Consider the following 104,967-nt stretch of genomic DNA (forward strand, 5'->3'; position numbering starts at 1 on the left):
GTGGTGGGCGGCGGGGGGGGCGGCGCGCAGGGGAATCGCACGCGCTCCGTGCTCGTCGTGGCGGAGACGGCGCTGGCGGTGCTGCTGCTGGTGTGCGCGGGGTTGTTGCTGCGCAGCTTCGTGCACCTGCAACGGGCCAAGCCCGGCTTCGACCCCGAGGGCGTGCTGACGGTGAAGGTGGACCTTCCGCCGCTTCACTATGGCTTTGGCACCGCCGCGCCCGCGGCCTTCTATGACACGTTGATCGAGCGGCTGCGGGCGCTGCCCGGCGTGGAGCAGGTTGGTGCCGTGAATGGGCTTCCCTTGGATGGGGCCCGGTGGACCGTTCCCGTGAAGGACCCCATGCGGCCCGTTCCGGAGGGGACGGAGCCATGGCAGGCCAGCGTGCGCATCGTGACGCCCGGGGCGCTGGAGGCCCTGCGCGTGAAGGTGCTTCAGGGCCGGGGAATCTCGGCGGCGGACCAGGGCGCGGGTGGGCGCGCGGTGCTGGTCAACGCGGCGGCGGCGCGCCGCTTCTGGCCTGGCGAAGAGCCCCTGGGGCGCACGCTGGACACCAGCATGGACTGGGGCAGCGGTGCCATGGGTGGACGCGTGGTGGGCGTGGTGGACGACATGGCGCTGGAAGGGCTTGGCGCGCCGTCCCTGCCGGAGGTGTACGTGCCCTACGTGCAGGCGCGGACCACGAGCATGGTGGTGCTGCTGCGGACGAAGGGGGCGCCGCTCGACCTGGCCCCCGCGGCTCGCGCGGAGATTCGTGCGTTGGATGCGAGCCTGGCGCCAGGCAGCGTCCGCACGCTGGTCTCGGTGGTTGACCGCACGGTGGCGCCGCTGCGCTTCTACCTGTTGCTGGCGGGGGCCTTCGCGGCGCTGGCGATGGTGCTGTCGGCGGTGGGCCTCTATGGCGTCGTGGCCTACGCGGTGCTGCAGCGCACCCACGAGCTGGGCATCCGCATGGCGCTGGGCGCGCGTCAGGCGCAGGTGCTGGGTCTGGTGCTCGGCCGCTATCTGGGGCTGACGGCGTGTGGGCTCCTCATTGGACTGGGGCTGGCGGTGGCCACCAGCCGCGGCCTCACGCACCTGCTGAGCGGCGTGCGGCCCACGGACCCACTGACGTACGTGGCGGTGGCGGCGGTGCTGTTGGCGGTGGCCGTCCTGGCGGTGCTGCTGCCCGCGCGCCGGGCCGCACGCGTCTCCCCCGCGGTGGCGCTCCGGGCGGACTGAGCAGGCGTCCGGGGCCGCTGCGTTTCAACGGGGCACGGCGGTCATCGTCCCGCGAGGAGGGACGGACGAGCTTGGGGGCGCGTTCCAGGGCGTGGGTCGCACCGTGGCACCGGCTGGCAACGCCGCCAGGCATGGTCACGGTTGGCTTCGGAGGCGAGGTGCGCCCTCCAGGACGAAAGGGGTCGGTCATGAAGCTCAAGGTGATGGGGATGATCGCGGGTCTGGCGTGGGGGGGCGCGGCTCTGGCGCAGGGCTCGCAAGAGCCGTCGATGCCGCCGGAACCTTCGACGCCGCAATCGCCATCGATGCCGCAGGACCCATCGATGCAGCAGCCACCCAGCAGCGGCTCGGAGATGTCCGGCGGGACGGGGGGCAGCCAGATGCAGGGTCAACAGGAGCTGAGCGGCTCCGTGGTGGCCCTGCGGAAGGACAAGGTCTTCATCAAGGATAAGAACGGCGCGGTGGTGGCGATGGGCGTGAACCACTCCACGCAAATCGATGGGAAGCCCATCGAGAAGCACCGGGACATCCACAGCCACCTCCGGCGTGAAATCAAGGAGGGGGACGAGGTCCGGACCAAGTTCAACGTCGAGAAGACGACCGAGAACATGGCGTCTTCCATCGATAAGATGAACAAGTAGTCCACGCCGCACGGGGACGGCCGCGGTCTGGAGCGTGACGGTGCAGGTTCACCGCCGCCCCGGCCGCGGCTTCCGCCGTTGCCTTGGGCAGACCTCGGGGCCGGTAACGGGACCGGTTCGGCTCAACAGCGCTCAGAGATTGAAGCCCACGTTACCGACAGAGATGCTCGGTCCGAAGATGAAGGACCATTTGCTCGACGGAACGACCGGGTCCAGCGTGGGGTCTCCTCCCGTGCGACGTCGGATGTCTCCGCGGAACTCGTAGGCCAGCCAGGCCTGCGCACCGACGGCAGCGCCCGGTCCAATCGGAACGCGGAGACCCAGGCCCAAAACGACCGCGAGCGTCGGCGGGAATTGGATGTCACCCGACTGCGGCACGAGCCCCAGTCCCATCAAGCCCGCTTCGATTCCCAGCAGCCGTTCCTGGCCTTCGTTGTTCAGCAAAGCCAGTCGCGACACGACACCGAAGTTGATGGCGAGCTGCCCGGTGGGCTCGGTGGCGCGGTAGAGGCCCGCGGGAATGGCGGCCGTCGTGTAGAGCCGGAAGAGGCCACCGGTGACGATGGCCGTCCACTGTGCGGAAGGCAGGCCTGTGCGGTCCGTCGTGCTCAATGCATAACGGGACTCGTCCGCCACGTGGGAGACCTGGACGGTGATGCGGTCGTACTGCCCCAGGTTGCCCGGGACGGGGATGTCGCGCTGCTCTCCCTGCGGACGCAGGAACATCCGCTGCTCGACGCCGCTCTCCCCGCGCACCGAGCCATCCGGCTTCGTGACGCTGATGCGGAGCAGGACCTCCTGGTTCCCATCCTCCGGCTTCAATCGCTGACGGTGCACGATGACGCGACAGGTGTTGCGCATCTCGTAGGGAATCCGGTGGGGGCGGCTGGGCTCCAGTTGCTGGTCCTTGCCGTCCTTGTCCGCGCAGACGAACTCCACCAGGTTCTCGATGCGGGCGGGCACGCTGGCTTCGCGCACCACGCGTTGGAAGCGCTCATCCACCATTGCCAGGTCGGTGGTGGCCAGCTCCGCGGGCAGCGTGGGAAGCCGGTAGCCGAAGCGCAGCGCCACGAAGGCGCCTGGCGCCGCCTCGCCCTGGATGAAGGTGACGGACTCCCGCGTCGTGACGCTGTAGGCGCCAGGCAACGGCTCCAGAACGAAGCGTCCCAAGCCGGCGTTGGACGCCATGCGCACCTCGGCGGGCCGGTTGGTCGGGATGAAATCGATGGAGCCATGCCCAGGCAGCGCCAAGCTGGCCCGGGGCGCGGGCAGGGGCAGCGTCTTCGCCGTCTCCGAGGCCACCACCGTTCCATCCTGCCGCGACGTCAGCGCGGTGATGGTCACCTGCTGATCGGACGTGCCGCCCGTGCGCAGCATCACATAGGTGCCCTCTGCCAGCTTCACCACGCGCTCCACGCGGACGCGCAGGCCGTTGACGGTCCACACCAGGGTGCGCGGGTCATGGGCGCAGACTGGATCCAACCGGACCACGAGCGCGGAGTTCTCCGCGCCGCGCAGCACCGAGCCCTCCACCGCCGTGAGCGGACACGCCAGCACGGACAGCGTGGTGGTGATGACCTGGTCGAGCACGTCGCCCCGCGAGAAGTAGACGCGTGGCACCAGCCGCGCGCGCAGCGTCACCGTGGCATCCACGCCCGGGACGTTGCGCACGGAGATGAAGCCTGCGGCGGGTTCGCAGCGGGCGATGCCGCAGTCGGCGGTGGCAATCGCCTCGGAGTGGCTGACGGGGACGCTGCCCGGCCCCTTCGACACGTCGATGCCGTTGGAGAGCACCAGGGGCTCGGTGAGGATGGTGCGGCCGGGGCGGATGCGGAGCGATTCGGGGTCCACCAGGTTCCCGAGGGCGTCATAGGTCTTCACGTCTGGCCCGATGCGGCCGTAGGGCGGAATCCAGTACAGCGACGTGTCCGTGGGCAGGCCTTGCGGCACGGGCACCGCGCAGTCCGCGAGTCCCCGGGGTTTGGAGGGGGACAGACAGACGTCCTGCCCCTCCATCGCGGGGCGCTCCGGCTCGCCGTGCGGCGTGCCCGACCACGCGACGCCCACGTTCAACAGCCCCACGCCACGCAGCTCCAGGCGGCCTTCGTCCGGATAGAAGGAGGTCCCCGAGAAGTCGATGCGCGGCAGCGGCCCGGTGGCAATCACCGTGACGATTCGTTCACTGGTCGCGCACTGCGCCGGGGTGTCGGCGACCTTGAGGTCCTGTGTGCGCGTGTTGTCGTCTGGCCTGGCGGGCGGATGCACGGAGCGACCATCCGGGCCCAGGCTCCAGCCGTTGCGGATCGGCCCACAGACGACACCCTGGGCCAGCACTTCCACGGGGCGGCCACCCTCCGGCACTTGCACGACAGGAGCAGCGGCGGCGAGCCCCGCGGCCAGCAGCGAGGCGAGAACGAGGAGGCGGACAGGGGGGGGCATCACTTCTCTAAAGAGCGAAGGATGCCGCCAGGGTCAAGCTCGATTGCCCGGCGATATCAGGCGGCGGGCTGCGCCTCGATGCCCAACGCCTCATGCGCGAAACGAAACATTCGTTCATTGAGCTTTCCGAGAAATTCAAGCGGGTGCCGGCCGGAGCGGTCCGCCGCGTCCTCCATTTTCTCCCTGCACCGCAGGTCGGCGCAGAGGTTCACACCCACGCGACGCTTGTTGTCCACCGCTGTGGTGAGCAGGCACACCTCGTGAGCCGAGCCGTAGCTGTGGCACCACTCGCACATGCGAGTGACGGGCTCGCCGCCCAGGGAGTCACGGCGGAAGATGATGCCAATGGGCTTGCGGCTGCCCGGCGCGGAGAAGATGAGGTACACGCGCGCGCCGGACGTCTCCGTCCAGGCGAGGTAGTCACGCACGAAGAGCGGGAAGGTGATGCCCGGGGGCATCTCGATGGCTCGGCGGTCTCTGGGGCGGAAGGATTCGATGAGCGCCCGGTCGTTTTCGAATCGGAACACGGCTGCTCCTTGGAGAACATCTGCCCCTAACAATGGGGTGTGTCCGTTTCCACCAGAACCCACCAGCAAGGCGGGCGCTCGCCCGGTGCGGCATGTGCTCGGCGCGCTGCGCTACCTGGACGGCTGGCGTTGGCGGCGGTTCTGCACACGTGGCCATTCCCCGCCGCCACGCGCCGGGCTAGACATGCCGTGCCGGGCGGTGGTGGACACCGCCCCTTGAAACCCTCTGGAGGCATCGTGAACTCGCCCCTTGTGCTCGACGCGGTGGAAGTCCTGTTCGCCTCGAGGGCGCAGGCCGCCTAGCCGGCCGCGAAAAGGCCTGACACAGCGCGGCCGTGCGCTCCTCGGGGAGCCCTGAAGAACCAGGTGCGCCATTGGCACCGCTCTGTCCGGAGTCCTTCCAACCATGTCGCTTGAAACCCTCGGCTGGGGTCCAGCCTTCGAACACGCATTCTCCACGCTCGTCTCGCAGTCCCCGCTGTCCCTCGTCCCTGGCCGCGTCGTGCGCCAGCATCGAGGGCTGCTCACGGTCCAGACGGACACGCGCACCCTGTTGGCGCGCACCGCGGGCCGGCTTCTCCATCAAGCCCCCGGCGTCGAGTCCCTGCCCACCATCGGCGACTGGGTGGCGCTCCAACTCCCCGATGGGGACGGCGAGGCGCTGCTCCAAGCGGTGCTGCCTCGCGCCAGTGTGCTCGCCCGGCGCGAGGCGGGTAGTGAGCGCGACGGGCAGCTCATCGCCGCCAACCTGGACGTCGTGGTCCTCGTCGCGGGACTGGACGGCAACTTCAATCCCCGCCGCATCGAACGGGCATTGGCGCTGGCGTGGACCAGCGGCGCCGCGCCCGTGGTGGTGCTCACCAAGGCGGACCTGCGCCCGGACGCGGACTCGCTCGTGGCCGAGGTGGAGGAGCTGGCTCCAGGCGTACCCGTGCTCGCGCTGAGCTCCTGGACGGGGGATGGCATCGAGGCCCTTCGCGCGCAGCTTCCGGCCGGGAAGACGGGGGCGTTGCTCGGCTCCTCCGGTGTCGGCAAGTCCACGCTGGTCAACCGGCTCCTGGGCGAAGCGCGGCTGGTCACCCAGGCGGTCCGCGCCGAGGACGACAAGGGCCGTCACACCACCACGCACCGCGAGCTGTTCGTGCTCCCGGGCGGCGGACTGCTCATCGACGGACCCGGCATGCGCGAGCTGGGGCTGTGGGGCGAGGATGACGGCATCGGCCAGACGTTCACCGACATCCTCGAGCTGGCCGCCGGCTGCCGCTTCACGGACTGCCAGCACCAGCGCGAGCCCGGATGCGCGGTGCGCGCGGCCGTGTCGTCGGGGGCCCTGCCGGAGGCGCGGCTCGCCAGCTATGAGCGGCTGCGGCGCGAGCAGGCCTACCAGGCCCGTCAGCGCAATGCTTCCGCGGAGCGCGACCACCGGCGCCAGGAGCGCAGCCAGGCGTTGATGGGCTGGGAGGCAACGCGCTCCAAGCGCCGACGGAACTGAGGTGTCCTTCCCTCGGGAGGCGGGTGGAGTGACCGCCTTCTGACTGCCCGGCCGTCCCACCGGCGGCCGGGCCCCGTGGCTGGCGCGCGCCGTGTCTATACTCCGCGCCCATCATGAAGAAGGACTCGCTCAAGGCCCGCCTGCGCCGCACGTTGCGGTGGGACCTCTGGATGACGCTGGGCCCCGCGCTCGTCATCGTCAGCATCGCGTTCGCCGTCACGTTCTACTTCGTCAAGCCCGCGCCGCCGAAGAAGCTCGTCATCGCCGCGGCAGGGGACGAGGGCGGCTTCCGGTACTTCGCGCGCAAGTATCAGGAGATTCTCGCGAAGCACGGCGTCACGGTGGAGATTCGTCCCACGGACGGCTCGCTCACCAGCATCAAACTGCTGGAGGACGAGCGCTCGGGCGTGGACGTGGCCTTCGTCCAGAGCGGGACGTCTGATGCCACCAAGGCGCCGCGCGTCGTGTCCCTGGGAAGCCTCTCCTACGTGCCTTTGTGGGTCTTCTACCGGGGGCCCACCATCGACGACCTGAACGCCCTGCATGGCAAGCGCATCGTCGTGGGCCCGGAGGAGAGTGGCACGCGCGCCCTGTCCATGAAGTTGCTGGAGGCCAACGGCGTGGGCGCCGCGCCCACGGAGCTCTTGAGCCTGGGGCGCGACGAGGCCATCGAGCAGCTCAAGCAGGGCAAGGTCGATGCTGTCTTCATCGTGTCCCCAGCGGAGTCACCGCCCGTCCAACGGCTCGCGCGGGTGCCGGGCATCAATCTCCTCAGCTTCTCTCGGGGCGAGGCCTACGTGCGCCGCTACCCCTATCTGTCCCGGCACGTGCTGCCGCGAGGCGTACTCGACCTGGCCGCGAACGTGCCGGACCATGACGTGGTGATGTTGGCGCCCACCGCGAACCTGGTCGCCACCGATGCGCTCCACCCGGCGCTGGCCTACCTCTTGATGCGCGCGGCCAGCGAGGTCCACGGCAAGGCCGGCATCCTGGACCGCACGGGCGAATTCCCGGCGGCGCTCGAGGCGGGCTTTCCGTTCAGCAGCGAGGCGCGCCGCTACTACGAGTCCGGCGTTCCGCTCCTGCACCGCTATCTGCCGTTCTGGGCCGCCAACCTGGTGGACCGGCTCTGGGTGATGCTGGTGCCCTTCATCGCCGTCCTGGTGCCCCTGGGCCGGGTGGCGCCGGCGCTGTACCAGTGGCGCGTGCGCTCGCGCATCTTCCGTTGGTACGCGCGGCTGAAGGAAATCGAGCTCCAACTCGAGGAGGGCCCGGGCCGGGAGATGCTGGAGGAGATGCTGCGGCGGCTCGACGAGGCCGAGCGCGAGGTGAACCGTATCCCCATGCCCCTGGCCTACGCGGAGAACCTCTACTTCTTCCGGGAGCACGTCGACGTCGTCCGTCGCCGCCTCACCCGGCGCATCGCCGAATCCGGCGAGCCCTCGTCCGAGGTGCTCACGGCCCGGGAGAAGACCGCGTAGCCGCCGCGGCCACAGGGCGCTTCCGGGGCTTGTTCGGAAGCGCCACGAGGCCGTGTGTCAGTACGCGAGCGCGTGCAGCAGGTTGACGTAGCTGTCGGACCAGACGCGCCTGTCCTTCAGCTCGGGCGGCGTGTCCACCGGCTGGAAGGGCAGCTCCTGGGTGAGGCGGGCCACGACGTCGCTGTTGGCGCTCATGGCGAACCAGACGCTGGGTGAGCGGCCCGACGCCAGCTCCTCGGCGGTGAGGCGCTCCGTCTGATTCACGAGCCCCTGGACCCGCAGCTCCGTGCTCAAGCGGGTGAGCACGGGGACCAGGTCGAAGAGTCGGCTGGAGACATGGAACAGCAGGATCCCCTCCGGCGCGAGCTTCCGGAGATAGAGGCTCAGCGCCTCCCGGGTCAGCAGGTGCGTGGGGACGAAGTCGCTGGAGAACGCATCAAGGACGATGACGTCGTACCCGCCGTCCTTGGCTTCCTCCATGCGAAGGCGCGCATCCCCCGCGAGGACACGGAGCTCCGCCTGGCTGGAGCCGAGCATGCTGAAGTGCTGGCGCGCGAGCCGCTCCACCTCCGGGTCCAGTTCGTAGAAGTCCCAATGCTCGCCGGGGCGGCCATACGCGGCGAGGCTGCCGATGCCGAGCCCCACGACGGCCACGCGCTCACGCGGAATCCGTTCCGAGGCCAGCACCCGGCCCACCGCGGAGCCGCGGTGGTAGTAGGAGAGAGGCTCTCCTCGCTCGTCCGGGTGGAGGTTCTCCACGCCGTGGACGGTGCTGCCGTGCTGGAACAGCCGCAGGCCCTCCGCGTCCTTGACCGTGTAGAGGCCGTAGAAGGTGCGCGAGCCTTCGATGCGCCCGCGCGCGAGCATCCACCCGGAGAGCACCAGGACCGCGACGACGAACAGGGCGGCTCCGCTCGATACGTAGGGCGCCAGCTTCGGGACGGGCAGCCCCTGGCCCCGGCGCATCATGTCCCGCGCCGCCAGTCCTCCCAGCAGGAGCAGTCCGGTGATGCCGTGGTCCAGGTACGGGAGCGCCAGCGAGCCCAGCGTCAGCGGAACGACCAGGGCCAGCAGCAAGGTGCCCACCAGCCCGCCCAGCGAGACGTGCAGATAGAACGAGCCCAGCAGGCGCGGGTCCGACGGGCGGCACCACACGAGGTTGCCATGCATCAGCAGGCAGCCCACCCAAAGCACCGCGCTGTGCAGCACCAGGGACGGGAGCGAAGTCTGCGCGCGTGCCAGCGCGAAGAGCGCCGCGCCCGCCGCGACGGCGAGGCTTCCCAGCGCGAGCCGGTTCAACCCCGTGGGCGTGGGGGGCCGCTTCGAGAAGCAGACGATGAGCGTGAGCAGATACAGCGAGAGGGGGAGGATCCACAGCAGCGGGATGGAGGCATCCAGCGTGAGGACGTTGGTGACCGCGAGCAGCAGCGCATTGGCGCTCGCGGACAGCAGCAGCCAGGTGATGCGTGAGGCGCGCGGCGCGCGAGGCACTGGCTCGGTCCGGGCCGCTGGCTCGGGCTTCGTGCTTCCACTGGCAATCGCCGGGCGAACGCGCTGGATGCAGAGCAGCGCGAAGACGACGAACGCGCCATAGCCCGCGTACCAGACGACCAGCTGCTCCTGGAGGTCGAGCGCCGGCTCCACCAGGAAGGGGAAGGTGAGCAGCGCTGTGAGCGCGCCCGCGTTGGACGTTCCGTAGAGGAAGAACGGGTCTCCCCGGGAGGGATGCTCCGTGCGGGTGAACCAGCCCTGGGCGACGACGCTCGTCGTCGACAGGGCGAGGAACGGCAACCCCAGTGACAGCGTCAGCGTGAGCAGGATGGCCGCCACGGGGTGCAGCTCGAAGAGCTGCAGCCGGAACGGGAAGACGACCACCGCGAGCAGCACGAAGCCCAGGTGGGCCCAGCGGTAGCGGCCCTGGTGCGCGGCCACCGCGACGCGGCTCGAGTAGAAGTAACCGAGCATCAGCACCGCCTGGTAGAACACCAGGCACGTCGTCCAGATGGCCGCGCTGCTTCCGTAAGAGGGCAGCAGCAGCCGCGCGAGGATGAGCTCCACCTGGAAGAGCAGGAAGGAGCCGAGGAAGACCCAGAGGTGGAACAGCGTCCCTGTGAAGGCGTGGGTCGAGGGCTTCGGGGCGGGAAGGTCGGTCGTCATCCTGGGAGCAACTCGCGAAGGCCCATACGCAGCGTGTGTGTGTGGCCGTGTGGGCGGAGCATCGCTCCAGGCGGCCCGAAAAAAAACGCAGGGGTGGCCTCAAGGTTTTCGGCGCCGTGCGTTTTGAATTTCGAAGTGGGGATGGGGAGGAAGCAAGCCCGGGGGGCTGTTGCTTCCAGAGGGGGAGGGCGCGCCGGAGTCGGGCCGCGCAGTCATTGGGAGCACGTCGAGGGGGCGTGCTCCCAATGTTTTTTTCTGGAGCTCTCGTCTGAGTGGCTCACGCGGCGGGGAGTGCGTCGGGGGGCGCGCTCCCCGCTGTGTTTTTTCAGGGGTCTGCTTCGGCCGGGCCCGGTTTCCCGGGTCCCGGCTGTGCCCGCCGGACTACTCGGCGTCGGACGAGGGCATGACCTTGATGGGCTGCCCGTCGTCGCCCGTCACCGTCGTGCCTTCGGTCTTCTGCTGCGCCGCCGTGGGCGTGCCCACCGCGAAGCTGAACACCCGCGACAGGTGCGCGCCCCGGAAATCACCCGTGACGGTGACGACGAGGTGAGACTGCCCTTCACCCGGCGTGAAGCTCACGTCGAACTCGGACACGGCGTCCTGGGTGAAGCTGCCACCCGACACGGGGGTGGCGGAGCTCTTCACTTCCAGTCCGTCCACGCCGGAGAGGCTGACCTTGACGTCGGTCGCCGGCGCGTCGAAGCGCAGGGAGACGCGGGCCTGGTCCTCACCCAGCTTCGCGTCCACCTTCACCGGCGCGCCGGCCTTCGTGGTGTCCGAGGTGTCGCTGGGCGAGGGGTTCGACTTCGACGGGGAGGTGCAGGCGACCTGCGCCGTGAGCGCGAGGAGACTGGACAGGGCTGCGATTGCCTTGAGGTTCATGTGCGCTCCGGAATCACTGGCTGGTGATGGAGAGGGTGGGGAAGGGACTGTAGTTGCCGGCCGTCTCCTTGAATCCGTACACGACGACGACGTACCGCGCGTCCGCCTGGGTCGGGATGCTGACCGTCTCCGTACCGGTGTAGTCGATGTCGGACTCCGCAAGGCGCCGGCCCTGCCCGTAGACTTCGATGCCCACGTCCTGCGACGCGTGGGACGCGCTGATGGTCATGTTCCGGCCCGTGCCGGTGAAGACGTAGTACTGGTTCTGCACGCGCTTGTTGTAGTCGTGCCCGCCCACCAGCGGCACTTCGGTGGTGTACGGGATGCCCGGCACGTTGGTGTAGATGGCGCGCAACTGCGTATCCCCATCACCGAAGTCCGAGCTGATGGACCCGATGTTGTAGTGGGCCAGCAGCAGGTACACGTCCGCGGTGCTGACGCCGGGCTGGGCGATGAATCCGTTGATGAACGAGCCGATGGTGGTCAGCGCGGGCGTCGACTTCTGCGGGCCCACGAGCACGTCGTAGAAGATGCCCAGGTCGTACGACACCGTGTCGTACGATTCGTTGGTGCCGGAGTCGAACAAGTCATAGAGCAGCCGGAAGACGCTCATCTCGGAGAAGGCGCCCTTCTTCGGGTCGTCGGGGCGGGCCGTGGGCTCGCTCTCCGCGTCGAAGCCGAAGGCGACCAGCGTCGAGGCGTCCCAGTATGTGTCGGTGTAGATGGGCTCCGGCAGCAGGATGCTGGCGAGCGCGTTGCCATAGCCCTCGCCGAAGGCGAGGCGCGGGTCCAGGATGTCACCGCTGGAGTGCGGCCCGCCCGGGCTGTCCGCGCGCGACAGGTTGGCCTCGAAGTAGTGCCCCCACTCGTGGACGATGACGTGGGCGTCGAACTCGTCGGTGTCCACGCCGTCCCGGCCGAGCACGTAGATTTCGTTCTCCGTGAAGGAGAAGTGCGACGTGCCGATGCGGCCCTGCGGCTTGCTGCCCGGCTGGGGCATGTTGTTCGGGCTCCAGTTCACCTTCAGCAGCGGGAAGTTGACCGGGCGCACATCCATGAAGGCCCGCGACGCGGTGTACATGCTGTCGAGGATGGCGAAGGGCGCCGCGATGCGCCGGCTGGCCGTGTAGCTGGTGCCCGCCCATCCGTGGGTCGCGTGCAAGTCCTTGGTCGTCACCGTCGCGGTGATGTCGCCACCCACCGCCCAGATGGCGTTGTTGTCGGTGTTGTCCTCAATCTGGATTTCCGGCTCGGTCGTCTTGGCGAGCGCGACCACCGACAGCGCCCCCCTGCCCGAAGGGGTGTACGTGAGCGTGTAGCGCCCCTGCTGGTCCGTCGTTCCATCGACGAGCACCCGCGTGCCCTGCCGCACCTGGACCACGGCGTTGCGCACGGGCCGCTTGGAGGACTGGGCGAAGTCCAGGGTCCCCCGCCGCGTGGAGGGCGAGTAGACGGCCGGGACGAAGTCGTACGTCACCGTGCCGCTCAGGGTGACGGGCTCTCCGTTACCGCCACCGCCCCCATCATCATCATCACCGGGACACGCAGTTGTCAGCGCCAGGGTGAATGCGAGCGCCAGCACCTTGCAGGTGAGGTCTCGGGTCGGCTTGCGAGTCACGTCCATTCCGTTCTCTCCCCCTTGCCTCTCGCGCATTCGAGGGCAGGCGGGGCATTGTCGACAAGTCCGCAGCCAACTTCAAATGCACATCGGCCGCGGACCCGGACCCGCTGGATGTCAACTCAAGGCAGCGGTCCGTCGACCAGACGGAGCACGTCCGCCAGCACGCCAGCCGCTGTCACCGCGGCGCCCGCGCCGTAGCCGCGAATCACCAGCGGTGTGGGGCTGTAGCGCTCCGAGGTGAAGCTGAGCGCGTTCTCTCCGCCCTTCACCGCCGCCAGCGGGTGCGTCAGGGGCACCGGCACGAGCCCGACAAAGCAACCATCCTCTGTGACGCTGCCCACGTAGCGTAGCACCTTGCCCTCCGCGCGGAGTGTCTCGACACGGCGCTGGAAGGTGGCGTCCACCTGGGGGAGCCGGGCGAGGAAATCATCCAGCGGCCCGGTGGCGTCGAAGTCCGACGGCAGCAGGGAGTCTAGCGTCACCTGCTCCAACTCCACCTGGCGGCCCAGCTCGCGGGCGAGGATGAGCACCTTGCGCGCCACGTCGGTGCCGTGGAGGTCGTCGCGCGGGTCGGGTTCGGTGAAGCGCTTCTCCATGGCGGTGCCCACCGCCTGCGACAGGGGGACGCCTTCCTCCGTCAGGCCCAGGATGAATGACAGCGAGCCGGAGAGGATTCCTTCCACGCGCAGCACCCGGTCTCCCGTGCGAAGCATGTTCTTCAGCGTGTCGATGACGGGCAGCGCCGCGCCCACGTTCGTCTCGTAGAGGAAGCGGCGTTGGTGACGGGAGGCTGTCTCGCGCAGCTTGCGGTAGTGGCTCCACTGGCCGGCGTTGGCCTTCTTGTTGGCGGTGACGACGTGGAGCCCCGCCTCCATCAGCGACGGGTAGGCGAGCGCGATGTCCTCGCTGCTGGTGCAGTCCACGAAGACGGGCCGGCCCGGCCGCTTCGCGCGGGCCCAGTCGCGGAAGGCGTCCAGGGGCGCGCCGTCGCTGCTGGCCGCCAGCCGCTGCTTCCAGTCCTCCAGGGGAAGTCCCTCGCTCGCCGTCGCGACGCGCTTGCTGTTGGCGATGACGCAGACGCGCAGGTCCACGCCGTGGGCGCGAAGCTTGGGTGCCTGCTGGTGGACCTGCTTGAGAAGCTCGCCGCCCACGCTGCCCACGCCGGCCAGCAGCAGCTCCACGACTTCCGTGGTGCCGAAGCACCGACCGTGGACATGGGCCAGGGCGCGGGGACCGTCCGTCTCCGCGATGACCGCGGAGATGCTGCGCTCACTGGAACCCTGCGCGATGGCGGCGATGCTGCAACCCACGTCCGCCAGCGCGCTGAAGAAGGTGCCCGCCACGCCCACGCGGTGGCGCATGCCATCACCGACGATGCTGAGCACGGCGAGCCCGCGCTGTTGCTCGATGGTGTCTACCTTGCCCGCCACGCGCTCCATCTCGAACGCGACTTCCAGGGCCTGCACGGCGCGCTCCGCGTCCGCCTGCTGGACGCAGAAGCTGATGGAGCATTCGCTGGAGCCCTGGGTGATGAGCACCACGGAGATGTTGGCGTGGGCCATGGACTCGAAGACGCGGGCGGCGGTGCCCGGAACGCCCTTGAGTCCCGCGCCGCCCAGGTTCACCAGGGCGATGCCGGGAAGGAAGGAGAGGCCGCGCACCGGGTGCTCGGGCGGTGCGGCGTCGTCGGTGACGCGGGTGCCCGGGTGGTCGGGGCGGAAGCTGTTGCAGACGCGCACGGGGATGCCGCGCTCGCGCGCGGGCGCAATCGTCTTGGGGTGGAGCACCTTGGCGCCGAAGTAGGCCAGCTCCATGGCCTCCTCGAAGCTCACCTCGGGCAGCGGGAAGGCTTCTGGCACCAGCCGCGGGTCGGCGCTGAAGATGCCGTCCACGTCCGTCCAGATCTCCAGCAGCTCCGCGTCCAGCGCCGCCGCCGCCAGCGCCGCCGAATAATCCGAGCCACCCCGGCCCAGGCACATCGTCTTGCCCCGGGTGTCACCGCCGAAGAAGCCCGGCATCAGCATCACCCCGGGACCGCCGGCCTCGCGCAGCGGCGTGAAGCGCGCCCGGGTCTCCTCCTGGAGCGGTGTGGCCTGGAGCGGGTCCCCCGCGCAGAGGATGACGTCCCGTGGCTCCACGGCGTGTGGCTCCAGTCCGCGTGCGTGCATCAGCGCGCCCAGAATCAGGCACGAGGCGCGCTCGCCCAGTCCGGACAGGTGCGCGAGCACGGAGGGCGAACATTCCCGCAGCAGCCCCACGCCCTGCAGCAGCCCGCGCAGCTCCGAGGCCAGCGTGGAAAGTCCCTCTTCCAGCGAGCGCAGCCGCGCCTCCCCCAGCTCCGCCGCCAGCTCGCGGATGATGCCGCGGTGGACGTCCTCGAAGCGGCCGTGGAGCGATTCGACCGGCTGACCTTCCTGGGCTGCGCGGGCCGCGTCCAACAGGAGGTTGGTGATGCCGGACACGGCTGAGGCGACCATCAACACCCGCGTCTCCTTGCGCGCCGCCGCGGCCAGGTCCGCCACGCCGCGCATCCGCTCGGCGTTGCCCACGCTCGTCCCCCCGAATTTCATCACCCTCATGAGCGCACCTCCGCGTGGAAGGCGGCGAGGCGGGACGGCGGGTTCGGCGGCGTCGACTGCGGGGAGGGCTGCATGTCGGGGCTCCTGCGGCATGTGAAAACAAAAAAGCCCCGCGCCGGAGAGCGCGGGGCCGAGCTGGAAACCAAGGTGGTTCCGTCGCTAGACCACCCGCGCCCGGCGGGGAGTCGTCGTGGTCGTGGTGGTGGTGGTGGTCAGCACGGTCGTCAGGACACACGCGCGGGCGAGGAACGTCGTTCCCTCGCGCTGCACATGCTGGCCGTTGACGCCGTTCATGAAGGGAAGGCTGGCCGAACTTGCCGCGGCAAGTCAAGCAGGGGACCCGGCAGGTCCATGCATGACGGGGAGGGGCTCGCGGAGGTCGATGCGAGCCCTCCCCAGCGTTCAGCTTGCCAGGCGCATGACCACCTGGGTGAGGCCATAGATGACCACCGCCGTCAGCGCCGCGGCCGGGATGGTGAACACCCAGGCCCAGATGATGCGGCCGGCGACGCCCCACTTCACCGCGCGCCAGCCCCGGGTGGCGCCCACGCCGACGATGGCGCCGGTGATGGTGTGCGTGGTGGACACGGGGATGCCCAGGTGGGCCAGCGCGATGATGGTGACGCCGCCGCCCGTCTCCGCGGCGAAGCCGCCAATGGGCGCCAGCTTGGTGAGGCTGTGGCCCATGGTGCGGACGATGCGCCACCCGCCGAAGAAGGTCCCCATGGCGATGGCCGCGTGGCAGGAGATGATCATCCACCAGTCGATGTGGAACGGCCGGTCCTTCCAGATGGTGCCGAAGAGCACCACTGCGATGATGCCCATCACCTTCTGCGCGTCATTGGTGCCGTGGCTGTAGGAGAAGATGGCGGACGACACGAGCTGCAGCCGGCGGAACCACGAGTCCACCTTCAGCGGTGTCTGGCGGTGCACCGTCCACGAGCTCAACACCATCAGCCCGATGCCCAGCGTCATGCCGATGAGCGGCGACAGCACGATGAAGGCGGCGATCTTCGCGATGCCCGAGCCCACCAGGCCAGCGAAGCCGAGCACCGGTAGCGTGGCGCCAATCATGCCTCCGGCCAGCGCGTGCGACGACGAGGAGGGCAGGCCCCACCACCACGTCAGCAGGTTCCAGATGATGGCGCCCATGAGGGCGGAGAAGATGACGGCGAGCACCGCGCTGGGGCCCTGAGCCCGGAGCATCTCGAAGTTGATGATGCCCTTGCCCATGGTGTTGGCCACGTGGACGCCCCCGCCAAAGGCCGCCACGAAGTTGAAGAACGCGGCCCAGGCCACGGCCAGGTTGGGGGACAGCACTCGGGTGGAGACCACGGTGGCGATGGAGTTCGCCGCGTCGTGGAATCCATTGATGAAATCGAAGATGAGTGCGACCGCGACAATAAGGATGACGGCGGCGAGTAGCATTTAGCTGTGCTCCAGCACCACGCCTTCGATGACGTTCGCCACCGACTGGCACTTGTCGGTGGCGGTCTCAATGAAGTCGTAAATCTCCTTCCACTTGATGATGAGCAGTGTGTCCGCGCCGCTCTTGAAGAGCCGGCCGACACCCGAGCGCAGGGCTTCATCCGCCTGCGACTCCAGGCGCTTGATTTCCTTGCACCCGGCCAGGATCTGCTCCGGCTTCTTGATGAGCCGCAGCGCGGCCACCACTTCCTGCACCTTCTGCGTGGACAACACCAGCAGGCGCGCCAGCTCCGTGGCGTCCGGCAGGCTGGCCGGGATTTCGTAGTAGTGCAGGCGGGCGGCGGCGGCGTTGGTCAAATCCAACACGTCGTCGATGCGGGAGAGCAGGGTGTGAATCTGCCCCCGGTCGAACGGGGTGATGAACTGCTGGTGCAGACGGTTGAAGGCGGTGTGGGTGACTTCGTCCCCACGGTGCTCCGCGTCCTTGAGCGCCTGGACCCGCGGGCCGACGTCGCGGTAGTCACTGAGCAACTCGTAGAGCATCTTCGCGCCTTCGACGGTGACGGCACATTGCGCATCGAAGTCGTCGAAGAACTCGTCCGACTTCGGCATCAGCTTCTCGAGCATCCGTCCCTCCAAGTCGCCTGAGGGCAGGCGACGCCGTTCTTGAGGGCGGTTGACATGTCTGTCACGCACCCTTGGCGCGCCCGTGACTACCCTAAGTGGAGAGAATCTCCAGCCTTCCTTTCTGCTTGCCTGTGGCTTTTACCCTCGCTAGGGCGCGCCCGCCGGGGGCAGAGGGGGGAGCCAGGGCTGGCCACCTTGCTCGCTGCCCGGCCGCTCAGACGGCGATGACAATCTTCCCGAAGTGGGCGCCGGACTCCATGTAACGCAGGGCCTCGCGTGCCTGCTCAAAGGGGAAGCTCCGGTCGACGACGGGCTCGAGGCGGTGCTGGGTGAGGAGCCGGTTCATGTCCTCGAACATGGCGCGGCTGCCCACGTAAGTCCGCTGGACATCGAGCTTCTTGGGCTCCACCAGGGCGGGGGCCGGCTTGGCGAAGCCGCCGCTGAGCATGCCGATGAGGGAGATGTGGCCCCCGGGCTTCGTGGCCCGGACGGAGTGGGGGAAGGTCTGCTCGCCGACCACCTCCAGGACGTGGTCCACGCCCTGGCCGCCGGTGAGCGCCAGTGCCTGTTCCTCCCAGTCCGGGTGCTTCTTGTAGTTGATGGTGCCATCCGCACCCAGCGTCCGGGCGTGCTCCAGCTTCGCGTCCTGGCTGGAGGTGATGAGGACGCGCGCCCCCATCGCCTTGGCCAACTGGAGCGCGAAGACGGACACGCCGCAGGTGCCCTGCGCCAGTACCGTCTGGCCCGGCTGGAGTCGGCCCTCGGCGACCAGGGCGTTCCAGGCGGTGACGGCGGCGCACGGGAGGGTGGCGCCTTCTTCGAAGGACAGGTGGTCAGGGAGGAGGACGAGCCCCTCCGCGTCCACGACGACGTACTCCGCGAGCACGCCATCCACGCTGCCACCCAGGGCGTTCCGCGTCTTCTCCGGCGAGGCCGGGCCGTCCGTCCATGTCTGAAAGAAGGTGGGGGCCACGCGGTCACCCGGCGTCACGCGTGAGACGCCGGGGCCCACGGCCACGACTTCTCCCGCGCCGTCCGACACGGGGATGAGGGAGGCAGGGCGCGGTCCGGGATAGCGGCCCAGGGCGATGTAGAGGTCCCGGTAGTTGAGGGACACCGCGCGGATCCGGACCAGCGCCTGGCCGTGGCCCGGCGTGGGCTCCGGCCGCTCCACCTGCACCCATGCGTCGGCGCTCCCTGTCTGCTGCAGTTCGTAGGCTTTCATGCGGGCATGACTATCCACGGACCGTCAGGGCGGCCAGACAACCATGCGGGAAGGGCTCGCTGGCTGGGTGGATTTGCCCGGAGTGAAGTGGTTCGCCGTGGGCGCCTGCCTGGTGGCCAGGGAAGAGGGGCGGCAAAGGGGTGGGCAGGGGCGGCAAACCCGGCTACATGCTGGCGGCAGGGGAGCGGCCCGCCGAACGGGACGCTCCGGCTGCTGCCCCGGGTTCTCGCATGATGCCGAATCATCCCATGCCGCTGTCTGTCGCGCCGATGATGGACTGGACGGACCGCAACTGCCGGTACTTCCATCGCCAGCTCAGCCGCCACACGCTGCTGTACACGGAGATGGTCACCACGGGCGCCATCCTTCATGGCGACCGGGAGCGGCTGCTGGGCTACGACGCCGCGGAACACCCGGTGGCGCTCCAGCTTGGCGGTTCGGAGCCGGCAGCGCTCGCCGAGTCCGCCCGCATCGGCGAGCAGTGGGGCTACGACGAAATCAACCTCAACGTGGGTTGCCCGAGCGACCGCGTCCAGTCGGGCCGCTTCGGCGCGTGCCTGATGGCGGAGCCGGACCTGGTGGCTCGGCTGGTGGGGGCGATGCGAGAGGCGGTGAGCATCCCGGTGACGGTGAAGTCGCGCATCGCCATCGACGAGTTGGAGGAATGGCCCACGCTGGAGGGCTTCATCCGGAAGGTGTCCGCCGCGGGCTGCACCCGCTTCATCGTGCACGCGCGCAAGGCGTGGCTCCAGGGGCTCAGCCCCAAGGAGAACCGCGACGTCCCGCCGCTGCGCTACGACCTGGTGCACCGGCTCAAGGCGGAGTTCCCGCACCTGGACATCAGCATCAACGGGGGCATCAAGACGCTGGACGCCGCCGCGGAGCAGCTGCGCCACGTGGATGGGGTGATGATGGGCCGCGCTCCGTACGAGAACCCGTACCTGCTGGCTGAGGCTGACCGGCGCTTCTTCGGCGCCACCACGCCGGTGCCGCAGCGGCACGAAGTCGTCGAGGCCATGCTGCCGTACATCGAGAAGGCCATGCTGCGCGGCGCGCCGCTGGGCGCCATCACCCGGCACATGCTGGGGCTCTTCCAGGGGCTTCCCGGCGCGCGCGCGTGGCGCAGGCACTTGAGTGAGAATGCCCACAAGCAGGGCTCGGGGCCGGAGGTTGTCGTGGCGGCGCTGGCGAAGGTGCGGCGGGAGCCCGAAGCCGAAGTCGCGGCCTGACCGGGGGCATCACCCCGACACCAGAGGGAACCGCAGGTTCGAGCCGCTTCCCTTCGGCCCGGCATGCGATTCCCTCTGGCCCACCGCCGCGCTCGGCGTGGTCTTCGCCCGCACGAAGCTCCCCGCCACCAACGTGGTCCCCAAGCCCCGCTCCAAGTCGGCGCTCTCACGTGGTGTCAGGCATTGCATCGGAGCTCGGCCCCACTCGCGAGCACCCCCGCCTCTCCGGGTGCATCAGGCCCGGAATCAGCACCCGCGGCCGGAGCCGCCGTGTGCATGGCCATTCTTGTCGCATGCCGTGGCCGCGAAGTGCCCGTCATGGTTTGCGCATGGTTCCTTCACGAAGCGCGTCCAGCAGCGCGGGTGGGTCGCCTTCACGAAAGGCGGAGAGTCCCGCCTCGAAGTCCGCGCGCGCGCCGTCCACGTCACCTTGCCGCTCACGCAACACGCCGCGCGCGTGCAGCAGCTCCGGGTCCACCTCGTCGCCCGTCTGGGACGCGAGCGCCTCGGTGAGGTCCTGCGCTGCGTCGTTCAGCCGGCCCAGGCGGGCCCGCGCGGCGGCGCGCTGCTGGAGCAGCCACGGGTTGCCGGGAGCCTCCTCAATCGCGAGCGTCCAGTCCCGCTCTGCCGCCTCATCCCGGCCCAGCGCCTCCAGCGCCTCGGCGCGTTTCATGTGCAGCACCAGCGCCTTGCGGTAGCCCGAGGCGACGAGCGCGTCGAAGTCCGCCACCGCGTCTTCATGGCGGCCCAGTCTCGACAGGCACAATGCACGGTGCAGCCGGCTGGTGAGATGGCCGGGTGCCAGCGCCAGCACGCGCTCGTACCACTCCAGCGCTTCAGCGGGGACGCCGCCCCAGATGGCCAGCGTCTGCGCCACTTCCAGCAGCACGCGGGCCTGCCGGGGATGCACCTCCACCAGCGTGCGTGCGAGCGCAAGGGCGGACGCGTACCGCCCGCTGCGTCGCAGGCGGTCCACCTCCCGCAGCTGGGCGGCCAGCTCCGGGGGACAGGCTTCGCGGCCGTTGCGCTCCACCGCCGGTGTCTCAGCCGTTCTGGGGGAAGGCGCGCGTCGCCGCGTCGTAGTCCGCCCACCAGCCCTGGAGCACCTTCATGTCAGTGGCGCGCGGCTCGTCGCCGGGGCCCGCCATGTCCAGGTACGCGTGCAGCAGCGGCCGGAAGTAGGGGTGCGCGCAGCGGTCGATGATGTCCTGGGCGCGCCGCTTGGGCGAGCGGATGTCCATGTTGAGCGCGTAGCCCTGCTCGGTGACGACGCACTTGATGTCGTGCTCGGTGTGGTCGATGTGCCGCACGTACGGCATGACACAGCTCACCGTGCGGCCATCCCGCAGCCGGCGCGTGGACGGCGTGTGGACGATGCTCAGGTACGCGTTGCGGAAGAAGTCACCCGAGCCGCCCAGGCCGTTGACGATGCGCGAGCCGTCGATGTGCGTGGAGTTGACGTGCCCGTAGATGTCCACCTCGATGGGCGTGTTCATCGCGATGACGAAGAGGCGGGAGATGATTTCGGGGCTGTTGGACAGCCACATGGGCCGCAGCACCAGCCGGTCCTTGCTCCGCTCGAACATGTCGAGGAAGCGCTGGCGGCCCTCAGAGGAGAAGGACACCGCGGTGGCGGACGCGTATTCGAACTTCGCGTCGTCCTCCACGTAGCGCAGCATCCCGTCCTGGAAGACCTCGGTCCAGAAGCGGATTTTCTGGAAGGGAGAGTCGTAGAGCTGGCTGATGATGGCGTTGGCCACGTTGCCCACGCCGGACTGGATGGGCGGCAGGCGCTTGCCCCACTGGTACTGCTCACGGCAGCGCATCAGGAAGTCGATGACGTGCTCGGCGATGCGCTTGGCGGTGTCATCCGCCGCCTTGAAGGGCACCGGGTGGTCGGGCGTGCGGGACTCCACCACCGCCACCACCTTGCTCACGTCGAACTCCACGTAGGGGTTGCCGATGCGGTCCCTCACGTTCACCAGCGGCAGCGGCCAGCCCACGTGCGGATGGACGGCGGGCAGGACGATGTCGTGGAAGCCCGTGTAGTCCGGCCCGGAGGTGTTGACCTCGAGGACGATCTTCTTCGCGCGGGCCAGCGCCTCCGCGCTGATTCCCACCGACGACGTGAGGACGACGCTGCCATTCTTCCGGATGCGCGACACCTCGACGACGGCCACGTCGATGTCGCCGTAGAAGCCATACATCAGGTTGCGCGCGAAGGCGGACAGGTGGACGTCCGTGAAGTCCATCTCCCCGGCATGGATGCGGCGCCGCGAGGCAGGCGAGGACATGTACGGACCGCGCTTGGCGATGAAGGGCGCCATGGGGCCCTCCACGTCCTCGGACAGGGACGCGCCGGACAGCAGGGTGATGCGGGCGTCCGGTGCCGTCTGGGAGAAGTGCCAGGCAAGCGCCGGCAGGAACGTCTTCGGCTCACCCGACTTGGTGAAGCCGCTGATGGCCACGGTGTTGCCGTGGACGACGTGCTTCACCGCCTCTTCGACGGGGACGACCTTCGCCAGCAACTCGGCGTTCTCGATGCGGTCCTTCAGCGTGCTCGTCACGGTCATTCCTGGAAGGTGAATGCTGTGGGGGCAATGGGTGTAACACACCGCGTCTTGCCCGTGGCCACGGTGTTGGCCGGGAACAGATGGGCAGGCAGGCATGTTGGTGTGCGCGCGATTCCGTCCCCCGGTTCGCGACGCGATGCCGCTAGGCTGCGTCCCTCTTCAGTTAGCCCCCCTTTCGTCGGGAGACATCCTCTACATGCGTAAGCTCTTCTTCGCTGGCGCGGGCATGGCCGTACTCGTGTCCGCCGGCTGTGCGACGACCTCGCAGGAGTCCCAGAACATGGCCACCGCGCCTCAGACGACCGCCCCCGCCGCGCCGGCTGCTCCGGAGCAGGCCAACCCGCTGCTCGCGAAGTGGACGGGCGCCCATGGCGGCGTGCCGCCGTTCGACCAGGTGAAGGTGGAGCTCCTCAAGCCAGCGCTCGAGGCCGCGATGGAGCGGACGCGCGGCGAGCTGGCGGCCATCGCCAACGACACCTCGGCGCCCACGTTCGAGAACACCATCGTCGCGCTGGAGTCCGCCGGCAAGACGCAGGGTGACGTGGAGACGCTCTACGGCATCTGGAGCTCGTCCATGAGCGGGCCGGAGTTCCAGGCGCTGGAGCGGGAGATGGCACCGAAGCTGGCCGCCTTCGACGACGAAATCTTCCAGAACGAGGCGCTCTTCCGCCGCATCGAGGCGGTGTACCAGTCGCCCGACAAGGCGAAGCTGACGCCCGAGCAGCAGCGGCTCACCTGGCTGCACTACACGCGCTTCGTCCGCTCCGGCGCGAAGCTGGACGCGGCGGCCAAGCAGAAGCTGGCGGCCATCAACCAGCGGCTGGCGTCGCTCTACACGTCCTTCAGCCAGAACGTGCTCGCGGACGAAGAGGGCTACACCGTCGTCCTGGAGTCCGAGGCGGACCTGGCGGGCCTGCCGGATTCCGTGCGCGCGGGCGCCGCCGCCGCGGCCGAGTCGCGCGGTCAGAAGGGCAAGTGGATCATCACCAACACGCGCTCCTCCATGGAGCCGTTCCTGACGTACTCGTCGCGGCGCGACCTGCGCGAGAAGGTCTGGCGCAACTACGTCAACCGCGGTGACAACGGCGACGCGCGCGACAACAACGTCATCATCGCCGAAGTCCTGAAGCTGCGCGCCGAGCGCGCCACGCTGCTGGGCTACAAGACGCACGCGCACTGGCGGCTGGAGAACGCCATGGCCCGCACGCCCGAGCGCGCCATGGAGCTGATGGAGGCCGTCTGGAAGCCCGCGGTGGCCCGCGTCCACGAAGAGGTCGCGGACATGCAGCGCGTGGCCAACAAGGAGGGCGCGAAGCTCAAGATCGAGCCCTGGGACTACCGCTACTACGCGGAGAAGGTCCGCAAGGCGAAGTACGACCTGGACCAGAACGAGGTGAAGCCCTACCTCCAGCTGGAGAAGCTGCGCGAGGGCATGTTCTGGGTGGCCGGCGAGCTGTTCGGCTTCTCCTTCACGCAGGTGAACGACGTGCCCGTGTTCCACCCCGACGTGCGCGTCTGGGAGGTGAAGGACCAGGCCAGCGGGCGTCACGTGGGCTTGTGGTACTTCGACCCGTACGCGCGCAAGGGCAAGCGCTCCGGCGCGTGGATGAACGCGTACCGCAGCCAGGAGCGGTTCCGGGGTGAAGTCACCACCATCGTCTCCAACAACTCCAACTTCGTGAAGGGCCAGCCCGGTGAGCCCGTCCTCATCAGCTGGGAGGATGCCTCCACGCTGTTCCACGAGTTCGGCCACGCGCTGCACGGCCTCAGCTCCAACGTGACGTACCCGTCGCTGGCCGGCACCGCGGTGGCGCGCGATTACGTGGAGTTCCCCTCGCAGCTGCTGGAGCACTGGCTGTCCACGCCCGAGGTGCTGAACACCTACGCGCTGCACTACCAGACGGGGAAGCCCATTCCGCAGGCGCTGGTGGACCGCATCGAGAAGGCCGCCACCTTCAACCAGGGCTTCGGGACGGTGGAGTACCTGTCCAGCGCGCTGGTGGACATGAAGCTGCACCTGGCGGGGGCTACGCCCATCGACGCGGACGCCTTCGAGCGCGACACGCTCAACGCGCTGGGCATGCCGAAGGAAATCGTCATGCGGCACCGCACGCCGCAGTTCGGCCACGTCTTCGCGGGTGATGGGTACTCGGCGGGCTACTACAGCTACCTGTGGTCGGACACGCTGACGGCGGACGCCTACGAGCGCTTCACCGAAGGCAAGGGCGCCTACGACAAGGACGTGGCCGCGCTCCTGCGCAAGCACGTCTTCTCCGTGGGCAACACGCTGGACCCGGCCGACGCGTACCGCGCCTTCCGGGGCCGTGAGGCGGGCATCCAGGCCCTGATGCGCAAGCGCGGCTTCCCCGTGCCCGCCGCGCAGGCCGCGCCGAAGAAGGCCGCGAAGTAGTCGCCCGGTGACGGGCCCGGGCTACCCCTCCAGCGGGAAGAAGTGGCTGAAGGGGCCCGGGCCCTTGCCCAGGGGCAGGGGGTGCTCCAGCGCGGCGGTGACGTAGTCCTTCGCGCGCCGGGTGGCCTCCAGCGGCGTCTGCCCCAGCGCCAGGTGCGCGGCGATGGCCGCCGACAGCGTGCAGCCCGTGCCGTGGGTGTTGCGCGTGTCCACCGCGCGCAGGTGCAGCGTCTCCATGCGCTCGCCGTCGAACCAGACGTCGGTGCCGCGCAGCGCGCCCGTCATGCCGCCGCCCTTCACCAGCACCGCCTGGGGGCCGAGCCGGTGGATGCGGCGCGCGGCCTCCCGCATGTCCTCCAGCGTTTCCAGCTTCATGCCGGCGAGCAGCTCCGCCTCGTGCCGGTTGGGCGTGGCCACCGTGGCCAGGGGCAGCAGCAGCTCCTTGAGCGCGCCGACGGCCGCGTCGTCGATGAGGCGCGCGCCGGCGCGGGACACCATGACGGGGTCCACCACCAGCGGACCCAGGCCCAGCGCGCGCAGGCGCTGAGCCACCGTGGTGATGATGGCCGGGTTGACGAGCATGCCCGTCTTCACCGCGCCCGCGCCGATGTCGGAGGCCACGGCGTCGATTTGCGCGGCGACGGCTTCGGGGGGCATCACGTCCACGCGGGTGACGCCCTGCGTGTTCTGCGCGGTGATGGCCGTCAGGGCGCTGGTGCCATGAACGCGGTGGAAGGCGAAGGTGCTCAGGTCGGCCTGGATGCCGGCGCCGCCGCCGCTGTCGGAGCCGGCGATGGTGAGCGCGGTGGCTACGGACTTCGAAGTCTCCATGGCCGCCATGGTGCGGGAGCGGGCGCTCCGCCGCCAGTGCTTCCCGCGCTCACGGGTCCAGGAATGCGTGTTTCACCGCGTCCAGCAGCGGGTCCCTGTGGCCGTTCGTCGGCTGAAGGAAGTGCCCCTGGCTGATGGTCCAGATGATGGCGCCGCCCAGGTTCTTCTCGCGTGCGTACTGGCCCTTGACGGAGATGGAGCGCGGGTCCTCGTAGGAGACGTAGTTGCAGAGCCCCGGGCCGTGGCCGGTGGGAAAGGACAGGTAGGGCACCTGGGCCACGTCGTCCCAGCGGCTGGCGTCCGCACGGTAGTAGTGCGTCATGATGTTGGTGTAGCTCATGAAGTTGTCGCTCTGGCCCTCGAAGACGCCCTCACGACCATCCAGGGGCGTGTTCGGCTCCGTCACGCCGCCCCAGCACGTTCCGAAGAAGCCGATGCCCATGCCCAGCCGTCCCGCGGGCACGCCCGCGTCCAGGTAGCCCTCCACGGAGTGCGAGACGGAAGTGGGGTGGAACTGCGAGTGACCGTAGAGCGGACTGGAGTGCCAGCTCTCCCAGCCGCCCCAGTGACCGCTCATCTTGTAGGACATGATGTTGAGCTGGTCCACGCGCGACGCCAGCTGCTTCATGAAGTCGGCGCGATAACGGCTCATCTTGAAGTTGGAGTTCAGCCAGTCCACCGGCACTGTGAGGATGATGTTCGGCCGCGCGGCGCGCAGGCCCTCCAGCAGCGCGAGCAGGGGCTCTCCGTCATCGGGCTCCATGGGCGCGCCTTCCGGGATGTCCGCGGCCAGGATGATGGGCTCCCAGTCTACGTCGATGCCGTCGTAGCCCAGCTCGTCCATGAGCTGGATGATGTTGCGGATGAAGTGCGCGCGCTGGGCCACGGACGCCGCGTGCACGAAGTTCTCATGCTCGCCGAAGCCGCCGAGCATCAGCAGCGCCTTGCGCCCTTGCTGGTGCGCGCGCGTCGCCAGGGCCTTGGCCATGGCGCGGCCGTGGCTGTCGTCGATGTTGGCGTCGAAGTTCGCGTTGAGGGTGCCGTTGGGGTTCGGCTTGACGCGGCCCACGACGAGGTGGGTGATGCCCGCCAGGTCCACCGCATCCACCGGCTGCATCCACAGTTGGTAGCCCACGAAGTAGCCCGTCACCCATTCGGTGGGCTCGCCCCCGGCGCGGGGCTGGATGGTGTTGGCGACCGCGAGGGGGCCTTCCCCCTTCTCGTTGGTGGCCGCCACGGTGATGCGGTACGGCACGCCGTTGACCAGCCCGGGGATGACGGCGCTCGCGGCCGGCGCGTCCACCGTCACGGAGACGCCCCCAGGCTCCGCCGTCAGCCGGTATTGGCGCAGCGGCCGGCCACCGTAGCTGGCCGGAGCCAGCCAGCTCACGAAGGCGTGGCCGTTGCCCGGAGTGGCCCGGACGCCACGGGGCTGGCCCGGGACGGTGGGGTTGGAGATGGAGAGGCCGGGCTGCGGCGTCACCAGCTCCGATTGCGCGGAGGCGGGACCTTCCCCGTTGATGTTCACCGCCGCGACCTTGAAGGTGTACGCGAAGCCGTTGTGGAGGCCGCGCACGGTGGCCTGGAACTGGTCCGACGTGACGATGGCGCCGCCACAGGCGGGCTCACATCGCACGATGTAGTACATGACCGGGTGGCCGCCGTCGCTCGTGGGCGGAAGCCACGTCACCAAGGCCTCGGCATCGGCTGCCTGGGCCGTGGCCGCACCCGGGGCGCCCGGAAGACCCGGGTCCTCCGTACCTCCACCAGTGCAGCCAGCGAGTGTCCCCAACACCAGGCCAAGCCAGAGCTGTTTCCACACCGTGGACGGCTGCTTCACTGCGCACCCCCTGCGACGATCCGCGTCGTTTACACGACTTGCGTTTCGCGGTGAACATGGAAAATGGTTGCAGCGCTGTAAATCTGTGATTCGTGGAGCCGAGGCCTACTGTGGGGCTCTGCCCCGGAGAAGCAGTGGGGTGGCGGGCCGCCTTTGCTAGCGTGAGGCGCCCCCACCGCGAGTCTTGCCGATGAAACGCATTCTCTTGTCGTTGTTGGTTGTCGTCGTTGCCCTCGCGGGGGTTCTCCTCACGAAGGCTTTTCGCTTCACCTCGCGGCAGGTCCAGCCGGAGGCGCCCGCGGAGTTCACCGTGGACGCCGATGCCGCCGCGGCCCGGCTGGGCGGTGCGCTGCGGCTCAAGACGCTGGCGGCGGCGGAGGGGCAGCCCGCGGAGGATGCAGCCTTCGCCGCGCTCCACGACTACATGCGGGAGCAATACCCCCGGCTCCACCAGGTGCTGAAGCGCGAGCCCGTGGGGGCGCACTCGGTGCTGTACACCTGGACGGGGACGGACGCGTCGCTGCGCCCGGCGCTGCTGCTGGGGCACCTGGACGTGGTGCCCGTTGCGCCCGGCACGGAGGCGTCCTGGACTCACCCGCCCTACAGCGGGCTGGTGGCGGACGGCTATGTCTGGGGCCGGGGCGCGCTGGACGACAAGGGGAGCGTGTTCGGCATCCTGGAGTCGGTGGAGGCCCTGCTCGCGGCGGGCTTCCAGCCCAAGCGCACGGTGCTGCTCGCCTTCGGTGGGGATGAAGAGGTGGGTGGGCGCGAGGGCGCGGAGGCGATGGCGAAGCTGCTCCGCGAGCGGGGCGTGACGCTGGAATCCGTGCTGGACGAGGGCGGGATGATTGTGTCCGGCACCGTGCCCGGCGTGGCCTCACCGGTGGCCCTGGTCGGCGTGTCGGAGAAGGGCTTCGCCAGCGCGGAGTTGGTGGCGGATGGCGAAGGTGGCCATTCGTCCATGCCGCCGCCCCAGACGGCCGTGGGCGTGCTGAGCCGCGCCATCTCCCGGCTGGAGGATGCGCCCATGCCCGCGAAGCTGCGCGGTGGCAGCCGGGCCCTGTTCGAGTTCGCGGGGCCGGAGATGGGCTTCGGGATGCGCACGCTCTTCGCCAACCTGTGGCTGTTCGAGCCGCTGGTGCTGCGCCAGCTCACCGCGAAGGCCACCACCAACGCGGCGGTGCGCACCACCACCGCGGCCACCATGTTCGAGGGCAGCGAGCGCGACAACGTGCTGCCCGCCCGCGCCCGCGCGGTGGTGAACTTCCGCATCCTCCCGGGAGACTCCGTGGCAGGCGTGCTGGAGCACGTGCGGCGCGTGGTGGATGACCCGCGGGTGAAGGTGAGCACCCTGGGCTTCATCAGTGAACCGTCGCCCGTGTCGCGCATGGACTCCGAGGCGTGGTCGCAGCTCCAGCGCAGCGTGCGCCAGGTGTTCCCCGACGTCGTCGTGGCCCCGTACCTCATGCTGGGCGCGACGGATTCGCGCTACTTCACCGGGCTGAGTGAGAACGTCTACCGCTTCATGCCGCTGCGCCTGGACGGCGCCGACCTGTCACGCCTCCACGGCAAGGACGAGCGCGTGTCGGTGAAGGGCTACGCGGACGCGGTGCGCTTCTACGCCCAATACGTCCGCAACGTGGCCCAGTGACGCCGGTGGGAACGGGTTGAATGGCCCGCACGGGACGTGTGAGCCCCGTGATTCATGCCGCTTCCGGCTTTCTACGAAAGTGATGTTTCGGGCGTTGTTGTCATGAATGTAGATGTGCGCAGCAGACAGGGAGCTCATGGAAAGTCCGTTATGCCTGCACATCTGCGCGCCGTCTGCACCTCGCATCCGTTGACTTGCCGTGACGCGTTGACAGCGGTGCGAAGCACTTTCAGCATTTGCTCCCATGGTGAACCTCCATCGCAGGTCTCGGCTGGCGAGCGCGTTGCTCGCATCTCTTCTCTTCACATTGGTGGCCTGTAACGGCGGGGGAGGTGCGGCGAAGCCCGATGCCGGCACCGGCCCGAACATCCCGGACGGGTCGACGCCGGATGCTGGCGACGACTGTGGTGACGGCCAGCGCCAGTCCGGCGAGGCCTGTGACGACGGCAACAGGGTGGACGGCGACGGCTGTAACGCGACGTGCACCACGGTGGAGGGCGGGTTCATCTGCGAGGTGCCGGGAGCGCCGTGCGTCCGCTTGGTGAACTGCGGAAACGGCCGCGTCGAGGACGGCGAGGAGTGCGACGACCGGAACCTGGTCAGCGGTGATGGTTGCAACGGGAGCTGCCGGATCGAGAGTGGCTGGGCATGCCCGGCCCAGGGTGGCCGCTGCCGCGCCAAGGAGTGCGGTGACAACATCATCGCCGGTGATGAGGAGTGCGAGGACGGCAACACCACCCCGGGCGACGGCTGCAGCGACGTCTGCCGGCTCGAGGACGGCTGGAAGTGCCCGCCGGGTCAGTCGTGCAGCCGCACCACCTGTGGTGACGGCATCACGGAGGGCACCGAGCAGTGCGACGACGGCAATACCGTGATGGGTGACGGCTGCTCGCCGCTGTGCACCAAGGAGCCCCGCTGCTCGGATGGTAACTGCGAGGAGACGTGCGGCGACGGGCTCATCCTCCCCAACAGCGCCGTTGAGGAGTGCGACGACGGCAACACGCGCGCCAATGACGGCTGCTCGCCGGACTGCAAGCTGGAGGATGGCTTCGCGTGCGTGCTCGTCACGCAGGAGCCGCCCGCGCAGGTGTCCATCCCCGTCGTCTACCGTGACTTCCGCGGTTGGGACCTGCCCGCCGATCCGGCGAATGGCCTGCCCCGCGGCCACGAGGACTTCCAGTACCGGAACGCGGGCCGTGAGGATGGCATCGTCGAGAACCGGCTCGATGCCAATGGCCGCCCCGTCTACGCGAAGGAGGGCCAGGCGTCGAACAACACCAGCAACCGGGCCAATTTCGACCAGTGGTACAAGGCGGTCGAGAACGTCAACAAGACCATCGTCGGCTCCTTCGTGCTGGGGCGGCAGTCCGATGGCTCATACGTGTTCGATAACGATGCGTTCTTCCCGCTCGACGATGTCAGCGGCAGTTGGGTGGCCGAGGGCCACGAGCCGCGGCGCGGGGACCTGGTGGGGCAGCAACGCAACTTCCACTTCACCAGTGAGGCCCGGTACTGGTTCCAGTACAAGGGCTCTGAGGTGCTGACGTTCCGCGGTGACGACGACGTGTGGGTCTTCGTCAACGGCCGGCTGGCGCTGGACCTGGGCGGCGTGCACGGCCCGGCGGAAGGCACCATCAACGTGGCAAGCCGGGCGAGCTCGCTGGGCCTGCGGATGGATGGCATCTACGAGGTCGTCGTGTTCCAGGCCGAGCGTCACACCCACGGGTCTTCGTACCGCCTCACGCTCAACAACTTCCTCACCGCCCGCACCGAGTGCACCGCCACCTGCGGCGACGCCGTGGTGGACGAGGATGCCGGCGAGGAGTGCGACGACGGCGTCAACGCCGGTGGCTATGGAGAGTGCGGCCGTGGCTGCCTCTGGGGCCCCCGATGTGGCGACGGCGACGTTCAGGAGGACGAGGGCGAGGAGTGCGACGACGGCAACACCGTCAGCCGCGACGGTTGCAGCTCGACGTGCCGGCTGGAGATTGGCTGAGTCCGTCGTCATGAGGTGAAGGTCGAGGCGCCGCTCCGGAAGGTTCGTCCTTCCGGAGCGGGGCTTCCCTGAAATCGCTGAGTTCGTGCTGCCAAGGGAGCAGGCAGCCTCCGCTGGACGGGCGTCTGCTATCGTCCGCGCGCCCCATGGCCTCCCGTTCGTTCGCGCTTCCACTGTGCCTCATGTTGCTCGTGCTTGCCGCTCCGGCACGGGGGGCGGTGGTGCGCCCGGGGTTGCCTCCTCCCGAAGAGGTCATGGCGACGCTTCGGCAGCTGGAGACGGCCCGGGCACGCGGCCGCGCCAGCGCGATGGACAGCGAGTTGGAAGCGCAGTCACGGGCGCGGCCCGGGGATTTAATGCCGCGGATGTATCGGGCGTGGCTCACCTTTCCCTCGGACGCATGCTGGAACGAGCTGAAGGCGCTCTCCACCCTGGACCCGGAGAATCCGTGGCCCTTCGTGGGCATGGGGCTCATCTACGTGCGCTGGGGGCTGCTGGCGGAGGCGCGGCCGCCCATCGCCGCCGCCCTGAAGCAGGCCCCTGGCTTCGCACCGGCGCTGTGGGCGCAGGGCGTGTTGCTCCAGGCGGAAGGCAAGCCCGCGGAGGCGGAAGTCCGGCTGCGTGAGGCGCTCGCCCAACTGGATGCGCCGCAGATTCGGACGTCCCTGGCGATGTTGCTGGCGGGGATTCCCGAGCGGGAAGCGGACGCGCGCGCGGAGCTGACGCGGACGGTGGAGGCGTGGCCCGAGCAGCCCGAGGCGCTGCGGAAGTTGGCGCAGCTGGCCCGCGCCGCCAACGACGTGCGTGCGGCGGCGACCGCGGGCGAGAAGCTGGTGGCCCTCAAGCCCCGGGACAAAGAAGCGCACCGGCTCCAGGCCGACCTGTGGCTGGCCGCCTCGGAGAAGGAGAAGGCCGCCGGGTCGCTGGAGCGCTACGCGGAGCTGGGCGGTGTGGAGCCTGCGGCCCTGGGGTTGCTGGCGCGGTTGTATCGGGAGCTGGGCCGCGCCGACGCGGAGGACAAGGCCCTGGTCCGGCTCGTCACCGCCGCGCCAGAAGACCCGGAGCCGCTGCTTCGCCTGGCCGAGCTGGCCGAAGCGCGCGGAGATTCCAAGGCGGCCGAAACCCACCTGGTGAAGGCTTCCGAGCGAGCGCCCGCCCGCGCCGACATCCACGTGCTGCGGGCCCGGTTGGTGTTGAAGCAGGAGCGTCACCAGGATGCGCTGGCCGCCTACCGCGCGGCGCTGGCGGCGCCCGAGCGCCGGGTCGCCGAGGCCGAGAGCGAAGCCGCCGCGCTGGTGCGCCACTTCCGGTTGCCGTCCCAGCCGGCTCGGGGGACCCAGGACCAGATATACAACCGGGTGTCACTGGGCCTGGTCGCGCTCTACATGAACCGGCTCCAGCAGACGCCGGGCATCAAGGGCAACCTCAAGGTTCAAGTCCAGGTGGACGCGTCCGGCCGGGCCACCGGCGTGACGGTGCTCTACGACAGCCTCAACGAGGCGGTCATCACCGGCCACGCCCACTTCGCCTTCATGGACGCGCAGTACCCGCCGGGGCCCGACACGCCCGTGTTCCAGTACGTCTTCCGTCCGCCGAAGTGAGCTACGGACCCGGCCGTGCCTGTTCTGGCTCGGCCGGGCCGGTGGTCGCGGTGACTTACGGATTGCGCTGCTCGGTGCCGCTGCCGCCGTAGCCCTGCACCTGGTTGCGCATCCGCTGCCAGGTGGCGCGAGCCTGCCGCTCCTGCTGCCGCTGCGACTGGAGCTTGCGCTGGGACTCGTCCACCTTGCGCTGGGCGTCCGCCGTGGCGGAGGCGAAGTCGGCCTCGGACAGCTCCTGGGCGCGCACGTCCTGGTTCGCCTTCAGGGCCTCGTATTCGGCCTGGCTGAGCTTCGCGTCAGCCACCGCCAGCTCGTTCTCACGCAGCTCCTTCTCAGCCTCCATCGTCTTGATGGCGTGCTCGCGGTACCTCACCTGGGCCTGGGCCGCGCTCATGCTGGAGTCCGCGCTTTTCAGCTCGGCCTGCGCCTGGGCGATGTTGCTGCTCTGTCCGGTGGCGGTGGCGGCCTTCAGCGCTTCGTCATGCGCTTTCCGGCGGGCCTTGGCCGCGTCCTCGTTGCGCTTGGCCACCTCCAGCTCCTGGCGCGCATCCTTGAGGGCCACGTCGGAGCGGGTCACCGCGTCCTGGGCCGTGCGCAGCTGCGTCTGGGCCTCGCGGACGTCGCCCAGTTGGCCCTCAGGTACCCGGGCCAGCCACGACTCGTCCACCTTCGCCGAGCGCGTCGAGCTGCACCCAACGCTCGCCACCGACAGGGCCGCTCCCATCATTACGCCCGCAAGAACCCGACGCCTTCTCGATTGAAACATGCTCCGTCTCCTCTCCGTGTGCGCGTGTTGCCTGCAAAGACGGTAGTCACGCGCCGCTGGGGAGGCAGACGGCAGGGAGGCGTGTCGTGGCGCTGCCCCGACGAGGATGGGCGCGAGCGCCTGCCCGCACGCTCGCTCCATCCAGTGGAGACGGTCAGCGCTTCTCCAGGACGACGGCGTAGAACTCGATGCCCACGCCCTCACGGTCCTCGTCGGTGATGTGCTCCGGGGGCAGCCCGAGGAACTCGCGCACGGGCAGCACGCGGGTGGCATCCCGGGCCCAGGGGCCACACAGGTCCAGGTACTCGGGCAGGGAGTAGAGCTGGAAGGACTCGCCCATCTGCCGGAACATGCCGACGAACTGCTCCCACTTCGGGGTGCTGAGGTCCGGTGACTTCGTCTCGAAGGTGGTGAACAGCTTCGAGCCTGGGGCTGCCCAGTCGTACAGGTCGCGGAAGAACTGGCGGTTCTCTTCGGCGGACAGGAACACGGTGATGCCATTGGCGCCGAAAGCGACGCGGCGCTCTCCCCCCAGGAAGGCATTCACGTCCGGCCGCCGCAGGAAGGCACCCGCCTGGCGGATGTCGCATTCCATGTAGCGGACGCGAGGCGTGTCCCCCAGCAGATGGTGGGCCGTGGTGATGGTGAGCGGGTTGACGTCGCTGTAGAGCACGCGGGCGTCTGGCAGCACGGCGTGGACGTGGTCCCCGGTGGGCAGCCCCGACGCGAAGTCCACCCAGTGGTGGAAGCCGTCGGCCGCCAGGCGCTGCGCGGCGGTGCGTAGGCAGGCGCGCAGCATGCGCACCCACTTCCGGGTGGAGGGCAGCAGCGAGAACATGTACTCCGCCGCCTGCCGGTCGGCTTCGAAGTGGTGCGTGCCCCCCAGCGTGTAGTCGTAGATGCGGGCGGCATTGGGGACGTTCGGGTTGACGCCCGGGATTCGGGCGAGCGCTTCGGTATCCATGCGGTCAGGGCCTCCAACGTATCGACGTGGTCTGCGGCATTCCTTCGAGTCCGGTGCGGATGAGGCCCACCAGGAGGAAGTCGCCGTCCTCGCACCATCGTATGCGCTGGGCGCGATTCCCCGCACCTCCGGTGATTCCCGCCAGCACGGATGGTCGCTCCGGACGGGGATGGTACAGTCGCCGCCACCGCATGGCTCTACTCCCCGCGTCTCGTCTGGATGTGCTTCGCGCTGCCCTCCTCGTGTTGGTGACGAGCTGCGCCACCCTGGTGTTGGAGCTGGCCGCCGCCAGGTTGCTGGCGCCCTTCATCGGGGCTTCGCTCCACACGTGGACGAGCATCATCGGCGTGGTGCTCGCGGGCATCAGTCTGGGCAGCTACGCCGGAGGCCGGCTGTCGGAGCGGGGCGCATCGTTCCGGTGGCTGGCGGGCCTCACCGCGCTGGGAGCGGTGCTCGCGCTCCTGCCGCTGGGGTGGGTGGCCGTGTTGGGGGATGGCGCCGCGCTGCGCCCCATCCCCGTGCTGCCGCGCACCTTCCTGCTCACCTTCCTGGGCTTCTTCCCCGTCAGCTTCGTGCTGGCCATGGTGACGCCGCTGGCGCTCCGGCTGCTGCTGCCGGACCTGAGGCGCGCCGGGCGCATCGTGGGCCTGCTGTACGCGCTGGGCACGTTGGGGAGCCTCGCGGGCAACTTCCTCACGGGCTTCGTGCTGGTGGCGTGGTTCCCCGTGCCCACCATCGTCCTCACCGTGTCGGGCGCGCTGATGTTGTGCGCGCTGCTGGCGCTGCCCAAGGCCTCCGTGTCCGCGCCGCCCGTCGAACCGGCGGCCCCCGCGACAGCAGGCGCCGTGGCGGCAGCGGATGCCGCGCCGTCCTCAACGGGCGTGGACCTGCGCACCCGGCCCGTGCTGGCGTGTTTCCTGGTGGCAAGCGCGAGCTTCTGCACGCTGGCCATCGAACTGGCGGCCAGCCGCATCCTGGCGCCCACCGTGGGCGTTTCCCTGCTGAGCTGGACAGGCATCATCGGCGTGGTGCTGACGGGCATGGCGCTGGGCAACTTCGTGGGCGGCCACCTGGCGGACCGGTGGCCTCGGCAGGAGGTGCTCGCCGGCTCCATGCTGCTGGCGGCGGCCAGCTGCCTGCTGATTCCTCCCATCCACCAGTGGCTGGTGCTGAAGGGCCACTTCGACGGCCTGGGCCTGCAGGCTCGCATCGTCGGGTACACGGCCGCGGTGTTCCTGCTGCCGGTGACGGCTCTGGGCACGCTGTCACCCCAGGTGCTCCGGCTGGCGCTGGCGGACGTGGAGCGGGCGGGGCGCACCGTGGGCCGGCTGTACGCGTGGAGCACCGCGGGCGCGCTGCTGGGTTCGTTCCTCACCGGCTGGTGGCTCATCGCGAAGGTGGGCGTCTATCCGCTGGTGATGGGGGCCAGCCTGGGCCTGGTGGCGCTAGCGGCCTTCGTGGGGCAGGTGTGGCGGCGGCCCCTCTTCGTCGGCGCCACCGCGGGCACGCTCGCGCTGGCGGGGACGTTCGGCGCGCTGGGCCTGTTCGCGTCTCCGTGCACGGAGGAGACGGACTACTTCTGCATCAAGGTCAACCAGGTGGAGCATGACGGCCGGCGGCTGCTGGCCATGCAACTGGACCACCTGACGCACACCATGGTGGACCTGGAGGACCCGTCGTACCTGGGCTACCCGCACGGGTACATTCACTCGGAGGTGGTGCGCCACGTGGCCGCGCGCACCGCGGAGCCCCGGGTGCTGGTGATTGGCGGCGGCGGCTACGTGGTGCCGCGCTGGGTGGAGACCTACGTCCCGCAGGTGCGGATGGAGGTGGTGGAGATAGACCCGGCCGTGACGCGCATCGCGCTGGAGCGCTTCGGCGTGAATCCGGACACGCGCATCGCCTCCTTCAGTCTGGATGGGCGGCAGTACCTCCAGGAGATGGCGGAGCGCGGCGCGTACGACTTGATTGTCCAGGACGCGGTGAACGACCTGTCGGTGCCCTACCACCTGATGACGCGCGAGTACGACATGCTGGTGCGCTCGCTGCTCAAGCCGGACGGCCTCTACCTGCTGACCGTCATCGACGAGATTCCTCGGGGCTCCTTCCTGCGCTCGGCCCTCCGGACGATGCAGGATGTCTTCCCCCACGTGGAGCTGCTCCACGACGCCCGCAGTGGCTCCAAGGGGCAGGGGGTCTACATCGTCGCGGGTTCGGCACGGCCCATGGAACTGGAGCGCCTTCCGGAGCTGCTGCGCGGCCTGGGCATCGAGCAGCCGCGCACGGGCCGGGTGCCTCGCGCGGAGATTGACGCCTATCTGGCCGCGGGCCCCGCGTTGCTGCTTACGGATGACTTCGCTCCGGTGGACAATCTGCTCGCGGAGCTCTTCCTCCTCCGCGAACAGGTGGCGCCGTAGCTCAGCGCTTCACGGCTTCGATGATGCACGTGCCGGCCTGGGTGGGGCGGATGCCCACCAGCTCCCAGGAGGTCCGGGTCAGCAGTGCCTGGAATTCGTTGGCCGTGCGCTCCCGTCCGTCCGCCAGCACCATCATGTTGAGGTCCATCAGGGGCACGGGAGAGGACGTCTGGTTGTCGGGCATCACCTGCTCCAGCACGAAGAGCCGGGCTCCCGCGGGCGCCGCGGCATGGATGTTCCGCAGGATGGCGGTGGCGGACTCCTCGTCCCAGTCGTGAAGGATGTGCTTGAGCAGGTAGGCCTCGGCGGAGGGGAGGCCTGGCTCGAAGAAGCTGCCGCCCACCAGCTCCACCCGTCCATGGAGGCCCTGGGCCTCCAGCGGGGCCTTCGCGCCTTCGAGCACGTGCGGCAGGTCGAAAAGAATGCCCCGGCAGGAGGGGTTGGCGCACAGCACCCGCGCCAGCAGCGCTCCCTGGCTGCCGCCGATGTCCGCCACATGGGCGAAGGAGGAGAAGTCGACCTGTTGCGTCAGCTCGTGGGCCACCAGGGCTGACAGGTTGCCCATGGACCGGGCGAAGTGCGTCGCCTCTTCGGGGTGCCTGGCGAAGTGCTCCCAGATGTCCGTCCCCAGGGTCTCGCGGACGGTGGACTTCCCGGTGCGAACGGCCTCGATGAGCTGGCCCCAGGGCAGCCAGTGGGCGCGGTCACTCTGCGAGATGGCCACGTCCCGCAGCGAGCCGGGGATGTCCGAGCGGAGCCCTTCGCCCATGGGCGTCAGGGCAAAGGTCCGCTCACCGACCTCCTGGAAGATGCCCGCGGAGATGCCGCCTCGCAGCAGCCGGTACAGGCCGTCCGCGCTGATGCCGAGCTCGTTCGCCAGCGCGTCACTGCTCCGCGGGCCCTTGGAGAGCAGGTCCGCGATTCCCAGACGGGCCGCCGTGCCAATGACCTGGGTGAGCCAATAGCCGCCGATTCGCTCATAGAGCAGCTGCGTGGGAAACGGAGTCCCGCCGGGGGTCTTGTCCATGCTTGGAGTCTAACAGCGCTCAAACCCTGTCATCACCAGGGATTGAGGCAATAAGCTGTGAGTCGAGACTCCCCGGCGGCGCCACGACAGGGCGCGGCGCCGGGAGCCCACCGCGCCGGGCTACTTGCCCTTGCTGTAGTCGCGGCTGGCGATGACGCCCTGGACCTCGGCCAGCGCGCGGGCGCCGGACGCGGACTCGAGCGCCTTCTCGGCGATGGCCTGGACCTGGCGCTTGGCCTCGGCCAGCTCCGTCTGAAGCATCTGGAGCGCCTGGGCCTGCTTGGTGGCGGTCTCCTTGAGCGAGGAAATCTCCATGGCGGCGACGCGCTGCGCCGTCTCCGCGTCCTTGGTGGCGAGCGTGAGCTTCAGCTCCCACTCGGACTTCACCCGGTTGCCGGTGATGGCCGCGGCGGTGTCCGTCTCCTTCTTGAGCACCAGCGGGAAGTCCGCCACCTGCTTGCGCAGGTCCTCCAGCTCCTTCTCACGCTGCTTCAGGGCGTCCTCGCGGGTGGCCCAGTCCTTCTCCAGCTTCTCCTTGCGGTCGCGCTCGGTGGCGGCCTGCTGGCGCAGCGACTCGGCGAAGGCATCCTGCTCCTTCTTGCGCTGGAGCTGGGTGTCATAGGCGTACTCCTCCTCGGCGCGCTTGCGGGCGACCTCGGAGGCCTGCCGCTCGGCGGACTGGTCCGCGGCGGCCTTCGTCCGGGTGTCCTCGATGTCCTTCTGGAGCCGCTCCATCTCCGCTTCCAGCTCGGCCTTCTTCTTGTCGTACTCGGCCACGAGCACGTCGATGGCGCTGGCGGCCACGTCCTTGCCGTGCAGCCCGTTCAGCTCCTCCGTCTTGAGCTGGATGGCTTCGTCGAGCTGCTTCAATTCCTCCACCAGCGAGATGACCTGCTCGTTGATGCCGGCCAGCGTCTTGTTGATGGTGAGGCCCGCCTCCGTGACTTTCTTCACGGCGGATTCGGCGGTGAGGCCGGACACGTCCGCGAGGACGTTTTTCGCGTGGGCATCCTGCGCGTCCTGCTCCTTGGTGGAGACGATGGGCTTGTTGCGTGCCTTGCGAGCGAGCTCCTCGAAGGCGGCCTTGGTGGCCTCGGTGGAGCGGTTGCGGGCGACGACGTTGCGCTTGGACGTCTTGCGAGTAGCCATGTGACTCTCCAGGTAGGGCACGGCCAGGGCAGGCCGTGAGGCCCGCGAGGGACGTGAGGGTTTCGTGGAATCGCTGGTCCCCTTTTCGGGCGACCATGGGAGAAAGGTACCTGGAGGGTCTGACACGGTTGGCCGGGTTTCAGGCGGCCCGGCGGGGTGCTTGGAGCCCCCAGAAGCGCCGCCGGGCGGCCCGGGTTGCGATGCTTGGGGCCACAGCGCCCTTGTCCTCGGGGCCGGGGCCCGGCTAACTCGCAGTCCCCGAAACGGCTCAAGGGAGAGCGTCAATGCAGGTCGTCAGTGTGAAGAAGGCCCTCGCGGGAGGGGTGGAGGAGGGGACGAAGGTGGAGGTCCGCGGCTGGGTGCGCACGCGCCGCGACTCCAAGGCGGGCATCAGCTTCGTCAACGTCAGCGACGGGTCGACGTTCGACCCCATCCAGGTCGTCGCTCCGAATTCGCTGCCCAACTACGAGAAGGAAATCCTGCACCTCACCGCGGGCTGCTCGGTCATCAGCCGGGGCACGCTGGTGAAGTCCCAGGGCAAGGGGCAGGCCTACGAAGTCCAGGCGGACGAAGTCCAGGTGCTGGGCTTCGTGGACGATCCGGACACGTACCCCATCCAGCCCAAGCAGCACACGCTGGAGTTCCTGCGCGACGTGGCCCACCTGCGCGTGCGCACCAACACGTTCAGCGCCGTCACGCGCGTGCGCCACCGCGCGGCCCAGGCCGTCCACCGCTTCTTCGACGAGGAGGGCTTCTTCTGGGTCAACACGCCCATCATCACCGCGAGCGACGCGGAGGGCGCCGGGCAGATGTTCCGCGTCTCCACGCTGGACGCGGTGAATCCGCCGCGCACGCCGGACGGGAAGATTGACTGGCACAAGGACTTCTTCGGCAAGGAGGCGTACCTGACCGTCTCTGGCCAGCTCAACGTGGAAGCCTACGCCCTGGCCATGTCCAAGGTGTACACGTTCGGCCCCACGTTCCGGGCGGAGAACTCCAACACCACGCGGCACCTGGCCGAGTTCTGGATGATCGAGCCGGAGATTGCCTTCGCGGACCTCAACGAGGACGCGAACCTGGCCGAGCGCTTCCTCAAGTATGTCTTCAAGGCGGTGCTCAATGACTGTGCGCCGGACCTGAAGTTCTTCGAGGAGCGGGTGCAGAAGGGCGTCACCGAGCGCATGGAGAAGTTCATCAACTCCAGCTTCGAGCGCATCGACTACACCGAAGCCGTCGAAATCCTGAAGAAGGCCAAGAAGAAGTTCGAGTACGCACCCGAGTGGGGCAAGGACCTCCAGACGGAGCACGAGCGCTACCTCACCGAGGAGCACGTGGGCCGGCCGGTGGTGGTGATGAACTACCCGGAGGCCATCAAGTCCTTCTACATGCGCATCAATGAAGACGGGAAGACGGTCGCCGCCATGGACGTGCTCGCCCCGGGCATTGGCGAAATCATCGGCGGCAGCCAGCGCGAGGAGCGCCTGGACGTGCTGGACCAGCGCATCCAGAAGTTCGGCCTGAAGCCGGAGAGCTACCAGTGGTACCGCGACCTGCGGCGCTACGGCACCGTGCCACACGCGGGCTTCGGGCTCGGCTTCGAGCGGCTCATCGTCTACATGTGCGGTCTGCAGAACATCCGGGACGCGATTCCCTACCCGCGCGTGCCGGGCTCCGCGGCGTTCTAAACCGCCGTCCGAGTGTCCCCTCCACCGAGGGAGGGGACACCCGCCCGTTCAGGGCAGCTGGCTCTCCAACGCGCCCCAGCGGGTCCGAATCCACTGGCGCACGTACTCGACTTCCTCCTCGTAGGAGTTGAAGTCCTGGCGCGTGTGCCAGTGGGGGAAGTTGCCATGGCCGCCCCACGGGGCATGTCACGGTGGCGGAGACGGGCTCGCCTTCGAGCACCCAGCGTGGCTCGCCCGCGGTGAGCGCGCAGAGGTTGGTCTGTGGCGATGGGCCGCCATCGGGCTCGCCCCCGTCCGGAGTGCACGGGCCGGTTCCCGCGTCGGGTGTCGTCCCTCCGTCCGTGCGGTTGGAGGGCAGGCCTGCGTCGGGAGGCGTCCCGTTGTCAGGGGGCTCGCTGGCGGGGTCGGGAATGCCACGGCTTCCGGAGTCGCCACCACACGCCACCATCAGCCCCGCGACTCCCGCCAGAAACAGCCTTGGAAAGCGTTTCCCGCCACCTGGTCCCTCCCCCTCGAACAACGCCACGTCACGGCTCGCAGGATTAACCATTCCTTGACGTGCCTGGCACCCCCCGCGGTGCCGGCCGTTGTCGGCTCGTGGACGCCGCCGGAGGGAGGGCGCCCAGTGAGGCAATGACGGGGCATGCGGTGTCGGGTGGGCAACCTCCCTGCGCCAGCAGCTTCTGGATGGCGCGTTTCATCCGCTGGAGGTCCTTCACGCGCGCGTCGATGGCCTGGAGCTTCGCCGCCGCGAAGGTCTCCACCTCGGAGGGGGAGGGGATGCGCCCGTCCGACATCGCGAGGAAGGCGGCGACCTCCCGCAGCGTGAAGCCCAGCTCCTGCGAGCGCCGGATGAAGCGCACGCGCGTCACGTCCTCGGGGGTGTACTTGCGGTAGCCGCTCTGCGTCCGGCGGGGCGGGGGCAGCAGCTTGCGCCGCTCGTAGAACCGGAGCGTGGGAATGCCCACGCCCGCGGCCCGGGCCAGCTCGCTGATGCGGAGGGGGGCGGCGTCAGGCCGTCTGGGCGCGGGGCGTGTGGGCATGGTGGTTCCTCCACCACTGGAGGATGGCACCCCCCTGGACGAAGAACCACGTCAGTTCCAGCGCGAGCATGACCGCGAGGATGCCCGTCTGGCCCGATGCGAACGCCACGCCCATCCACAGCGAAAAACCGGCGCGGCCCACGGTGTCCGCTGCGCCCAGGGTGGGCTCTGGCTTCCACAGGCGCAGCACGGACCACACGGTGACGATGGTGCCCATCAGGCTCACGAAGAAGAGGTGCATGGGGCCGAACTCCGGCGGCGTGGCTCCGGGCAGACCGAGCGCGACATGGAGGTGGTGCAGCTTTTCCAGGAGCCAGCCCGCCGTCCACGGCGTGGCGAAGGGGGCGGTGACGACGAGGTCGTAGAGGGCGCTGGCCTGGATGATGCGAGTGGGTTTGTTCCGGTTCATGCGCGGAACGTTACGGTCTGCACCAAGGTGCAGGGTCAAGCGCCCTTGTCTCCCAGGGCGCTATCCGGCCTTGAGGCGCACGGAATCAGAGGCGTGCTTCGCGAGTGCCTCGGCGATCTGGTTCGACTTCCACAGCGGGTCCAGGCAGGGGCAGAAGTAGCCGGGGCCCGCCTTCTCGCGCACGGCCCAGGTGAAGAACTCGCGGGCGGTGTCGTGGAGCTCCTCGGGAAGGAAGAGGGCGGCGACGTCGTACTCGGTGAAGCGGAGCAGGCCCGGCACGCGCCACTCGCGCTCCCAGTCGAAGCGGTAGCTGTAGGGCGCGTTGTGGTGGTCACCCTGGATGTCCACGAAGGGCGTCATGGACCAGATGGGCTCTTGCTGGGGCGAAGGGGCTGCGAGCGCGCGCTCCACCTGATGCTTCAGGGCGAGGTGCGCGGGGGAGGCGTACTGGACGTACCAGACAGGGCCGCCGCCCTGGGAGAGGATGTAGCTCTTGCTGAAGCCAATGCCATACAGGCTGCGGCGCTGGACGAGCCGGGCGAGCTGGTCCAGGGGAATCTCGCTGAAGCACACGGAGCGGTGGCGCTCGGCGACGGCGGGCTCCCGGCGGGCGATGCCGAAGCCCTCGGCGCCGGGGATGAGCGTCCGGGCGCCGAGGATGCTCATCATGTTCTGGTAGGCGTCACGATAGGGTGGTCCCGGCTTCGTGAAGTGAACCACGAAGTCAGACATGTCTCGCCACTGTGGATTCGTCTGGTAGCCGAGCATCATCCCTACTCCGCAGGCAATGTCCCGGACAGCGCGGAGGGATGCAACTCGAACGACGCGTGGCACGTCATGCCTGCCTGTCTTGTATTCGAGGGGACAGGGGCTGCCGGCGCAACGCGTTGCTCCCGATTGCCAGGCAGGGAAGCCTCCTGGGAGGCAGGAGCAATCAGCCGGACGGAACAATGGGCTTCTATCGGTCCTGTGCTCTGGGGGCACTCAGGTCCATGAGGGCCCTGCGCGGTTGCTCTCGGTGCCGCGCGTCGCCGTCGTCGTCCCGTCCGGCGGCCGCGCGTCACGGGTGGGCGCCGTGGGGGCGTCCGCCGTCACCTTGCCCGCGTGCGGCGCGCGCTCAGACGCGACCTGCGGGCTCAGCCGCCACTCGCGCTCCGTGATGAGCCGCGCGCCGCGCGTGCTGAACAGGTAGCTCCACACCCACGTGACGAACACGCCGAAGCGGTTCTTGAAGCCCACCAGGTACCAGACGTGGATGAAGAGCCACGCCACCCACGCGACGAAGCCCGTCAGCTTGGCGCGGCCCGTCTCAGCGATGGCCCGGTGCTTACCGATGGTGGCCATCGCGCCCTTGTCCTTGTAGCGGAAGGGCGTGCGGGGGCGGCCGCGCAGGTCCGCGAGGATGTTGCGCGCCACGGCCCGTCCCATCTGCATGGCCGCAGGCGCGACACCGGGCACGAGATTTCCGCCCAGTTCCACGTGGGCCACGTCACCCGCGGCGAAGACCTCCGGGTGACCGGGCAGCGTGAGGTCCGCCGCCACCTGCACGCGCCCCGCGCGGTCCAGCGGCACGCCGAGCCCGCGTGTGAGGCACTCGGCCTGCACACCTGCAGCCCACACCACCGTGCGCGAGGCCAGGCGCTCGGAGCCGAGCGTCACACCCTCGGCGTCCACCGCCGTCACGCGTGCCTCCGTGCGCACTTCCACGCCCAGGGCCGCAAGGTCGCGGTGTGCACGCACACCCAGCTTCTCACTGAAGGAGGGCAGAATGCGTGGGCCCGCCTCCACGAGGAAGACGCGCGCGCGGGACGGTGTGATGCGGCGGAAATCGCGCACCAGCACCGTGCGGCTGATGTCCGCGATGGCGCCCGCCAGTTCCACGCCCGTGGGGCCTGCGCCCACGACGACGAAGCTCAGGAGCGCGCGCTGGCGCTCGGCGTCGCGCTCGTTCTCCGCCTGCTCGAAGGCGCTGAGGATGCGGCGGCGCAACTCCGTCGCCTGCTCCAGCGTCTTGAGGCCCGGGGCGAAGTCCTCCCACTCCGATTTGCCGAAGTAGCTGTGCTGCGCGCCGCACGCGATGACGAGGTAGTCGTAGCGCAGCCGCACGTCGCCCTCGCCGCCCACCCAGCGTTCCTTGAGGTTCACCCACGTGACGCGGCCCAAGTGCACCGACACGTTGGGCTTCCGTGCGAACTGCGAGCGGATGGGCACTGCGATGTCCGCGGGGCTCAGTCCGCTAGTAGCCACCTGGTAGAGCAGCGGCTGGAAGAGGTGGTGGTTGCGCTGGTCGAGGACCGTCACGTACAGCGCCGAGTGGCGCGCGAGCGCCTTGGCGGCCGTGAGTCCGGCGAAGCCCGCCCCCAGCACGACGACGTGCTTCTGGCCGGGGGCGAGCGGAGGCGTGATGGGATCCATGGGATATCTCCTTCACCTGGCCGGCGCACGCGGACGAGTACCCGTGGTGCGCCACCATGGCGTTGATGAGGCTCAGCCGATAGGCGCGGTGCGCGTCGTCGCCAAGGCTCGACACGTACTGCGCGCGCTCGTACAGCGACCGCCCGGCGCGCACGCGCTGGGCACGAAGCCAAGATTGCCGCTCGCCTGAGAGGCCCCGTGAGAGGCACCCTGGGGGCGCACTCTCGCGGAAGGCCAAGACCTGGCTCGGCGAGCCACCGCCGAGGCGCGGCTGCCCGAGCTCACTGCGCGCTCGGACAGACAGCCCCTAGTGCGCGTCCCCGCCGCTGGTGAACTTCAGGCCGACGATAGAGGCGACCATGAGTCCTAGGAAGAAGAAGCGCCCCAGTGTGGCCGGCTCACGGAAGAGCACGATGCCAACAAGCGCGGCGCCCAAGGCCCCAATTCCAACCCAAACCGCGTACGCAGTCCCGGCCGGCAGCGTGCGCATCGCGATGGACAGCAGCGCCAGGCTGCTAATCAACGTGACGGCAACAAAGAGACTGGGCCAAGGCCGGGTGAAGCCCTGCGTATACTTGAGGCCCACAGCCCAGCACGTCTCCAGCAACCCAGCAACGAGAACAAGAAGCCACGACATGACGCACCCCTGACAAGGGCGTCGTCTTACGTAACCGGGTACGGCGCATCTCGTCCGGGCAGGGCTGCACTCTGAACTGAGTGCAGCTGGTGCGGCCGGCGTACTAGCCCAGCGAGGCCGTTTTGTCCACCGCAGTAGCTTATGCGTCGACAGGCTGGATGCTGGGCAGGCAGGTAGCTTGGCGGCGTTGCGCGCGAAAGCGCGTAGCAGTCGCGGGTCGAATTGCGCATTGCCGATGGACCCGATGCTCAGTTCCAACGCCCCGCACATACCGTTGGCCGAGTCCACCAGGCGCACCGCGTGCGCCTCCTGGGGCGTGTTCGCGTTTAGGATTCTGCGGCCATGGCCCGCCTGCGGGCGGCGTCAAAGGCGCGGCTCGCGACGCGCCCGGCGAACCCATGGCCTTACCTTGCCACAATGCTGGACACACGATGGAATGGATGAGGTCGAACATGTCTGGAAAGTCGGTGCTGGCAGCGTCGCTTGTCGCATTGGCCTGCGCTCCGGCGACCGCGCAGACGGGGCAGTGGTCGCAGCCGACAAAGACCGAGCAATGGTCGCAAACGCCGCAACAGCAGTCGCAGGCCCAGCCGCGCCCGCAGGAGCAATCGCCCGCCCCGACGCCGCCCGCGCCGCGCAAGGGCGGGCCTGGCCAGTCCCAGCCGGGCCTCGGGTCCAGCCCCACCACCACCCAGCAGGTCGATCCCCGGGCGATGGACAATCCGGAGGTCGTCCAGCCGCAGGGCAAGGTCCCGGCCGGCATGGTGGGGCGCTGGAATTTGTGGGTGCCGGGCGGCATCTGGTACAGCGCCGACGGCAGCCGCATCTATCGCAACTATACGCAAGGCGCCGCCATGAACAGCCTGACCATCCGCGCCAACGGCACCTACAGCTGGGGCGGGACGACGGGCCGGCTGACGGAGCTCCGCCCCTGGTTTGCGCAACCCGGCGACCGCTATTTCGCCGTCCAGCTCGATGCCAACCTCAAATATATGGCGCGCCACGATGCGGGGCAGGACAAGATCGACCTGTTCTTCTGGGGTGTGGGCGGCCACGCGGCGACCGGCACGCGCTGAGGCGTGCGGCGGCGCCTCCGCGGCCTCCGCGCCCGACCCGCGCGCCATCCGAGGCCGCTGCGGGGCCACGTCATCGCCCCCCGCTTCGCGGTAGCCGGGGCGCTCCGGGCCACGGACCAGCGGCGTGGAGTCTCCCTCCATCGTCCAGAGGGCGGGGGCCTCCGAGCCGTGCCTCCACGCGCGGCGCTACGGGGACGACGCAATCCTGTTCTCGCGCCCGCGCTCCTCGTAGTCAGGCCAGCCGAAGTGGCCTTCGTACTCCTCGACACCCAGCTCCGCGGTGGCCGAGGCGCGCAGGGCCTCGAACTGGCCGCTGTCCCGCATCTCGAGCAGCGTCGCGACGAGCATCTTCCCTAAGTGCTCCTCGAGTTGCGCGTGCGCCTCGGGCGTGCCCCAGGTCCCATCCTCGCGGGCCGCGAGCTTCGCACCATCGAGGCCTACCAGGGACGGCCTGTGCTCCTTCACGTCGGCCCAGCGCGGGACGAGGAGCTCCGCGAAGCCGAAATGGGTCATCGCGTCGCCACGTCCCGGCTCGGCCGCCGGGTCGAGGTCGAAGCTCACGTTCAGCGTCCCGTTGTCGGTGGAGTACTGGAGCTCCAGTCGCTGGAGCGGCCGTGCGTCCTGGACCCGGGCGAAGTCCTTCACCGCCTTGGCGAGGAACTTCGCGACGCGCTGGCGCTCCTTGCTCAAGTCCAACGGGGCGACCTTCTTCTTCGGGGGAATCTCGACGTAGTACGAGGCGCGGAAGGCACCCTCGGTGCCCTCCCACGGAGCCAGGGCGATGAAAGCTTCGGTCTCGTGGCCCTTCGCGTTCTTCAACACCAGGTCACACCAGTATGTCGGTTGCGGGTGCAGGCGCTGCGTGCGGAAGATGGACCACCGTGGCTGCACGAAGGGCTTCAGCGTCGCGCTCGTGACTCGAAAGCCGTTCTTGCCGAGTCCGCGGATGAAGCTGTCGTTCTGGCGGGGAGGGCCGGCCTCGGGAAAGTCGGGATGCTCGTGCGCCCGCAGGCCGGACCAGTCACAGGCATCGAACAGCTCGCGCCAGCGGTCCACGAAGGCGACCGCGCCCGGGGGCGGGGGAGGAGAGGACGTCATGCGGCCGCTATACCTCAACGGCCGCGCGGCTTGGGCTTCGCCAATCTGGGCGTGCCCCGCCTCCTGGGGTGCGGCGGTGCCGCTCCCGAGGACATGCCTGAGCCGGAGGCGCAGGAGTCGGCGCTGTCGACGTGTGGCTACGTCCAGGGGCCGGAGTCCTACGTCTCGTCGGAGGAGGCCTGTGAGATGGCGCTCCACTTCGCGCCGCAGTTCTGTTCGGAGCGCGGCGGCGTGCTGTCCATCAGCAACCGCTGCCTCATCACGGACGGGCCGCCATATCTGGGCTCCTACCGCGTCTGCTGCAACCAGTAGTCATCAGGGCCGCGAGGCCGTGACCCAGACGCCGGGCCTGGGGCGCAGGGTGATGGCGGGCGTGGGATGGATGACCTGGCCCGGCGTCAGGTTCAGCCGGACGCGTTGGAGCAGGGTGGCCAGCACCAACACCAACTCCATCAGCGCGAACTGGTTGCCGATGCACTGACGTGGCCCACCGCCGAAAGGGAACCAGGCGAAGCGTGGACGCGCCTGCTCCCGTTCGGGAAGGAAGCGATCCGGGTCGAAGCCTTCTGGATTGTCCCAGAATCTCGGGTGGCGATGCGTCACCCAGGGGGCGATCAACATATGGGCGCCTTTGGGAATCCGGAATCCGCCCACGAGGTCCTCCTCGGTGGCGGTTCGAGAGAGGGTCCATGCCGGTGGATAGAGCCGCATGGATTCGTCCACCACGCGGCGGGTGAGTTCCAGCCGGGGCAGGTCCTCGTGCGTGGGGTTGCGACCTCCCAGCTCACGTGCGAGCTCCGACTCCATGTCCCTGCGCACGCTCGGGTGCTGGGACAACAGCATGATGGTCCATGCCAGCGCGCTCGCCGTCGTTTCATGGCCGGCGATCAGCAGGGTCAGGACCTCGTCGCGGAGCTGCGTGTCGCTCATCCGCTCGCCCGTGTCATCGTCGTGTGCCTCCATCATCATCTGCAGCAGGTCGTGGTGCTCACCGCTCTCGCGTCGTCGCTTCGTGATGATGCCGTGCACCACGCGGTTGAGGCTGCCGACGTCCCGCTCGAATTGCCGATGGGCGAGAAGCGGAAGGCGCAAGGGAAGCGGCACGGGTTGTGTGAGCCGCTTGTAGACAAACACTTGCATCCGGCTCAGCACCGTCGCGATGTCATGCGCGGCGCTGCTGACATCGGCGCCGAACAGCGTCGTGCTGGCGATGCGAAGCGTCAGGCGGGTGAAGTCCTCGGCCACGTTGAACGCGGCGCCCGTGTCGGCGCGGGCCTCCAGCGAGGCGGCGAGGTCCGCAGTCGCGTCCACCATGGTCCTCGCGAAGCCCGCGACCCGTTGGCGATGGAAAGCGGGTTGCGCGAGCCGGCGCTGCCGCAGCCAATGGTCACCCTCGCTGGTGAGCAGGCCGTGGCCCAGCAGTTCTCGAAGCACCATGAACCCGCGTGACTGTTTGCTGTAGTTGCGCGCATGATCTTGAAGGACGTGGCGCACGCCATCCGGGTGAGCCACCAGGACGAGGCAGGCGGGCCCCATGGGGAGGCGCACCACGTCGCCGTATTCCCGCACCTGGGTTTGCAGGAAGTGGAGCGGGTCCTTTCTCAGGGCATGTAGATGTCCGATCAGCGGGGCTCCTGGTGACGTGGGCGGAAGGGGCGCGGCGGTCGACGCACCCGCTGGATGGATGGACATGGCCGCGAGCTCCCTTCCTGGCAACGAAGCCACATGCTGGGCATGGGGTGTTCATCCCCGGCGGCGAGCGCATCCGGGCCCGGCTCCGGCCCGTTGGAGGGCGCACGCTGGCGGACTACCATTGGCCTTTTCTTGACGAGGGAACACTCTTGGAAACCCTGTTCCGAAATGGTCGCCTGGCGCTCGCCGCCGTGCTCGTCCTGGCCCTGTCGCCCATGGCCCTGGCCGCCGCGGGCAGTCCGCAACTCCAGGCCTTCTTCCAGCAGGACCTGACCAGCGCTGACTACCAGCAGAAGGTCTACTCGCGCGTCGCGGGGAAGTGGCGGCAACCCGGTGCCAAGGGCACGCCCGGTTTGGGGAAGAAGACGGTGGTCCGGGCCGTGATTGGCCGGGACGGCAAGCTCCTCTCCGCAGACGTGTCCACGGAGTCCGGCTCGAAGACGTGGGATGCCGCCGCGCTGTCGGCCGTGAAGAAGGCGGCGCCCTTCCCGCCGCTGCCGGCGAACTTCCCCGGCGCCACGCTGGACGCCCACTTCCACGTGGCCTGGGTGGCGTCGCCGTAGCTATGGTGCGCCCATGGCGACTCCTCATATCTCCGCTGCCCCCGGTGACTTCGCTGACGTGGTCCTCATGCCCGGCGACCCGCTCCGAGCTCGTTACATCTCCGACCGCTTCCTGGAAGGTGCCCGCGAGGTCACCTCCGTGCGCAACATGCTCGGCTTTACCGGGACCTTCCGGGGCCGGCGCGTGTCGGTGATGGGGCACGGCATGGGCGTTCCCTCCATCTCCATCTACGCCACCGAGCTCATCAAGACGTATGGGGTGCGCGTGCTCATCCGCGTGGGCAGCTGCGGCGCGCTGAGCACCGACGTGAAGGTCCGGGAGGTCATCGTCGCGACGGGGGCCGGCACGGACTCCAACGTGAATCGGATGCGGCTGATGGGGCATGACTTCGCCGCGGTGGCGGACTTCACGCTCGCGCGCCGGGCCGTGGAGGCGGCGGAGCGGCGCAACAAGCCTGTGCGCGCCGGCCCCGTCTTCACCTCCGACCTCTTCTACCACCCGCAGGAGCAGCTCAACGCCACCCTGGCGCGGATGGGTGTCCTGGCCGTCGAGATGGAGGTCGCCGGCCTCTACGGCGTGGCCGCGGAGTCGGGCGCCCGCGCGCTGGGGTTGCTCACGGTGTCGGACCACATCATCACCGGGGAGAAGCTCACGCCGCAGGAGCGGCAGACGACGTTCGACGAGATGATTGAGCTCGCCCTGGACGTCGCACACGCCGAACCCACGCCGTAGCGCCTTGTTGGTGGGCAGGCGGGCAGGGGGCCTGTCCGCTCTGAAGGTACGAGAGGGCCGCTCTCGGAGCGCTTTCCAGCGCCGGGGGCGGCCAGATTTCCCGGACGGTGCTTTGTGCCCAGCGGGATTCCGGGCCATCCTCCGGCCCGGTGCGTTACCCAATCTGGCTCCTCCTCGTTTGCGCCGGCTGTGCCGCGCGTATCTCCCCCCATGCTGGCACTGCGCCGGCCGCCGCCGTGCGTGCCCAGGACTCCGTCCCCGTGGCCGCCGCCGAGCCGCTACCAGAGGCTCCTCCGCTGGCGTCCGCTTCCGCCACCGAGTCGGTGGCCCCGGTGGCGGAGGCTGCTTCCGCGCCCACGTCCACCGCGGATGACTGCGCGTTGAGCGCGGAGGACCTGGAGTCCGAGGAGGAGGAGCTGGCCGAGGGCGAGGGCGACGACGGCGAGAAGGAGACGCCGGACGCCGTGGCCGCGGGCGCCGCTTCGACAGGGCCGCTCTACACGGCTGACATCTCCGATGAGGAGCTGGCGCGGCGGTGGAAGGACGAGATTGCCTCGCTGGGCTCCATGGCAGTGGGCTTCGCGCACAGCGGCCGGCTGGTGAACGCCAAGCAGTTCCCCCAGGGGGACGACTGGATCGTGGTCACTCCCGCGGGCGCCTGGGCCACCGAGGAGACCGTCAACTACCTGGCCGACGCCATCCGCGACGTGCGCGCCCGCTTCCCGAATGCGCCTCCGCTGCGGGTCAATGGGATGAGCCACAAGGAGGGCGGCCACATGCGCCCTCACAAGAGCCACCAGAACGGCCGTGACGTGGACGTGGGCTTCTACTACCCGACAGTGGACCCCATCCGGACCCGCGCGCGCGAGCACGTCATCGACGTGGCCATGAACTGGGAGTTCATCCGCTCGGTGCTCGTGAAGACGGACGTGCAGATGATTCTCGTCGACCGTCGCGTGCGGAAGGTCATCTACGACCACGCCGTGCGCGCGGGCGAGAACAAGGCGTGGTTGGACTCGATTTTCAATGACGGCCCCACGGGCGTCGTCCGGCACGCCCGCGGCCACCGCGACCACTTCCACATCCGCTTCCACAATCCGCGTGCGCAGGAGCTGGGTCGTCGGGTGCAGCCGTTCCTGGCGCTCCAGCCGGAGCACAATGTGACGACGCACCGCATCCGGAACGGTGACACGCTGGGCGGCATCGCGCTCAAGTACGGGTCGTCGGTGGCGATGATCAAGAAGGCCAACCGGATGCGGAACAACTTCCTGCGCGCGGGGAACCGGCTGTCCGTGCCCCTGCGCGGGCCCTGTACGCACTGTCCGGTGCCGCCGCCGCTCGTGCTGCCCACCCGGCGCCTGCCGCCGAATGTGGTGGCGCCGGCGATGGTTGCCGCCGCTCCCGTGGCGAAGGCGGAGAATGGTTGTGTTCGGACTGAGGGGGCTGTGGCGCAGGAGGCGGCCACCGTCGTTCCCGCGGTGGGCGCGGCCTCCGTCGAGGCGGCTTCGACCGTGTTGTCCTCCGCTCCCGCTGGGGAGTCGGCTCCGGTGGTAACGTCGGCTGTGGGGAACTCCGTGGATGCGGCTGCGGTGAAGCCTGCGGCCGGTGGGGCTCTGGACGTGGCTGCGGTGAAGCCCGCTGGAGGGACGTCCGTCAATGTGGCTTCGCCGGTGAAGCCCGCGAACGCCGTCAACGTGGCGTCGATGGTGATTCCCGCGGCGGCGGAAGGTGCCTCGGCGACGACGCCTTCCGCCACGGATACCGCGGTGGCGCAGCCCGCTTCAGCCAAGGCGGCTCCGGCGGAGCAGGCCGCTGCGTCCAGCCCGGCCCCGGCGGTGAAGCCCACCGTCGTACCGACGCGCGAGAAGGGCGAGGGCGCCGCGGGCATCACTCACGGCCGCTGACCTGTCCTCCACCGGCCATGCAGGCTTGGGCCCCGTGTCTCCCATGTGGTGACACGGGGCTCGTTCGTTCCGGAGTGTGGTAGGCACGGGCCGTCCATGGCGTTTTCACCGCACAAGGGCCGCTCGCTGGCCCACAAGGCCCGTCAGCGCTCCCCCGGCCACCACTACAACGCGAGTTTCATGTCCGCCGCCGACCGCGCGGAGGCCCTGAGCTGGCTCGCGACGCTCCACCCGCTGTGGGAAGAGCGCTACTCCAAGCACTTCCCCCCGCCACCGGGGCAGTCCCAGCGGCGGCTGCTGCGGCCGGTGTACTGGCTCGGCAACTGGCAGTTCGCGTGCCTCGACTACTACCACCCGCCCAAGGGCATCCTGAACCGGTGCGTCCAGGCCGAGCCCTTTCCGGCGGTGCTCCAGCGCCAGGTGACGAAAATCGAGGAGCTGGCGCGGCGGATGTACCGCGGGCCGGACATGCCTCCCCGCTGGCACCTCAACACCTGCCTGGTGAACTTCTACGGTAGCCGGTTGGAGGAAGGGCGCTGGGTGGACACCGCCCGAGTGGGCGAGCACAAGGACTTCGAGCCGGGCCCCGTGGCCTCGCTGTCCTTCGGTGAGCGTGCCCTCATCCAGTTCGTCACTTCCTCCCGCCCAGGCGAACGTGACGCGGTGGTGCTGGAGCAGTGGCTGGATGACGGCTCGCTCCAGCTCTTCGGCGGCGCGCGCTGGAAGGACCAGACGTTCCACCGCGTGCAGCGGGTGGACACGCGCACGGGCAAGACGCTAGCCCCGGAGCTGCCGGACTTCCGCACCCGCCGCATCAACCTGACGTTCCGCTACGTGCCGGACGAACACGTCATTCCGTTCGCCGCGCTCTCTCCCGAGGCGCGCGAGGACGTGCGGCCCTACATGGCGCAGCTCGCCCAGGGCAGCGCCTTCTTCCGCGATGCCCTCGCGCGCGAGGCGCCGGGCACGCCGGCCTGACGCAAGGCCGCCCCGCGCCTACGCGCGGCGCTTTCCGTGCGAGCGGGCGTGCCGTCCCGGTGCCTGGTCCGGCGTGCGCTTCGACTGCCCGTGGTCCTTCTGCGGAGGGCCCGGGTCCTTCTGCGCGGCGAGGAAGGCCTCCCACGCCTCCTTGAAGACGGGGTCCTCGCGTGGCACCTGGACGCGGGGAATCTCCGAACGCATCAGCTGCTCGATGCGCGTGATGACCTGTCCCTCGCGCGTGGTGGCGAAGGTCGAGGCGACACCGCTGGCGGCGGCCCGGGCCGTGCGGCCGATGCGGTGCACGTAGTCCTCGGGCGCATGGGGCAGGTCGTAGTTGATGACGTGGCCCACGTCCTCCACGTCCAGCCCGCGCGCCGCGATGTCGGTGGCCACGAGGCAGCGGTAGGTGCCGTTCCGGAACCCCTCCATGGCCTGCTTGCGCTGGTTTTGCGTGCGGTCCGCGTGCAGCACCGCGGTCCGGTGCCCCGCGCGCTGGAGCGCCCGCTGGACCTTGTCCACGCGCTCCTTCGCCCGGGTGAACACCAGCGCCGTCGCCGAGTCCTGGGCCAGCAGGGTGAGCAGCAGCGGCGTCTTCTCCTCGGGACGGAGGAAGTACAGCCGTTGCTCGGCGCGCTCGGCGGGCGTGCCGCTGCGGGTGACCTCCAGGCGCACGGGCTTGTACAGCCGGCTCTTGGCGAAGCGGGTGACGTCGGGCCCGAGCGTCGCGGAGAACAGCAGCGTCTGCCGGCGGCGAGGCAGGTGGGCGACGATGCGTTCGAGTTGCGGCAGGAAGCCCATGTCGAGCATCCGGTCCGCTTCATCCAGCACGAGCGCTTCCAGGTGCGGGAAGCGGATGGCGGTGTTCTCCATCAGGTCCACCAGCCGCCCGGGCGTGGCGATGACGAAGGAGGGCAGCGTCTTCAGGGCGTTGACCTGCGCGCCCATGTCCTCACCGCCAATGACGGTGGCATGCGTGAGGCGGCGGGGCTCCGCGAAGAAGCGCACCGGCTCCGCGATTTGCTGGACCAACTCTCGCGTGGGGGCCAGCACCAGCGCGAGCGTGCCCTTCTTGCCCGCGAGCCGTTCCACCAGGGGGAGGACATACGCGGCCGTCTTGCCCGTGCCGGTGGCCGCGCAACCGATGACATCCCTGCCGTCGAGTGCTGGAGGGATGGCCTGCTGCTGGATGGGGGTGGGTTGCGTGAAACGCGCGCGGCGCAGGGCGCCCAGCGTCTCCCGCGAGAGGCCCAGTTGTTCGAAGGAGTCGCTCACGGCTCCGGGGTACCACGTCGCGAGGCTTCGTGGGAAAGGGGCTCGCGGGGCAGGCGCCGTGATTCCCGCTTGCCAGGAGGGCATGATGGCCGGATTGGAACACCTGATGCCCTTCACACCGCTGCCGGTGGTCCTGGATACCAACGTGGTCCTGGACCTTTTCGTGTTCGATGACCCCTACACACGCCCGCTGGCCGAGGCCCTTGCGGCGGGGACGCTGACGGCCTGGACGGATGCGGACACGTTGGCGGAGCTGGGCTACGTGCTGGCCTCGCGCAACTTTCAACCCGGCCTGGGGGCGCCCCAGCGGACCGCTGCGTTCGAGCGCTACCGGGCCCAGGTCCACATGGCGCCGTCCGCCGAGTCCGTGCCCACGCCGTCGTTGCCCCGCTGCCGGGACCGGGACGACCAGAAGTTCCTGAGCCTGGCCTCGCGAGCCGGAGCGGCGTGGCTGGTGAGCAAGGACAAGCGGGTGCTGTCCATGGCGGACCGTGCGGGCCTGTCTTTCGCCATCCTCACGCCTCGGCAGGCCGTGGCCCGCCTACCACCCAGGGGGTAGATACACGCCGCCCGCTCCGGAACATCTTTCGCGTCGAGCTGCACATTCACTCGATTCCCAAGCGAGAGAACATGTTCCGGATTGCGATGGTCGTGGCGCTGGCCCTGTCCACCTTCGTTGGCTGTGGTGGCGACGACGACAACCCTGACGGCACGCCGCAGAAGGTGCAGTGTGATGCCTCGAACTGCGCGGGCTGCTGCTTCAACAATGTCTGTCAGACGGGAACGTCGACCTCCGCGTGCGGCAAGGCCGGAGCCACGTGTCGGACGTGTGGCACCGCGCAGGTGTGCAAGGCGGACCAGACCTGCGGCGTGGACCCGGACGGTGTCTGGCGCGTCCAGCCCGTCTCCGCCCAGATTGCCACCACCAACAATGGCTCGGCGTGGGACGCCGACAGCTCTCCGCCGGACGTGTTCGTCGAGATGGCCTGCCCGGGAGGCTCGTCCGTGTTCATCTCGGACGTGGTGCAGAGCTACACGCCAGCGTGGACCACGGGCGGGTGTACGGCGCGAGCGAGCCAGTTGATGGCGGAGCAGTGGGCCTTTCGCCTTTGGGACGAGGACTTGGCGTCCGACGACACCATCACCGAAGTCCTGGGCACACGCTTCACCGAGCAGCACTTCGCCGCGGGCACCGTCACGTTCGGTGCTTCTGGCGGCATGACGTCGCTGACGGTGCAACTCCAGAAGCAGCCCTGAGCACGGGGGCTGATGCGCTCACGGCGGACCCGGACAGAAGTTCCGGGCCCGCCGCGTGCGTCGATACGCCGAGGTGGCTCAGGCCCGAGGCGCCGGGCGGTAGCGCAGCACCTGGACCCGGGTCTCGGAGACGAGGAAGCTGGTGATGGCCGTCGGGCTCGCCTTGCCGTTCGTCTCGCCCCAGTCGATGACATGGATGCGCAGGGAGACGGTGCCCTCCATCATGATGTCCGTGTGGTCGTTCGTGAGAACGACATCTGCCTTCTCGCCCGCGTAGGCGACGAGCGTCTGGCGGAAGGCGTACCAGGACTCACGGCTCCCGGAGAGCTCGGACTTGCCACGCAGGAATGCCGTGGGGCGGGCGAGTGAGCCCAGGAGGAAGTCGCCGCCAGTGACCTGGTGCTTGAGCTTCTCCGCCGCGGGGAGGTTGGGGTCGCCGCAGCCCGTGCACTCGTCCGCGCAGGAGCAGTCGTAGCTGTCCTCGCTGGTTCCCGCGCGGCGCTTCTCGCACTTGCTGATGCAGGCCTTGGTCTGCTGGGCCTCCTTCTTGTCCAGCTTCTCGATGCTCGCCAGCATCTGCGCCTGGCTGGCATCCGCCTCGAAGAAGGACGCGTCTCCCAGGTGGAGCAGCCCCGCGATGCGCACGATGCCGTCGCTCTCCATGGCGGACAGGGCCGTGCGCGCCGAGGTCGTCTGGGCCTTGAGCTGCGCCGGCTTGACGCGGGTCCACTTCGCGCGCGCCTCGGAGTCCTGGCCCTCGTAGTCGAGGCTCGCGCGGTCGAAGAGCTCGGCCACCTTCTTCGCGCGGTCCAGCGCCGACTTGTAGCTGTCCTTCACCGGAACCGTGGAGAACAGTCCGACGGCGTAGGTGTTTCCCCGAGGAGGCTCACCCTCCTCGTAGGAGCGCTCCAGCGTGAGCAGCTTCTCCACCTCGTAGCGGGGCGCCCACTCCATCTTGGAGGCGCTACCGCTGCGGGCGGCGGCCTGCTTCCGCTCGAGCGCGAAGGCGCGGACCTGCTCGAAGGCCGCTGCCTCGGCCTCCGGCTTGTAGGGGTCTTCCCCCTCCACATACACGCGGAAGTCACTGAGGCAGGTGTCGTCGTAGGACGTCCCGGGATAAGTGGAGACGAGCGTGAGCCGCACGCCGTGGACCTTGTTCGGGACGGGCAGGCGGACTTCCTGCCAGCCGAGGACGTCCTTCAGCTCCATCTCCAGCGCCGTGCCCGTCGCTTGGGGGCCCGTCTCTCCCTGGACCAGCGGCTCCAGCTTCACCTTGCGAGGCCGGGCGTTGGCGCGGAAGAGCTTTTCGGACTTCTGGAAGCCATTGCGAAGGAACAGGCGGTACGTCTTCGCGCGCGACAGCTCCGGTCCCCACCATTCAATGGCCTCGCCCTCGCCGCGGCCCTTGGCGCCTTCCACCCAGGCGGTGGCCGGGTCGTCATCCGCGATGTAGAGCGGCAGATAGTTCTGGGCGTGCTTGTTCCAGCCGTTCTCCAGGAAGGAGGAGGCCGTCACACGACGGGGATGCAGCCGGTTCGCCGAGCCCGCATTGGGTTCGAGCATGACGGGCGGTGTCGCGGCGAGGAGGAGCGACAGGAGAATCATGGCGTGCGTTCCTTCGGGGTGTGTGACGGCGGAAAAGGTTGAAGGGGCTCGGCCCAGAGCACGAGCTGGGACAGGCCCGGCGGGTAGAGCCCGGAGTCTTCCTGCTCGCGGGACACGAGGTGGTAGACGACGCGCGCGTAGCGGGCCCCCTTGGGGAGCGGCACCTGGCGTGTCTCTCCGGGCAGCAAGCGCGTGTCCTCCACCGCGCCCAGGTGGGGCAGGGGCTCGTGGGGCCACTCCCGGACCTCCAGGCTGCGGCCGAACGTGGCCACGGTGCGGGACGTTTCGAAGAGGGGGCTCTCGGAGACTTCCACACTCACCCAGCGCATGACGTCACCCGAGGGGAAGGCATGGCCCACCTCGCGTGTGGAGACGCGGAGTGATGCGCCCGCCTGTTCCACCCGAAGGGCGGCCTTGAGGGACTCGGTGCGCCGCGTGCCGCCGAAGCCGTGGTCCCCCTGGGGCATGTGGCAGGACGTGCAATGGCGCGTGTCGCCGCTCTGGGTCTGCCAGCGGCGCCACTCTCCCACTGTGTCCTGTTGAAGCTGCGTGGGGGACAGCCGCACCCGCTGGCCCGCGCTCGTCAGCACGGGGAAGCCGAACTGGTGACAGCCCGCACAGGGCATTCCAGGCGCCTGTCCTTCGTTGCCCGTGGGTGCATGGCAGCCGGCGCAGGTGACACCGTGTTCCTCGGGAGGACTGTCCTTGGGAAGCGGGCCCCGCTCCAGGTTCCGGGCGAGCGGCGCGTGACACTGCACGCACCAGCCGGGCCGGTCCTCGGTCAACGCGACCTGGAAGACGTCATCCGTGCGGGCCGTGGCGTGCCCGCTGTGTCGCCAGGAGTCCACCTGGACGGCGTGGCATTCCGCGCAGCGCTGGACATACCAGTCCGGAAGGCCATGCGGCGCGGGTCCCACGTCCATGCGCGCGGTGCCCTTGGGAAAACGCGGCGTGGGGGCTGTGGCCAGCAGCGAACACGTGAAAAGGACGAGCATGGACACGGTGGCCCCGCACTGTAGGCGTGATTGGGAGATGCGCGGTACAACGCCTCACCCATGAAAGCCTATGAAATCCAAGCGGGGTTCGGGTTGGACAAGCTGGTTCAGGTCGAGCGGCCGGACCTGACGCCCGGCCCCATGCAGGTGCGGGTGCGAGTGAAGGCCACGAGCCTCAACTCGCGCGACTTGATGATGGTGGAGGGGCGTTACAACCCCCGGCAGAAGCTGCCACTCATTCCCAACTCGGACGCGGCGGGCGTAGTGGATGCGGTAGGCCCGGGTGTGACGCGGGTGAAGCCCGGTGACCGGGTGATGAGCCTCTTTTCCCAGGCCTGGAGCGCCGGAGAGCCCACGCGGGCGGCGCAGGTGAGCACGCTGGGCGGACCGTTGGACGGTGCCCTCGCGGACACGGTGCTGCTGCACGAGGACGGCGCGGTGCCCACGCCCGCCTATCTCTCCGATGAAGAGGCTGCGACGCTGCCGTGCGCGGCCGTGACGGCGTGGAGCGCGCTGGTCACCCATGGGGCGCTCAAGGCGGGAGACACCGTCTTGCTTCAGGGCACTGGTGGCGTGTCCATCTTCGCGTTGCAGATTGCCAGGCTGCTGGGCGCGCGAATCATCATCACCTCCAGCAGTGACGCCAAGCTGGCGCGGGCCCGGACGCTCGGCGCGCATGAAGGCATCAACTACGGGACGACGCCGGACTGGGACAAGGCGGCGCGCGCGCTGACGGGCGGCGTGGGCGTGGACCACGTGGTGGAAGTGGGTGGGGCAGGGACCTTCGAGAAGTCGCTGCGCGCGGTCCGGCCCGGCGGCACGGTGTCTGTGATTGGCGTGCTCAGCGGTGGTGCGGGGGCGGTGCCGCTGACGCCCATCCTCATGCAGAACCTGCGGGTGCAGGGCATCTTCGTGGGCCACCGGCAGAGCTTCGACGCGCTCAACCGGGCCTTCGCGTTGCACACCGTTCGCCCGGTGGTGGACCGCGTCTTCGAGTTCTCCGAGGCACGCGCTGCTTTCGAGCACCTCAAGAGTGGGGCGCACTTCGGGAAGGTGGTCGTCCGGGTGGGGTGAGACAGTCCCCACAGCCAGACGTGCGCAGAGGTCATCGAAGTCGGGCCCCGGAGTTCGCTCCGGGAGCCCTGAATGACGGCTCAGGAACCCGCTTCGTGCGAGCCTGGGTCGGACGAGGATGCCGGGCGGGCCACGTAGGAGACCTGGGGCCCGCCAGGCCGCGGTGAACGCGGGCCTCCGCGGCCCTGGGACTGGCGCGGCTGTCGAGGGCCACCCTCGTTGCCGCCATTGCCCGGACGGGATTCCCGGACGGTGTTCTGCGCGGGAGCGCCTGGCCTGGACCGAGTCTCGACGACAGGCTCCGGTCTGCCATTGCCGCGCCGCTCGTTCCGGTCGGAGCGAGCCCCTCCACCGCGAGGACCCCTCTGGTTCGCCGGTGAGGTGATGGCGTCGCCGCGAGGCTCGGTCCGTGGTGGACGGCCGTTGTCGAACGCACGCTGCTCATTGCCGGGCACGCTTGGATTGCCACCGCGCGAGTTGGAGCGGGGAGGCCGGCCATTGCGTTGTTCGTTCTGGCGGGGACCTCTTGAGGGCGCGCTGTCCGCGAGCGGCTCATTCGGCTGGGAACCGCCCATGCCTCTGCCGTTCGCACGCGCCTCATTCTGGCGGGGGCCGTTCTGGAGCCTGTCGTTCGCACGAGGCTCGTTCGCGCGCGGACCGCCATTCGAGCCACGAGGCTCATTCGCGCGCGGGCCGCCATTCGAGCCACGAGGCTCATTCGCGCGCGGACCGCCATTCGAGCCACGAGGCTCATTCGCGCGCGGGCCGCCCTGGGCGCCACCACTCGCACGCGGCTCGCTTGCGCGCCCAGGCGCACCGCCGCCCGTCCGCTGCCCATTCTGCGGCGGTCGTGCGCCGTTGCCTCCACTCCTCGGCGGGGGCCGGCCTCCTCCAAAACCCCGGTTGCGCCCACCCCGAGGCGGAGGTGCCGCCACCGCGGGCTTGCCACGCTCACCGCCACCCTGCCTGAGCACCAGCGCCTCCAGCTCCCGAAGCTCGGCCTCGGCGGCCTCTTCGGGCGTCATGTCGCGCTGGGGGACGGCGGCCTGCTCGACCGGCGCGGGCGGCGGCGGACGGAACCCGCCTCTGCGCTCGTCACCCTGGGGCTGGAACCCCTGGTTCCGAGGTCCTCCGCGACCGTTCTGGCGAGGCCCCTCCCGGAAATTGCCCGACGGCACGAAGTCCGGGGTGAGCTCCCGGCGCACGTAGGCATTCCAGATTTCGCTCGTGTCGCTCGCGGCGCCATGCAGCCAGGGCGCGGTGCTCGCGAGGAAGTTGCGGACGTTGTCCAGGTCGCGCCGGAAATAGAACTCCGCGCGGTTGTTGCGAGCAGCGGCCACTGTCTGCGGGAAGTCGATGATGACCGGCCCCGCATAGCTCATGAGGATGTTGTACGGGGACAGGTCGCCGTGGATGAGGTCGGCGCACAGCATGTTGACGACCTGCGCTCGCAGGTCCACGTAGAGGGCGTGCGCGTCCTCGGGGGTGGTGGGTGGGGCTTCCACCATGCGCGGGGCGGGGTGGCCTTCTGGATCCAGCACCACCTCCATGAGGAGGATGCCCTCGTAGAACATCACCGGCGTGGGCACGCGCACACCTTGGGCGTGCAGCTTGTAGAGCGAGTCAGACTCCGCGCTCTTCCAGGCGTCCTCGGCGGCGTTCTGGCCGAAGCGGCTGCCCTTCTCCATGGCGCGGCGCGTGCGCGAGTTGCGCACCTCGCGGCCTTCCCGGTAGCCCACGTTGTTGCGGAAGTTGCGCTCGTGGCGCTCCTTATACAGCTTGGCCGCGACCACCTGGCCGGCGTGCTGGACCAGCCATACCTCGGCCTCCTTGCCCGTCTTCAACTGGCCGATGATGGCTTCGATGATGCCATCGGCCAGGAGGGTCTCTAGCGAGTCATTCATTCCGACGCGGGGTTCCAATGGGGGCCGGGCAGGATTGGCGGCGCAGTAGCAAGCGTGCGGGCGGCCCTGTTCGCGGCGCACGGCGGCATGTGAACATCTCGCAGGCCCTTCTTGCTACCAACACGGTGCGGCAAGCCGCCAAGAAGGCTGGCGGACGGCCTGCTAGCAGTTTGCATCCCGGGGTTCCAGGGTAGCCAGGGCTTTGAATGCGCTGGGTGGGTCATCTTGGACCATGTTTTGGGCTTGATTCCAGACCGTCTCCACCGTCCGCGTTCGCCAGGGGACGGAGGCCGCACACCGTAACGGGTGGGTTGGGGCGCGTGCTGATGCTTGGACCCGAACGAGGGAGCGCTACGATGCGCGCCGTCCAGGGAGGGGTTCATCATGGCGACGAAGTCACGCAAGACGGCTGTTGCGAAGAAGTCATCCCGGCGTACCGCGACGGCGAAGAAGGCCACGCCAAAGAAGGCGGCTGGCAAGGCGCGCGGCGCGAAGAAAACCACCACGAAGAAGACGACGGCGAAAAAGACCACCACGAAGAAGGCGGCGGCGAAGAAGACCCCCGCGAAGAAGGCCCCCGCGAAGAAGACGACGGCGAAGAAGGCAGCGGTCAGGAAGACCCCCGCGAAGAAGGCCCCCGCGCGCAAGGCGGCGACGCGGCGGACCTCCGAGTCTCGGCGTGAGCGGCCCACGACAGGGGCGCCCTTCGTCGAGCAGGTGGAGACGACGTCCGCGGGGCTCCAGCCCCTGGCGCCCGTCCACGCCGCGGTGGACGAGTTCACCAGTTCCGGCAACGAGGTGCTCGACATCTTCCAGCGGTACGACCGCGACCGGACCGGCACCATCGACCGTGCAGAGTTCGCGCGCTTGCTGGAGGCGCTGGGGCAGAACATCTCCGACGAGGAATTGGAAATCGCCGTCGACATCGTCGACACGGACCGCACCGGGAAGATTTCCTGGAACGAGTTCAAGGCCTGGTGGAACAGCCGCTAACGGCTCGTTGCAACACCGACCTGGTCCGCGCGCGCGTCTGGCATGATGCGGTCCAAGCGGGCCTTCATTCTCGTGGCAGGGGGAAGGGTGGCTGACCTGGCGTCAAGCGCACATGCAGCGGTTTTCGAGCACTCGCGGGATGGGGTGCTCGTGCTGGATGCTGGGCAACGCATCGTGGAGGTCAACCGCGCCGCGGAACGCATCTTTGGGCCGCGTGTTGGACTCGTGGGGCAGCCGGTGGGGCTGCTCCTTCCCGGCTGGCGTCCTCCCGAGCCCCGCGCTCCCGCCGATGCCGCCCTGCGCGAGACGGAGCTGGCCGGACAGCGCCCAGGCGGCTCCGGCCCCGCGCACTACCTGCGGGTGGTGACGCTGCCCCTGTCCGAAGAAGGGGACGGGGGCTGGGTCTTGCAGCTCCATGACATGACGGCCCGCCTGGAGGTGGAGGCCTCGCTCCGGCAGCAGAAGGAGTTCTTCGAGGCGGTGGTCATCAACAGCCCGGTGGCCATCATCACCATCACCCGCCAGTTCCGCGTGCTGTCGTGGAACCCCGAAGCCACGCGCCTGTTCGGGTATTCGCCGGCGGAAGCGCTCGGCAGGCACATCTTCGAACTGGTCGCCACCGAGCCCACCGTCCTCCCGGAAGCGGAGCAGGCGTCGCGCGAGGTCGTGCAGCGCGGGCGGCTGCGCTCCGTCACCCGGCGGGTCCGCAAGGATGGCAGCGTGGTGGACGTGGAGCTGCGGGCGCTTCCGGTGTCGGTAGGCGGGCGGCAGCTCGGCTTCATCGCCATCTACCACGACATCACCGACCTCGAACGGGCACGCAAGGCGGCGGAGGCGGCCAATCAGGCCAAGAGCCTGTTCCTGGCCACCATGAGCCACGAAATCCGCACGCCGATGAACGCCATCATCGGCATGACGGGCCTGCTCCTGGACCGGGCGCTGACGGAAGAGCAGCGCGACTTCGTCGCCACCATCCGGCAGAGCAGCGAGGCATTGCTGACGTTGCTCAACGACGTGCTGGACTTCTCCAAAATCGAGGCCGGTCGCTTCGAGGCGGAGCTGCGGCCCTTCGACCTTCGCCAGTGCGTGGAGTCCGTCCTGGACCTGATGGCCGTGCGCGCCAGCGAGAAGGGGCTGGACCTGGGGTGCGACCTCGCGCCGCAGCTGCCGCAGATGCTGGTGGGCGATGCGTCGCGCCTCCGCCAGGTGCTGCTCAACCTGGTGGGCAACGCGCTCAAGTTCACCGAGCACGGCGGCGCGGTGGTGAGCGTGGAGGGCTCGGCCCTGGGCAGCGCGGCGGGCGCGGCGGACTGGGAGCTGACCTTCAGCGTGCAGGACACCGGCCCCGGCATTCCCGACGACCGGCGCACCGGGTTGTTCCAGCCGTTCAACCAACTGGATGCCTCCGTGTCGCGGCGCTTTGGTGGCACGGGGCTGGGGTTGGCCATCTCCAAGCGGCTGGTGGAGGCCATGGGCGGCACCATCTGGGTGGAGAGTGAGGGCGTGCCCGGACAAGGCACCACCTTCCGCTTCACCCTGCGCGCCCAGGCTGCGCCACAGGCCTACGCGGTGCAACCGCGCCAGGAGCAGGGGCTGTTGCAGGGCCGGCGCGTGCTCATCGTGGACGACAGCGCCCTGTTTCGAAGGTTGCTGGGCCGGCAGCTCCAGGCGTGGGGCCTGGTGCCCGTGGAGTCCGCGTCGGGGATGGAGGCGCTCGCCCAACTCGAGGCGGGGGCTTCGTTCGACGCGGTGCTCATCGACCACCACATGCCGGGGCTGGATGGCACCGCACTGGCCGAGCGCATCCGGCAGCGCGAGGAGACGCGGGCCCTTCCCCTGGTGCTGGTGTCGACGCCGGGCCGGCGGGGCAATCCCCCCGAGGGCCTGTTCGCGGGTGTGTTGTCGCGTCCGCTGAAGGACTCGCAGCTCTACGACGCGCTGGTGTCGTGCTTCTCGCAGCACCTTCCCCAGCTCCCGGAGCCCCGGCAGACGCGGCCCTCGCTGGCAGGGCCCTTTCCGGGGGAGCGGCCGGGGGACACCGTGCCGCTGGACATCCTCCTGGTGGAGGACAACGCCACCAATCAGAAGCTGGCGCTGCTCGTGCTGGAGCGGCTCGGCTACCGCGCTGACGTGGCGCTGAACGGACGCCAGGCGCTGCAGGCGTTGTCCCAGAAGCGCTACGACGCGGTCCTCATGGACCTGCAGATGCCGGAGATGGACGGCCTGGAGGCCACGCGCCGCATCCGCCAGGAACTGCCGCCCAAGGCGCAACCCTGGGTCATCGCGATGACGGCCAACGCCATGGACTCCGACCGGGAGCAGTGCTTCTCGGCGGGCATGGATGACTTCCTGGGCAAGCCCATCCGCGTGGAGGCGCTGACGGCGGCGCTGCTGCGCTGCCGGCTCCGGCGTTCGGAGGTGGCACCGGAGCGGCGGGTCGCGAGCGGCGCGGTCGCGCTGACGCCGCTGCAAACGGTCATGGAAGGCCTGCCGGACGCGGCGCGCATCCCGGGTCTGGAGTCTGCCGCGCTCGCCCGGCTGTGGGCAGAGCTGGGGGCGCAGGCGGCGCAGATTCTCCCCGAGCTCATCGACACCGCGCTGCACAGCATGCCGGCGCTCCTGGAGGACGCGTACTCGGCCCTGGTGCGTGGGCACGCGGACGACCTGGGCCGGGCGGCGCATACGCTCAAGTCGAACGCGGCCTGGTTTGGCGCCAGCGCGCTGGAGTCGCAGGCCCGCGACATCGAATTGCAGGCGGACTCCGGGCTGCTGGAGGACATGCCCGAGCGGCTTGAGCGGTGCCGGACGGAGCTGGAAGTGACGCGGTTGCTGCTGGGCCGTCTGCGGGACAGCGTCCTGGCCCTGTCCGGCGCCTGACACGCGGCGAGTGGGCGGCCCGGATTACGCGGCGGAGCCGCACGTCGACGGTGCGCAACGCCCCATCCGAGCGTTATCTCTTCAGGTTCATTTTCATTCGCGAATGCCACCGAGGAGATTCAAAGCGCATGGCCCGATACGACTTCGACCTGTTCACCATTGGCGGCGGCTCTGGCGGTGTGGCGGCCAGCCGCAGGGCAGGAGCACACGGGGCCCGGGTGGCGGTGTGTGAGGACCGCGACGTGGGCGGCACGTGTGTCCACCGCGGCTGCGTGCCCAAAAAGCTCCTGGTGTACGGCGCGCACTTCCGGGAGGAGTTCCAGGACGCGGAGGGCTACGGCTGGACAGTCCAAGAGCCGCTGTTCACCTGGAGCAAGCTGCTGGCCGCCAAGGACAAGGAGTTGGACCGGCTGCGTGGCGTGTATGCGCGCCTGTTGCGCGACTCGGGCGTGACGCTGATGGAAGGGCGCGGGCGCGTGGTGGACCCGCACACGGTGGAGGTGGCCGGGAAGCTGTACACAGCCGAGCGCATCCTGATTGCCACGGGCTCGCGGCCCTACCTTCCTCCCGACATCACCGGCATCGAGCACGCCATCACCTCCGATGAGGCGCTGTCCTTCCCCGAGCTGCCTCGGCGGCTGGCCGTCGTCGGGGCCGGGTACATCGGCGTGGAGTTGGCGGGCGTCTTCCACGGGCTGGGCTCCCAGGTGACGATGTTGATTCGCGGCGCCAGCGTGCTGGGCGGGTTCGATGACGACGTCCGCTCCTTCCTCACGGAGGAGATGCGCAAGAAGGGCATCGAGCTGATGACGGACACCTTCATCCGGGACATCGAAAAGCGCGCCGAGGGTGGGGTGAGCCTGCTGACGGGCGGGGGCGAGACGGTGGAGGCGGACGCGGTGCTGTTCGCCACCGGGCGCGTTCCCAACTCAGGGGGATTGGGGCTGGAGGAAGTGGGAGTGGTGCTGGACGCGCGCGGCGCGGTGGTGGTGGACGAGTGGTCCCGCACCTCGGTGGAGAACATCTATGCGGTGGGCGACATCACCGACCGCATCAACCTCACGCCGGTGGCCATCTCGGAAGGGCGTGCCCTGGCGGAGACGCTCTTCAACGACAACCCGACGCAGATGGACCACACCAACGTGCCGTCGGCTGTCTTCAGCCAGCCGCCCGTGGCCTCCGTGGGACTGACGGAGCAGGAGGCGCGGGAGCGCCATGGGAAGCTGGACATCTATGTCACCAGCTTCCGCCCCATGAAGCACACCCTGAGCGGGCGCAACGAGCGCACCATGATGAAGGTGGTCGTGGAGCGCGAGTCCAACCGCGTGCTCGGTTGTCACATGGTGGGGGCGGACGCGCCGGAGATCATCCAGGGACTGGCGGTGGCGGTGAAGTGTGGCGTCACCAAGAAGCAGCTCGATGCCACCGTGGGCATCCACCCCACTGCGGCCGAGGAGTTCGTCACCCTTCGCGACAAGCGGCCGGACCCCGATGAGCGCATGGCGGCGGAGTTGGGCCATGATGCGCCGGCGTCTCCCCGGCGCTGAGGCCCGCCTCGGGTCAGGGCGGCGTTCGTCCCGCCGTCCCTGGGCGGCTTTCGCACCGATTCGAGAGGTGACGACCCCATGAGTGATTCATCGACGGAGGCTCCCTCCCCAGGCGGCGCGCGCATCCGGGGCCTGGAGCAGGTGGACCGGTTGTCGGTGCCGCTGCCCCACGGCACCGAGGTGACGACGCGCGTGGAGCGCCTGGCCTCGGGAGGCCGCCGCATTCCGCAGGGCGTCGTGGGCCGTGTGGTCCGCGCGCACGACGGCGGCTTCGACGTGCAGATTGTCGGCGTGGGGGAGGTGTGGTTCGCGCGGGACGAGCTGGTGCCCCGGCGCCCGGGGCAGGTGCAGTTCGCCCAGCGCCGCGAGGCGGCCTGGAGCGCGCTGACGCCGTGTGTGGTGCTGGAGACGCGCGTGGGCAGCCATGCATGGGGGCTTGCCGACGAGCGCTCGGACGTGGATGTGCGCGGCGTGTTCGCCTTGCCGCTCCCCTGGCGGTTCGGACTGGTCGACGCGCCCAGGGATTTGGTGAGCGCGGATGGCAGCACCACGTACTGGGAGGTCCACAAGGCGGTGGAGCAGGCGCTCCGCGCGGACCCGAACACGCTGGAGACGCTCTTCGTGCCGGGCGCGAAGGCGTTGGACCCGGTGGGCGAGTGGCTCCTGGAGGAACGCGACGCCTTCGTGTCCAAGGCCCTGTTCGGCAGCTTCGGGCGTTATGCCATGAGCCAGCTCGACAAGCTCACGCGCAGCCAGCGACTGGCGGAGCATCGGGACTTGCTGCTCGAATGGCTGTGCGAGGAGCCCGCGCCGGACCTGGACGAGGTGGCGCGCCGGCTGTCGGCCGTGTCGCCCCGCGAGGCGCCGTCGGCGCAGGACGCGCTGCTGGCGGCGAAGACGTACGTGAAGCAGCTCTACCGCTCGCTCTGGGACCAGGGGCTGTTGGCGGCCAATGACTTCAAGGCGCTCACCGCCTATGCGCGAAGCGGCGGTCAGCGGCCTCCCTCCGCGCGCGAGCTGCGCCCGAAGAACGCCTACAACCTGCTGCGGCTGGTGGCCACGGCGACGGGGTGGCTGCGCGAGGGCGTGCCCGTCTTCGAGGCCTCTGGCGCACTGAAGGCGCGGCTGCTGGACATCAAGGCGGGCCGCGTGCCGCTGGAGGACGTGCTGCGGGACGCGGAGGCCCTTGCGCCGGACCTGGAGGCCGCGCACCGGGAGAGCTGTCTGCCGGAGCATCCGGACTACGAACGCGCGGACCGGTTGCTGCGGCGTGTGGGCGAGGAGTTGGCGCGGCGCTGGGTGCTGAAGGAGCCCGGGCCGCTGGGACGTGACGCGCCGGAGGCCCCGGCCATGGCGTGGAGGGATTCGGAATGAAGGGCACCTTGACGGAACATCAACGCGCGATGGCGGACCGGGTGCTGGACGAGGAGTCCCGGCACCGCTCGCATCTGGTCGTCTCCCTGTCCGGAGCGCACGCCTATGGCTTCCCCTCGCCGGACAGCGACCTGGACCTGAAGTCCATCCACGTCGCGCATACCGCGGCGTTGCTGACGCTGCAGCCCGTGCACGTCCCCACGGAGCGACTGGAGGTGCTGGAGGGCGTGGAGGTGGACTACTCGTCCAACGAACTGCTGCCGGTGCTCCAGGGCATCCTGCAAGGCAATGGGAACTACCTGGAGCGGGTGCTGGGGGCCATCCCCCTGCGCGTGTCTCCGGAGCTGGAGTCGCTGCGTCCGCTGGTGCGCGCGGTGCTGTCGCGCAAGATGTACCGGCACTACAACGGCTTTGCCCAGGGACAGCTGCGCGAGTGGGAGAAGAGCGGTTTCCGTTCGGCGAAGCGGCTGCTCTACGTGCTGCGCACCACGTTGACGGGGACCCATGCGCTGCGGACCGGCGTGGTGGAGACGGACGTCACGGAGCTGCTGTCGCAGTATGGCTTCGCGGATGCCCATGCCCTGGTGGAGCAGAAGCTGAGTGGGGAGAAGAGCGAGCTTCCGGAGGCCCTGAGCGAGCGGTGGCGCGGCGAGGTGTCGCGCGCGTTCGAGGTGCTCGAAGCCGCGCGGGCGGATTCGGTGCTACCCGAGTCGCCACCCGACGAGGCCGTGGCCGCGCTGGAGGCGTGGATGCTGGACCTGCGGCGGAGGCGCTTCGACGGATAGCCGCTGGTTCAGGGGGCCAGCGCCGCCTGGATGAGGGGCTGCACCTCCGTGGAGAGGCGCATCGCGAAGCTGACGACGCCCGCGCCCGGGTCATCCCGCTGTAGGTGCATCCCGAGGACGGCGTAGTAGCCCGCGTCCCGGTCCACCCAGGGCGTCCATCCGAACGCCCCTGGCGAGCTGATGACGGCGCAGCCCTGCGCGGGCGTGGGGCACTCCAGCCACGCCGTCAGGCCATAGCGGAGGTCCAGGCCCATGTCCGCCGCTGGCGAATTGCCGACGACGACGTCAGGGAAGGGCTCGACGGCTTGCGCGTCGAACAGCTCCGGCGTGCCGATGACACCGCCGGCATGCGTACCTCGGTGGAAGACGAGCGCCAGCAGGGGCGCATACTCATTCATGGACGCGCGCAGCCCGCCCGCCACCAGGGGATTGGTGGTGCCCAGCGGGTGATTGGGCGCGGTGAAGTAGGTGACGCCTGATGGCAAGCCCAGCGGTTGGGCCAGCGTCTCGGTGAAGAGGGCGTTCCACGTCTTGCCCGTGCTCACCTCCGCCATGCGCGCGGCGACTTGCAAGTGGGTGCTGCCGTAGTCGAAGCGCGCCCCGGGAGCCGCGACCTGTGCGGTCTGGCCGATGCTGGCGACACAGTCCGCCAGGGTGATGCCGGATTGGAACGTGCAGAGGTGCGAGGGCTGCAGTCCCGACGTGAAGGAGAGCAGGTGTCGCAGGGTGATTCCCGCCTTGTTCCCCGTCCAGCCGAGCACCTGGCCCGTGGTGGAGTCCAACGAGAGACGGCCCTGGCGGATGAGCTCGAAGAGAAGGGTGCCGGACACCAGCTTCGACGCGGAGGCCACGGCCACCCGCCGGTCCGGCTCGAAGTCCCCGACGATGTGCTCGTACACCTTCCGGTCCTGCGCGTCGTACACCGCGAGGCCCAGTCCCGGGACGGAGGCACCCGCCTCGGTGACGCGTGCCTCCAGCACGGCGGTCACGGTGGCCCACGGCGAGCCGGCGTCCGGCTCCGGGGTTCCGGCATCGCCAGGAGGGATCCCCGCGTCGGGCTGGGGAACTCCCGCGTCCGGGGCGGGTGGGGACGCTCCACCATCCGGGGTGGGCGCGTCCGATTCACCACAGGCAGCCAGGACGACTCCAAGGACGACCAGCAGGGCTCGCGACATGCTCGTGATTCTTGCCTCCGTACCCCTCAACCCGCTACCCGGGCGGAGGTTGCGGCGAATTCAGCAGGTCCAAGCGCTGCTCGCGGTCCCAGACCACCTGGTGGCCCCGCTTGAAGTACCAGACGCGGTGCCAGGGAATCTCGCCGTCCGGAACGAAGGCCGCGAACGGCATCTCCTCGCGCGTCTCTCCATGGGCGTCGTAGCCGATGGTGAACTCACGGGGGTCGAACCGCGGGTCCCACTGGATGCGGTGGTAGACCTCGCGACTGGTCGTGAAGCGTTCGTCGGACATGGCGGACTCGCGGGAAGCGGGGAGGGGAGACGCGCATGCCCTCATGACATGGAGGCATGGCGCGCCGCACCCGACGCCCCACCGCGGGGCCGCCTGACGTGTCGTCCCTAGGACGGATTCACACCCGCCACCAGGTAGAAGCGGAACTCGCCCGAGTTGACGCTGTAGGCCGCGTCCACGCCCACCAGGGGCAGCACGATGTTGCGCAGGTACAGCCGCAGGCCGGCGCCCACGCCCTGGGCCACCGTGGCGTTCCCCAGCCCGTCTTCCGTGTCCGGTAGGTAGCTGCGCACCACGCGCCCATTGACGTCCCGCAACTCCCGGTCCCCGGGCAGCTTGCGCCACATCATCATCCCCGTGTCGGAGAAGGCGACGCCGCGGAAGGACAGCGGGTTCACCGTGAAGAGGGGGAAGTGGTACTCGGCGGTGAAGGACAGGCGCGTGTCGCCCCGGAACTGACGGTAGACGAAGCCGCGCAGTGAATTGCCGCCCATCACGAACTCCTGATGGAACGGCAGGTCCACCCCCGCCACGGCCTCGCCGCGCAGCACCAGGTTGTGTTCACCCACCAGCCGCAGGCCATGGCGGTACAGCAGTCCGAAGCGCTCGTAGCGGAAGTCACTGCCGACGCCGGGATTGGAGAGCTCGTAGGAAGCCTCCAGGTTGAGGCCCTCCATCACCGCGTGCAGGTTCTGCCGCGTGTCGATGCCCACCATCAGCCGCAGGGACGCATCCTGCTGCGACGGGCCCAGGGAGAACGCGGGCGTCGTCACCTCCTCGGAGGTGTCGGGGGACTTCGCGTCGATGGACATCAGCCGGTACTTGGCCGCCGCGCGTACGCGCTCGAACAGCAGGAAGCCCAGCTCTCCGGCGATGGACGCGGAGTTCATCCGCGTCCGTCGCACCACCTCTGGGCGCCGCTGGCCGGAGCCAGCCTGGTACTCGTCTACCCGGTCGCTGCGAAGCTGGCCTTCCAGGCTGAAGCGGAGCTGGGGCAGCCCGAAGAGGTTCGGGTCCAGGAAGCCCGCGAAGATACCGCTCTCCGCCGTGCTCACCTGGGCCGCGGTCGCGAACTTCTTGCTGCGGCCCCAGAGGTTGTTCTCCGCGTACAGCACGCCGCCGCCGACGTTGTCGGATTGCAGCACGAAGGTGGGCGCCACCACCCAGGATGCCTTGTCCTCCACCTCCAGAATCAGCCGCACCCGGCCCGGCCCGGAAGGCTCGTAGCTGACCTTCACCTCCTGGAAGAGGCCCGTGGCCACCAGCCGCCGCTCGACCTTGGCCAGGTCCTCGAGCGTGAGCGGGTCTCCTTCCCCCACACGCGCATAGGCGCGCACCGTGTCCGGCAGGGTCTTCTCCGGGCCGCGGACCGCCACTTCCTCGACGACCGGGTCTGACTCCGTGATTTGCGCCGGTGCCTGGGACGCCAGGAGGCTCAGCCCCAGCGCCGCGCATCGAACCCACACGCGTCTGCTCATCACTCGTTGCACGTCCGTGAAAGGGGCTGCCGGCCGCGCCCGCCATGCGCAATCTACCTCCAGTTTCGTCCCGGGAGGTGCTCCTCGCGCCGTGCGCGTCTGCTATGCCAGGGCGCATGTTCTCCTTCATCCGCCAGTTCCGGCGTCGGCGACTGCTTCGCCGCCCCTTTCCGGAGGCATGGCTGGGCTACCTCGACGCGCGCGTGCCCTTCTTCCGCACCCTCTCCCCGGAGCTGCGGCAGCCCTTCCTGGACAAGCTCAAGGTGTTCGCGTGGGAGAAGGAGTTCATTGGCGCCGGCGGCCTGGAGGTCACCGACGAGATTCGCGTGGTGATATCCGCCACCGCGGTGCAGCTCGTGTTGCACCTGGGCCTGTCGTATTACGACCGGCTGCGGGAGGTCATCGTCTATCCCAGCGCCTTCCGAATCCCGGACCGCACGGGCGGGGTGCTGGGCGAGGCGAAGAACTGGGGCTCCGTCATCCTCTCGTGGGAGTCGGTGCTCGCGGGGCTGCGCAACCCGGACGATGGTCACGACACCGCCACGCATGAGTTCGCCCACGTGTTGGACCGGGCCGACGGCGCCTTCGATGGCACGCCCAACCTGCGCGCGTATTCGCATTACCGGGCATGGAGCGCGGTGATGAGCGAGCACTTCCACAAACTTCGGCAGGGCCAGCGCCGGGAACGGCAGGTGCTGGATGACTACGGTGGGCTCAACGAGGCCGAGTTCTTCGCGGTGGCCACCGAATCGTTTTTCGAGAAACCCCGGCAAATGCAGGAGAAGACGCCGGAGCTCTATGAGGAGCTGAAGCGCTTCTACGGGTGGGATCCCGCGACTGGCACCTGAACGTCCGAGCGTGAACGTCTCGGCTGTGCTACGCGGCGGCTTGGATGTTCATCTCCTGGAGTGGAATCCATGGCCTCAGCCACCAGTCCGTCCCCATCCATGTTCATCGACCTGGAACGGGAGGCCTGGCGGGCGCTGCGTGCCGCCACGCCTCTGCCGCTGGAGTCCGAGGAGATTGATGGACTGCGGGGCCTGGGAGAGCACCTCGACCTGGACGAGGTGGTGGATGTCTACCTGCCCTTGTCCAGGTTGCTGAACCTGCAGGTGGCCGCGGCGCAGCGGCTGTGGGCGGAGCAGCAAGCCTTCCTGGGAGGTTCGGCGCAGAAGGTGCCGTACATCATCGCCATCGCCGGGAGCGTGGCGGTGGGGAAGAGCACGACGGCGCGCATCCTCCAAGCGCTGCTGAAGCGGTGGCCGGACCACCCGCGCGTGGAGTTGGTGACGACGGACGGGTTCCTCTTCCCCAACGACGTCCTCACCGAGCGCGACTTGATGAAGCGCAAGGGCTTCCCGGAGAGCTACGACCGGCGCGCCCTGGTGCGCTTCCTGGCGGAACTGAAGGCCGGACGCGCGGAGGTGACGGCGCCGGTGTATTCGCACCTCGTCTACGACGTGGTGCCCGGTGATGCGCAGGTCGTCCGCCAGCCCGACATCCTCATCCTGGAAGGGCTCAACGTCCTCCAGGCCGGGGCACAGGAGGGGAAGCAGATGCCGGCGACGTTCCTCTCCGACTTCTTCGACTTCTCCATCTACGTGGACGCGCACGAGCACGACATCCGCCGCTGGTACGTAAACCGTTTCCTCAAGCTCCAGCAGACGGCGTTCCGCGACGAGCGCAGCTACTTCCGCCGCTTCTCCGAGCTGAACCACGAGCAGGCGATTCAGCTCGCCGAGTCAGTGTGGGGCGAAATCAACGGGCCCAACCTGGCCCAGAACATCGCGCCCACCCGTTCGCGCGCGCGCCTCATCCTCCTCAAGGGCCCCGACCACAAGGTGAAGCGGGTGAGGCTGCGCAAGCTGTAGCCGCGCGTCAGAAGCGCAGGCGGTAGTGGAGCGCCTTGGGCCGCGTCAGGGCGTCAAAGCCCAGCGCGCTCAGCGTCACGCCGCGTCCGGAGTCCTTCACGCCGCTCCAGGGCAGCGCGGGGTCCAGCGCGTCACAGCGGTTCATGTAGACGGTGCCCGCTTCCAGTTGCCGCGCCAGCCGGTCCGCGCGCTCCCGGTCGGACGTCCACACGCTCGCGGTGAGGCCCAGCCGCGAGGCATTCATCAGCGCCAGGGCCTCCTCGTCCGAGTCCACCAGCGCGATGGGCAGCAGCGGTCCGAAGGACTCTTCACGCATCAGCCGCGCCTGGGGGCTCACGTCGCGGAGCAGGGTGGGCTCGAAGAACCGGCCCCGTCCTTCCACTTGTGCCGCGCGGCCACCCGTGACGAGCCGTGCGCCCAGGCTCGTGGCATCCTGGACGAAGGACTGCAACTCGGCGGGGTGCCAGGGCTGGGCGATGGGGCCCATCGTCGTCTGCTCGGACTCCGGGTCGCCCAGCACGTAGGCGCGCACGAGTGGCTCCGCGGCGGCGATGAAGCGCTCGTACAGCGAGCGGTGCACGTACACCCGCTCCACGGCGCAGCAGCTCTGCCCCGCGTTGTACATGGCACCGTCGACGATGTTCTCCACCGTCTTGTCGAAGTCACAGTCCGGCGCGACGTAGGCCGGGTCGTTGCCTCCCAGCTCCAGGCCCATGTGGAGGAATCGCTCTCGCGCGGCCGTCTGCATCTTGTGGCCGCCGAGCACCGAGCCCGTGAAGAGGACGTGGTCCACACGCGCGTCACCGACGAGCTGCTCCGTCCCTGGGTAGTCCAGGAAGATGGCCTGCACCGCGCCGTCGGGCGCGCCTGCTTCGGCGAAGGCGCGCGCGAAGTGGCCACCGCACAGGGGCGTGCGCGGCGAGTGCTTCACGATGACCGCGTTGCCCGCGAGCACGGCGGGCGCGATGGCATTCACCGCGGTGAGGAGTGGGTAGTTCCAGGCGGGCAGGTCCAACACCACGCCCAGCGGCTCCTTCGCGATTCTCCGCTCGAAGCCGTCCTTGGGTGGCAGGACGATGTCCGCGAGGGATTCCTCGGCGATGGCGGCCATGTGGCGCAGGCGTCCCGCCATGCCGGCCACCTCACTCCTGGCCTGGGACAGCGGCTTGCCCATCTGCCGGGTGATGTCTCGTGCGATGGCATCGGCGTTCCTCTCCATCGCCTCGCACGCGCGCAGCACCCGCTTCACGCGCTCCGCCACGCTCAGGGCGCGCAGCGCGCGCGACGCGGCGCGGGCTCGCTCCAGCACGGCGTCCAGCTTCGCGGGCGACGTGGGCTCGACCGAAGCGGCGACGTCGCCGGTGAAGGGATTGTCGACGATGTGAGTGCACTGGCTCATGGCCTCGCAGGAAAGCCATGGACGAGAATTGCGTCATGGGCCCGCGAAGTTGCCGGCCGCCCCAGCCACCCCGGCGCGTGAGGTACGCGACAGATGGCGTCCGGGAAGTGTTGTCGGTCCATCGCCAGCCTCCGTGCCTCCGTCGTCGGGCGGGGACGCCACGCAGAGGGTGCCGTCCTCGAGCCCGGCGATGCGCTGGCGGAGCAACTGCTCCAGCTCCGGCGCGCCTTCCTCCTGGATGAACTCCAGGGCCCGTCGTTCCACCTGCCGCGCCTCCTCGCAAGCACCGCTGCCTGCCAGGGCCAGGGCCAGCGTGTCCAGGGCGTTGGGGCTCCACGGCGCGAGCGCCACGGCCCAGCGCGCCAGCGGCAGGGCTTCCCCGCTCCGGTCCTGGTTGACGAGCATCCACGCCAGCTCACGCGCCGCGTTGGCGTTGCGCGGGTCGAGCCGCAGGGCTTCGCGATAGGTGGCCTCGCGCTCCTCTGTCGCGGCGGGGGCGTGCCGCAGCGCCATGCCCAGAAACAGCCACGCCTCGCTCTCGTGGGGATGGGCCTCCACGGCGCTCCGGCCAATGGTCACCTGTTCGGACGGCGGCGCGCCGCGCAGCTTCGCGGACAGCGCCAGGAGTCCCGTGGGGTTCAGCCGGAGCGCCTCGTCGAGTTCGTCCTTCGCCACCTTCTGGCGGTTGGTGATGAAGGGCTCCCGGTGCGCCAGGTGCGCCCCCAGCCCGGCGAGCTTGGCGCGGATGGCATGGACTTGGGCGTCATCGAGGTCCTCCTCGACGAACGCCGTTCCCACGGACGGCACGGAGACGGTTCGCTGCACGAAACGGCGGTTGCGCAGGTAGTCGTAGAGCACGCCGTCGAGCGAGGGGGACATCAGCTCGGGCAGCGCCCGCGCGAGTGCCTGCTCGGGGGCGACTCCCTGGTTGAGCAGCGCCAGATACTCGGCGAAGGGCTGGGGCCGCTCATTCAGCAGCCAATGCACCAGCAGCCAGCTCCCCGCGTAGTTCGTGCCAACGGCCTTGTCTTGCTCGCGAGCCTCCAGGGTTCGGTCCCACTGGAGGACTCGCTGCATCGTCCAACCTTGTGCCACGCCCCTCCGGACGCCGTCGAGCCAGGACGTCATTTGCGCGATGGCCCTCCAGTGCGGCACGCCAACGACAGCAGTCTGTCCATCCTCCGAGAGGCGCAGCGTCTCCAGGTACTCGGCCAGGCCCTCGGACAACCAGCGGGGCTGACGAGAGAGCGGATAGGCGCTCAGGTAGTGGGCGAGTTCGTGGTTCAGCGAGGATGAGGACGCCAGGGACATTCCGGAGAAGGTCTGCTCCCAGGTGCCCGGCCGTCCCGACAGGACGATGAGGGCCTCGCTGTCGGAGCGGAAGAAGAAGGCGCGCACGCGGCGTGGGTAGAGGCCTTCGAACTCGCGCGGGTTCTGAAGGACGTAGACGTCCAGCTTCGTCATCTGCTGGCCCAGGGACTGCGGCCACATCGACGTGAGGATGGCGGCGCGGGTCCGCTCCAGGCGCTGCATGGCCTCGCGGGCCTCTTCGGCGGGGAGGTCCGTATGCAGCGTGTAGTGGTCGCTGTCCAGTCTCAGCCAGGGCCGGCCGCCTTCACCTGGGCACGTGGTGAAGCGCGGGCCGACGACGCACGCGAGCTGGGTGGTGGAGAGCAGTGCAAGCAGTGCCCCCATCGCGAGGCCGTGGCGCAAGTCGTGTCGTCTCCTCGGCCGGGGCGCGGTCCCCGGCGCATGGGCCATGTAACGTCTGACCACCCGGGACATAGCGGCGAGCGCTGACCGTGGTCCGGCGTCAGCGCGTCCCGCCCGCTGGCCGCACCATGTCGATGTGGGGAATGCCGTCCTCGTCATAGACGTCGCCCTGCGTCTGGAAGCCGAAGTCTTCGTAGAAGCGCTGGAGGTAGTGCTGGGCCCCGATGTGGACGGCGGCCTGTGGGTACAGGCTGTCCAGCCGGGCAAGGCCACGCGCCACCAGCTCGCGCCCCAGCCCCTGGGCCCGTGCGCGGGGCGACGTCACCACGCGGCCCAGGCTGCTCTCCTGGGGATACTTCACACCGGGAGGCAGCACCCTCAAGTACGCGGCGAGCAGCCGGGTACCCTGCGACTCCGTGTGGAGCAGCAGGTGTTCCGCGCTCCGGTCGAAACCGTCCACGTCCTGGTAGATGGAGCGCTGCTCCACCACGAAGACTTCCTGTCGCAGGGCGAGCACGTCGTACAGCTCGTCGAGGGACAGCGCCTGGAAGGACTTCCATTGCCAGCATCGCATGAGGAGGGCGTCTAGCACGGGTAAGCGTGCGGGGCTTTCCTCGGCGGATACCCGGGCATGTCCCACCCTTCATTGGTACGTTCGGCGCCGTGATGACGAATGACTCCGCGCCTGGACGCCGCTCACGCCGCGTGGTGGCCGTCACCGTCGCGACGCTGCTCGCCGCTGGACTCGCGGAGCTCGCCCACCTGCCTGCCGGGGCGTTGCTGGGGGCGATGGTGGTGTCGATCGCCGCGTCGCTGACGCTGTCCGTGCACGTCCCGGTGTCGCGCCGGGGGCTGCTGGTGGCGCATTCGGTGCTGGGGGGCGCGCTGTGTTCGTCCTTCTCTCCAGAGGCCTGGAGCGCGCTCGCGGACAGCTGGGCCGTGTCACTGGGCGCCGTGGTGGGCGTGGTGGCCGTGGCGCAGGGCGTGGCGTTGGTGTGCGCGAAGCTGGGCTACCTGGACTCGCGCACCGCCACCTTGGGGCTGATGCCGGGGGGCGCGTCCGCGATGGTGGCGCTGAGCGACGAGCTGGGCGCGGACGCGCGGCTGGTGACGCTCTTCCAGTTCATGCGCCTGTGCATCGTGATTCTCGTGGCCGTGGTGGTGGGGCGGTGGGTGGGGGATACGCCGGACGTGGCGGTGGCCCGCGCGGCGGACCTGCCGGGCTCGCCGCCACCGCTGTGGGCATGGCTGACGACGGCGGGAGTGTCCGCCGTGGGCAGTTTCCTGGGACTGCGCTTGAAGCTGCCGGCCGGTGCCTTCCTGGGGCCCGTGTTGCTGGGCATCCCCCTCACGGCGCTGGGCCTTCCGGTGGGCGCGTGGCCTCCGGGCCTCCTCCCGTTGGGCCTGTGGGTGCTGGGCGTGCGCGTGGGCAGCCAGTTCGATGCCTCGGCGGTGCAGGATCTGAAGCGCGTCGCCCACGTCGCACTGGCGGCCTCGGTGGCGATGGTGGTGGGGTGTCTGCTGCTCGCGTGGGGCTGGTCCGCCGCCACGGGCGTGGACTTGCTCACCACCTACTTCGCGACGTCTCCAGGCGGCGCCGACTCCGTGCTGGCCATCGCGCTGGGCACGCGTGCCACTTTGTCCGTCGTGCTGGCGGTCCAGGTGGGACGGCTGCTCTTGATCTTCCTCGTCGCGCCGACGTTCCTGCGCAGGCTGTCTCCCGCCCGGGACGCGTGAGCACCCCGCTGGCCAGGCTGGCAGGCGTGCCTGTCCGAGTGGGTGGGGGCAGGTGTGCGCCTGGGAGGTCCCCGGCGAGGGCGGACGTCCGGCGCGGCCAGGGACGCGCGGTTAATATGTAGGCCGCGATGACTGCCCCGCATGATGCCCTGCCTGTCCCCAGCCTCGCTCCGAGCATGGAGGCGCTGGTCTCATTGCTCACGCGCCGCAGCACGGTGGTGCTCACCGGGGCGGGGTGCAGCACCGAGTCAGGCATCCCCGACTATCGGGGGCCCGGGACGCGGGCGCGGGCGCGCAATCCCATTCAGCATCGCGAATTCCTCACGCGCCCCGAGGTCAGGGCGCGCTACTGGGCGCGAAGCCTGAGGGGCTGGCCGCGCTTCTCCTCGGCCCGGCCCAACGCGGCGCACGCGGCGCTGGCGGAGCTGGAGCAGGCGGGCCACGTCCGAGGCCTCATCACCCAGAACGTGGACGGGCTGCACCATGCCGCTGGCAGCTCGCGGGTGATTGAGCTGCATGGCGCGCTGGCCCAGGTCCGGTGCCTGGCGTGCGGCGCGCAGGAGGCGCGCGAGGCGTTGCAGGCGCGGCTGCTGTCGCTCAACCCTGGCTTCTCCCTCGAGGTGCTGGAGCTGCGTCCGGACGGTGACGCGGACCTGACCTCCGAGCAGCTGTCGTCCTTCCAAGTCCCTGCGTGCCTGGTGTGTGGTGGCACGCTCAAGCCGGACGTCGTCTTCTTCGGCGACAACGTGCCGGCTCCCACCGTGGCGTCGGCGTTCGCCCTGTTGGAGGAGGGCGACGCGCTGCTGGTGGTGGGCTCTTCGCTGGCCATCTTCTCCGGCTACCGCTTCCTGGTGCGCGCGTCCGAGCGCCGCATGCCCATCGCCATCCTCAACCTGGGGGAGTGCCGGGGCGTGGAGCTCGCGGACGTGCACCTGGAGGCGAGGGCAGGGGATGCGCTCCCCCGGCTCGCCGCGGCACTGGCCCGGAGCTGAAGGGCCGTACGGCGGTCACTTCACGTCGTACACCTTGCGGACCGGACTCCCTCCTCGCTCGATGTCGAGCTCGAGGTGCGAAGCGCCTCGTAGCAGCATGAAGGCCTCCAGGGCTCTGTCGGGCGCGTCGAGCGAGACGCCATTGATGCGCTGGAGCACGTCACCAGACTGGATGCCGAGCTGCTCGTAGAGGGAACCCTTCTTGAGGGAGAAGACCTTGAAGCCCTGGGGCTTGCCGTCGCGGAAGGCCGGCACCACACGGGCCTGGGTGAGCAGGCCGTCCATATTGGCAAGCGCGTCTTCGACAGCGCGGCGGGACACCTCATAGGTGTGCTCACCCACCGCGCGGACGCCCGTCTGCGCGGGCGCGGCGTTCGCCAGGAAGGGCGCGGGTGAGACGCCGCCATGGCGGTCGGCGCGGATGAACTCCTCCCGGCCGTCCACCAGGAAGGTGATGCGCTCGCGCTCGATGGAGACGACGCGAGCGCCCTGCAGGTCGTCACCGGTCATCACGCTGCGGATGCGCTTCGCGTCGAGGTCCTCGAGCGAGGCGAGCGACCACTGCGAGTCATGCGCCACCAGGGTGCCGAGCAGCTTCAACCGCAGGGACGTGTTCATGGCCGTGCCGCCACCCGAGGGCGGCGCGTGCTCCGGCGATTTGTCGAGTGTCAGTCCTGTGAGCTTTGCCAGACGACTGCCTTCCAATGCCGCGCGGGGGCGTGAGGCAGCCTCTGCCGGCAAGGCTTGCTCATCCCGCATGTTTGAAATGCGTGGAGTGAATGCGAACTCCATGAGCAGGTTGGTCGTGCTCGCCAGGAGCAGCATGGCGAGTGCGATGAATGTCGTCGTGACGAGCCAGAAGTGCTTCCGGAGTGGGGTGGCCATGGCCGAGTGCCTTTGGGTTCAGGAGTGACACGCGGCCCTTGAGCAAGCACGAGGCCAGGGCCTGAGTGGGGCTGCGCTCACTCTGGACGCCTTGCCCGCACGGGACTTCCCCAGCCACCTCTGTCACGGACGCACGACGAGTGTGTGACTCGCTGTCACGCCACTTGTGTACGGCGCGGAAGCCATGGAACAGGACGGGGGCCGCGATAGGCTCCGCGCCATCATGTCGAGCCCCACCGAGTCCGCCGCGCACCCTCGCCGCTTCCATGCCGAGTCCCTGATCCACATCCATCGGCACTTGCTGGCGTCGCTCGGTGCGGGGCCCGTCACCATCGAGGTGCCAGACCCGGACCTGGGCAGGAGGTGCTACCCCGGCGAGCGTGTGGGCCCGTCCGGCACGCTGCTCCACCGGCCCCTGCGCAGTTGGTGCGACCTGGCGGAGGGGCTCTCGTGCCGGCTGCTCACGCCCCGCGCGGTGGATGCGACGCACATCGCGCTGACCTTCGAGCGGCTGGGGCCCGAGGCGCCCTGGCACGTGGGGGGCCAGGCGGACGAAGCGGTGTCACCGCAAGAACGCTATGGCGCGGCCTCCGCCTTCGCGCGCCTGCGCAAGCTGGAGGACGCGGGCTTCTTGCTGCCGTGGCTCGAAGCGCTTGGGCGCATCCGGTTGCCGGAGTCCGGCCGCGTGCTCGACCTGGGGGTCAACCGCGGGGATGAACTGGCGGCGTTCTCATGGCTGGAGGAGGCCCCGGATGTGCGCTTCGTGGGGGTGGACCACAGTGCCAGCGCCATCGAAGAGGCACGTGCCCGCTTTCCCGATGCGCGGCACCGCTTCGTCGTCGCCGACCTCAACGCGCTGCCGGAGGACCTGGGACGCTTCCACCTGGTGGTGTCGGTGGGCACGCTGCAGAGCCCCGGTGTGGATGACCATGCACTGCTGCGCAGGCTGGTGCAGGAGCACCTGGAGCCGCGCTCGGCGCTGCTGCTGGGCTTCCCGAATTCCCGCTTCCGGGATGGTGAGGTCGTCTATGGCGCGCGGGTGCGGAACCTGCGCGAGCCCGACCTGTCGCTGCTGGTGAAGGACCTGTCCTTCTACCGTCGCTATCTGCACCAGCACGGCTTCCGCACGTTCCTGGGCGGCAAGTACGACCTGCTCCTCACCGCGGTGCGGGGCGCGGGCGATTGAACACGCGCGTGGTCCGCGTTGGCTCAGGACGGTCGAGGCTGAACGGCTGGGCTGGGGACGTGGCCAGCGCGCACCACGAAGTCGCCAAAGCCTTCACCGGGCTGACGTTCGCGTGCGTAGCCTTCGAACAATGGCTCCAGCGCGGCGAGGATGGCGTCCTCGTCGATGTTCTCCCTGTAGAGACGACTGAGGCGCTGGCCTCGCGCATCTCCGCCCAGGTGCAGGTTGTAGCGGCCCGGCGCCTTGCCCACGAGTCCCACCTCCGCTAGGTATGGCCTCGCGCAGCCGTTGGGGCACCCGGTGATGCGGAGCAGCAGGTTGGCGTCCTGCAGGCCATGCGCCCGCAGCCGGTCCTCCAGCCGTTCCACGAAGACGGGCAGGTAGCGCTCCGCCTCCGCCATGGCGAGCCCGCACGTCGGCAGCGCCACGCACGCCAGCGCGTTGCGGCGCACCGGGCTGGCGCTGCGGAAGCTGTCCAGCGCGTGCGCCGTCACCAGCGCGCCGATGGCGTCGCGAGCCTCGGGCGTCACACCCGCAATGACGAGGTTCTGGTTCGCCGTGAGCCGGAAGTCCCCGGTGTGGATGCGCGCGATCTCCCGCAGGCCCGTCAAGTGCGTGGCGCCGGGCCGGTCCCCCACGCGGCCGCTGTCCAGGTGCAGCGTCAGATGCCACCGGCCGTCATGGCCCTCCGTCCACCCGAAGCGGTCTCCGTTGTGCTCGAAAGCGAAGGGGCGCGCCGGCTGGAGCGGGAAGCCGAGCCGCTTCTCCAGCTCCGCCGTGAACCAGGGCACGCCGCGCTCCTCCATGACGTACTTCAGGCGCGCGTGCTTGCGGTTGGTGCGGTCCCCGAAGTCGCGGTGAATCTTCACCACCTCCTCGGCGACGGCGAGCGTCTGCTCCGGCGGGATGAAGCCGACGACGTCCGCCAGCCGGGGATAGGTGGCCGCGTCACCATGCGTGGCGCCCATGCCGCCGCCCACGGAGACGTTGAAGCCCACGAGCGCGTCGCCTTCGATGATGGCGATGAAGCCCAGGTCCTGCGCGAAGACATCCACGTCGTTGAGGGGCGGCACCGCCACGGCGGCCTTGAACTTCCGGGGCAGGTACGTGGAGCCGTAGATGGGCTCGTCCTCGCCGCCGGCCACTTTCTCCTTCCCCAGCCAGACTTCGTAGTAGGCACGCGTCTTCGGCAGCAGGTGCTCGGAGATGCGCACCGCCCACTGGTACACCGTCTCGTGGACGCGCGAGTCCACCGGATTGGGGTTGCACAGCACGTTGCGGTTCACGTCGCCGCAGGCGGCCAGCGTGTCCATCATCGCTTCGTTGATGCGGGCGATGGTGGGCCGGAGGTCATCCTTGATGACGCCGTGCAGCTGAAAGGCCTGCCGCGTGGTGATGCGCAGTGTGTGGTTGGCGTGCTCGCGCGCCAGGGCGTCCATCGCCAGCCACTGGGCCGGTGTGCATACGCCTCCAGGCAGGCGGGTGCGGAGCATGAAGCTGTAGTCGGGCTCCAGCTTCTGCTGACGCCGCTCCTCGCGCAGGTCGCGGTCGTCCTGCTGATAGCTGCCGTGGAACTTGATGAGGCTGGTGTCCGGCGTGGCGAGGCCGCCCGTCACCGGGTCCTCCAGGCTCTCCGCCAGACTTCCCCGGAGCAGGCGGCTCTGGGTCTTGATGTGCTCCACTTCGGAGAGCGGCTTGGGCTGGTGGCTCATGTCGTTGCTCGCAATCGGAAAGGGTCAGTAGACGTCGCGCAGGTAGCGCCGCTGCTCACGCAGGGATTCGAGCCAGGCGTGCGCGTCCTCGCGGCTCTTGCCGCCGTGGGTGGAGACGACGTCCACCAGTGCTTCGTGGACATCCGGGGCCATGCGCTGGGCGTCGCCGCACACGTAGAGGTGGGCGCCGCCTTCGAGCCATTCGTAGACGTCACGTCCGGACTCACGCAGCCGGTGCTGCACGTAGACCTTCTGTGCGCGGTCCCGCGAGAAGGCGAGTGACAGCCGGTGCAGCGTCTGCTTCTTCAGGGCCTCCTGCCACTCTGTCTGGTAGAGGAACTGGGTGCGGAAGTGCTGCTCACCGAAGAAGAGCCAGTTGCGGCCCTTCGCTCCGGTCTCCGCGCGCTCCTGGACGAAGGCCCGGAAGGGCGCCACGCCGGTGCCAGGGCCAATCATCAGCACGTCCTTGTCGCCGTCCAGCGGCAGCCGGAAGCGTTCGTTCGGCTCGACGAAGACGCGGACAGTGTCGGTGCCGGCCGTGCGCGTGGCCAGGTGGTGCGACGCCGCGCCGAAGTGCCGCAGGTCGAACACCGTGTAGTCCACCACCGCCACCGTGAGGTGGGCCTCTTCACCCACGCGCTTGGGGCTGGAGGCAATCGAGTACAACCGGGGCGTCAGCCGGCGAAGGGCCTGGACCAGCTCCGTGGCGTCCCAGGTGGCCTTGTGGGCGCGGAGCACGTCGATGACCTGATGCCCCGCCAGCAGCGCGCGGAAGGTCTCGGCGCGGCCCGGTTCGAGCACTTCGCGCAGCGCCGCGCTGCCGGACAGCCTGGCGTGCCGCTCCAGGAAGGGGCGGTTGAGCCTGGTGATTTCCAACTCGTCACTCAGCCAGCGCGCCAGCGGGAGCGTGCGGCCCTCTCGGGAGACCGCCGCTTCTCCGTCGAGGCACAGCTCGGACAGGAAGGACGCCACCAGCTCCGGCGGATTGTGGGGCCACACGCCCAGCGCGTCGCCGGGGGCGTACTCCAGCCCGGAGCCCGCGAGCGACAGCTCCAGGTGTCGCACGTCCTTGAGCGCGCCGCGTGCGGTGATGCGCTGATTGAGCAGCACCTCCGCCGTGTAGGGCGCTTCCTTGGTGAACGCGGGCGTGGCGTGCGGCTCCCGCAGCGGCACGACAGTGGCCGTCACCGTCGCCTGCGGAGTCAGTGCTTCTCGCGCCAGGGTGTAGGCCTGGTCGAGCCAACCCTTGGCCACGGGCTCGAAGTCCACGTCGCAATCGACACGCTCCAACAGCCGGCTGGCGCCCAGCTCCGCGAAGCGGGCGTCGAGCAGCCGGCCCACCTCGCAGAAGCGCGGGTAGCTGGAGTCTCCCAGCCCCAGCACGGCGTAGCGCAGCCCCTCCATGCGAGGCGCGCGCTTGCCGAGGATGAACTCACAGAAACCGCGTGCGTCGTCCGGTGGGTCGCCATCTCCCTGTGTGCTGATGACCACGCAGAGCAGCTTCTCCTTGGCCAGCTCCCGCACCGGATAGTCGCTGGCCCGGAACAGCCGCGAGGCGAGCCCGGCGGACTCCACCTGGTGCTTGAGGCGCTCGGCCAGGAGGCGGCTGTTACCCGTCTGCGTCCCGTAGACGATGGTGAAGTGACCGGCGGGGGCGGCCACGGGTACGGGCGTCACGGGGACGACGGTGGCCTGGGGCGCACGGAGGGCCAGTCCCGCCGTGTAGCCGCTCAGCCAGTGCAGGGCGGAGGTGTCCAGCCCCTCCACGAGATTGAGCAGCAGGGCGCTCTTGTCTTCACCCAGCAGCGCGTTGATGAACGGGGGAGCGTGGGTGGCAGGGGATGCGCTCATCGTGCGGCCTCCCGGAGGGTGATGATTCGGTCGAGGTGTTGCTCCAGGCTCTCGGTGCCTTCCAGTTCCAGCCACGCGGCGCCGGCATCACGGGCCTCCGCGCGCAGGGCTCGGCGTGTCTGGGGCGTGTCGGTGTGGACCAGGGCCACCAATCCCGCCGCTGCGAGCGCCAGCGCGACCTCCACGTCACCGGGGGTGGTGGTGACGTGCCAGCCCAGGTCGAACAACCGGCGCTCCAACTGGAATGCGCGTGAGCCAGCGTCGGGCGTGGCGGGCAGCAGGACGATGGCGCCGGGCTGACCCAGCCGTCCCCGCCGCTCGGGCTGCGTGACGAGCGAGGAGGCCACGTCGCCCTTCGTCGACTCCTCCACGGGACCCAGGACCATTCCCGCGGCCACCGTGTCGTGCGTGAGCGCGTCGATGACAATGAAGGCGCCCGTGCGGCGGTTGTCACGGTACGGGTCGGTCAGCAGCGGCCGACGGCACACCACCCGCACCCGGCCGATGTCGTTGAGCGACAGGGACTCGGCGGGTTGCTCGGACAGGTCCGCCAGTTCCTTGCGCCACAGCACCCGCTCGATGTGTGCGGGCGCGGTCCGCGAGGCCTGCTTCACCAGGTAGCGGCGCGAGCAGTCCAGCGGCTGTTCTCCGAACCACACGAGCATCGCGTCGAGCTGGTGGAGCGACAGCGGCGGCTGGTCCACATGGGCCAGCACGTCGCCTCGGCTGGCGTCCACTTCGTCCGCGAGTCGCAGCGTGACGGACGCGGGGGATGCGGCCTCCTCCAGCGGTCCGTCGAAGGTGTCGATGCCCGCCACGCGCGTGCGCCGCCCGGAGGGATGGACCTGGATTTCATCCCCGACGCGGACGGTGCCGGAGGCAATCTGTCCCGCCAGCCCTCGGTAGTCCTGGTGGGGCCGGAGCACGTACTGAACGGGGAAGCGGAAGGGCGCGTCGTCCTGCCGGCGCTGGTGGGGCAGGGACTCCAGCCACGCGAGCAGGGTGCCGCCTTCATGCCAGGGCGTGCGGGCGCTGGGCTGGGTGATGTTGTCCCCGCGACTGGCGCTGACGGGGAAGAGCCGCACGCCCTCGAAGCCGAGCGCGTGGGCGAAGTCCGCCAGCTCGGTGCCGATGCGCTCGAAGGTGCCGCGGTCGAAGCCCGTGAGGTCCATCTTGTTCACCGCCACGGCCAGGTAGGGGATGCCCAGCAGCGAGGCGATGTACGCGTGGCGGCGCGTCTGCGGCAGCACGCCCAGTCGCGCGTCCACCAGGATGACCGCCGCGTCCGCCGTCGAGGCGCCGGTGGCCATGTTGCGCGTGTACTGGATGTGGCCCGGCGTGTCCGCGACGATGACCTTGCGCCGCGCGGTGCTGAGATAGCGGTAGGCAACGTCGATGGTGATGCCCTGCTCACGCTCGGCGCGCAGGCCGTCGGTGAAGAGGGAGAAGTCCAGCTCCTCCTCGTCCGCGCCGGCCGCGGCCTTCAGGCCCTGGACCAGCACCTCGGAGGGCACGGACACGGCGGCGGCGGCCCGCTTCGCGCTGGCCTTCCGCACGGCGGAAATCTGGTCTTCGAAGAGCCCGTCGCACTCGTAGAGGAGCCTGCCGATGAGGGTGGACTTCCCGTCATCCACGGAGCCGACCACGACGAGCCGGAGCAGCTCCCGGGCGGCATGCTGGTCGAGCAGTTGCTGCAAGCCGGTGTCCATTAGAAGTAGCCCTCGCGCTTCTTGAGCTCCATGGAGCCCTCTTCGTCGTGGTCGATGAGTCGGCCCTGCCGCTCGGACTGGCGGGCGTTCACCATCTCGTGGATGACGGTCTCCACCGTGGTGGCGGAGGACTCGATGGCGCCGCTGAGCGGGTAGCAGCCCAGGGTACGGAAGCGCACGCGCCGGAGTTCGGGCTTCTCCCCGGGCCGCAGCCGCATGCGCTCGTCATCCACCATGAGCAGCGTGCCGCCCCGGTCAATGACAGGACGCTCCGCCGCGAAGTAGAGCGGCACCACGGGGATGCGCTCGCGCAGCACGTAGTGCCACACGTCCAGCTCCGTCCAGTTGGACAGCGGGAAGACGCGCATGCTTTCGCCCGCGTCGACGCGGCCGTTGAAGAGATTCCACAGCTCCGGCCGCTGGCGGCGCGGGTCCCACTGTCCGTGCCGGTCCCGGAAGGAGAACACCCTCTCCTTGGCGCGGGACTTCTCCTCGTCGCGCCGCGCGCCACCGAAGGCCGCGTCGAAGCCATGCGTCGCCAGCGCCTCCAGCAGCGCCTGCGTCTTCATCGCATGGGTGTACTTCTGGCTGCCGTGGTCGAAGGGGTTGATGCCCTCGGCCAGCGCGCGCTGGTTCTGGTGGATGATGAGGCGCAGTCCGTGGCGCGCCACGAAGGCGTCCCGGAACGCATACATGTCTCGGAACTTCCAGGTGGTGTCCACGTGGAGCAGCGGGAAGGGCAGGGGCGCGGGGTGGAAGGCCTTGCGTGCCAGGTGCAGCAGGACCTGGGAGTCCTTGCCGATGCTGTAGAGCATCACCGGGTTGGCGAACTCGGCCACCGTCTCCCGGAGGATGTGGATGCTCTCCGCTTCCAGCTCCGACAGGTGGGACGCCCGCGCGAACGTGTGCTCACTCATGACCGCCCTCCGCCACGCGCGCTGGCGCGTGTCCATGCTCTGTGATTCCTTGCGCCACCAGCGAAGGCAGGCGCGCGCGCAGCGAGACGACCTCGCCCACGATGAGCAGCGACGGCGAGCCGAGCGCGTCACGCGTCACCGCCTGAGCGATGTGGCTCAGCGGAGCCTCCACCACCCGTTGATGCTCCCACGTGCCCGCCTCCACCACGGCGGCCGGGGTGGACGCGGAACGCCCCGCGCCGACCAGCGCGCGCACCGTCTCCTCCAACCGGCTGCCCGCCATGTAGAGGACCAGCGTCTGGGCCTTCGCCAGGAAGTCCCAGTCCGGTGCGCTGCCGCCTCGGTATGCAGTGGCGAACGTCACCGCGCCGGAGACACCCCGGTGCGTGACGGGAATGGCCGCCGCCGCGGGCACGGCTGTCCCTGCGGTGAGGCCGGGCACGACTTCATAGGGGATGCCCGCCTCTTCCAGCGCGAGCGCTTCCTCTCCGCCGCGGCCGAAGACGAAAGGGTCACCGCCCTTGAGCCGCACCACGCGGCGCCCCAGCAGCGCCTGGGCGATGAGGATGACGTGAATCTCCTCCTGGCTCACGGAGTCGCCGCCGCCCTCTTTGCCCACGTAGATGATCCGGGCGTGGGGCCGCGCATGCTCGAGCACGCCAGGGTGGACCAACCGGTCATGAACGACGGTGTCCGCCTCCCGGAGCACGCGCGCGGCGCGCAAGGTCAACAGCTCCGGGTCTCCCGGACCCGCGCCGACCAGGAACACTCGGCCTCTCGTCTGCTCTCTCATCGTGTCTCTCCAAGAATCTTCGAGTGCTCCAACTCCGCGCGGAGCTGAGCCCAGGCGGCCTTGCGCTCGCCTCGCTCCAGCAGCGCGCCGATGTCTCCCACCGCCACCTGCTTCAGCAGCCGCTGGCGCGCTTCGCCTCGGGGCAGGTGCTCGCGGAGCCATCCGCTGAGTCGCGCCAGCCAGATGTGGTGTCGCGTCACCTGGGCGGTGAGTGTTTTGCGCAGGTGGCTGGCGAGCGCGGGGGCCCGCCCCGCCGAGGACACGGCGACGGTGATGGGGCCGCGCCTGCCGACGGAGGGCAGGGTGAAGTCACACAGCGCTGGTTCGTCCGCGGTGTTGACCCACAGGCCCAGGTTCCGGGCTTCGGTGGCCACCTGCCGGCTCACGGCCACGTCATCCGTGGCCGCGAGCACCAGGTGATGGCCGCGCACGTCGCCGGCCTCGTAGGAACGGGGCTGCCATTCCAGGCGCCCATCGGCTGCGAGCCGCCGCAGCGTGGCGGTGGCCTCCGGCGCGATGACACGCAGCCGGGCGCCGGCGTCGAGCACCGCGAGGGCACGGCCCTCCGCGATGGCGCCGCCGCCCACCAGCAGGACGGAGCGTCCCTCGAGTCGAAGGCACACGGGATAATCCAGGGCGTGTAAAGGCATGGCGTGCTTCATCGGACCGGGTGGAGGCCGCACTCGCGGTTCTCCGCGGACTCCCACCACCAGCGGCCCGCGCGCTCGTCTTCGTAGGGTTTCACCGCGCGCGTGCAGGGCGCACAGCCGATGGACGGGTAGCCACGGTCATGGAGTGCGTTGTAGGGCACGCTCTTCGCCCGGACGTAGGCCCAGATGTCCCGGCTGCTCCACGTGGCCAGCGGGTTGAGCTTGAGCAGCCCATGCGCGCTGTCCACCTCCAGCGTCGCCACGTCGGTGCGGGTGACGGACTGCTCACGGCGCAATCCCGTCACCCACGCCTGTTGGCCCGCGAGCGCGCGCGACAGGGGCTCCACCTTGCGGATGGCGCAGCATTCCTTGCGCGCCTCCAGGCTCTGGCGGAAGGAGAAGTAGCCCTTCGTGGACTCCAGCGCCTCCACGCGCGCGCGCTCGGGGAAGTACGTCTCCACGGTGACGCCGTAGCGCTTACGCACGACCTCCATGAGCTCGTACGTCTCCGGGGGCAGGCGTCCGGTGTCGAGCGTGAAGAGGCGCAGGCTGGGCGCATGCTGGCGCGCCAGGTCGATGAGGACCATGTCCTCCACGCCGAAGCTGGAGGCGATGGCCGCGCGCGCGCCGAAGCGGCGCTCGGTCCAGGCGAGGAGGTCCTGCGCGGGGGCGTCCTTCACTTCAGCGGCTTCGGCGAGCAGGGCCGAGGCATGGGGCTGCGGGGGCGACATGGTGACTCCAGGAAAAGAAAAGGCCCGCCTCTTTCGAGGGCGGGCCGCACGAGCAAGAAGGTTCGAGAAGGACGCGCTACACGCTTCTCGATGCTCGGCACCCGCCTGCAGGCGGACACGCGGGACACGCACGGCACAGACAGAACGCGCCACCCATGGCACAGGCGTCATCACCCCCGGCGGGGAGCACGGGAGAGCGGGGGACACGGGCGTCGGTGGTGAAGGTCATGGGTGAGGAGAGCGGTGCAGGGCTGGGGGAGGAAACGAAAACGGCCCGGTTCCTGGGACAGGAGACCGGGCCGGGAAGAGCGCGAAGAGGGAGGCTTGGAAGGGCGTCCCGTATGCGCGTCAACAACCCAGGTCCGGCTGACGACAGCAGGCACACGACGGACAGCAGCGGCTGGCAAACGGCGCGGCGGTCGGTGTGTGGGAGTGCGTCATCGCGAAGACCTACGCTAGCGGCTGTTTCAGGCGCGCGTCAACCCGTCCTCCTTGACGCGGTATGCGGGGCTGGGCCAGCCCGGGGGACGCCCGCTCGCCCGCCCGTCTGGAGGGCGGGACACGGCGCCATCGGGTGAATGTCCGCGCAGACCTTGGAAGGAGGCGGGGAGGCGAGCCCTCGTTGCCCATGCGGCAGCGGGCATCACCTTTTGCGGCAAGCCGGATTCACCCGTCACCCATGGAGGCCATCGATGGCGAGCACCAACAAGGACGTCGAGACGCTCAACTCGTTCCTGCGCGGCGAGATCTCCGCCGTGGAGACCTATCGCAAGGCGATCGGGCACGTCTCGGACGGACTGGCCCGTGACGCGCTGGAGTATTGCCAGCACGACCACGAGCACCGGGTCGAAGAGATTCGCGAGCGCATCCTGAAGATGGGCGGTGAGCCCGTGGAGAGCTCTGGCATGTGGGGCACCTTCGCCAAGCTGGTCCAAGGCGGCGCGGACATCCTGGGCGAGAAGGCCGCCATCCAGGCGCTGGAGGAGGGCGAGGACCATGGCCTCGCCGACTACCAGCGCGACGCGGACCAGGTGCATGGGGAGAATCGACGCTTCGTGCGGATGGAGCTGATTCCCGCGCAGAAGCGGACGCATGAGCGGCTCAGCCGTCTCAAGCGCACCCTTCACTGAGCGCGTGCCGCGCGGATGCGCGCCGGCCGGGTGTCTCGTTCCGGGCGCCCGGCCGGATTTTTCTCAACCCGTGCGACACGACACCGGTTTGAATCCCCGGGCATCCCGCCCGTCTCAGGCCATGCGCGGCGCCCTGAACCCTCCCCAGACGGGGTGTTGGAGCTTGTGCGCATGGCATGCGATACCTGGGGGGCTCGTCGCGTTTAGGGAGGCGGAGCATGTCGCCGGACCGCGGTCCATCGGAACGGGATCCACGCCCGCAGCAGGTCTCCGGCGAGGAAGCCCGGACCGTGCCCGCGCCCTCCACCTCGCTGATGGACGCCAGCCATGCGGGGACGCTGAGCGCGGGTTGTGAAGCCCTCTTCCGCTCCACCGAGACGACGCTCCAGTGGGCCTGGCGGGTGCTGAAGTGCGCGAAGGCGGGTCCGGGCGCGGGTCCCCTGGTCACGTCCGCCCGTCAGTGCGCGCTCGAGTTCCTGGATCGCGTTCCGCCTCATGTGCGCCGCGGCGTGGCGGAGCTCCTGGGGTACAGCAGCCTGTGGCAGGCGGTGTGTACGCGGCTGGGACGCCCGGTGGCTCGCTCCACCGAGGAACTGCAGCATGAGCTGGGCGAGGACCTCCAGGTCCTGCTCCACGGCGCCCAGGCGCGTCTGGGGACCGCCGCCGCGCTGGAGCAGGGGCTCCTGGTCCACCTGGGGCGGCTGCGCGATTCCCGTCGAGGGGAGCCGGGCGCGCCGCTGGAGCTGCGCGCGGCCCTGGACGCCTTCACCCACTCCCTGTCCGAGCTGATGACCGCGGCCAGCGCCTACCGCCGCGCGTGGGAAGCCGCCGAGACGGAGCTGTCCGAGTCCGCAGCGTGGCTGGGCGCCGGAGACCCGGGCTTCTGCTCGTGGATGGCGGACCACCTGTCAGAGACGGTCTTCGCGTGGCGCAATGCCCAGGCCTCCGTCCGCATGCTGCGCGAGCTGGGAGAGCTGTCCCAACAGTCGTAGCCGGACGCCTGCCTCACGCGTCCACAAGGATGCGGTGCCGGTACAGCTCCAGCAGGACGTCCTCGGACAGGTCCGCCTGCTTGTGCTCGCGCAGGTGCTGGCGCACGGCGTCCACGGGCTCGCGTCCGGTGAAGTCGACGAGCAGCCCATAGGCTTCACCGGGCAGGGCCACGGCGTCATATTCGCTGTATGCGCCCAGGGCCACGCTGCCGTCCTGCATCCACTGGACGGTAGCATCGGGGTTGAGCTTGAGCGTGCGCGGCAGCTGGGGCGCCACGGCGGTGTGGTGGAGCTTCTCCAGCGTCTTCAGCTCGATGGTGCCATCCAGGCCCAGCAGCTTCTCCACGCCGTCCGGGGGCAGCGCCTTCACCAAGTGGTAGCACTCCCGGAAGTAGTCGAGCTCGAGGCCTTCGTAACCCTTCCACAGCGCCGCGTAGGACTTGGCGGGCGGCGCGGTGTCATCCAGGTCCTCCACGGTGAGCGGCCCGGGCTGCGTCTCCGCGCGGTCCCTGCCGGACAGCACGTAGTCGGGGAGGAGCTGGAGCGTCGTCCAGCGTGACAGCTGGATTTCGGCCAGCGTCAGGTACGTCTTGAGGGACATCCAGAACTTGCGGCCGTCCGCGCCCGCCACGTACTTGCAGAAGAAGGTGGAGCAGACGGCTTCGCGGTAGGGCCAGATGGTGCAGCCGCCGCTGTCCGCGGAGAAGTAGCCGCAGCGCAGGGACGCGGCCCGGCCGAAGAACTGGTGGCCGTTCTTGTAGAGGAACTGGAACTTGGCGGGAGGCTTCACCCACTGCGGCGTGACGCCCACGCGGCTGGCGATCTTCGCCTCCATGCGGCGCCGGCCCTCGGCCAATTCGGGGCGGTCATCGGACAGCAGCGCGCCCACCAGGTAGTTGGGCAGGCGCGGTGAGTACGTGCAGCACTTGGTGTCCGGCCGGAACATGCGGCTCACGCCGTCAACGGAGTCGACGGCGCCCTGCGCGGAGTCCTGGCTCATGGCGCAGTTCGAACAGGTGGCCTTGCTCTCCTCGGGAACGTCCTGCCGGAAGAAGTCAGGAAGGAGGTCGCGGTAGAGAAGGGGAAGGCTGTCGAGCAGGCGTGGCATGGCGGCTCCGGGAAGGTGTCCACCGACACGCCGGACTCACCGGCGCGGGCTTTCTTCCCGGAGCCTGACGAGCGGAACGACGCGTCGAGCGGCCTAGAAGTAGCAGATGGAGTCGACGCCGCAGTAGCCCTGAAGGTCTCCGCACTGACAGTGGTAGTCATCCGCACAGAGCATCGTCGAGCAGAAGGGGCCACCTGGGCCGCCGGTGCCGCCGCCCGTTCGATAGGTGTACTCGCACACGGAGTTCACGCAGGCGGCCGTCTGCGCACTGGGACACGCGTTCGCACACTCCCAGTCCTCGTCACAGAAGGACTGGAAGCAGATGGCCAGCGAGGACTCGGCGCTCGCGCTGTTCTCACAGAGCGCCTCGGGCCCGGAGCTGATGGGGTCGGCCGCCGCGACGGTCGCGAACGTCAGCAGCAGGGCGGCACTCCAGGCGAAGGGACGGCGGATGAGAGACATGGATGCTCCTGCGCCGACACCCCGGGCGGGAGTGCATGGGAATATCGGGCTGTCAAAGAATACCAGGATGCATCTGGGGTGAATGCAGGCGTTCTTGCTCGCTTGCATTCAATGTCAGACATTCTTGCCGGCCGACGTGGCACGTCGCGCGAAGATTCCGTCCCGACTGACGCGCCGCGTGTCACGCCCTCTGCGTGAGCTTCCCATGCGCTCCGTGAGGGGTCGCCTTCGTGAGTCGTGTTTCACCCGCGCAGGCAGGTCAAAAAAGCATGGCTGTAAGTGAAATAGCGCGATGACCTGACGGTACAGGTGGCGTGTCCGGTAGGCTACGAAGCCAATGCCGTGGGTCATCCCCCCGTTGACCACTCGGAGGTGTGCCATGGACGGATCCGGTCCCCTCCCGTTTCCGGTTGAATCCCAGGACGTTGGCGTCATCGGACGCGTGCATGCGGCGCTGACGCATCAGTTTCCACACCTGCATCCGGTGGCGCGTCATGCCATCAGCGGGCTCGTGCGTTTCTGCGACGGGTGGCGGCGGCTGTTTCCGGCGCGGTGGCCGACCCAGGTGGTGCCCGCGCTGACGAGGTGGGAGCAGTTCCTGACGACCGAGCCCCGCTCGCGCCGCATCATGGTGACGGTGCAGCCGTTGGGCGTGGAAACGGACGGCGGGGCGTGGGCACCGGTGCTGCTGGCGCGTGTGGCGCGCTGGTACCGCGACAGCCGCGGCGTGCGCCGGCAGAACCAGCCCTTGGACGTCTGGGTGGCGCGCCTGGGCCGTGAAGGCTCCGATGCACGCCAACGCGTTCAGGACGCGGACGTCCTCACCGCGGCCATCACGTGCGAGGACGGGGGGCTCCAGGTGGTGCGTTTGTCCCTGGACGACGCGGCGCTGACGCCTGATGCGGTGGCGGCGTTGCTGGCGCGCACGCCCAGCCGCTCGCTGGCCGAGGCACGCCGGGATGGCCTGTTCCCACAGGTGCTGGTGGACCGCGCCTCGCGAGGCGACAGCGCCTGGACGTCCCACCTGCTGACGTCGAGCGCCTGGTTCGGTGCGAGAGTGGACGCGGCGACGGGCGCCCTGGAGCTGAGCTTCGACCACCTGGTGATGGATGGCACCGCGATGGCCGAGCTCTCGCTGGCGGCCTCGGAGGGGTTGCCGCGCAGGGAGGGCCGCGCGGCGCCGGGTGAATGGCTCACCGGTCCCGAGGAGCCGTCGCCGCTGCTGCGAGTGGAGTTGCCGGAGGGGCTCGACTTCCGGAACCTCACCTGCGCGATGCTCCAGGCGGTGCAGCGGGCCGGCGAGGGCGTGTTCCCTGTCGACAATCCCACGCTGCTGGTGCCGGTGCTGCCCGCGTCGCCGCACACCGTGGCGCGGAAGTGGCGGCGCATTGGTATCGCGGTGGTGCCCTCGCGGACGCGCACAGGGCCGATGACGCCCGCGCACGTCGCGCACCTGCTGGAGCAGACGCGGCGGGGCGGCGGCGTGCTGCAGGACATCTTCTCCACGTTGTACTCACCGGCGCTGCCGTGGTGGATGCCCTCGCTCACCACGCACGGCTTCGCCTTCACACCCTTGCTGCGGCAGGTGCCCGCCGCCCTGGGAGGCAATGCCCTGCTGTCCAAAATCACCTTGGAGGTCGACGATGATGAAGCGCTGGCGCGGCATTCCCCGCTCTTCTTCAACACGATGCGGCCGCTGTGTGCCGTGGGGGGCGGCGTGGCTCTCTGCGTGACGGAGGTCCTCCACGCGACGCCCTCGGGCGTGCGCAAGCGCTTCTTCGCTGCGCTCGCGGGCAGTGGTGCCCTGGGCACGCGCGAGAAGCTGCTGGCCTTCCGGGATGTGCTCGTCGCGGAGGCGGCCAGCAGGGCCCGGTCGCGACGTCCGGCACTCCCTTGAACCTTCCTGGTCTTCCGTCACGAGAGCTCTCCATGGTCTCCCCCCACGACCCCGGACGCATCCGGCCGCGACCGCACCTCCAGTTCCCCTTCGACGCGAGCTTCCCGCGCATCTGGCACCGCAACGGCCCTGGCACCACGCACCTGTGGAACGGGCTCAACATGCTCTTCCCCCAGGGCGAGCGGTTCTTCGTGCGCAGCGTCAACCACTACATGCCGCAGCTGGCGGACACGCCCGCGCTGCACGCGCAGGTGAAGGCCTTCTTCGCGCAGGAAGGCAAGCACGCGCGCGAGCACCAGGACTACATCGAGCTGCTGGAGTCCCAGGGCTACGACATCCGCCGCTTCATGCGGCGGTACGAGTCATTCCTCTGGGGCGTCATCGATGCGAAGTTTCCGCCGTCGCTGCGGCTGTCCATCACCGCCGCGCTGGAGCACTACACGGCGCTGATGGGCGAGAACACGCTGACGCTGGGCGTGTTCGCGGACGGCCACCCGGCGATGCGCAACCTCATCGAGTGGCACGCCGCCGAGGAGATTGAGCACAAGGCGGTGGCCTTCGACGTGCTGCGGAAGGTGGCACCGGGCTATGGGCTGCGCGTGCTGGGCATGGTGCTGGGCGTGTTGTCGCTCTTCGCCCTGTGGTTCGCCGCCACGGTGACGCTGCTGCGCCAGGAGCGTGGGCTGGGGTGGACGGGGTTGCTGCGCGAGCTGTGGCGCGCTCACCGGAAGGACCCGGTGCTGTTCCAAGTGCTGGGGCGGGGCTTGCGGCAGTACCTGCGCCCCTCCTTCCACCCGCTGGACAATGACAACCTGGAGTTGGCCAGGGCCCACCTGGCGACCCTGGAGGCGCCGCCTCCGGAGGTCCCGGAACGCGAAGCGGCATAGCGGCGCGAACGCACGCCTGGTGAGGGGGCATCCCGCGCGGGGGTTATTCCCTGGAGGAGCGTGAGGCTTGATTGCTCCTGCGATGCCCCGTCCGGCGCCCTGGGGGACGGGTACGTCTGTTGGCGGTGCTTCCCGCTTTGTCACGAGCGGTGCGCAGGCTCTGACGTGCGGCTGACACCTACCGTGGCTCCTGCCCGCGTGTCCGGCAGGCGTCCCGGCGCGAACTCTTCACGCGCCGGGCCGACACACGGTGATAAGGACGGCCCCGCTGTTACCCAGAGCCACGATCTCGACCCATGTCCAGCATGCACACCCTGCGTGGGGCTCCGGCCCTTTCTGACTTCAGGCTCGCCAAGCTCCTGGCCCAGTGCCGTGAGCGGGTGCCCTCCGTTTCATCCATCTATGCGGAGTTCGTGCACCTCATCGACGCTCCGACGCCCCTCTCCGAGGCGGACCTGGCCACCCTGGGCCGCCTGCTCGACTACGGGCCTCGCGTGGCCACGGGCGCGCGCACCGGCAGCCTGCTGCTCGTGCTGCCTCGGCCGGGCACCATCTCCCCCTGGTCCTCCAAGGCCACGGACATCACCCACAACTGCGGCCTGGGCGAACGGGTGCGGCGCATGGAGCGCGGCACCGCCTTCTTCATCGCGGGCCCCGACGGGCAGGCGTTGCAGGACGCGGAGCTGGAGCGCCTGAAGCCGGTGCTGCATGATCGGATGACGCAGGCGGTGATGGGGCGTCTCGAAGACGCGGCCATCCTGTTCGCCGGGCACACGCCCCGGCCCTTCACGACGGTGGACGTGCTGGGCGGAGGCCGCGCGGCATTGGTGACCGCCAACCGCGAGCTGGGCCTGGCCCTGGCCGACGACGAGATGGACTACCTGGTGGCGCGCTTCACCGAGCTGAAGCGCAACCCCACCGACGTCGAGCTGATGATGTTCGCGCAGGCCAACAGCGAGCACTGCCGGCACAAGATCTTCAACGCGAGCTGGACCATCGACGGCAAGCCGCAGGAGCGCTCGCTCTTCCAGGCCATCAAGAACACCTACGTCCAGCACAAGGAAGGCGTGCTCGGCGCGTACAAGGACAACGCGGCCGTCATCGAAGGCTTCGAGGTGGACCGCTTCTTCCCGTCCCCCGAATCCGGTGAGTGGGGCTCCGTGCGCGAGCCGGCCCACATCATGATCAAGGTGGAGACGCACAACCACCCGACGGCCATCTCCCCGTACCCGGGCGCCGCCACCGGCGCGGGCGGCGAGATTCGCGATGAAGGGGCCACCGGCCGTGGCGCCCGGCCCAAGGCGGGCCTCACCGGCTTCAGCGTGAGCCACCTGCGCATCCCCGGCTTCGAGCAGCCCTGGGAGCAGCCCTACGGCAAGCCGGACCGCATCGTCTCCGCGCTGGACATCATGGTGGACGGCCCCCTGGGCGGCGCGGCCTTCAACAACGAGTTTGGCCGGCCGAACCTCACGGGCTACTTCCGCAGCTACGAGGTGCAGGTCCCCACGCCCGGTGGCGTGGAGGTGCGCGGCTACCACAAGCCCATCATGATTGCCGGTGGCCTGGGCAACATCCGCGCGCCGCACGTGCAGAAGGGGCGCCTGCAGCCGGGTGACAAGCTCATCGTCCTGGGCGGGCCCGCGATGCTCATCGGCCTGGGCGGTGGCGCGGCGTCCTCCATGGCGCAGGGCGCGAGCGCGGCGGACCTCGACTTCGCCTCCGTGCAGCGGGACAACGCGGAGATGGAGCGGCGCTGCCAGGAGGTCATCGACAGCTGCTGGGCGCTGGGCGACAAGAACCCCATCCGCTCCATCCACGACGTGGGCGCCGGCGGCCTGTCCAACGCGGTGCCGGAGCTGGTCCACGACAACGACCTGGGCGGACGCCTGGAGCTGCGCGCGGTGCCCAACGCCGAGCCGGGCATGTCGCCGGTGGAGATCTGGTGCAACGAGGCGCAGGAGCGCTACGTGCTGGGCGTGGCGCCGGAGGACCTGGCCCGCTTCGCCGCGCTGTGCGAGCGGGAGCGCGCGCCCTTCTCCGTGCTGGGTGACGCCACCGCCGAGCAGACCCTGAAGCTGGGGGACACGCAGTTCGGCAACGCGCCCATCGACCTGCCCATGGACGTGCTCTTCGGCAAGCCGCCGCGCATGCACCGTGACGTGACGTCGCGCCCGGTGTCGTTCGCGCCGCTGACGCTGGATGGCTCGCTGGCGTTGCTGGCGGAGCGCGTGCTGAGCCACCCCACGGTGGCGGACAAGAGCTTCCTCATCACCATTGGCGACCGCACCGTGTCAGGGCTCAGCAGCCGGGACCAGATGGTGGGCCCCTGGCAGGTGCCGGTGGCGGACTGCGCGGTGACGCTGTCCACCGTGACGAGCACCACGGGCGAGGCCATGTCCATGGGCGAGCGCACGCCGCTGGCCCTCATCGACGCGGCGGCCTCCGCGCGCATGGCGGTGGGCGAGGCGCTCACCAACATCGCCGCGGCCCGCATCGGCAAGCTGTCCGACGTGAAGCTGTCCGCCAACTGGATGGCCGCGGCGGGCAGCCCGGGCGAGGACGCCAGCCTCTACGCCGCCGTCCACGCGGTGGGCATGGAGCTGTGCCCCGCGCTGGGCCTCACCATCCCCGTGGGCAAGGACTCCATGTCCATGCGCACCGTCTGGGAGGAGGGCGGTGCCCGCAAGGCCGTGACGTCGCCGGTGTCGCTCATCATCTCCGCGTTCGCGCCGGTGCTGGACGTGCGCAAGTCCCTGACGCCGCAGTTGGTGGACGTGGCGGACGACACGCGGCTGCTCTTCATCGACCTGGCGCGTGGGAAGCAGCGGCTGGGCGGCTCCGTGGTGGCGCACGTCCACGGGCAGGTGGGGCCGGAGAGCCCGGACGTGGAGGACCCCGCGCTGCTGCGTGGCTTCTTCGCCGCGGTGCAGGCGCTCAGCGAGAGCGGCTCGCTGTTGGCGTACCACGACCGCTCCGACGGCGGCCTGTGGGCCACGCTGTGCGAGATGGCCTTCGCGGGCCGCTGCGGACTGGACGTGGATCTGGCGCCGCTGGGCGGTGACGTGGCGGCGGCTCTCTTCAACGAAGAGCTGGGCGCGGTGGTGCAGGTGCGCGCCTCGGACGTGATGCGCGTGCGCGAGGTGCTGGCGCAGCAGGGCCTGTCACGGGATGTCCACGAGCTGGGCCGCCCGGTGACGGCGTTGCAGGTGCGCGTGCGCCACGGCGGCGACACGCTGCTGGCGGAGGACACGTTGGCCCTGCGCCGCACGTGGTCCCGCGTCAGCCACGAGATGCAGAAGCTGCGCGACAACCCCTCCTGCGCGGACCAGGAGTCCGCCGCGAGGACTGACGCGGCGGACCCGGGCCTGTCGCCGAAGCTGACGTTTGACCCGGCCCAGGACGTGGCCGCGCCCTTCATCGCGAAGGGGGCCCGTCCTCGCGTGGCCGTGCTGCGCGAGCAGGGCGTCAACAGCCAGCAGGAGATGGCCGCGGCCTTCACGCGGGCGGGCTTCGCCGCGGTGGATGTCCACATGAGTGACATCCTGTCGGGGCGAGTGTCGCTCGAGGGTTTCAAGGGCGTACTGGCGTGCGGCGGCTTCTCCTACGGAGACGTGCTGGGCGCGGGCGGCGGGTGGGCGAAGTCCATCCTCTTCAACCCTCGCGCGCGGGACGCCTTCGCCGCCTTCTTCGCGCGACCGGACAGCTTTGGTCTGGGCGTGTGCAACGGCTGCCAGATGATGTCGCAGCTCAAGGACATCATCCCGGGCGCGGAGCACTTCCCCCGCTTCGTGCGCAACGCCTCCGAGCAGTACGAGGCGCGCCTGTCCCTGGTGGAGGTGTCGAAGACGCCGTCGCTCTTCTACCAGGGCATGGAAGGCAGCCGGATGCTCATCGTCACCTCGCACGGCGAGGGCCGTGCGGAGTTCCCCAGCGCGGAGGACGCCGCCCGCGTCAACGGGCTGGGGCTGGTGACGACGCGCTGGGTGGACAACCACGGGCGGGTGGCGGAGGCGTATCCCGCCAACCCCAATGGCTCCCCCCACGGCATCGCCGGTCTGACGACGCGGGATGGACGCTTCACCATCACCATGCCGCATCCGGAGCGCGTGCACCGCTCCGTGCAGCACTCGTGGCGGCCTCGCGAGTGGGGCGACGACGGCCCCTGGATGCGCATGTTCCGCAACGCCCGCGTCTGGCTGGGCTGAGCACCGCGGGTTCGCTGGGCGGGGAGCAGGGCCGGTACAGCATCCGGCCCGCTCACCCGTTCCGTGAGGAGGCTATGCCTTGACCAGCTCCAGCGGCTGGCCTTCGGGGACGTGCTTCATGGACACCGAGTTCATGCAGTAGCGCAGGCCGGTGGGCGGAGGGCCGTCGGGGAAGACGTGGCCCAGGTGCCCGTCGCAGCGCGCACAGCGGACCTCGGTGCGAATCATGCCGTGCGAGACGTCCTGGATTTCCGTTACCGCGTCGGGCGCCACCGGCTGCGTGAAGGACGGCCAGCCCGTGCCGGACTCGAACTTCGTGCCCGCCTTGAACAGGGGATTGCCGCAGCCCGCGCACACGTAGGTGCCGGGCGTCTTCGTGCCCAGGAAGCACCCGGAGCCAGGCCGCTCGGTGCCATGGCGGCGGAGGACTTCATACTCCTGGGGGCTCAAGCGCTTGCGCCATTCGTCGTCGCTGAGGGTGAGCTTGTCGACCATGCCTTCCTGCTCCTTGTCCGGGCCCGGACCGGGGCCCACGCGCACATCAGATGCGCATCCTGCCCCAGCGTCGCGCCTGGTGGGCAGCAAGGTGTGAGGGAGCTTGTCCGGCTCCTCGCTTCAGGGCCAGGCGTAATCCGGGAGGCGACGGCGGGGCGCCGGGGTTCAACGGGAGTGGGGAGGGGCGTCATGCCAAGTGAGGAGCGTGCAATGCGGATTGGCGAGCTGATGACCAAGAACCTGGAGACCATCGAAGCGGGCGAGCCCATCCGGGCCGCGGCGCTGAGGATGCGCACGTGCAACATCGGCTCCCTGCCGGTGCTGGAGGGTGGGCAACTGGTGGGCATGCTGACGGACCGAGACATCGCGGTGCGGTCCGCGGCGCTGGGGCAGGACCCGAACACCACGCCCGTGCGCGAGGTGATGACGGCCACGGTCATCACCTGCGACGTGGACGCGACGCTCGAGGTGGCGGAAAAGGTGATGGAGGAGAAGATGGTGCGTCGCCTCGTGGTGGTGGACGGTGAGCGGCGGCCAGTGGGGCTCTTGAGCCTGGACGACCTGGCCACGGTGCCAGAGGAAGTCCTGCACGCGGGCGAGGTGCTGGAGCGGCTCCAGCAGGTCTGAAGCGACGGGGCGCGAGCGGTGCGGTTCACCGCTCGCGCCCTGGTGTCACCCTCAGGCGTCCGGGGCCGGACGGCACGACGCGACGAGCTCCGCCGCGGCGTCCTCCCACGGGACGTCCCGCTGCGCGCCGTCCCGCTGCCGCAGGCGGACGTTGCCCGCGGCCACCTCTCGTGCGCCCGCGACCACCAGCCACGGGACGCCCGCCGCGTGGGCATCCAGGACCTTGCGGGATAGGGATTCACCCCGCCGGTCCACGCTGGCGCGGCAGCCCGCCTCCTGGAGCTTCGCGGCGAAGCGCTCGGCGTAGTCGCCCGCGCTTTCACCCACGGCGGCCACCACCACCTGCTGCGGCGCCAGCCAGGGCGGTAGCGCGCCGCCGTGGTGTTCCAGCATGACGCCGATGAAGCGCTCCAAGCTGCCGAGCAGCGCGCGGTGAAGCATCACCGGACGGACGCGGGCCCCGGAGGCGTCGACGTAGTGGAGGTCGAAGCGCTCCGGCAGCACGAGGTCCAGTTGGATGGTTCCGCACTGCCACGCACGCCCCAGCCGGTCCTTCAGGACGAACTCCAGCTTGGGCCCGTAGAAGGCGCCCTCGCCCGGCTGCATGTGGCAGTGGAGCCCCGCTTCCTTCGCGGCCAGGAGGAGCCAGGACTCGGCCTTGTCCCAGAGCTCATCGCGCCCCGCGCGCGACGCGGGCCGGCCGGAGAAGGCCACCTGGACGTCGTCGAAGCCGAAGCCCGCGTAGAAGTCCTTCAGCGAGCGGGCGAAGCGGACGACCTCCGGCACTACCTGCGGCTCGGCGCAGAAGATGTGGCCGTCATCCTGGGTGAACTGCCGCAGGCGGAACAGGCCGTGGAGCGCGCCGCCGGGCTCCGCGCGGTGCACCAGGCCGAACTCGCCCAGGCGCAGCGGCAGGTCGCGGTAGCTGGGCGCCATGCGCTGCACCAGTTCGATGTGGCCGGGGCAGCTCACCGGCTTCACGCCCAGGTGCCGCGCGCCGTCCTCCACCAGGAACATGTTCTCCCGGAAGTTGTCCCAGTGGCCGCTGCGCTCCCACAAGGGCTGCGCGTAGAGCTGTGGGGTGCGGACTTCCTGGTAGCCCTCGCGGCGCATGCGCTGGCGGACGTGCTCCTCCAGCAGCCGGTACAGCACCAGTCCGCGCGGGTGCCAGAACACCATGCCGGGTGCCTCTTCCTGCAGGTGGAAGAGGTCCAGGCGTTGGCCCAGCGCGCGGTGGTCGTGTTCGTCGAGCATTGCTTCGTCTCCGATTCGGAAGGGTGAAACGCCATCCGGTCGGAGCGCTGAGCGAGCGCACGGTTGCCCCGGCCGGAGAAGGCGGGGCAGGGAACCGTGCGTTCGTCAGCTCACCACGTGACGCGCACGGTTCCACGCCCGCCGAAGCGAGTCGTGGTGCCGGTGGTCGTGGTGGTGATGACGAAGCTCACGGCGAAGAAGATGCGAGGGGCGCGGAGAATTGTCAACCCGGCCCCTGCACGGACCCTGCGCCACTGGGAGGGCCCGTGCAGATGTTGCTACGCCAACAGCGACGCGAGCCCGATGAGGCCGGCGATGAGGAAGAACAGCGACTCACCGGCGATGAGGCCACCGCCCATGAGGGACATGGTGCTCATGTCCTCCGGAAGGGCCTCGCCTTCACTCGGGCTGCCACTCACCGCGGGCTCTCCACGCTTGGAGAACGTGTTCCAGACAGACGTCACGATGCCGCCCGCGCCGAACCACAGCGACACCGGGAACGCCACGAAGCCGCCGAACGACGACGCGTAGGGACTGGGAAGCAGGATGGCGTCCACCGTCCAGCCGACGGCGAAGCCCTTTCGGGAACCCTTCACGTATTGCTGGTAGCGCGTGTTGCCTCGCACCACCTTGCGCAGCAGTTCGTAGATGAAGCCGATGGCCAGTCCGAGGAGCAGGGCATTCACGACGGCCTGCGACAGCGAGCCGAGGTCGCGGATGGCGCCCACCAGCTTGTACGTCATCGCGGAGCCCCACTGGCCCACCTCGGCGTTGGGGTTGTCGAGCTGGTTGATGGTGAGCGCCGGGTAGGCGGTCATGAACACGCGCGCCAGGCCCACGCACAGCAGCGCGCCCATGATGACGCCCAGCACCTGATAGCGGAACTGGGTGACGCGGTTGGTGCCCAGGCGCCAGCCGGTGGAGCGGTCCTGCTGCATGTCGCAGCCCACCGAGGTGGAGATGAGCAGGATGGTGGCGGCCATCATGCCCACCAGCGGAACGCGCAGGCCCATCATGGACATCATCAGCACGGAGATGACGAAGGCGCTGGAGATGGGGTTCTGGTCGGTGATGCCAAACGAGATGCCGTTGATGAGCACGAACAGCAGGGCGAGCAGCATGCCGAAGAGGAGCCAGCCGACGGGCTGATTCAGCACCTGCGTGCCCACCACCAGCGTCGCGCCGCCCCAGACACCCACCCAGGCCAGCAGCCGGGGGATGTTGACCTTCTTCCAGGACTCTTCCGCCTCTTCGTCCTTCGCCGAGGCCCGTTCGCGGATGCGCTTCGCCGCCTGAACCGCCAGCAGCGACAGGTCCACCACGGCCGCGCCGCAAATCATCCCCAGGCCGATGACGAAGCCGATTTTTCGGAACGGGTCCTGAGGGCCGAGCCACCCCATCTCACGGAGGGTGGGCACCAGCACCGCGCCGATGACGGCCATCATGATGGCGGGGACGGTGATGCGACTGCCGACAATCATGCCCGCGCCCAGCGTCGCCGCGCTGGTACCGATGGAGGCGACGAAGGCCACCTTCTCGGTCATCCACGCCGCCAGGGCGCCCAGCAGGGTGCCGCCGCCCAGCTTGGAGATGGACGCCTTGAGCAGGCGCTTGTCCGTGAGGGCGCGCAGGATGTTGGCCACCGCCAGCCCGGACGGATAGTCGAGCTGGAGCTTGTCCACGAGCAGCGGCGTGTAGAGCATGCCCACGCCCACGGCGAACATGCCCACGCAGCCGACGAAGAGCATGAGCTGCCAGGCCGCGGGCATCTCCATGCCCAGCCACACCATGGACTGGATGAGCACGGACATGGCGCACAGCGAGGCCACTGACGCGGCCATCGTCTGCATGTAGTTGGCGCCGTGCTTGCCCTCCGCGCCGTACCCGTAGGTGACGGCGCTGCCGAGGATGCCGGCCAGCACCTGGCCGCCGACGAAGAAGCCCACGCTGAAGTTCATGTACGAGGCGGCGATGCCGCCCAGGGGCCCCAGGATGAACAGGGCCACGGCGCTCAGCAGCAGGTGGTACTTCCACGTCCCCACGGGGGGCAGCCAGTGGAAGCGACGTTGGGAGGGCTCCGCGAGCTGTCTCTAATACACATCTCCGAGCCCACGAGACTACGCTGC

General features: G+C 69.4%; 83 protein-coding genes and 1 riboswitch. Of the genes, 36 read left to right on the top strand and 47 right to left on the bottom strand.

Annotated elements, in window-relative coordinates; all coding sequences use genetic code 11:
- Together F8M74_RS11015 and F8M74_RS11020 are read left to right on the top strand one after the other, a co-directional pair.
- Positions 1-1,221, top strand: a 1,221-nt coding sequence (locus F8M74_RS11015) for an FtsX-like permease family protein (RefSeq protein ID WP_163884383.1), incomplete at its 5' end; no start/stop codon positions are given.
- 188 nt (positions 1,222-1,409) lie between these two features.
- Positions 1,410-1,862, top strand: coding sequence for a hypothetical protein (locus F8M74_RS11020; protein WP_141258190.1), 453 nt, complete (start codon positions 1,410-1,412; stop codon positions 1,860-1,862).
- A 132-nt stretch (positions 1,863-1,994) separates the two neighbouring features.
- Here the strand turns inward: F8M74_RS11020 and F8M74_RS11025 are convergent, their stop codons facing one another.
- Positions 1,995-4,301 (bottom strand): hypothetical protein, encoded by a 2,307-nt coding sequence (locus tag F8M74_RS11025; protein WP_141258189.1) that lies wholly within the window; start codon positions 4,299-4,301, stop codon positions 1,995-1,997.
- A gap of 56 nt (positions 4,302-4,357) precedes the next feature.
- Positions 4,358-4,828 (bottom strand): FBP domain-containing protein, encoded by a 471-nt coding sequence (locus F8M74_RS11030; RefSeq protein ID WP_141258188.1) that lies wholly within the window; start codon positions 4,826-4,828, stop codon positions 4,358-4,360.
- 406 nt (positions 4,829-5,234) lie between these two features.
- On the opposite strand from F8M74_RS11030, the gene rsgA reads away from it, so the two are divergent.
- Together rsgA and F8M74_RS11040 are read left to right on the top strand one after the other, a co-directional pair.
- The gene (rsgA, locus tag F8M74_RS11035; RefSeq protein WP_141258187.1) at positions 5,235-6,320 is read left to right on the top strand and encodes a ribosome small subunit-dependent GTPase A; all 1,086 of its coding nucleotides are present in this window, start codon (positions 5,235-5,237) and stop codon (positions 6,318-6,320) included.
- A gap of 113 nt (positions 6,321-6,433) precedes the next feature.
- The gene (locus F8M74_RS11040; protein WP_141258186.1) at positions 6,434-7,801 is read left to right on the top strand and encodes a TAXI family TRAP transporter solute-binding subunit; all 1,368 of its coding nucleotides are present in this window, start codon (positions 6,434-6,436) and stop codon (positions 7,799-7,801) included.
- Between the two features lie 57 nt (positions 7,802-7,858).
- Here the strand turns inward: F8M74_RS11040 and F8M74_RS11045 are convergent, their stop codons facing one another.
- The 7 genes from F8M74_RS11045 to F8M74_RS11075 form a co-directional block, all read right to left on the bottom strand.
- Complete coding sequence (locus tag F8M74_RS11045) at positions 7,859-9,958, bottom strand: spermidine synthase (protein ID WP_141258185.1); 2,100 nt, start codon at positions 9,956-9,958, stop codon at positions 7,859-7,861.
- 381 nt (positions 9,959-10,339) lie between these two features.
- The gene (locus tag F8M74_RS11050; RefSeq protein WP_141258184.1) at positions 10,340-10,840 is read right to left on the bottom strand and encodes a hypothetical protein; all 501 of its coding nucleotides are present in this window, start codon (positions 10,838-10,840) and stop codon (positions 10,340-10,342) included.
- Positions 10,841-10,853: 13 nt separating this feature from the next.
- The gene (locus tag F8M74_RS11055) at positions 10,854-12,464 is read right to left on the bottom strand and encodes a hypothetical protein (RefSeq protein WP_228559722.1); all 1,611 of its coding nucleotides are present in this window, start codon (positions 12,462-12,464) and stop codon (positions 10,854-10,856) included.
- Between the two features lie 116 nt (positions 12,465-12,580).
- Positions 12,581-15,040, bottom strand: a complete 2,460-nt coding sequence (thrA, locus tag F8M74_RS11060) for a bifunctional aspartate kinase/homoserine dehydrogenase I (RefSeq protein ID WP_141258182.1) — start codon at positions 15,038-15,040, stop codon at positions 12,581-12,583.
- 402 nt (positions 15,041-15,442) lie between these two features.
- The gene (locus F8M74_RS11065) at positions 15,443-16,468 is read right to left on the bottom strand and encodes an inorganic phosphate transporter (RefSeq protein WP_141258181.1); all 1,026 of its coding nucleotides are present in this window, start codon (positions 16,466-16,468) and stop codon (positions 15,443-15,445) included.
- Entirely contained in the window at positions 16,469-17,095 is a 627-nt protein-coding gene (locus tag F8M74_RS11070) for a DUF47 domain-containing protein (protein ID WP_141258180.1), read from the bottom strand.
- A gap of 214 nt (positions 17,096-17,309) precedes the next feature.
- The gene (locus tag F8M74_RS11075) at positions 17,310-18,320 is read right to left on the bottom strand and encodes an NAD(P)-dependent alcohol dehydrogenase (protein WP_141258179.1); all 1,011 of its coding nucleotides are present in this window, start codon (positions 18,318-18,320) and stop codon (positions 17,310-17,312) included.
- Between the two features lie 230 nt (positions 18,321-18,550).
- On the opposite strand from F8M74_RS11075, the gene dusA reads away from it, so the two are divergent.
- A complete protein-coding gene (gene dusA / locus F8M74_RS11080; protein WP_141256236.1) occupies positions 18,551-19,549 on the top strand; it encodes a tRNA dihydrouridine(20/20a) synthase DusA in 999 nt (332 codons plus the stop codon).
- A 316-nt stretch (positions 19,550-19,865) separates the two neighbouring features.
- Here the strand turns inward: dusA and F8M74_RS11085 are convergent, their stop codons facing one another.
- Complete coding sequence (locus F8M74_RS11085; RefSeq protein ID WP_141256235.1) at positions 19,866-20,582, bottom strand: tetratricopeptide repeat protein; 717 nt, start codon at positions 20,580-20,582, stop codon at positions 19,866-19,868.
- A 10-nt stretch (positions 20,583-20,592) separates the two neighbouring features.
- Complete coding sequence (locus F8M74_RS11090) at positions 20,593-22,122, bottom strand: acetyl-CoA hydrolase/transferase C-terminal domain-containing protein (protein WP_141256234.1); 1,530 nt, start codon at positions 22,120-22,122, stop codon at positions 20,593-20,595.
- 196 nt (positions 22,123-22,318) lie between these two features.
- Between F8M74_RS11090 and F8M74_RS11095 the strand changes: the two genes are divergently transcribed.
- Positions 22,319-24,532 carry a M3 family metallopeptidase gene (locus F8M74_RS11095; protein ID WP_141256233.1) on the top strand — a complete coding sequence of 738 codons (2,214 nt, stop codon included), beginning with the start codon at positions 22,319-22,321 and terminating at the stop codon, positions 24,530-24,532.
- Between the two features lie 21 nt (positions 24,533-24,553).
- Here F8M74_RS11095 and thiD read toward each other — a convergent pair whose 3' ends face one another.
- Together thiD and F8M74_RS11105 are read right to left on the bottom strand one after the other, a co-directional pair.
- Entirely contained in the window at positions 24,554-25,372 is an 819-nt protein-coding gene (gene thiD, locus F8M74_RS11100) for a bifunctional hydroxymethylpyrimidine kinase/phosphomethylpyrimidine kinase (protein WP_140861686.1), read from the bottom strand.
- 40 nt (positions 25,373-25,412) lie between these two features.
- Positions 25,413-27,203: a glycosyl hydrolase family 18 protein gene (locus tag F8M74_RS11105; RefSeq protein WP_141256232.1), complete on the bottom strand. Its 1,791-nt coding sequence runs from the start codon at positions 27,201-27,203 to the stop codon at positions 25,413-25,415.
- Positions 27,204-27,393: 190 nt separating this feature from the next.
- On the opposite strand from F8M74_RS11105, the gene F8M74_RS11110 reads away from it, so the two are divergent.
- The 3 genes from F8M74_RS11110 to F8M74_RS11120 all read left to right on the top strand — a co-directional run bounded on the left by F8M74_RS11110 (position 27,394) and on the right by F8M74_RS11120 (position 32,451).
- Positions 27,394-28,854 carry a M20 family peptidase gene (locus F8M74_RS11110; RefSeq protein ID WP_171410162.1) on the top strand — a complete coding sequence of 487 codons (1,461 nt, stop codon included), beginning with the start codon at positions 27,394-27,396 and terminating at the stop codon, positions 28,852-28,854.
- A gap of 244 nt (positions 28,855-29,098) precedes the next feature.
- A complete protein-coding gene (locus F8M74_RS11115) occupies positions 29,099-30,850 on the top strand; it encodes a DUF4215 domain-containing protein (RefSeq protein ID WP_141256230.1) in 1,752 nt (583 codons plus the stop codon).
- A 254-nt stretch (positions 30,851-31,104) separates the two neighbouring features.
- Positions 31,105-32,451 (top strand): tetratricopeptide repeat protein, encoded by a 1,347-nt coding sequence (locus F8M74_RS11120; RefSeq protein WP_228559724.1) that lies wholly within the window; start codon positions 31,105-31,107, stop codon positions 32,449-32,451.
- Between the two features lie 55 nt (positions 32,452-32,506).
- Here the strand turns inward: F8M74_RS11120 and F8M74_RS11125 are convergent, their stop codons facing one another.
- The gene (locus F8M74_RS11125) at positions 32,507-33,178 is read right to left on the bottom strand and encodes a hypothetical protein (RefSeq protein WP_228559725.1); all 672 of its coding nucleotides are present in this window, start codon (positions 33,176-33,178) and stop codon (positions 32,507-32,509) included.
- Positions 33,179-33,371: 193 nt separating this feature from the next.
- Positions 33,372-34,181: an SAM-dependent methyltransferase gene (locus F8M74_RS11130; RefSeq protein ID WP_141256227.1), complete on the bottom strand. Its 810-nt coding sequence runs from the start codon at positions 34,179-34,181 to the stop codon at positions 33,372-33,374.
- Positions 34,182-34,372: 191 nt separating this feature from the next.
- Here F8M74_RS11130 and F8M74_RS11135 point away from each other — a divergent pair, with 191 nt between their 5' ends.
- Positions 34,373-36,598 (top strand): fused MFS/spermidine synthase, encoded by a 2,226-nt coding sequence (locus tag F8M74_RS11135; RefSeq protein ID WP_171410161.1) that lies wholly within the window; start codon positions 34,373-34,375, stop codon positions 36,596-36,598.
- Position 36,599: 1 nt separating this feature from the next.
- Here the strand turns inward: F8M74_RS11135 and F8M74_RS11140 are convergent, their stop codons facing one another.
- Together F8M74_RS11140 and F8M74_RS11145 are read right to left on the bottom strand one after the other, a co-directional pair.
- Positions 36,600-37,625 carry a methyltransferase gene (locus F8M74_RS11140; protein ID WP_141256225.1) on the bottom strand — a complete coding sequence of 342 codons (1,026 nt, stop codon included), beginning with the start codon at positions 37,623-37,625 and terminating at the stop codon, positions 36,600-36,602.
- A 120-nt stretch (positions 37,626-37,745) separates the two neighbouring features.
- Entirely contained in the window at positions 37,746-38,774 is a 1,029-nt protein-coding gene (locus tag F8M74_RS11145; RefSeq protein WP_141256224.1) for a kinetoplast-associated protein, read from the bottom strand.
- A gap of 284 nt (positions 38,775-39,058) precedes the next feature.
- Between F8M74_RS11145 and asnS the strand changes: the two genes are divergently transcribed.
- On the top strand, positions 39,059-40,459 hold the full coding sequence (asnS, locus tag F8M74_RS11150; RefSeq protein ID WP_141256223.1) for an asparagine--tRNA ligase: 1,401 nt from the start codon (positions 39,059-39,061) through the stop codon (positions 40,457-40,459).
- 542 nt (positions 40,460-41,001) lie between these two features.
- Here asnS and F8M74_RS11160 read toward each other — a convergent pair.
- The 5 genes from F8M74_RS11160 to sugE form a co-directional block, all read right to left on the bottom strand.
- Complete coding sequence (locus F8M74_RS11160) at positions 41,002-41,502, bottom strand: MerR family transcriptional regulator (protein ID WP_228559727.1); 501 nt, start codon at positions 41,500-41,502, stop codon at positions 41,002-41,004.
- Positions 41,471-41,911 carry a hypothetical protein gene (locus tag F8M74_RS11165; RefSeq protein WP_141256222.1) on the bottom strand — a complete coding sequence of 147 codons (441 nt, stop codon included), beginning with the start codon at positions 41,909-41,911 and terminating at the stop codon, positions 41,471-41,473. Before F8M74_RS11165 ends, F8M74_RS11160 begins: the two co-directional genes overlap by 32 nt.
- A 60-nt stretch (positions 41,912-41,971) precedes the next feature.
- Positions 41,972-42,682: an abortive infection system antitoxin AbiGi family protein gene (locus F8M74_RS11170; RefSeq protein ID WP_141256221.1), complete on the bottom strand. Its 711-nt coding sequence runs from the start codon at positions 42,680-42,682 to the stop codon at positions 41,972-41,974.
- Between the two features lie 213 nt (positions 42,683-42,895).
- Positions 42,896-44,326, bottom strand: coding sequence for an NAD(P)/FAD-dependent oxidoreductase (locus tag F8M74_RS11175; protein WP_141256220.1), 1,431 nt, complete (start codon positions 44,324-44,326; stop codon positions 42,896-42,898).
- A 307-nt stretch (positions 44,327-44,633) separates the two neighbouring features.
- On the bottom strand, positions 44,634-44,963 hold the full coding sequence (gene sugE, locus F8M74_RS11180; protein WP_141256219.1) for a quaternary ammonium compound efflux SMR transporter SugE: 330 nt from the start codon (positions 44,961-44,963) through the stop codon (positions 44,634-44,636).
- Positions 44,964-44,978: 15 nt separating this feature from the next.
- Positions 44,979-45,042: riboswitch (guanidine-III (ykkC-III) riboswitch) on the bottom strand.
- A gap of 373 nt (positions 45,043-45,415) precedes the next feature.
- On the opposite strand from sugE, the gene F8M74_RS11185 reads away from it, so the two are divergent.
- The gene (locus F8M74_RS11185; RefSeq protein WP_228559729.1) at positions 45,416-46,039 is read left to right on the top strand and encodes a hypothetical protein; all 624 of its coding nucleotides are present in this window, start codon (positions 45,416-45,418) and stop codon (positions 46,037-46,039) included.
- A gap of 186 nt (positions 46,040-46,225) precedes the next feature.
- Here F8M74_RS11185 and F8M74_RS11190 read toward each other — a convergent pair whose 3' ends face one another.
- Entirely contained in the window at positions 46,226-47,137 is a 912-nt protein-coding gene (locus F8M74_RS11190; protein WP_141256217.1) for a hypothetical protein, read from the bottom strand.
- Between the two features lie 93 nt (positions 47,138-47,230).
- Between F8M74_RS11190 and F8M74_RS11195 the strand changes: the two genes are divergently transcribed.
- Positions 47,231-47,449: a hypothetical protein gene (locus F8M74_RS11195; RefSeq protein WP_141341598.1), complete on the top strand. Its 219-nt coding sequence runs from the start codon at positions 47,231-47,233 to the stop codon at positions 47,447-47,449.
- A 3-nt stretch (positions 47,450-47,452) separates the two neighbouring features.
- Here the strand turns inward: F8M74_RS11195 and F8M74_RS11200 are convergent, their stop codons facing one another.
- The gene (locus tag F8M74_RS11200) at positions 47,453-48,829 is read right to left on the bottom strand and encodes a cytochrome P450 (protein ID WP_141256215.1); all 1,377 of its coding nucleotides are present in this window, start codon (positions 48,827-48,829) and stop codon (positions 47,453-47,455) included.
- Between the two features lie 149 nt (positions 48,830-48,978).
- On the opposite strand from F8M74_RS11200, the gene F8M74_RS11205 reads away from it, so the two are divergent.
- The 4 genes from F8M74_RS11205 (at position 48,979) to F8M74_RS11220 (ending at position 53,007) form a co-directional block, all read left to right on the top strand.
- Positions 48,979-49,392: an energy transducer TonB gene (locus F8M74_RS11205; protein ID WP_228559731.1), complete on the top strand. Its 414-nt coding sequence runs from the start codon at positions 48,979-48,981 to the stop codon at positions 49,390-49,392.
- Positions 49,393-49,405: 13 nt separating this feature from the next.
- Positions 49,406-50,125 (top strand): purine-nucleoside phosphorylase, encoded by a 720-nt coding sequence (gene deoD / locus F8M74_RS11210; protein WP_090489703.1) that lies wholly within the window; start codon positions 49,406-49,408, stop codon positions 50,123-50,125.
- Between the two features lie 260 nt (positions 50,126-50,385).
- Positions 50,386-52,029, top strand: coding sequence for a penicillin-insensitive murein endopeptidase (locus F8M74_RS11215; RefSeq protein ID WP_228559733.1), 1,644 nt, complete (start codon positions 50,386-50,388; stop codon positions 52,027-52,029).
- Between the two features lie 96 nt (positions 52,030-52,125).
- Positions 52,126-53,007 (top strand): alpha-ketoglutarate-dependent dioxygenase AlkB, encoded by an 882-nt coding sequence (locus F8M74_RS11220; RefSeq protein WP_141256212.1) that lies wholly within the window; start codon positions 52,126-52,128, stop codon positions 53,005-53,007.
- An 18-nt stretch (positions 53,008-53,025) separates the two neighbouring features.
- Here F8M74_RS11220 and F8M74_RS11225 read toward each other — a convergent pair whose 3' ends face one another.
- Positions 53,026-54,282 (bottom strand): DEAD/DEAH box helicase, encoded by a 1,257-nt coding sequence (locus tag F8M74_RS11225; protein WP_141256211.1) that lies wholly within the window; start codon positions 54,280-54,282, stop codon positions 53,026-53,028.
- Between the two features lie 82 nt (positions 54,283-54,364).
- On the opposite strand from F8M74_RS11225, the gene F8M74_RS11230 reads away from it, so the two are divergent.
- Both F8M74_RS11230 and F8M74_RS11235 read left to right on the top strand, forming a co-directional pair.
- Positions 54,365-54,841: a putative toxin-antitoxin system toxin component, PIN family gene (locus F8M74_RS11230; protein ID WP_228559735.1), complete on the top strand. Its 477-nt coding sequence runs from the start codon at positions 54,365-54,367 to the stop codon at positions 54,839-54,841.
- A 71-nt stretch (positions 54,842-54,912) separates the two neighbouring features.
- Complete coding sequence (locus F8M74_RS11235; protein ID WP_141256209.1) at positions 54,913-55,539, top strand: hypothetical protein; 627 nt, start codon at positions 54,913-54,915, stop codon at positions 55,537-55,539.
- Between the two features lie 78 nt (positions 55,540-55,617).
- Here F8M74_RS11235 and F8M74_RS11240 read toward each other — a convergent pair whose 3' ends face one another.
- The gene (locus F8M74_RS11240) at positions 55,618-57,144 is read right to left on the bottom strand and encodes a hypothetical protein (protein ID WP_141256208.1); all 1,527 of its coding nucleotides are present in this window, start codon (positions 57,142-57,144) and stop codon (positions 55,618-55,620) included.
- Complete coding sequence (locus tag F8M74_RS11245; protein WP_216619806.1) at positions 57,141-58,139, bottom strand: cytochrome c family protein; 999 nt, start codon at positions 58,137-58,139, stop codon at positions 57,141-57,143. The genes F8M74_RS11240 and F8M74_RS11245 overlap by 4 nt, the downstream gene beginning before the upstream one ends.
- Positions 58,140-58,199: 60 nt before the next feature.
- On the opposite strand from F8M74_RS11245, the gene F8M74_RS11250 reads away from it, so the two are divergent.
- Positions 58,200-59,213 carry an NAD(P)-dependent alcohol dehydrogenase gene (locus F8M74_RS11250; protein WP_141256206.1) on the top strand — a complete coding sequence of 338 codons (1,014 nt, stop codon included), beginning with the start codon at positions 58,200-58,202 and terminating at the stop codon, positions 59,211-59,213.
- Positions 59,214-59,293: 80 nt separating this feature from the next.
- On the opposite strand, the gene F8M74_RS11255 is transcribed toward F8M74_RS11250, so the two are convergent.
- Positions 59,294-61,117: an RIO1 family regulatory kinase/ATPase gene (locus F8M74_RS11255; RefSeq protein WP_141279498.1), complete on the bottom strand. Its 1,824-nt coding sequence runs from the start codon at positions 61,115-61,117 to the stop codon at positions 59,294-59,296.
- 384 nt (positions 61,118-61,501) lie between these two features.
- Here F8M74_RS11255 and F8M74_RS11260 point away from each other — a divergent pair, with 384 nt between their 5' ends.
- From F8M74_RS11260 to F8M74_RS11280, 5 genes are all read left to right on the top strand, one after another.
- A complete protein-coding gene (locus F8M74_RS11260; protein WP_141258852.1) occupies positions 61,502-62,110 on the top strand; it encodes an EF-hand domain-containing protein in 609 nt (202 codons plus the stop codon).
- A gap of 42 nt (positions 62,111-62,152) precedes the next feature.
- The gene (locus F8M74_RS11265) at positions 62,153-64,987 is read left to right on the top strand and encodes a response regulator (protein WP_141258851.1); all 2,835 of its coding nucleotides are present in this window, start codon (positions 62,153-62,155) and stop codon (positions 64,985-64,987) included.
- A gap of 128 nt (positions 64,988-65,115) precedes the next feature.
- Positions 65,116-66,534: a glutathione-disulfide reductase gene (gene gor / locus F8M74_RS11270; RefSeq protein ID WP_141258850.1), complete on the top strand. Its 1,419-nt coding sequence runs from the start codon at positions 65,116-65,118 to the stop codon at positions 66,532-66,534.
- Positions 66,535-66,612: 78 nt separating this feature from the next.
- On the top strand, positions 66,613-67,908 hold the full coding sequence (locus F8M74_RS11275) for a nucleotidyltransferase domain-containing protein (protein WP_141258849.1): 1,296 nt from the start codon (positions 66,613-66,615) through the stop codon (positions 67,906-67,908).
- A complete protein-coding gene (locus tag F8M74_RS11280) occupies positions 67,905-68,693 on the top strand; it encodes a nucleotidyltransferase domain-containing protein (RefSeq protein ID WP_163884388.1) in 789 nt (262 codons plus the stop codon). Before F8M74_RS11275 ends, F8M74_RS11280 begins: the two co-directional genes overlap by 4 nt.
- An 8-nt stretch (positions 68,694-68,701) precedes the next feature.
- Here the strand turns inward: F8M74_RS11280 and F8M74_RS11285 are convergent, their stop codons facing one another.
- The 3 genes from F8M74_RS11285 to F8M74_RS11295 all read right to left on the bottom strand — a co-directional run bounded on the left by F8M74_RS11285 (position 68,702) and on the right by F8M74_RS11295 (position 71,638).
- Positions 68,702-69,868 carry a serine hydrolase gene (locus F8M74_RS11285; protein WP_216619805.1) on the bottom strand — a complete coding sequence of 389 codons (1,167 nt, stop codon included), beginning with the start codon at positions 69,866-69,868 and terminating at the stop codon, positions 68,702-68,704.
- Positions 69,869-69,902: 34 nt separating this feature from the next.
- Positions 69,903-70,160: a DUF504 domain-containing protein gene (locus F8M74_RS11290; protein ID WP_171410160.1), complete on the bottom strand. Its 258-nt coding sequence runs from the start codon at positions 70,158-70,160 to the stop codon at positions 69,903-69,905.
- A 107-nt stretch (positions 70,161-70,267) separates the two neighbouring features.
- Positions 70,268-71,638 (bottom strand): BamA/TamA family outer membrane protein, encoded by a 1,371-nt coding sequence (locus F8M74_RS11295; RefSeq protein ID WP_228559739.1) that lies wholly within the window; start codon positions 71,636-71,638, stop codon positions 70,268-70,270.
- Positions 71,639-71,754: 116 nt separating this feature from the next.
- Between F8M74_RS11295 and F8M74_RS11300 the strand changes: the two genes are divergently transcribed.
- Together F8M74_RS11300 and coaA are read left to right on the top strand one after the other, a co-directional pair.
- The gene (locus F8M74_RS11300; protein ID WP_171410159.1) at positions 71,755-72,486 is read left to right on the top strand and encodes a M90 family metallopeptidase; all 732 of its coding nucleotides are present in this window, start codon (positions 71,755-71,757) and stop codon (positions 72,484-72,486) included.
- A gap of 69 nt (positions 72,487-72,555) precedes the next feature.
- Positions 72,556-73,509, top strand: a complete 954-nt coding sequence (coaA, locus tag F8M74_RS11305) for a type I pantothenate kinase (protein WP_141256882.1) — start codon at positions 72,556-72,558, stop codon at positions 73,507-73,509.
- Positions 73,510-73,516: 7 nt separating this feature from the next.
- On the opposite strand, the gene F8M74_RS11310 is transcribed toward coaA, so the two are convergent.
- The 3 genes from F8M74_RS11310 to F8M74_RS11320 form a co-directional block, all read right to left on the bottom strand.
- A complete protein-coding gene (locus F8M74_RS11310) occupies positions 73,517-74,908 on the bottom strand; it encodes an aldehyde dehydrogenase family protein (protein WP_141256881.1) in 1,392 nt (463 codons plus the stop codon).
- 33 nt (positions 74,909-74,941) lie between these two features.
- Complete coding sequence (locus tag F8M74_RS11315; protein ID WP_141256880.1) at positions 74,942-76,621, bottom strand: DUF1570 domain-containing protein; 1,680 nt, start codon at positions 76,619-76,621, stop codon at positions 74,942-74,944.
- Between the two features lie 100 nt (positions 76,622-76,721).
- On the bottom strand, positions 76,722-77,195 hold the full coding sequence (locus tag F8M74_RS11320; RefSeq protein ID WP_163884390.1) for a GNAT family N-acetyltransferase: 474 nt from the start codon (positions 77,193-77,195) through the stop codon (positions 76,722-76,724).
- A 92-nt stretch (positions 77,196-77,287) separates the two neighbouring features.
- On the opposite strand from F8M74_RS11320, the gene F8M74_RS11325 reads away from it, so the two are divergent.
- Together F8M74_RS11325 and F8M74_RS11330 are read left to right on the top strand one after the other, a co-directional pair.
- The gene (locus F8M74_RS11325) at positions 77,288-78,358 is read left to right on the top strand and encodes an AbrB family transcriptional regulator (RefSeq protein ID WP_216619809.1); all 1,071 of its coding nucleotides are present in this window, start codon (positions 77,288-77,290) and stop codon (positions 78,356-78,358) included.
- A 128-nt stretch (positions 78,359-78,486) separates the two neighbouring features.
- A complete protein-coding gene (locus tag F8M74_RS11330; protein WP_141256877.1) occupies positions 78,487-79,350 on the top strand; it encodes an NAD-dependent protein deacetylase in 864 nt (287 codons plus the stop codon).
- 15 nt (positions 79,351-79,365) lie between these two features.
- Here the strand turns inward: F8M74_RS11330 and gspC are convergent, their stop codons facing one another.
- Positions 79,366-80,235 (bottom strand): type II secretion system protein GspC, encoded by an 870-nt coding sequence (gene gspC / locus F8M74_RS11335; protein WP_141256876.1) that lies wholly within the window; start codon positions 80,233-80,235, stop codon positions 79,366-79,368.
- A gap of 223 nt (positions 80,236-80,458) precedes the next feature.
- On the opposite strand from gspC, the gene F8M74_RS11340 reads away from it, so the two are divergent.
- The gene (locus tag F8M74_RS11340; RefSeq protein ID WP_171410158.1) at positions 80,459-81,421 is read left to right on the top strand and encodes a trans-aconitate 2-methyltransferase; all 963 of its coding nucleotides are present in this window, start codon (positions 80,459-80,461) and stop codon (positions 81,419-81,421) included.
- A gap of 23 nt (positions 81,422-81,444) precedes the next feature.
- Here F8M74_RS11340 and cysI read toward each other — a convergent pair whose 3' ends face one another.
- The 7 genes from cysI to F8M74_RS11375 are packed head-to-tail and all read right to left on the bottom strand — an operon-like array spanning position 81,445 to position 89,784.
- The gene (cysI, locus tag F8M74_RS11345; protein WP_141256874.1) at positions 81,445-83,133 is read right to left on the bottom strand and encodes an assimilatory sulfite reductase (NADPH) hemoprotein subunit; all 1,689 of its coding nucleotides are present in this window, start codon (positions 83,131-83,133) and stop codon (positions 81,445-81,447) included.
- A 24-nt stretch (positions 83,134-83,157) separates the two neighbouring features.
- The gene (locus F8M74_RS11350) at positions 83,158-84,984 is read right to left on the bottom strand and encodes an assimilatory sulfite reductase (NADPH) flavoprotein subunit (RefSeq protein ID WP_141256873.1); all 1,827 of its coding nucleotides are present in this window, start codon (positions 84,982-84,984) and stop codon (positions 83,158-83,160) included.
- The gene (locus tag F8M74_RS11355) at positions 84,981-86,693 is read right to left on the bottom strand and encodes a sulfate adenylyltransferase subunit 1 (RefSeq protein ID WP_141256872.1); all 1,713 of its coding nucleotides are present in this window, start codon (positions 86,691-86,693) and stop codon (positions 84,981-84,983) included. The genes F8M74_RS11350 and F8M74_RS11355 overlap by 4 nt, the downstream gene beginning before the upstream one ends.
- On the bottom strand, positions 86,693-87,610 hold the full coding sequence (gene cysD, locus F8M74_RS11360) for a sulfate adenylyltransferase subunit CysD (protein WP_141256871.1): 918 nt from the start codon (positions 87,608-87,610) through the stop codon (positions 86,693-86,695). Before cysD ends, F8M74_RS11355 begins: the two co-directional genes overlap by 1 nt.
- Positions 87,603-88,403, bottom strand: coding sequence for a uroporphyrinogen-III C-methyltransferase (gene cobA, locus F8M74_RS11365; protein WP_141256870.1), 801 nt, complete (start codon positions 88,401-88,403; stop codon positions 87,603-87,605). The genes cysD and cobA overlap by 8 nt, the downstream gene beginning before the upstream one ends.
- Entirely contained in the window at positions 88,400-89,065 is a 666-nt protein-coding gene (locus F8M74_RS11370) for a bifunctional precorrin-2 dehydrogenase/sirohydrochlorin ferrochelatase (RefSeq protein WP_141256869.1), read from the bottom strand. Before F8M74_RS11370 ends, cobA begins: the two co-directional genes overlap by 4 nt.
- The gene (locus F8M74_RS11375; RefSeq protein WP_141256868.1) at positions 89,062-89,784 is read right to left on the bottom strand and encodes a phosphoadenylyl-sulfate reductase; all 723 of its coding nucleotides are present in this window, start codon (positions 89,782-89,784) and stop codon (positions 89,062-89,064) included. The genes F8M74_RS11370 and F8M74_RS11375 overlap by 4 nt, the downstream gene beginning before the upstream one ends.
- 692 nt (positions 89,785-90,476) lie before the next feature.
- Between F8M74_RS11375 and F8M74_RS11380 the strand changes: the two genes are divergently transcribed.
- Together F8M74_RS11380 and F8M74_RS11385 are read left to right on the top strand one after the other, a co-directional pair.
- Positions 90,477-90,914: a DUF2383 domain-containing protein gene (locus F8M74_RS11380; protein WP_171410157.1), complete on the top strand. Its 438-nt coding sequence runs from the start codon at positions 90,477-90,479 to the stop codon at positions 90,912-90,914.
- Between the two features lie 218 nt (positions 90,915-91,132).
- Positions 91,133-91,906 carry a hypothetical protein gene (locus F8M74_RS11385; protein ID WP_141256867.1) on the top strand — a complete coding sequence of 258 codons (774 nt, stop codon included), beginning with the start codon at positions 91,133-91,135 and terminating at the stop codon, positions 91,904-91,906.
- 13 nt (positions 91,907-91,919) lie between these two features.
- Here F8M74_RS11385 and F8M74_RS11390 read toward each other — a convergent pair whose 3' ends face one another.
- Positions 91,920-93,014 carry a hypothetical protein gene (locus F8M74_RS11390; protein WP_141256866.1) on the bottom strand — a complete coding sequence of 365 codons (1,095 nt, stop codon included), beginning with the start codon at positions 93,012-93,014 and terminating at the stop codon, positions 91,920-91,922.
- Between the two features lie 93 nt (positions 93,015-93,107).
- Complete coding sequence (locus F8M74_RS11395) at positions 93,108-93,476, bottom strand: hypothetical protein (RefSeq protein ID WP_228559743.1); 369 nt, start codon at positions 93,474-93,476, stop codon at positions 93,108-93,110.
- 379 nt (positions 93,477-93,855) lie between these two features.
- Here F8M74_RS11395 and F8M74_RS11400 point away from each other — a divergent pair, with 379 nt between their 5' ends.
- The 3 genes from F8M74_RS11400 to purL all read left to right on the top strand — a co-directional run bounded on the left by F8M74_RS11400 (position 93,856) and on the right by purL (position 100,465).
- Positions 93,856-95,373, top strand: coding sequence for a hypothetical protein (locus F8M74_RS11400; RefSeq protein ID WP_228559744.1), 1,518 nt, complete (start codon positions 93,856-93,858; stop codon positions 95,371-95,373).
- Between the two features lie 32 nt (positions 95,374-95,405).
- A complete protein-coding gene (locus tag F8M74_RS11405; protein ID WP_011552423.1) occupies positions 95,406-96,260 on the top strand; it encodes a metal-dependent hydrolase in 855 nt (284 codons plus the stop codon).
- A gap of 296 nt (positions 96,261-96,556) precedes the next feature.
- Positions 96,557-100,465, top strand: a complete 3,909-nt coding sequence (gene purL, locus F8M74_RS11410) for a phosphoribosylformylglycinamidine synthase (RefSeq protein WP_141256863.1) — start codon at positions 96,557-96,559, stop codon at positions 100,463-100,465.
- A gap of 72 nt (positions 100,466-100,537) precedes the next feature.
- On the opposite strand, the gene msrB is transcribed toward purL, so the two are convergent.
- Positions 100,538-100,960, bottom strand: coding sequence for a peptide-methionine (R)-S-oxide reductase MsrB (msrB, locus tag F8M74_RS11415; protein ID WP_141256862.1), 423 nt, complete (start codon positions 100,958-100,960; stop codon positions 100,538-100,540).
- A gap of 189 nt (positions 100,961-101,149) precedes the next feature.
- Between msrB and F8M74_RS11420 the strand changes: the two genes are divergently transcribed.
- Positions 101,150-101,587 (top strand): CBS domain-containing protein, encoded by a 438-nt coding sequence (locus tag F8M74_RS11420; RefSeq protein WP_225909907.1) that lies wholly within the window; start codon positions 101,150-101,152, stop codon positions 101,585-101,587.
- Between the two features lie 51 nt (positions 101,588-101,638).
- On the opposite strand, the gene thrS is transcribed toward F8M74_RS11420, so the two are convergent.
- On the bottom strand, positions 101,639-102,841 hold the full coding sequence (gene thrS / locus F8M74_RS11425) for a threonine--tRNA ligase (protein WP_141256861.1): 1,203 nt from the start codon (positions 102,839-102,841) through the stop codon (positions 101,639-101,641).
- Positions 102,842-103,119: 278 nt separating this feature from the next.
- Positions 103,120-104,883, bottom strand: coding sequence for an OPT/YSL family transporter (locus F8M74_RS11430; RefSeq protein ID WP_141256860.1), 1,764 nt, complete (start codon positions 104,881-104,883; stop codon positions 103,120-103,122).
- Positions 104,884-104,967: the final 84 nt, after the last annotated feature.

The organism is Myxococcus sp. CA023 (genome assembly GCF_010998615.1).
Taxonomy (GTDB): Bacteria; Myxococcota; Myxococcia; order Myxococcales; family Myxococcaceae; genus Myxococcus.

Excerpts from the sequence above, each read along its gene's own strand:
- cysI (WP_141256874.1), bottom strand. The coding sequence starts at position 83,133 with ATGAGCCACCAGCCCAAGCCGCTCTCCGAAGTGGAGCACATCAAGACC.
- F8M74_RS11175 (WP_141256220.1), bottom strand. The coding sequence starts at position 44,326 with ATGGATCCCATCACGCCTCCGCTCGCCCCCGGCCAGAAGCACGTCGTC.
- cysD (WP_141256871.1), bottom strand. The coding sequence starts at position 87,610 with ATGAGTGAGCACACGTTCGCGCGGGCGTCCCACCTGTCGGAGCTGGAA.
- F8M74_RS11405 (WP_011552423.1), top strand. The coding sequence starts at position 95,406 with ATGGTCTCCCCCCACGACCCCGGACGCATCCGGCCGCGACCGCACCTC.
- F8M74_RS11185 (WP_228559729.1), top strand. The coding sequence starts at position 45,416 with ATGTCTGGAAAGTCGGTGCTGGCAGCGTCGCTTGTCGCATTGGCCTGC.
- F8M74_RS11310 (WP_141256881.1), bottom strand. The coding sequence starts at position 74,908 with ATGAGCCAGTGCACTCACATCGTCGACAATCCCTTCACCGGCGACGTC.
- purL (WP_141256863.1), top strand. The coding sequence starts at position 96,557 with ATGTCCAGCATGCACACCCTGCGTGGGGCTCCGGCCCTTTCTGACTTC.
- F8M74_RS11055 (WP_228559722.1), bottom strand. The coding sequence starts at position 12,464 with ATGGACGTGACTCGCAAGCCGACCCGAGACCTCACCTGCAAGGTGCTG.
- F8M74_RS11040 (WP_141258186.1), top strand. The coding sequence starts at position 6,434 with ATGAAGAAGGACTCGCTCAAGGCCCGCCTGCGCCGCACGTTGCGGTGG.
- F8M74_RS11400 (WP_228559744.1), top strand. The coding sequence starts at position 93,856 with ATGGACGGATCCGGTCCCCTCCCGTTTCCGGTTGAATCCCAGGACGTT.
- thrS (WP_141256861.1), bottom strand. The coding sequence starts at position 102,841 with ATGCTCGACGAACACGACCACCGCGCGCTGGGCCAACGCCTGGACCTC.
- gor (WP_141258850.1), top strand. The coding sequence starts at position 65,116 with ATGGCCCGATACGACTTCGACCTGTTCACCATTGGCGGCGGCTCTGGC.
- F8M74_RS11095 (WP_141256233.1), top strand. The coding sequence starts at position 22,319 with ATGCGTAAGCTCTTCTTCGCTGGCGCGGGCATGGCCGTACTCGTGTCC.
- F8M74_RS11140 (WP_141256225.1), bottom strand. The coding sequence starts at position 37,625 with ATGGACAAGACCCCCGGCGGGACTCCGTTTCCCACGCAGCTGCTCTAT.
- F8M74_RS11120 (WP_228559724.1), top strand. The coding sequence starts at position 31,105 with ATGGCGACGCTTCGGCAGCTGGAGACGGCCCGGGCACGCGGCCGCGCC.
- F8M74_RS11350 (WP_141256873.1), bottom strand. The coding sequence starts at position 84,984 with ATGAGCGCATCCCCTGCCACCCACGCTCCCCCGTTCATCAACGCGCTG.
- F8M74_RS11420 (WP_225909907.1), top strand. The coding sequence starts at position 101,150 with ATGCCAAGTGAGGAGCGTGCAATGCGGATTGGCGAGCTGATGACCAAG.
- F8M74_RS11075 (WP_141258179.1), bottom strand. The coding sequence starts at position 18,320 with ATGAAAGCCTACGAACTGCAGCAGACAGGGAGCGCCGACGCATGGGTG.
- F8M74_RS11280 (WP_163884388.1), top strand. The coding sequence starts at position 67,905 with ATGAAGGGCACCTTGACGGAACATCAACGCGCGATGGCGGACCGGGTG.
- rsgA (WP_141258187.1), top strand. The coding sequence starts at position 5,235 with ATGTCGCTTGAAACCCTCGGCTGGGGTCCAGCCTTCGAACACGCATTC.
- F8M74_RS11045 (WP_141258185.1), bottom strand. The coding sequence starts at position 9,958 with ATGACGACCGACCTTCCCGCCCCGAAGCCCTCGACCCACGCCTTCACA.
- F8M74_RS11130 (WP_141256227.1), bottom strand. The coding sequence starts at position 34,181 with ATGGATACCGAAGCGCTCGCCCGAATCCCGGGCGTCAACCCGAACGTC.
- F8M74_RS11375 (WP_141256868.1), bottom strand. The coding sequence starts at position 89,784 with ATGTCGCCCCCGCAGCCCCATGCCTCGGCCCTGCTCGCCGAAGCCGCT.
- gspC (WP_141256876.1), bottom strand. The coding sequence starts at position 80,235 with ATGGCCACCCCACTCCGGAAGCACTTCTGGCTCGTCACGACGACATTC.
- F8M74_RS11250 (WP_141256206.1), top strand. The coding sequence starts at position 58,200 with ATGAAAGCCTATGAAATCCAAGCGGGGTTCGGGTTGGACAAGCTGGTT.
- F8M74_RS11290 (WP_171410160.1), bottom strand. The coding sequence starts at position 70,160 with ATGTCCGACGAACGCTTCACGACCAGTCGCGAGGTCTACCACCGCATC.
- F8M74_RS11340 (WP_171410158.1), top strand. The coding sequence starts at position 80,459 with ATGTCGAGCCCCACCGAGTCCGCCGCGCACCCTCGCCGCTTCCATGCC.
- F8M74_RS11385 (WP_141256867.1), top strand. The coding sequence starts at position 91,133 with ATGTCGCCGGACCGCGGTCCATCGGAACGGGATCCACGCCCGCAGCAG.
- F8M74_RS11390 (WP_141256866.1), bottom strand. The coding sequence starts at position 93,014 with ATGCCACGCCTGCTCGACAGCCTTCCCCTTCTCTACCGCGACCTCCTT.
- coaA (WP_141256882.1), top strand. The coding sequence starts at position 72,556 with ATGGCCTCAGCCACCAGTCCGTCCCCATCCATGTTCATCGACCTGGAA.
- F8M74_RS11110 (WP_171410162.1), top strand. The coding sequence starts at position 27,394 with ATGAAACGCATTCTCTTGTCGTTGTTGGTTGTCGTCGTTGCCCTCGCG.
- sugE (WP_141256219.1), bottom strand. The coding sequence starts at position 44,963 with ATGTCGTGGCTTCTTGTTCTCGTTGCTGGGTTGCTGGAGACGTGCTGG.
- F8M74_RS11230 (WP_228559735.1), top strand. The coding sequence starts at position 54,365 with ATGATGGCCGGATTGGAACACCTGATGCCCTTCACACCGCTGCCGGTG.
- asnS (WP_141256223.1), top strand. The coding sequence starts at position 39,059 with ATGCAGGTCGTCAGTGTGAAGAAGGCCCTCGCGGGAGGGGTGGAGGAG.
- cobA (WP_141256870.1), bottom strand. The coding sequence starts at position 88,403 with ATGAGAGAGCAGACGAGAGGCCGAGTGTTCCTGGTCGGCGCGGGTCCG.
- F8M74_RS11275 (WP_141258849.1), top strand. The coding sequence starts at position 66,613 with ATGAGTGATTCATCGACGGAGGCTCCCTCCCCAGGCGGCGCGCGCATC.
- F8M74_RS11190 (WP_141256217.1), bottom strand. The coding sequence starts at position 47,137 with ATGACGTCCTCTCCTCCCCCGCCCCCGGGCGCGGTCGCCTTCGTGGAC.
- F8M74_RS11255 (WP_141279498.1), bottom strand. The coding sequence starts at position 61,117 with ATGAATGACTCGCTAGAGACCCTCCTGGCCGATGGCATCATCGAAGCC.
- thiD (WP_140861686.1), bottom strand. The coding sequence starts at position 25,372 with ATGGCGGCCATGGAGACTTCGAAGTCCGTAGCCACCGCGCTCACCATC.
- F8M74_RS11170 (WP_141256221.1), bottom strand. The coding sequence starts at position 42,682 with ATGATGCTCGGCTACCAGACGAATCCACAGTGGCGAGACATGTCTGAC.
- F8M74_RS11330 (WP_141256877.1), top strand. The coding sequence starts at position 78,487 with ATGACTGCCCCGCATGATGCCCTGCCTGTCCCCAGCCTCGCTCCGAGC.
- F8M74_RS11300 (WP_171410159.1), top strand. The coding sequence starts at position 71,755 with ATGTTCTCCTTCATCCGCCAGTTCCGGCGTCGGCGACTGCTTCGCCGC.
- thrA (WP_141258182.1), bottom strand. The coding sequence starts at position 15,040 with ATGAGGGTGATGAAATTCGGGGGGACGAGCGTGGGCAACGCCGAGCGG.
- F8M74_RS11260 (WP_141258852.1), top strand. The coding sequence starts at position 61,502 with ATGGCGACGAAGTCACGCAAGACGGCTGTTGCGAAGAAGTCATCCCGG.
- F8M74_RS11165 (WP_141256222.1), bottom strand. The coding sequence starts at position 41,911 with ATGAACCGGAACAAACCCACTCGCATCATCCAGGCCAGCGCCCTCTAC.
- F8M74_RS11090 (WP_141256234.1), bottom strand. The coding sequence starts at position 22,122 with ATGACCGTGACGAGCACGCTGAAGGACCGCATCGAGAACGCCGAGTTG.
- F8M74_RS11295 (WP_228559739.1), bottom strand. The coding sequence starts at position 71,638 with ATGAGCAGACGCGTGTGGGTTCGATGCGCGGCGCTGGGGCTGAGCCTC.
- dusA (WP_141256236.1), top strand. The coding sequence starts at position 18,551 with ATGATGCCGAATCATCCCATGCCGCTGTCTGTCGCGCCGATGATGGAC.
- F8M74_RS11320 (WP_163884390.1), bottom strand. The coding sequence starts at position 77,195 with ATGCGATGCTGGCAATGGAAGTCCTTCCAGGCGCTGTCCCTCGACGAG.
- F8M74_RS11195 (WP_141341598.1), top strand. The coding sequence starts at position 47,231 with ATGCCTGAGCCGGAGGCGCAGGAGTCGGCGCTGTCGACGTGTGGCTAC.
- F8M74_RS11395 (WP_228559743.1), bottom strand. The coding sequence starts at position 93,476 with ATGTCTCTCATCCGCCGTCCCTTCGCCTGGAGTGCCGCCCTGCTGCTG.
- F8M74_RS11200 (WP_141256215.1), bottom strand. The coding sequence starts at position 48,829 with ATGTCCATCCATCCAGCGGGTGCGTCGACCGCCGCGCCCCTTCCGCCC.
- msrB (WP_141256862.1), bottom strand. The coding sequence starts at position 100,960 with ATGGTCGACAAGCTCACCCTCAGCGACGACGAATGGCGCAAGCGCTTG.
- F8M74_RS11245 (WP_216619806.1), bottom strand. The coding sequence starts at position 58,139 with ATGCTCGTCCTTTTCACGTGTTCGCTGCTGGCCACAGCCCCCACGCCG.
- F8M74_RS11115 (WP_141256230.1), top strand. The coding sequence starts at position 29,099 with ATGGTGAACCTCCATCGCAGGTCTCGGCTGGCGAGCGCGTTGCTCGCA.
- F8M74_RS11020 (WP_141258190.1), top strand. The coding sequence starts at position 1,410 with ATGAAGCTCAAGGTGATGGGGATGATCGCGGGTCTGGCGTGGGGGGGC.
- F8M74_RS11050 (WP_141258184.1), bottom strand. The coding sequence starts at position 10,840 with ATGAACCTCAAGGCAATCGCAGCCCTGTCCAGTCTCCTCGCGCTCACG.
- F8M74_RS11370 (WP_141256869.1), bottom strand. The coding sequence starts at position 89,065 with ATGAAGCACGCCATGCCTTTACACGCCCTGGATTATCCCGTGTGCCTT.
- F8M74_RS11135 (WP_171410161.1), top strand. The coding sequence starts at position 34,373 with ATGGCTCTACTCCCCGCGTCTCGTCTGGATGTGCTTCGCGCTGCCCTC.
- F8M74_RS11145 (WP_141256224.1), bottom strand. The coding sequence starts at position 38,774 with ATGGCTACTCGCAAGACGTCCAAGCGCAACGTCGTCGCCCGCAACCGC.
- F8M74_RS11160 (WP_228559727.1), bottom strand. The coding sequence starts at position 41,502 with ATGCCCACACGCCCCGCGCCCAGACGGCCTGACGCCGCCCCCCTCCGC.
- F8M74_RS11380 (WP_171410157.1), top strand. The coding sequence starts at position 90,477 with ATGGCGAGCACCAACAAGGACGTCGAGACGCTCAACTCGTTCCTGCGC.
- F8M74_RS11355 (WP_141256872.1), bottom strand. The coding sequence starts at position 86,693 with ATGGACACCGGCTTGCAGCAACTGCTCGACCAGCATGCCGCCCGGGAG.
- F8M74_RS11220 (WP_141256212.1), top strand. The coding sequence starts at position 52,126 with ATGGCGTTTTCACCGCACAAGGGCCGCTCGCTGGCCCACAAGGCCCGT.
- F8M74_RS11325 (WP_216619809.1), top strand. The coding sequence starts at position 77,288 with ATGACGAATGACTCCGCGCCTGGACGCCGCTCACGCCGCGTGGTGGCC.
- F8M74_RS11070 (WP_141258180.1), bottom strand. The coding sequence starts at position 17,095 with ATGCTCGAGAAGCTGATGCCGAAGTCGGACGAGTTCTTCGACGACTTC.
- F8M74_RS11065 (WP_141258181.1), bottom strand. The coding sequence starts at position 16,468 with ATGCTACTCGCCGCCGTCATCCTTATTGTCGCGGTCGCACTCATCTTC.
- F8M74_RS11125 (WP_228559725.1), bottom strand. The coding sequence starts at position 33,178 with ATGATGGGAGCGGCCCTGTCGGTGGCGAGCGTTGGGTGCAGCTCGACG.
- F8M74_RS11235 (WP_141256209.1), top strand. The coding sequence starts at position 54,913 with ATGTTCCGGATTGCGATGGTCGTGGCGCTGGCCCTGTCCACCTTCGTT.
- F8M74_RS11265 (WP_141258851.1), top strand. The coding sequence starts at position 62,153 with ATGATGCGGTCCAAGCGGGCCTTCATTCTCGTGGCAGGGGGAAGGGTG.
- F8M74_RS11240 (WP_141256208.1), bottom strand. The coding sequence starts at position 57,144 with ATGATTCTCCTGTCGCTCCTCCTCGCCGCGACACCGCCCGTCATGCTC.
- F8M74_RS11025 (WP_141258189.1), bottom strand. The coding sequence starts at position 4,301 with ATGCCCCCCCCTGTCCGCCTCCTCGTTCTCGCCTCGCTGCTGGCCGCG.
- F8M74_RS11285 (WP_216619805.1), bottom strand. The coding sequence starts at position 69,868 with ATGTCGCGAGCCCTGCTGGTCGTCCTTGGAGTCGTCCTGGCTGCCTGT.
- deoD (WP_090489703.1), top strand. The coding sequence starts at position 49,406 with ATGGCGACTCCTCATATCTCCGCTGCCCCCGGTGACTTCGCTGACGTG.